Raw genomic sequence first — 88,233 nt, 5'->3', positions numbered from 1 at the left:
TACCTTTACGAGCAGCGATCTTGTTCAGTTCAGCCAGAGCTTCGTTGAACATCGGTACGGTTTTCTCAAGGTTGATGATGTGAACTTTGTTACGCGCGCCGAAGATGAAAGGCTTCATTTTCGGGTTCCAGTAACGGGTCTGGTGACCGAAGTGAACACCAGCCTTGAGCATGTCGCGCATGGAAACAGTTGCCATGTTTAAAACCTCTATAGATTAAATTGGGGTTATGCCTCCACGTATCCCATATTACCGACCCCGAAGGGCACCCCGGAATATGTGCCGATACGTGTGTGTTATTACACAAAGTGAGCTATGTCGCTTACGTCCATCCTTGTGTATCTGAGATGGAACGGAAGTCCGGCGCGCTTTATACCACAAAATCCATCCAGACACCAACTCTTGTTGACGTCGCGTGCTGTTAATGATTCTCAGTTTGGCACCAGCCTGCCCGGACTGTTACCATTGACAGGACTTACTCTATTATTGTCGAAAATATCGACACTGCTGGACATACTCCATGGCTATCTCTATTAAGACATCTGAAGACATCGAAAAAATGCGCGTTGCCGGCCGCCTGGCCGCCGAAGTGCTGGAAATGATCGAACCCTACGTCAAACCGGGCGTCAGCACCGGCGAACTGGACCGCATCTGTAACGACTATATCGTTAACGAGCAGAAGGCCATTTCCGCCTGCCTCGGCTATCACGGCTATCCGAAATCCGTCTGCATTTCGGTCAATGAAGTGGTCTGTCACGGTATTCCTGATGACGGCAAGCTGCTGAAAGATGGCGATATCGTGAATATCGACGTGACCGTCATTAAAGATGATTTCCATGGCGATACCTCCAAAATGTTTATCGTTGGCAAACCGACGATTCTCGGCGAGCGCCTGTGCCGCATCACTCAGGAAAGCCTGTACCTGGCGCTGAGAATGGTGAAGCCAGGCATCAACCTGCGCANTTGATACCGCCCAGGCTGTTTTCCAGCTTGTCCAGCTCACGAGTGCGCATCAGCGCTTCTTTCTTGGTCAGCTTGTCGAAAGTACCGTCCTGGGACTGAGTTTCCAGGTCTTTCAGACGTTTGATAGACTGACGAACGGTTTTCCAGTTAGTCAGCATACCGCCCAGCCAGCGATGGTTCACGAAGAACTGGTCGCAGCTGTTAGCAGCGTCTTTTACCGCTTCGCTTGCAGCGCGCTTAGTACCAACGAAAAGGATTTTGCCTTTGCGAGAAGAGATCTTGTTCAGTTCAGCCAGAGCTTCGTTGAACATCGGTACAGTTTTCTCAAGGTTGATGATGTGAACTTTGTTACGCGCGCCGAAGATGAAAGGCTTCATTTTCGGGTTCCAGTAACGGGTCTGGTGACCAAAGTGAACACCAGCCTTGAGCATGTCGCGCATGGAAACAGTTGCCATGTTTAAAACCTCTATAGATAAAAGTTGGGGTTATGCCTCCACGTATCCCATATTACCGACCCCAAAGGGCACCCCGGAATATGTGCCGATACGTGTGTGTTGTTACACAAAGTGAGATTTGTCGCTTCAGTCCATCTTGTGTATCTGAGAATGGAACAGAAGTCCGGCGCGCTTTATACCACAAAACAGGAGCAGACACCAACTGTTGTTGACGTCGCGTGCTGCTAATGATTCTCAATTTGGCAGCAGGACGCCCGGACTGTTAACATTGTTCCGACATAATCTATTATTGTCGAAAAAATCGACACTGCTGGACACAATCCATGGCTATTTCTATCAAGACATCTGAAGACATCGAAAAAATGCGCGTTGCCGGCCGCCTGGCCGCTGAAGTGCTGGAAATGATCGAACCCTACGTAAAACCGGGCGTCAGCACCGGCGAACTGGATCGCATCTGCAACGATTATATCGTTAACGAACAAAAAGCCGTATCCGCCTGCCTGGGCTACCACGGCTTCCCGAAATCCGTCTGCATCTCTATTAATGAAGTGGTGTGCCACGGGATCCCGGACGACGGCAAGCTGCTGAAAGATGGCGATATCGTCAACATTGACGTCACCGTCATTAAAGATGATTTCCACGGTGATACCTCGAAGATGTTTATCGTCGGTAAACCGACCATTCTGGGCGAGCGCCTGTGCCGCATTACCCAGGAAAGCCTCTATCTGGCCCTGAAAATGGTCAAACCGGGCGTTAATCTGCGCGCTATCGGCGCGGCTATCCAGAAATACGTTGAAGCCGAAGGTTTCTCCGTCGTGCGCGAGTACTGCGGCCACGGTATCGGCCGCGGTTTCCATGAAGAACCGCAGGTGCTGCATTACGACTCTCCGGAAACCAACGTGGTGCTCAAACCCGGCATGACCTTTACCATTGAGCCGATGGTCAACGCGGGTAAAAAAGAGATCCGCAGTATGAAAGACGGCTGGACGGTAAAAACCAAAGACCGGAGCTTGTCTGCGCAGTATGAGCATACTATTGTGGTGACAGACAGCGGCTGCGAAATACTGACGTTACGCAAGGATGACACCATCCCGGCGATAATCTCGCACAACGAATGATGAAAAGCCGGCGCCAGCCGGCTTTTTTATGACGGGCACCCTGTGGGCCGCCGCAAGCGACGTTAAAAATCGCTCCCGGCGATTTTTTATGACGGGCGTCCTGCCCGTCACCCTATGGGCCGCCGCAAGCGACGTTAAAAATCGCTCCCGGCGATTTTTTATGGGTGATAGTTTTTTATTATGGTGGCGCGATGAGCAACTCTTTATCTGATACTGTCTCCCCTGCCCTGGACGACCAGCCGGCGAATCCGGGCCGCTGGCCGCAGAGCGACTTCAACTGCGCGGCTATCAAGGCGCACATCGACGCTTTTCAGCGCTGGCTGGGCGAAGCGTTTGACCACGGCATCGCCGCAGAGAGATTGATTGAGGCGCGCACCGAATTTATCGATCAGCTGCTTCAGCGGCTATGGGTCGAGTACGGGTTCGGGTCGATGAACGACATCGCGCTGGTCGCCGTCGGCGGTTACGGCCGCGGCGAACTGCACCCGCTTTCCGATATCGATCTGCTTATCCTGAGCCGTAAAAAGCTGCCCGATGAGCAGGCGCAGAAGGTCGGCGAGCTGCTGACGCTGCTGTGGGATATCAAGCTGGAAGTCGGCCACAGCGTGCGCACCCTCGAAGAGTGCCTGCTGGAGGGGCTGTCGGACCTCAGCGTCGCCACTAACCTGATTGAATCGCGTCTGCTTATTGGCGACGTCGCGCTGTTCCTTGAACTGCAAAAACACATATTCAGCGACGGCTTCTGGCCATCGGAAAAGTTCTTTGCGGCAAAAGTCGAAGAGCAGAATGTACGCCATCAGCGCTATCACGGGACCAGCTATAACCTCGAGCCGGACGTGAAAAGCAGCCCCGGCGGCCTGCGCGATATTCACACCCTGCAGTGGATCGCGCGCCGCCATTTCGGTGCCACCTCGCTTGATGAAATGGTCGGCTTCGGTTTCCTGACCGAAGCCGAGCGCAACGAGCTTAACGAATGCCTGCATCAGCTGTGGCGCATTCGCTTTGCGCTGCATCTGGAGCTCAACCGCTACGATAATCGTCTGCTGTTCGACAGGCAGTTCAGCGTCGCCCGCCGCCTGCGTTACGAAGGCGAAAGCAACCAGCCGATCGAGCACATGATGAAGGATTTCTTTCGCGTCACCCGCCGGGTGAGCGAGCTGAACCAAATGCTGATCCAGCTGTTCGAAGAGGCGATTCTGGCGCTCACCGAAGATGAGAAGCCGCGGCCAATTGACGATGATTTTCAGCTGCGCGGCACGCTAATCGATCTGCGCGATGACTCGCTGTTCATCCGCGAACCGCAGGCGATTCTGCGCATGTTCTTTATGATGGTGCGTAACAGCAGCATTACCGGCATCTACTCCACCACGCTTCGCCATTTGCGCCACGCCCGTCGTCATCTGACGCAGCCGCTTTGCTATATTCCGGAAGCGCGGACCCTGTTCCTCAGCATGCTGCGCCATCAGGGCGCGGTCAGCCGGGGGCTGCTGCCGATGCACCGCCATAGCGTGCTGTGGGCCTATATGCCGCAATGGTCGCATATTGTCGGTCAGATGCAGTTTGACCTGTTTCACGCCTATACCGTTGATGAACACACGATCCGCGTGCTGCTTAAGCTTGAGAGCTTCGCCAAAGAAGAGACCCGCAGCCGGCATCCGCTGTGCGTTGAACTGTGGCCGCGCCTGACGCATCCGGAGCTGATCCTTATCGCCGCCCTCTTCCACGATATCGCGAAAGGGCGCGGCGGCGACCATTCGATTCTCGGCGCGCAGGACGTGCTGAAATTCGCCGAGCTTCACGGTCTTAACTCGCGCGAAACCCAGCTGGTGGCGTGGCTGGTGCGTCATCATCTGCTGATGTCGGTCACCGCCCAGCGTCGCGATATTCAGGATCCGGAAGTGATCAAGCAGTTTGCCGAAGAGGTGCAAACGGAGAACCGTCTGCACTACCTGGTCTGCCTGACCGTCGCCGATATCTGCGCCACCAACGAAAACCTGTGGAACAGCTGGAAGCAGAGCCTGCTGCGTGAGCTCTATTTCGCCACCGAAAAACAGCTGCGCCGGGGGATGCAAAACACGCCGGATATGCGCGAGCGGGTGCGTCACCACCAGCTACAGGCGCTGGCGCTGCTGCGGATGGAAAATATTAATGAACAGGCGCTGCACCAAATCTGGAACCGCTGCCGCGCCAACTACTTTGTGCGCCATACGCCAAACCAGCTCGCCTGGCACGCGCGTAATCTGCTGCAGCACGATCTCAGCAAACCGATGATCCTGCTCAGTTCCCACGCCTCGCGCGGGGGCACCGAGATCTTCATCTGGAGTCCGGATCGTCCTTACCTCTTCGCCGCCGTTTGCGGCGAGCTGGATCGACGTAATCTAAGCGTTCACGATGCGCAGATCTTCACCACCCGCGATGGCATGGCGATGGATACCTTTATTGTTCTTGAGCCGGACGGCAGCCCGCTTTCCGCCGACAGGCACGAAATGATCCGCGTGGGCCTGGAACAGACCATCAGCCAGCGCAGCTGGCAGCCCCCGGCGCCCCGTCGTCAGGCGGCGAAGCTGAGGCATTTTTCCGTGCCGACGGAGGTGAATTTCCTGCCGACGCATACCGACCGGAAATCCTTTCTTGAGCTGATTGCTCTCGACCAGCCGGGTCTGTTAGCGCGCGTCGGCCAGGTATTTGCCGACCTCGGAATTTCGCTCCACGGCGCGCGAATTACGACAATTGGTGAGCGAGTAGAAGATTTATTTATAATCGCCACCGCAGACCGGCGCGCCCTTAATAATGAGCTACAGCAAGAAGTGCAACAACGGTTGACAGAGGCCCTCAATCCAAACGATAAAGGGTAACGTATTTTTTTAAGTAAATGGAAAGAGTAAACAATGCAGCAATTACAGAACGTTATTGAGTCCGCTTTTGAGCGTCGCGCCGACATCACGCCGGCAAACGTGGATACCGTAACCCGCGAAGCGGTTAACCAGGTGATTTCTCTGCTTGATTCCGGCGCGCTGCGTGTCGCTGAAAAAGTTGACGGCCAGTGGGTCACCCATCAGTGGCTGAAGAAAGCGGTTCTGCTCTCTTTCCGTATTAACGATAACCAGGTTATCGATGGTGCGGAAAGCCGCTACTTCGATAAAGTCCCAATGAAGTTCGCGGATTATGATGAAGCGCGTTTCCAGAAAGAAGGTTTCCGCGTCGTTCCGCCGGCGGCCGTTCGTCAGGGGGCGTATATCGCTCGCAACACGGTTCTGATGCCGTCCTATGTGAACATCGGCGCCTACGTTGACGAAGGTTCGATGGTTGATACCTGGGCGACCGTGGGTTCCTGCGCGCAGATCGGCAAAAACGTCCACCTGTCCGGCGGCGTCGGCATCGGTGGCGTACTGGAGCCGCTGCAGGCTAACCCGACCATTATCGAAGATAACTGCTTTATCGGCGCGCGTTCGGAAGTCGTTGAAGGCGTCATCGTCGAAGAGGGTTCCGTTATCTCCATGGGCGTATACCTCGGCCAGAGCACCAAAATCTACGACCGCGAAACCGGTGAAGTCTTCTACGGCCGCGTTCCGGCGGGATCCGTCGTCGTCTCCGGCAACCTGCCGTCAAAAGATGGCAAGTACAGCTTGTACTGCGCGGTTATCGTCAAAAAAGTCGATGCCAAAACCCGCGGCAAGGTTGGAATCAACGAACTTCTGCGTACCATCGACTAAGCAGCATGAAAAGCGGGAGGCATCCCGCTTTTTTTATATATTGAGCTGGCGAAGATGGATTTTTTCGTTAATTATTCAAAGATTACGATGATATCAAAGGTACCGTTATGTACGATAATCTGAAAAGTCTTGGTATTACCAATCCTGATGAAATCGATCGCTATAGCCTGCGGCAGGAAGCCAACAACGACATTCTGAAAATCTACTTTCAGAAGGATAAAGGCGAGTTCTTCGCCAAGAGCGTCAAGTTCAAATATCCGCGTCAGCGCAAAACCGTGGTCGCCGACGGCGTGGGCCAGGGATATAAAGAAGTCCAGGAGATTAGCCCTAACCTACGCTATATCATCGACGAGCTGGATCAAATCTGTCAGCGCGATCGCACCGAAATCGATCTGAAACGTAAGATCCTCGACGATCTGCGTCACCTCGAAAGCGTGGTGACGAATAAGATCAGCGAAATCGAATCCGATCTGGAAAAACTGACCCGCAATAAGTAAGCCTGATACGGGCCAGGTACTGGCCCTGTTTCCCTCTGCCTCACCCTCTTTTTTCTCACTCATCCCCCACCGGCAGCATCAGCGAATATCAGCTATTCCTCTCTGATATCATTTCATCTCATATCCCTATCTACATGAATGACATAATAAAATAATTCGCTGTATGTTCAATTTCCACCTGAAAGGAGATCATACGATGACACAGGAAATTGAACAAAAATTTTATACCCTACAATCTGCGCCCTGGCTGGATAAGGCCGGCTTTGAAAAAGGACGGCTGCACGATCGCCAGCCGCTGGGCTTTATTCTGCCCGCCAATACGCCGCTGCACATTCGCCAACCGGATATCAGCAACGGCAACTCGATTCTGCGCCTGCTTTGCAATGATACCGCGCTAGAGAGCACCTGCACGATCGCCACCGGCTGGAAAACGGTCTGCGCAACGGTCGACACCGTTCCTTTTGTCGATACGCTGTTTACCGACCAGCCCTGTGAATTTACCGTCATCTACCAGCAGCCTGCCGCAACTAAACCGCTGCCGACCTGGAAAGCGGGCCAATCTGAGGATGAATTTTTCCTCAGCTGGGAGAAAAATCAATCCGCACTCGCGCTGCTTGATTTAGATGTGATTACCCTGCTGCTGCCCTATGCCGACCGCGATAATGCGATGAAAGCGGGCTTACCGGCACTGCACCGTTTTTATACCCACCTTTTCAAATGCTATAACGACTTGGCTGGACTAAGCGATAATCCTGACGCACCGTGGAACCAGGATGTCGCCAACCGCTACTTTGTGCGGGCAGATAAACATGGCTTCGGCGCAGCCTATTATTTCACCAGGTGGTGCGCTCATACATCATCAACGTTAGGTGAAGGCTGGCTGGATAACGTTGCGACGCAATGGGTTATTCTCCATGAAATTGCGCACGGGTATCAGGGTAAGTTTATGCAGTCGACCACTCTGCCCGTCAACGAAGTGTGGAACAATATTTACGCCGCTTTTTACCAGCAGCTCACCCTGAGTCAGGATAATCATCTTTATGTTGATGGCTGGCTCTATAACTATGGTCAGCAGGCCGTGCAGGAACTCCAGCTGATGACCTATATTCGAGACCAGGTTTCGGTCACCAGCTGGGGCCTGCGTCCGCGCCTGCAATTCCTGATGCTGATGTTGCTAAAAGCAGGAACCAAAGCCTTCCGCAGCTTCAACCAGAACTATCGCGAACTGGCCAACGGCGATAGCTTCCGGCCGTCCGATCATCAGCTTGTCGATATGCTGGCTACCGCTATCGCCACCGCCGCAGGGTATGATGTGACCCCATTTATCGAGCTATGCGGCTTAACGCTGGAAATTACCACTAAGGGAGATATCGCCGCGCTGGCGGCAAAACCGCTCTATCCGCTGTATCTTTTCCTTCCGCAAAGCGAATGGGATAGCGCGCGGCGGCAGCTGGGGCTGGACTCCTTCGTGTGGCTGGTGGATAACAGCGAACTGGCGGCATTAGGCAAAACGGGGACGCTATCCCTGACGTTCAATATCGACCAGCTGGAACAAATTTACGGGCGAACGCTGACGATTAAAGATAATTGTGGCACGCATTATTCACTGATCGTTAATGATGACACGTTGATCCTGAATGACATACCAATCGGCATTTACCAGATCGATCTTCCGAAAGGTCGTTCACAAAAATATCGTCCGGATATCAGCTATCTCGTCGTAAAAGAAGGGACAAATGCGGCTACCATCAACTACACCCGACAACGCGATTCCCGCGGGCGTAACGTAACGATGAGCTTTTTAGGTATTGGCGACACGCCGTTTGCATATCTGGATATCGATTACGAAAATCAGCAGCTTACGCTGAATATTACCAGCGCCACGCCGCACAACAACTACCCTGACGCGCTCTATGCCGGCGTATGCGTACTTTCCGCCAGCGGCGAAAAAGTATTCGAGCGCAATATGAACGGAACGAACTGCGCCACCGGTAAGGAGGTTATTCCCTTCGGTCCTCACTATCACTTATATATTACTCACGTCGAGCCGGGGCGGCTGAAAACCTCTCCGGAGTATTTAACGCTGGTAGCGGGTGAGAAATGCCAGCTAATGCGTATTGATGAGAGTGGGCTTTACAACTTTATTCTCAACAATAATCCGGCAGAGGATTTACTGGCTATTTTCGAGCATGACGCGCAGGCAATGCGTAAGCAGCCCTCGCTATTAGCGCAGGAAGAGAGCGTATGTAAAAACGATCTCTGGCTGATGCTCCCCCATATTGAAGAGCCTCAGCGCAGCAGGCTGCTTAAAGAGTATGCCGACGTCCTGCCTCAGGATAATAGCGAACCGGGCGAACTGACGGGCAAAAGCGTTACCCTCAATCTCAGAGGGCAAGGCAATAAAGATTTTTGCCAGATCGTTATCGATAATCAGCAGCACGCCATGACGGTCGCCACGCGTACCGGCGCGCCGCACCCGTATTATGTTTCCCATACCTATGCCAGCATTACGGTAACCGGAGCGGACGAAACGGTGGTTTATCACCGCAGCTATGCCGGAGCGACCAACAACCTGGCAAACAGCGAAACTCTCGCGCTCGCTGAAAACATGATCATTGAGGTTTTCCATGATGAGCCATTCCGCTCCAGCGCCAGCAATGATACGACGCATCGCGCCATTACGCTGAAGCAACGCAACCGCTGGCGGGTAGTGAAGGATGGGCTGGAGGCCTGTTCGCTGGTGCCAGATCCGGAGGATAAAGAAACCACGGATGCTCAGGACGAGGCAACAGAGCTGTATGGCGATCTCTTCTCCTGGCAGCTACTTGGCAATGATAATATTCGTTTTGCGACGATGGAGATGGATATTGGCCGCGGCGCGCTCACCTTTACCGCCAGCCCCGTGGTGCCGAATAAGCACTTTACGACGGCCTATGCCGCGGTGAATATCTACAATACGCGCGGCTCGGTGGTTTATCGCCAGTCCATTAAAGGTTCAGCGCAGCTTGGCGACTATATTGATACGGCAATACTTGATGAAGGCTATATCATCGAAGTCTTCCATGCCGAAGCCGGCGATCGCTCCGTCATTATCAACCCGCAAAACGGTAACGCCTGGCCACAGCCTCATACCGTCTCCTGGCAAGTCACGGCCAGCGGGCTGCAGCGCCTGTAATTCCCGTCCCCACTCCCGCCTGCGGCGGGAGTGTTTTTAGCGCTGCTCATCGAGCTGTAGCGCAATATACAGCAGCAGACGATCGTCAAAATTACCCAAATCCAGCCCCGTCAGCTCAGAGATGCGGTTTAAACGGTATTCCAGCGTATTGCGGTGGATAAACAGTGCTTTCGACGTCGCCAGCGGCTGCACGTTATGACGAAACCAGGCCTGTAAGGTGCGACGCAGCAGGCCGTTGTTATCCATCGCCTTCAGGCGAACCAGCGGGCGCGCCAGCTCATTGGCCTGCCAGCCGCCGCGCAGGCTATCCAGCAGTACCGGCAGCATCAAATCCTGGTAAAAATAGCTACGGCTCTCCGGCATCCGCTGTTTACCGACCATCATGGTGGTTCTGGCGGTGCGATACGAGCGAGCAATGCTGCCCGGCCCGGTAAAAAAGTTTCCCAGCGCCACGCGAAAACGCAGCTGACCGTTCTCTTTCATCCTGCTAATGAGCTGCTCGACCCGTTTGCAGTGATCTTCCGCATCCCAGCGGCCAAAGGCGTTCAGCGCGGGCTTCAGTACCACCATTTCGGTCAGCGAGACAATGGCCACCAGATTATTACGGTCCGGCGTGGTCAACGCGGTCTGGAGCTGCTGCAGCTCCGCCATCGCGCTGTCTACGCCCAGCTGGCCGCTATCCACTTCAATCATCGCCACCACGCGCGGTTGGTTGAGATCGATCCCCAGACGCTGGGCCCACTCGGTCAGCGCCGGGGTGTTCTCTTCCGCCTGAATCAGGTTCATCACCAGCTCTTCGCGCAGACGGCTATCCTGAGCCAGGAGATGCATCAGCCGCGATTGTTCCAGCATCATCTCGGCGGTCATACACACCAGTTCACCGTATTTACGCAGCGACTCCGGTTCGCCGGTCAGGCCGATAACGCCAACGATCTCCCCTTCCAGACGCAGCGGCAGGTTGATCCCCTGGCGCACGCCGTGCAGATGTCGGGCAACGGCATCATCAATATCGACAACGCGCCCCTGGGAAAGCACTAATAGCGCGCCTTCGTGCAATTCACCAATTCGCTCGCGGTCTCCGCTACCGATAATGCGCCCGCGGGCATCCATTACGTTAATATTGGTATCAATGATGCGCATCGTACGCGCCACGATATCCTGAGCCATTTTGGTATCAAGATGCCAGCCAGCCATGTAACCCTCCCGTGAGCAGGCTACCAGCATAAAAGAGTTGGCAACACGCCGCATTGTGCATTTGCACAAAGCCGGGCTAAGAAATATGGAGTTGTGGAAGATATCACAGAACGAAAAATGGAAGGGGCGGCAGAAATAAAAAAGCCCCTCTCCTCCGCAAGGAGAAAAGGGGCTTTGCGAACCGTCAGGGATTACTGCATCAGCAGATAAATTGACGTATCGCCGCGCTGGATATTCAGCGCCAGAACCGACGGTTTGGCATCAAAAATTTTGCGCAGGTCGGCAATATTTTTCACCGGCTGCTGGTTCGCGCCAACGATAATATCGCCTTTCTTCAGGCCAATCTGCGCCGCCGGCGTTCCCGCTTTCACGTTACTCACCACGACGCCTTTATCCTGACCTTTGTTGCTCATTTCCGCACCTTCAATACCGTTGAAGATGGTGCTGGAGTCAACCTGGTTCTGATTGCTCTGCTGCAGCTCAACGGTCACCGTCACCGGCTTGCCGTCACGCAGCAGGCCAAGCTCGACTTTGCTGCCGATCGGCATGGTACCCACCTGGGCACGCAGCGCGGCAAAGCTGCTGATCGATTTACCGTTCAGCGTGGTAATCACGTCGCCGGCTTTAATCCCCGCCTTAGCGGCCGCCGAGTTCGGCATCACCTGGCTGACGAACGCGCCGCGCTGAGCGTCAACTTTCATCGCTTTCGCCAGTTCGGAATTCAGCTCGGTCCCCATGATGCCCAGCTCACCGCGCTTAACCTGGCCAAATTTGACCATCTGATCGGTCAGGTTTTTCACCATGTTGCTCGGAATAGCGAAGCCGATACCAATGTTGCCGCCGTCCGGCGCCAGAATCGCGGTGTTGATACCGATCAGCTCGCCGTTCAGGTTAACCAGCGCGCCGCCGGAGTTACCGCGGTTGATCGCCGCATCGGTCTGGATAAAGTTTTCATAGTTTTCAACGTTCAGGCCGCTACGGCCCAAGGCGGAAACGATCCCCGAGGTCACGGTTTCGCCCAGGCCAAACGGGTTACCGATCGCCACGGTGTAATCGCCGACGCGCAGGGCGTCAGAGTCCGCCAGCTTAATCGCGCTCAGGTTTTTCGGATCCTGGATTTGAATCAGCGCAATATCAGAACGCGGGTCTTTGCCGACCACTTTCGCGTCGAACTTGCGGCCATCGCTGAGCTGAACTTTGATAGTAGTCGCGTTATCCACGACGTGGTTGTTAGTCACGACATAGCCTTTAGCGGCATCAATAATCACCCCGGAACCGAGGGCCATAAATTTCTGCTGCTGGCCGCCGTCGCTACCCGGCGCGCCGCCCTGCCCGCCGCCCTGACAGAACGGAGAGCTCTGGAACGGAGAACCATCCTGACAGAACGGCGAATTGTCGCCAAAGAACTGCTGGAAGTTACGCGGCATCCGCGGCGTATTAACGGTGGTGCTCCCCTCAACGTTAATGCTCACGACCGACGGCATCACTTTTTCCAGCATCGGCGCCAGGCTTGGCATCTGCTGCGCATTAGTCGCCGAAGAAGCTGTTTCCGCCGCGCTCGCAGAGAGAGGGGACAACGCCAGACCTAAACTCAGAGCCAGGGCACTCATTGCTAACGTGGTTTTTTTCATAGGTTTCAATCTCAATTTCAGATAACGAATAGTTGCTGTGTTGGTGACTATCAGAGTCATTTTATAGCGCGAAGTTCCGGAATGAAGTTTTGGTAAAAGTAAAAATTTATTGTCCGTCTTTACAAAACTCACCCTTATTCTACGGCCATCAATCGTCGATATTCATCCCATGCATACAAGTCGGTCATTCCGCTGATATAGTCCTGAATGAGACGACAGCGATAATAATATTCCATCACTGGAAACTCCGGATTATTGCGCGAAATCTTATTTACGGCTTCTATGTAAGCTAACCGATGACGAGTTGAAAGTTTCTGAAAAAGACGTGATGCAATCGGTAAACTTCGCACCCGCTCTTTTTCCACCAGCAAACTAAACTCATCCAGCGATAATTTTAACAGCGGCTGGTATATATCTAACAGACCGCTGATCACGCGATAGCCCTGCAGCTCCAGCTGCTCGACATCAGGATGGCTAAACACATGTTTTACCGCAACATTTTTGTATAGTTCAAGCAGCTGACTGCAATCGCTATCGTCCTCAAGCAGCGCGTGATTAAAATCGCCGCTAAAAATCTTCGCCAGGTTATCAATAAACCGCCGCGCCGCGTACGGTACCAGTCTATTGAGCGTATTAACCCGTAAATACATAAAAAACTGATCTTCAGTACTCCGGCTCAGAGAATTCGCACGCGATTTCTCCCAGGCGTTTTCGACAACCTGATTAAACAAGGAGCCTTTTTCGTGAACGCCCCAGGCTTCATAGAGATGCTGATAAAGCTGCTCTACGCTGAAGATGCGTTTTTCTACCGCATCTTCAAGGTCGGCGACGCAATATGAGATATCATCCGCGGCTTCCATAATCCACGTTAATGGGAAGCGATTGTAAGGAGCCAGATCCAGTTCTTTACGCAACCTCGCAACATAGCCCTCTTCGGCTAAATAATAACCAGGTTTTTTCATTAAATAATTGTGGCTGGCCGGCGCTTCCCCGCGCCACCATGCCGGACGTGTATATTTTAGAATACAGCCCACCTGCGCCCAGGTGAGATTCATGCGCATCAGCGTATGCACTAAGCGAATACCCTGCGCATTGCCTTCAAACCAGCATAAGTCCTGGCGAACCTTACGCCGCAGCTCATTCAGCTGGCTATCGCCTTCCTGCAGGCGCAGCGCCGCGACCACGCAGCGATCGTCGGTTAACGGCTGGCTGGCCGCATCGCCGGGGAAAAGCCGCTGGCTGAACCAATCATTAATTGCCGCCTCGCCAAAATGGCCAAATGGCGGATTGCCGATATCGTGCATCAGGCAGGCCATTTCAACAATGCTCTCGAACGGCCCGGTAAGCTCATCCAGCCCGTAGCTTTCCAGCAGCTTCTGCTCTTTCAGACGACTCAGCACCTCTTTGGCGATGTAGCGGCCCACCTGCTGAACTTCCAGAGAGTGGGTCAGCCGCGTACGCACCGCGGCATTGCGCTCCAGCGGGAAAACCTGGGTTTTTTGCTGCAGCCGGCGGATCGCCGGCGAGTTGATGATGCGTCCGCGATCGCTTTCGAAAATTCGCAGGATTTCACGCTCCGTCTCAACGCCCTGCGGTGAACGGTAGCGGCGACGCCAGTTAATCTTGTTGCGAAAATCGATCTTAGCCATGATCTCCCCCGAGCGAGCAATAACGTTTCCTTCTAAGCGCATGATAGACTATGCCGCTAAAACCCACACATCGCGAGTAAATCTATGAAAATCGGTATTATTGGCGCAATGGAAGAAGAAGTTACCCTTCTGCGCGACAAAATCGACAACCGCCAGACCATCACTATCGGCGGCAGCGAAATCTACACCGGCCAGCTGCAGGGCGTTGATGTCGCTTTGTTGAAATCGGGCATTGGCAAAGTCGCCGCCGCCATGGGCGCCACTCTGCTGATGGAGCACTGCAAGCCAGATGTGATTATTAACACCGGTTCTGCGGGCGGCCTCGCGTCGACCCTGAAGGTTGGCGATATCGTCGTCTCCGACGAAACGCGCTATCACGACGCGGACGTCACCGCGTTTGGCTATGAGTATGGCCAGCTACCGGGCTGCCCTGCCGGTTTCAAAGCCGATGATAAGCTGATTGCCGCCGCAGAGACCTGCATCAGCGCGCTGAATCTTAACGCGGTTCGCGGACTCATTGTCAGCGGCGATGCATTCATCAACGGTTCCATTGGTCTCGCCAAAATCCGCCACAACTTCCCGCAGGCCGTCGCGGTAGAAATGGAAGCCACCGCCATCGCGCACGTCTGCCACAACTATGGCGTACCGTTTGTTGTCGTTCGCGCCATCTCCGATGTTGCCGATCAGCAGTCGCATCTGAGCTTCGACGAGTTTCTCGCCGTTGCCGCGAAGCAATCCACCCTGATGGTGGAAAACCTGGTGCAGCACCTGGCTCGTGGCTAAGTCGCTCAACGCGGCGCTTGCCGTCCTGATGCTGCTTGCCCCGGCGTGGCTTTTCGCCGCGCCGCGGGTGATTACGCTCTCTCCCGCCAATACTGAACTGGCGTTTGCCGCCGGTATTACGCCGGTTGGCGTCAGCAGCTATTCCGATTATCCCCCGGAAGCCGCAAAGATAGAGCAGGTCTCCAGCTGGCAGGGGATGAATCTGGAACGCATCGTCGCCCTTAAGCCCGACCTGGTGCTGGCGTGGCGCGGCGGTAACGCTGAACGCCAGGTGAATCAGCTAAGCTCGCTCGGGATAAAAGTCATCTGGGTCGAAACATCGACTATCGAAGAGATTATCGCAACGCTTCGCCAGCTGGCGCAGTGGAGCCCTCAGCCGGAAAAGGCGCGGCAGGCGGCGCAGAAAATGCAGGACGCCTACCAGGCCTTAAAAACCCGCTACGCGAGCGGGCCGAAAAAACGCGTTTTTTTACAGTTCGGCGCCAACCCTCTCTTTACCACCAGCAAAGGCTCGATTCAGGATCAGGTTCTGACGCTGTGTGGGGGAGAAAACATTTTTGCCGCCAGCCGGGTTCCCTGGCCGCAGGTGAGCCGTGAACAGGTGCTGGCAAGGCAGCCGCAGGCCATTGTCATCGCCGGCGACCCCAGTCAACTTCCCGCCGTTGAGCGCTATTGGCAGAATCAGCTAAAAATTTCTTTTATTGCGCTACATGGCGACTGGTTTGAACGCGCGAGCCCACGTATTATTCTCGCCGCAAAACAACTCTGTACTGCGCTCGAGCAGATAAAATAATCACCTGCTAATCCAGGTGCAAAAAGGCTATCCCACCAGGCGCAATTGTTGCAGCCAGTTTGGACACGGACAGCGCGGAACACCCGGAGCGTACACGCGGTACGTGAGGGCGGTGAGCACTGCCCAGGGCCAAACTGGCAAATAAAAAAGCCTAATGGGATAGACTCTAAGTGGGAACTGACGATGCTTGTCTATTGGCTGGATATCATTGGCACCGCCGTGTTTGCCATCTCCGGCGTTCTGCTGGCTGGAAAGCTGCGCATGGACCCTTTCGGCGTGCTGGTATTAGGCGTGGTGACCGCGGTAGGCGGTGGCACCATTCGCGATATGGCCCTTGCTAACGGCCCGGTATTTTGGGTTAAAGACCCTACCGATCTGGTGGTGGCGATGGTCACCAGCATGTTCACTATCCTGCTGGTACGCCAGCCGCGCCGGTTACCCAAATGGGTGCTGCCGGTGCTGGACGCCGTCGGTCTGGCGGTATTTGTCGGTATTGGCGTCAACAAAGCCTTTCTTGCCCATAGCGGACCGCTGGTGGCCGTCTGCATGGGCGTCGTCACCGGCGTCGGCGGGGGGATCATCCGCGACGTGCTGGCGCGTGAAATCCCGATGATTCTGCGTACGGAAATCTACGCGACGGCCTGCATCGTTGGCGGCATCGTGCATGCGACGGCGTACTACACCTTTCAGGTTCCGTTAGAAAACGCGGCGATGATAGGTATGGTGGTCACGCTGGTCATCAGGCTGGCGGCCATCCGCTGGCACCTGAAGCTGCCAACGTTCGCGCTTGATGAGAATGGACGGTAATAAAAGCAAAACGGTAACCTTAACGTTACCGTTTTTAGCGTTTGCGCCCTCTCGCTGTATGAGAGGGCGGGGGAGAAGAGGCTCCCGGGCGCACTATCTTTAGACGCTGAACGAGGAGCCGCAGCCGCAGGTGCTTTTCGCATTCGGGTTGGTCACGATAAAACGCGAGCCTTCCAGACCTTCGGTATAATCGACGGCGCCGCCGACCAGATACTGCAGGCTCATTGGGTCAACCACCAGGCCGACGCCCTGCTTCTCGATAGTCATATCGCCTTCGTTAACCTGATCGTCGAAGGTAAAGCCGTACTGGAAACCGCTGCAGCCACCACCGGTGATGTACACGCGCAGTTTCAGGTTCGGATTGTCTTCATCCGCAATCAGGTCTTTTACTTTAATCGCCGCGGCTTCGGTAAACTCCAGCGGCAACGCTACGTCATCACTCATTTTATGCTCCCATTGATACTTCTGACCGGTTAAAGAATAACCCGACCTTTTGAGCCATTATCCAATACCCGAGTAAATCGTTCAAGTATTCTCCCCGCCGACCGGCTGCGCCTTTGCTTCCTGTTCCGCCTTTTGTTTTGCCAGGGTGCGCTGCAGAATAGTCGAGTATAAAGGCTTACCGCCGAGGAATTGTGCCAATAGTGTTGCGCCGAGACAGGTAATAATCATTGGCAAAATGAGCTGATAGTTATCGGTCATCTCCAGCACCAGCACGATGCCGGTCAACGGCGCGCGAACCGAGGCGGCGAGCAGCGCCCCCATCCCGGCGATGGCAAAGGTGCCGGCATCCAGATGATAGGCCGGAAACAGCGGCGTCGCCGCCATGCCAAACGCCGTGCCCAGCAGCGTCCCCAGCGCCAGCATCGGCGCAAAGATACCGCCGGGCGCGCCGGAAGAGAAGCAAAGCAGCGTGGTAATCACCCGCGCGATAAAAATAAACAGCAGCAGGCCGACGGAAAAATTGCCCGCCGCGGCGATGGGAATCAGGTTAAACCCGCCGCCGGACGCCGCCGGCTGAATCAGACCCAGCACGCCGCAGCTTCCGCCGATCAGGCCGCCAATCAGCACCCATTTTTTAATGTTGCCGCCGTGGAGCCGCTGGAACATATCCTGGGTGCGCAGCACCAGCGTATTAAACAGCGGGCCAACACAGCCAAAAATCATCCCGAGGATCAAATACAGCCACAGGGTGTTGACCGGCGCATTGCTGAGCTTACCGACCTCGATAACCGCTTTATCGCCGTTGAAGATACGGAAAACGATGGTGGCCATAATGACGCCGGTAAACACGGCTTTAATGGAGATCAGGTTGTAGCGAAACTGCGGGCGCATCTCTTCAATAATAAACAGAATCCCGGCCAGCGGCGCGTTAAAGGCGGCGGAGAGCCCCGCCGCGGCGCCGGTCGCCAGCAGCGTATGGCGCGCTTCCGGACTGCGCATGCGAAAAACGTCCACCACCATGCGCCCAAGATTGCCCCCAAGCTGCACCATCGGCCCTTCGCGCCCCAGCACCATGCCCGCACCCAGCGTCCCCATGCCGCCGATAAACTTCACCGGCAGTACGCGCCACCAGCGAACGGGACGCAGCTCCTCCAGCGCGCCTTCAATTTCCGGGATCCCGGAGCCGCCTGCTTCCGGCGCAAAACGACGGACGAGAAAATAGCCCACCATCGCCAGCAAAGCGGAGAGGATAAAGGCCAGCGGCCAGACCAGAAACCAGTGGTCTGCCACCTCTACCAGCGCGCCTATGCGCAGGTTCTGCACCCAGTTGACGCTTTTTTCAAACGCGACGCCGATCAGCCCCGCCAGCGTGCCGACAACGGCCGCCATTAATAACACCGCCAGCGGCGTTTTATCACGCTGAATCAACCGACGCACGGCATCGCTGCGGCGAACGCGTACGAACTGATGTGCTGAAGAAGAGGGGTTTTCTGCTTTCATGCCATTATCAATAATAAGTAATACAAATAGAAAGAAGGTCATTCTAGCCAACCGGACAGGCTCCGTCGTCAAAAAAATGCGCCGCGACCCCATTGTTTCAATTGGGCAAAACTTTCATAACCTTCCTGGAATAACTTAGAATAGTCGACAAAACATTTTTCACGAACCAGGACCCTGGCAATGAGCAAATCTGAAAATCTGTATAACGCTGCGCGTGAACTTATTCCCGGCGGCGTGAACTCTCCGGTACGTGCGTTCACCGGCGTCGGCGGTACGCCGCTGTTTATCGAGCGCGCCGACGGCGCTTACCTTTACGACGTTGATGGTAAAGCGTATATCGATTATGTCGGCTCCTGGGGCCCAATGGTGCTGGGTCATAACCATCCGGCCATCCGCAACGCGGTCCTTGAAGCCGCCGAACGCGGCCTGAGCTTTGGCGCGCCGACGGAGATGGAAGTTAAAATGGCGGCGCTGGTCACCGAGCTGGTCCCGACCATGGATATGGTCCGCATGGTGAACTCCGGTACCGAAGCCACCATGAGCGCCATTCGCCTGGCCCGCGGCTTCACCGGCCGTGACAAAATTATCAAGTTCGAAGGCTGCTACCACGGCCACGCCGACTGCCTGCTGGTAAAAGCCGGCTCAGGCGCGCTGACGCTCGGCCAGCCGAACTCGCCGGGCGTGCCGGCGGATTTCGCCAAACACACCCTGACCTGTACCTATAACGATCTGTCCTCGGTTCGCGCCGCGTTCGAACAGTATCCGCAGGATATCGCCTGCATCATCGTTGAGCCGGTGGCCGGTAATATGAACTGCATCCCGCCGCTGCCAGAGTTTCTGCCGGGCCTGCGCGCGCTGTGCGACGAGTTCGGCGCGCTGCTGATTATCGATGAAGTCATGACCGGCTTCCGCGTGGCGCTGGCCGGCGCGCAGGATTACTACGGCGTTGTGCCGGATCTGACCTGCCTTGGCAAAATCATCGGCGGCGGTATGCCGGTTGGCGCATTCGGCGGTCGTCGTGAGGTGATGGATGCCCTGGCGCCGACCGGCCCGGTTTACCAGGCAGGCACCCTCTCCGGCAACCCCATCGCGATGGCGGCAGGTTTCGCTTGCCTGAGCGAAGTGGCGCAGCCCGGCGTGCACGAGACGCTAACCGAGCTCACTAACCAGCTGGCCCAGGGTCTGCTGGACGCCGCGCGCGATGCCGGTATTCCGCTGGTGGTGAATAACGTCGGCGGCATGTTCGGCATTTTCTTTACCGACGCGCCAACCGTGACCTGCTACCAGGACGTGGTCAAATGCGATGTCGAGCGGTTTAAACGCTTCTTCCACCTGATGCTGGAAGAGGGCGTCTACCTGGCGCCGTCGGCGTTTGAAGCGGGCTTTATGTCCATCGCCCATAGCGAAGAAGATATCGACAACACCGTCGCCGCCGCGCGTAACGCCTTCGCTAAGCTGTAACCTCAACGCCGGGGCCCCCCTGCCCCGGCAATACGCATCTTGTTTAAAAGCATCATTTTGCGTCGGCCCACGCATAACAAGATGCAAACGCGATCGCCTCGAAAGATTGTCATCATCCCGCCTCGTAGAACCCAAAATCGTCGGCAGACAATGGGCAGGCAAAAGCAGATTCTCAGCGGAAACTCAGCCGCAAGGATTGCTCAGAATGACAACACAATCGTCCCCTACACCGCATGACGCCATTTTTAAACAGCTACTGGCCCATATCGATACCGCCAGAGACTTTATTGATATCCATCTTCCGGCAGACCTGCGCTCGCTGTGCGATCTCAACACGCTTCAGCTGGAATCAGGTAGTTTTATTGAAGAAGATCTGCGGGCTTACTATTCCGACGTGCTGTACTCATTGGAAATCAATAATAAGACGGGCTATATCCATGTGCTTATTGAGCATCAAAGCTCACCGGACAAGCAGATGCCGTTTCGTCTCATGCGCTATAGCGTCGCCGCCATGCAGCGCCATCTGGAAGCGGGAAATACACATCTCCCGTTGGTTGTTCCCATTTTGTTTTATCAGGGCAAAACCTCGCCCTACCCCTTCTCAATGAACTGGTACAGTATGTTCGACTTGCCGGAGTGGGCAAAAATAATCTACAACCGCCCTTTTCCGCTGGTCGATATCACGGTGATACCTGATAACGCGATTATGCAGCATCGGCGTATTGCGATCCTGGAGCTCCTGCAAAAGCATATTCGCCAGCGGGATCTCATGTTGCTGCTCGAGCAATTGGGGATTCTGCTTAACGCGGGATACACTACCGCCGAGCAGCTAAAAGTGTTATTTAGCTATATGGGGCAGCGCGGTCACACCGAAAACCCTAAGGCTTTTTTCAATGGACTGGTAAGTCATATACCGCAGGAGGAGTCGATGGAAACGCTGGACGAATGGCTGGAAAAAAACGGCAAAGAGCTTTTTATTGAATGGGGCCAGGAAAAGGGTGAGGCAAAGGCCCGACTAAAAATTGCCAACCGGATGCTGGAAAACGGCATGGAGCGATCGCTGGTTATCCAGCTCACGGAAGTGACGGAAAACGAATTAGAGCAGTTGCAGAATTCCGCAGTTAGTCCTAACTGAATCCGGGCAAAAAAGGGGATAACATCGCGACGCCCGCCGGGCATCGCGATGGTGAAACGCTACCGGCTCTGCTTTCTCAACAGATAGATAAAGTACGGCGCGCCGATAAACGTCGACAGCAATCCTGCCGGGATTTGGTAGGGGAACATCAGCATCCGGCCGCACCAGTCGGCGAACACCAGCAGCACTCCGCCAATCAGGCCGGAGATCGCCATATGCGGCATCGTACGCCGGAATCCCATCATACGCGCAATATGCGGCGCCATTAGCCCCACGAAGCTGAGCGGGCCAATCGTTAGGGTTGCGGCCGCGGTCAGACATGCCGCCAGCAGCAGCAGCCCGATACGTGACGGCGTCAGCGCCATCCCGACCGCCCTCGCCGCCTCGCCGCCCAGCGGCAGAATCGTCAACCAGCGTCGGCAAAGCGGAGTCAGCGCCAGCAGAATAAGCATCACCGCGCCGCTGCGCATCACGAGCTCCGGCGTGGCGCTGTAGGTTGAGCCGGAAATCCACGTCAGGATCTGCGCCATTCGCGGATCGCCGCTGGCCTGCAGCATCATCAGCAGCATGGTAAACGCCGTGCTCAGCGCCATCCCCGCCAGCAGCATGCGATGCGGCGAGAACCCGCCGCGTCCGGCGGCAATCAGAATGACCAGCAGCGTCGCCGCCGCGCCGAGGCTACCGGCGGGCAGCAGCCAGCCAAAGGCATTTCCCGGCACGAAGAACAGCATCACCACCACGCCAAACGCCGCGCCCGAGCTGATCCCGAGCACTTCCGGACTGGCCATCGGATTACCGGTTAAGCGCTGGATAATGCAGCCCGCTACCGCCAGCATCACGCCAGCGAACAGCGCCGCCAGAACGCGCGGCCAGCGCCAGGGCATTAGCTCATCCAGTAGCGTACCGCTGGCCCAGTGCCAGCCCTGCGCGTCGCGGCCGAAAGCCAGCGCCGCGACGATGGCCAGCAGCAGAATCGCCAGCCCGCCCAGCGCGAACCACAGCACATGTTGCCGTTCAGCCAGCACGCTATCGCCACCGTTCATCACCGGCGCGCTAATGCTGCGCAGGCGCGGCAGCAGCCATAGCAGCAGCGGCGCGCCAATCAGCGCGGTCACCGAACCGGTGGAGATCTCCATCCACACCCGGGCCAGCCAGAGGATAACCTGATCGGAGAGCCACAGCAGCAGCGCGCCAATCAGGGCCGCCAGCAGCAGGCGCGAGAGCAGGCGACGCGCGCCCAGCATCTTCGCCAGCAGCGGCGCGAACAGGCCGATAAAGCCAATAATCCCCACCGCATTCACCAACAGGGCGCTAATGATAATCGCCAGGGTCAACGCCCCCAGCCGCGCCAGCGAGAGCGCCAGTCCGAGGTTGCGCGCCACGCCGTCGTCCAGCCCCATCAGGGTCAGCGGACGCAGCAGCAGCAGCGTTAAAATCGCTCCGCCCAGCAGCTGCGGCCACAGCCGCTGCACCACGCTCCAGTCGGTCTGCGTCAGGGTACCGGTACTCCACAGGAACATACTTTGCAGCCGATCGTGATGGAAAATAGCCATTAGTTGATTAAGCGCGCCGCAGTACAGGCTCACCACCAGCCCTGCCAGAATCAACGTCACCGGCGAGAGGCGTTTGCCCCACGACACGCCAAACACCAGCGCGCCGACAATGCACGCCCCGGCCAGCGCGGCGAACTGCGACGCCAGCACGCCAGGAATCGCCCACAGCGTGGTGACCGTCATGCCCAGCTGCGCCCCGGTCGCCACGCCGAGCGTCGTCGGCTCCGCCAGCGGGTTACGTAGCACCTGCTGGAACAGCACGCCCACCAGCCCCAGCCCGGCGCCGACCAGCAGCGATATCGCCAGCCGCGGCAGCAGGCTGTAGTGGAACAGCATCTGAGCGATATTATCGATATTCGGCTGCCACAGCGCCTGCCCCCATTCGCTTCGCGGCAGCGCCACGTTGAGGTTGAACAGCGTCAGCGCAGCAGCGACGAGAAGGAGCGTCAACAGCAGTGATGTCGCCAAAGGCGAAATTCGCGATCTCATGCCGGGCCTCCCTGAGCGTCGGCCAGCACGCGGGCAAAATGCATCGCCGATAGCGTCGCGCCATAGAACCACACCGCCGGGACGCGCTGAAAACGCCCTGCGCGAACAAACGGCATCGCTCGCCACAGCGGTGTCGCCATAAGCTGCGCCATCTCCCGCGCATTGCCGTGATCGAAGCAGATAACGTCGGCGTCTCTGTAGGCCGCCAGCCGGTCAATACCGACGGTGACGCTGCCCCAGAAGGTGGTTTCGCCCTGCCAGGCATTTTTGATGGCAAAGCGGTCGAGCACCTCCTGGAACAGGCAGTTTTGCGCAAAAACCAGCACGTGACGGCTATCAAGCAGAGTAATCATCAGCAGCGGACGATCGCCGCGGCGGGCAAAGCGCGGTCGCAGGCTCTCCATCAGCGCGTCAAATTCCGCCAGATGGCGCTTCGCTTCCCGCTGTCTGCCGATCAGATCAGCCATTTCGCCAAGCGACTGCTGAGCCATCATCAGCGGGCGCTTGCCGTCGCTGAAGGTGAATCCTCGTCCGGGCGCAATACGCGCCAGCTTTTCCGCCGACGGGCCGTACCCCGCCGACCAGACCAGAAACGACGGCTTCATCTGCGTCAGCAGCTCCAGATTGGGCTCGGTACGCAGCCCGACGTCAATCACCGAATCAGGTAGCGCCGGTTCATTGACCCACAGCCGGTAGTTAGGGATATCGGCAACGCCGTAGGGCGTAACGCCCAGCGCCAGCAGCAGCTCTACCGGCAGCCATTCGAGCGCGACAATACGCTGCGGATCCACTTCCGCCGCCCGCGCGCCGCGCATCTGCCACAGCAGCGGCGACAGCGCCATTGCGGTCAGCAGGCGCCGCCGCGTGATGAATGTGAGGTTTTCCATCAATAGACAAAACTTACCGGCGCTGCGCCAGCCGGATGCGGCAGGATCCCCATCGGGATGCCGTAAATTTGTTCCAGGGTTTCGCTGCGCATCAGCTCCGCGGGCGTTCCCTGAGCGATCATCTCACCGCCGCGCAGCGCAACCAGATAGTCGCAGTAGCGCGCCGCCATATTGATATCATGCAGTACGGCGATCACCGTCAGCCCGCGCTGCTGGCTGAGGCGATGGACCAGCGCCAGCACATCCACCTGGTGGGCGATATCCAGCGCCGAGGTAGGTTCATCGAGCAGCAGGCAGCGGCTATCCTGAGCCACCAGCATGGCAATCCACGCGCGCTGGCGTTCGCCGCCGGAGAGGCTGTCCACCAGCCGGTGGGCCAGCGGTTTTAGCCCGACCAGCGCAATCGCCTCTTCCACTTTCTCCCGATCCGCCGCGCCAAAACGCCCCAGCGCTCCGTGCCACGGGTAGCGGCCGATCGCCACCAGCTCACGCACCGTCATGCCTTCCGCCGGCGGCAGCTGCTGCGGCAGATAAGCCACTTTGCGGGCAAAGGCTTTACTGCCCCAGCTGTCGAGCGGCTGACCGTCGAGCAAAACCTCCCCGTCCGAGGGCGCCTGATGGCGGCCAAGCATTTTCAGCAGCGTCGATTTGCCGGAGCCGTTATGGCCAATCAGGCCCGTGACTTTTCCCGCCGGGAAGGTTAACGACAGAGGATGCAGCAGCGTTCGGCCGGGCACGCGGAAGGTCACGCGGTCCAGTGAAAACGTCGTATCGGAGTGCGGAGTGATTTCCTGCATAACGGAACCTGGTCAGAGGCGCGGCGAACCGCGCCCGTTAAGTGGTTAGAAACGGAAAGTCGCGGTCGCCACAACCTGGCGCTCAGCGCCCCAGTAGCATGCGTACTCGCTATAGCAGCTGGAAACGTATTCGCGATCGAACAGGTTGTTGACGTTGACCCCGATCGACGAACCCGGCAGACCAAAGCGCGCTAAATCATATTTCACGGTGGCATCCATTAACGCGTAGCCCGCGACGTTGAAGACGTCATCTTTTTTCCCCGTCGAAGTATCGTTTTTGTAATAGCTTACCGTTGAACCGACATAGCGCGCCCCGGCACCCACCGTCAGGCCGCTCAGCGCGGTTTCGTGGAAGGTGTAGTCCGCCCACAGCGACGCCATGTTGCGCGGCACTTCCGCCGGACGCTTGCCGTTAAAGGTGGTGTCATGCTGGTATTGAGCGTCGGTATAGGTATAGGAAGCCGTCACGTTGACGTTGGCGTTAACCGCCGCCTTCGCCTCCAGCTCAATCCCGCGAGAGCGGATTTCGCCCGTCTGGATGCTGAACGAGGCGTTGTTCGGATCCGCCGTCAGGTTTTTATCTTTGGTCAGCTGATATACCGCGGCGGTCAGCACGACCGGCATATCCTTCGGTACGTACTTCACCCCGGCTTCATACTGTTCGCCGTGGGAAGCATCGAAGGGTTTACCATCCCGCGACGATCCGGAAACCGGCTCAAAAGACTGGCTGTAGCTGAAGTATGGCGAGATACCATTATCAAACAGATAGTTAATACCGCCGCGCCAGGTGAACTGCTGATCGTGATTTTTGGCGAGGGTATTCGCAGGGCGCGTCAGGGTTGAAGCCATCGCATAGTCGTAGCGGCCCCCCAGCGTCATCACCCACTTATCCCACGCCATCTGATCCTGGGCATAGAGACCGGTCTGCTCCATACGGTTCAGCACTGAATAGGGGAAGTTAACGCTCACGTTTGCATTGCCGTACTGCGGGTTCTGCATGTCAAGCGCGGAAGCCGTCCCGTAATCGGCGTTCACATCATTGCGCATGCGCGAATAATCCACGCCGGTTAACAGAGTATGCCCTACCGCGCCGGTAGCGAAATCAGACTGCAGCTGAGTATCAACGGTAAACGTATTAAGGTTCTCATCAGAGCGAACATACGCACGGTTGATTTTGCCTGTCGGCGTATATCCGTTGCCGTAGACCGAACGGTAGAGGGTATGGACGTTGGCATAACGCAGGTTCTGACGTACGGCGAAAGTATCATCAAACTGATGCGAGAAGCTGTAGCCCACCATCTGCTGACGGCGGGACATCTTATTATCCGCCTCGCCTTCGTTAAAGTCCGTCGGCAGCTTATGCGCCTTACCGTTGGCGTCGTAATACGGCACCACCGTCCCTTCACGCGGCAGCCAGCCGTAATATCCGGCATACGGATCGCTCTGGAAATTACTCAGGAAAGTGAAGTCCGTTTTGTCATCCGGACGCCAGCTAAAGGAGGGGGCGACCGCGTAACGGGTAGACTTCGCCATTTGCTGCTGGGCGTCCTGGCTGCGGCCCAAACCGGTCAGACGATATGACCACACGCCGTCATCATCAATGGCGTCGCTGAAATCAAATCCCGTCTGCCACAGATTATCGGTGCCCATTTTAAACTGGATTTCTTTCAGCGGCTCAGTGGTCGGACGCTTGCTGACCATGCTGACGATACCGCCAGGGTTGCTGTTGCCGTACAGCACCGACGTTGGCCCGCGCATCACCTCAACACGTTCGAGGAAATAAGGGTCCATCGATACTTCGGAATAGTTATTACCCTGCAGCTTCATCCCATCCAGATACTGGTTGGTATTCACCGTTGTCGACGTGGTGAAACCACGAATCGTCACCACATCATAGGTGGTTGAGCTGCCGCGAGTCGAGAATACGCCCGGCGTATAGGCCAGCGCTTCTTTCACCGTCGTCGGCTGCTTCATCTCCATTTCCTGACGGGTCACCACGGAAATAGACTGCGGCGTTTTTTCGATGGGGGTATCGGTTTTTGTTGCGGTAGCCGAATGTTTCGCCGCGATGGTCGCTGCCGGTCCCCAGGCGCTCTCCTGCGGGGCCGGAGCGGCGGTGACGGTAATGGTTTCTTCTTTCGGTTCAACTGCCGCCTGTGCATAAACAGACATGCCGCTAACCGCCGTGGCTACTACAACTGCGATTTTACGCAGCGAGTGATTTGGCTGAGCAGTTTTAAGACGCGCCATGGGTATATCTCTAATAGAAGTGAATGATAACGTAAACGAGAATTATTATTATAACGAGTGACATAATAGGCGAAACGCGCGCGGCAAGGCAAGAAATATGCCCCCTGTGAGCGATCAAAGGATGAATAAATAACCAGACGGTAAGTGTGGGGTTAAACGGCTGTTAATTAAATGACAGAGATAAAAAGGCCCTCTACTACCGGAGTAGTAGAGGGCCTATATTTCCGCCTCCATTCAACCGACAAAGCGCCGGTTTACAGGATGCAACGGCGGGTTAATTGCTGCCGAACATATCCTTAATCCAGCCCGCTACGCCATCGCTCTTCTCCTGCTTCGGCGGTTGCTGCTGCTGATTTTGCTGCTGCGGCTGCTGCCCGGACTGATTGAACGGGTTATTCGCCTGCTGCTGCTCAAGCTGCTGCTGTTGGATCTGTTCGCCCTGGCGGCACAGCGCGTCCGGCGAGGTCGTCCATACCGGCAGCGAGCGCATGCCGCCGCTGCAGACAAAGTTACCGCTGCCATCGACGCCCATATCCACCACGTCTTCAGGCGGAGTCAGCACCAGCGGCGTCGGCGTCTGGTTAGCCAGGTAGCGCTGATAAATTGACATCGCGCCGCTGGCGCCGTACAGCTTGGTCGGCTGGTTATTATCGCGACCCACCCAGGTAATGGTCACCTGACCGCCGTCAATACCGGCAAACCAGGTATCAACGTTGTTGTTGGTGGTCCCGGTTTTACCCGCCAGATGCAGGCCCGGATACTTCGCGCCCAGCTGGCGACCGGTACCGCGCTGCACCACCTGCTGCATGGTCCATAGCGTCATATACGCCGCCTGCGCCGGCACCGCGCGTTCCGCCTGCGGATAGCTCTGATAGAGCACGGTACCATCTTCAGCGATAACGGAACGCAGCGCGGACAGCGGTGCGCGGTTACCCCCGCTGGCAATGGTCTGGAACGCCTGCGCCACTTCAATCGGCGTCAGGTTCAGCGCCCCCAGCAGCATAGACGGCACGGCGTTCAGCTGATTCTTCGGCGCGCCCAGCTTAGTCCAGGTATCGACCACCGCCGGCAGACCCAGCGCCATCCCAAGGTTCACCGTCGGCACGTTCATTGAACGCGTCAGCGCGTCAACCAGCATCACTTTACCGCTATCGCTGTAGCGACGATCGTCGTTCTGCGGCGACCATGTCTGGCCATTAGACAGGCGAATCGAGATAGGCGCATCGGCAATCCAGGTATTGAGACGATACTGGTTCGGCTGGCTTAGCGCGGTCAGATAGGTCGCCGGTTTTGCCAGTGAACCAATTGAACGACGCGCCTGCATCGCGCGGTTATAGCCGGCAAACTGCGGCTCCGCGCCGCCGACCATCGCCCGCACCTCGCCGGTGAAGCGGTCGACCACCACCATCGCGGTTTCCAGATCCGGCAGCTTACGCTGTTTCTTCAGCGCCGGAATACCTTCCGTCGCCGCTTTTTCCGCCGCGTCCTGCGCGACCGAGTCGAAGGTGGTAAAGATCTTCACGCCGGAGAGATCTTTCACTTTGTCGCCCAGCTTCGCCTGCAGCTCCTGGCGTACCATCTGCATAAACGCCGGCTGCGGAGAGATCACCCCGCCGCGCGGCTGTACGCCCAGCGGACGCGCGCTCAGCATGTCATACAGTTCCTGATCGATAACCTGCTGCTGCTGCAGCAGACGCAGCACGAGATTGCGTCGCTCCAGCGCCAGCTTCGGGTTACGCCACGGGTTGTAGACCGACGCGCCTTTTACCATCCCCACCAGCAGCGCCTGCTGATCGAGGCTCAGCTCTTCCACCGGACGACCAAAGTAATAGAGGCTCGCCAGCGGGAAGCCGCGGATCTCGTTATCGCCGCTCTGACCGAGGTACACTTCGTTCATATACAGCTCAAGGATACGATCCTTGCTGTAGCGGGCATCGACGATCAGCGCCATATAGGCTTCATTAATCTTACGCCAGTACGAACGTTCGCTGGAGAGGAACAGGTTCTTCACCAGCTGCTGGGTCAGCGTACTCGCGCCCTGCACCGTACGCCCGGCGGTCAGGTTCGCCAGCACCGCGCGGCCAATCGAGTAGAGGCTGATGCCGTCGTGTTCGTAGAAATGGCGGTCTTCCGTCGCCAGCAGGGTATCGACCAGCAGATCCGGGAAGCCGTTGCGCTTAACAAACAGACGCTGTTCGCCGTTGGCCGATTGCAGCATGGTGATCAGGCGCGGATCGAGACGGAAGAAACCGAACTGGCGGTTGTTATCCATATTCTCGATAGTGTCCAGACGATCGCCATTAAAGGTCAGACGCGCGCGCACCTGCCCTTCTTTACTGTCCGGGAAATCGAACGGACGGCGGATCATCTCGATACTGTTGGCCTGTACCGTGTATTCGCCCGGGCGCGTCATCGCGCTCACCTGGCGATACTGCGTGGCGTTGAGCAGGCGCACCATTTCGTTTTTGCTGATCTGCATATCCGGCTCAAGGTTGACCATCCGGCCATAAACCGCCGCGGGCAGATCCCAGACTTTACCGTCGATGCGGCTGCGGATTTTCTGATCGAGGTAGACGCCATAGGCGGCAATCAACACCGCGCAGACGACCCCAATCTTAATCAGCAGCCATAGCCAGGCGCGTTTACGACGAGGGGGTTTACCGCCTTTGCCTTTTCCTTTCCGCGGCATCGGTTTTTCATCCTCATAGTCATCATCGTAATCGTCGTCGTAGTCCTCTTCCCGGACCCGACGGCGAGTTACCTTTTGTTTTGCCGGGCGCGAGGGTCTCCCCTTACGTCCGATCGGCTCGCGGTCATCTCCCGCCATGCTTTTTCTCCGCAACTTACAGGCGTAAAGGCCTGATTCTCAATGTTTCCCCGATTGGGGGAAAGAAGAAATCTCTCAAATTGACGCCCGACCGTTTTGGCTTTCAGGCGACCATTTATGAACTGCGCGACGCGTTATCATGTCGCTCGCATGATTTTCACTTTAAAAATTCACCATACAAATCACATTGTTACCGGCTTCATCGACAGAATAGTTCGGGACACGGTACTTGTTGTCCAGGCGATACAGGATAGCACTAAACCGCGACATTCTTAACCAGCATTTTACATGCTCATCAGGTAACAAAAGGGAAATTATTATGTTTTTTAACAACATAAACATGTCCGTCCGTATCCTTCTACATGCCGCCAAAAGAAAGCGGAACGGCAACGCCGGAAAATAGTATTTCTGCCATAAAAGAAAAATCATGCAGGTGAAAGAAAAACAAATTTAAAAGACGACAATGATAAAAAAGCGAGCCGCTTAACATTGATAATTTGGCAGATTTTCTGATGACTGCGGACAAATATTTGCTAAACTGTCAGCCAATTAATTTTTCCGATTAATATATTATGCGCAACTTTATTCTATTCCCGCTTATGGCGGTCGCCCTGCTCTCAGGCTGTCAGCAAAATCGTTCGACAACCCTCAGTCCTGCCGTGAGCGGTCAGGCCCAGCTTGAGCAGCTCGCCTCCGTCGCCGCCGGGGCGCGCTATCTGAAGAATAAATGCAACCGCAGCGATCTGCCCGCCGATGAAGCGATTAATCGTGCGGCAATAAACGTGGGTAAAAAACGCGGATGGGCGAATATTGACGATAATGTGCTAAGCCAGCGCAGCGCGCAGCTATATCAACAGCTCCAGCAGGACAGTACCCCGGAAGCCACAAAATGCAGCCAGTTTAATCGCCAACTTGCGCCATTTATTGATAGCCTGCGCGGCAATAAATAGCGCTTATTTTTATTCCGCTCGCACTATTTTATTCAGCCTGCGGACTCTCCTCAATCGCCCCGCCCGGCCAGTCATCCAGCGCCGCGAGGGTAAACGTTTTACCGTTGAAGCTAAATACGGTGAGATCCTGCTGAATCTGCTCAATAACCAGGTTCGGCAGCGGCGAGTCGCCCTCCTTCCAGGACTGTCCGTTTAATACAATGCTGCGTTTCTCCGCCAGCGAGGCGTAGACGTGCGCGCTATAGCGCAGAGGCGGCAGAGTATCTTCATCGATCGCTATTTCTGGTTCAGCCTTCATTTCTGGCTCGGCTTTAACCGCCGTCACGGCAGTTTTGACCGCCGGTTGATTCAGCGGCACTAACGCCGCATGCGCTACCGGCTGCCTTATCGGCTGCGGCTCGGGCTTATTCCGCCACTGCTCGCCGCCGAACCAGCCGAGCGCAATCAGCAGCGCGGCGTACAGCGGTACGGTCACATAGGGGATCTGCACCATTTTTCCAACTACCGTCGGGGGCGCGGACTGCGGGTACGGCTCTTGCTGACGAACAAGCACGGGCTTCTCCTTAATCAAGACACGCCATCCCGGCCCGTGGTTATGACGCCGCGGGCCGGGAGGTTCAGGTCTTACTTGCTGCTGACCGGCAGCCCGGCGCCCTGGGCATCGCCCTGCGGCATTTCCAGCACCGCCACCGACCATGCCGGCAGCGTGACCGTGCCGTCAGCGGCAATCTGCACGCCGTTTGCCAGCGAATTTTCGCCCGCCGCCTGCTGGATCGCGCTCAGCTGCAGCGTTTCACCGGCAAACTCATTCAGCGTACGGCTTTCCGGCGCGGCGTTAATCACCACCACCAGGCCGTCAAGACGGCTATCCAGGCTGGCGCCCGCTTTCACTCCGTCATCCACGGTCATAATCAGCAGACCGGCCTGCTGGTCTGAACCGGTATTACGGAAATCAACGCGCTTCATCACCGCGCTGCCGTCGCCTAAGGTGAACAGCGGGGAGGATTTACGCAGCTCGGTCAGCTCCTGGTAGAACGCGGTCATCTGCTTCAGCTCCGCTTCGCCCGGAGTGGCAACCATCTCTTTGACGCGAGTAATCACGTCATAGTTGCTGCCGTCATCGCTGATGCGCGGCATCCCAACGTTGTAGTTGTTATCCTGCAGGGAATAATCCACGCGGTTGAACCAGTCGCCGGAGTCGTAGGAGTCGCGGGTAAAGGATTTCGAGCGCAGCAGTTCAGAACCTTGCTGGTCGAAAGCGATCCCCTGCCCGAGCATCACCGTCGCCAGCGAAACGGCCTGCATGCGAACGCGGGTCGCCAGGTCGGCTTCCTGGGACGCTTTATAGCTGATCATGTCCCACAGCGTCTGGTTGTCGTGCTTCGAAACATAGTTGACGACTTCCGTCGGGTCTGCGGCATAGCCGCCAGGCGCGCCGTTATAGTCAATTTCGCTGCCTTTCTTCACCGCACCGTCTTTGTCGATCATCACAAAGTCAGCGAGGTTACCGGCCATGCCCAGACGGGTCAGATCGGCCAGATGACGCACCTGGTCATCGCTCAGGCTGGCGAGTTCGTTTGGCAACACGCCCGCGCCGCTGCCGACGCCCTGGTTCTGACGCAGCGCATCGCCGGAATCGAACGGGCCGCCGCCGCGCACGGAGTCGCGCAGGCGATCGGAGAACGTGCCGATGCCGGTACCTTTCAGGTTGATCTGCGAGGCGATTTCAAAGCGGTCGCTCTGGTTCGAGTCCCAGCCTTCGCCGAAGAAGTAGATATCCGGGTTCAGGGCCTTAATGCGCTCCCACGCCGAGAGAATTTGCGCTTTCGGGTGATAGCCCATCAGATCGAAGCGGAAGCCATCGATTTTATAGTCCGTGGTCCACACCGCCAGCGAGTCGGCGATCAGCTTGGCGAACATCCGATGCTCCGGCGCAGAGTCGGAACAGCAGGTGGCGGATTCAACGCTGCCGGTAATTTCATTCAGACGCTGATAGTACCAGGGTACGATCTTATCCAGCACCGACGTGCGGTCGGTCGGGCCCGCGGCGTTGGTGTGGTTGTATACCACGTCCATAATGACGTTCATCCCCAGATCCTGCTTGATCGCCTGAATCATGGTGCGGAACTCTTTGATGCGCGTCGTGCCTTCCGGATCGGTCGCGTAGGATCCTTCCGGAACCGTGTAGTGGAACGGATCGTAGCCCCAGTTGTAGGAGTCGGTCTGCGCCACCAGCGTATTCAGCGCCTGCACCTGAGGATTATCCTGGCTATCGCTCTGCTTAAGCTGATTCAGCACCTCTTCCACGGTGGAAGCGCTGTCGCAGTATCCGGCGAACTCGCTGCTTTTCACCGCGCTGTTCACTTCGCACAGGCGGCTGAACGGCTGCTGAATATCGGCGACTTTGTCGCTGAACTCGTTCACCGTCGCCAGATCGAAGACCGGCAGCAGTTCGACGTGCGTGACGCCTGAAGCGGAGAGCTTCTTCAGATGCTGCACCATATTGCTGTCGCCGGCGGTCAGCGCAAGGTATTTACCGCGCAGTTCGGCCGGAACGGTCTGGTCCCAGGCGGAGAGATCGCGAATATGCGATTCATGAATCGTCATCTTCGCTAAATCCGCTTTTGTCTTCTGGGCATGCGGCATCGTCAGGCTATCCCAGCCGTCAGGCTTCAGGGCGCTGTCGTTGAGATCGACCACCTGGCTGTACTCCGAGTTGGTCGACAGGCTATGCGCATACGGATCGGTGACTTCGTACTGTTCAACCTTGCGCGACTGCGGATGATAAACCGTCATCGCATAGCGGTAGAACGCGCCTTTCAGATCGCTACCGCCCTGCCACGACCACGCGCCGGAAGCGCTGTCGCGGGTCATCGGATGGCTGCCAATCACTTTTTTGTCCGCGCTGTAGACCACCACATCCACTTGCTGAGCGGTCGGCGCCCAGACGCGGAAGGTGACGCCGCCGTCGGCCAGCTGCGCGCCGTAGCTCAGGGCTTCCGCCGCTTCGGCATAGGTATCATCCAGCACGCCCGCCGTCTGTACCTGGGTAGCGGAAATCAGGATCCCGTCCTCTGCGGCAGCAATGGCGACCGTTTCGCCCTGCAGCAGCTCGTCAACGTTGGCGTTGTCCGGCAGCTTAAAGGCCGCATAGCTGGAAAGATGCGGGAAGCGCATGCTGACCTGCTGGCTGACGGTAGTCGGCGTCAGTTTCAGGTAGCGGTCGGTAAATTTGCCTTCGCCGTCGGCCGCCACTTTACTGCTGTGGCTGTAGTAGAGGCGCACGAGGGGCTTATCCTGCCCGCCCGGCCACAGCAGCGTATTTTTATCGACCCAGTGGGCTTCGGCCAGCGCGACGCCAAAAGCGGCGCGGAAGGCGTCGGCGCGGGAGTCATAGACCGCGCTGTTGCCGGCGATCACCGATACCGTACGATCGGTAAAGTCGCCAAACGACACCCGCAGGTCGCTATCGATCAGCTTATCGGTGCCGTCGCGAACGATAACGTTAATACAGCCGCTCTCTTTGTTGAGCGGGATCACCCAGTACGGGCCATATTTATCGCTGCCGCTCGGCGTGGTGCTGACGTCATTCCAGTCCGCTACCGGCGCGCTCAGCGCGTCGCAAGTTTCGTTGTTCCATAAGTAGAGGTTTTTACTGCTGTAGTCCGCAGCGCTACTGCTGGTGATGCCGGCGATATCCACCAGGTGAATGACCGCCTGCTTTTCTGTCGCCGTGGCCGCTTCGCCGGGTACGGCAACGTCAGGTAAACGTACAACCACATCCTGATTACCAGGAGTATCGGGATTTCCAGAGGAAGAAGAAGAGGATCCGTTATCGCAACCGCTAAGTAAAACCAGCGATCCCAGAACCAGGGCATTACGGGTATATCTGAGCATTCGATAGTCCCTATACATGCTGATTAAATTATATGAAGTGTTATATACGCGAAACTATTCCTGGCGCACTTAAGCACCATAAAAAAATAACGAGCATATCTTTAAAGCGCCGATAATTAGATATTCTTGCTCTCTCCGGTTCAATCATCCATTCGCTCATTACGTGGGGGCGTAGGCGGCCGGAGGAGAAAAAATAAAAAGGGAATGACGACCACAATAGCCAAACTCTTTATGATTCGCAGCGACCTACGCAGATTCCCGCAATAAGCACGCTCACAATAAAAAATGCCCCACCAATATCGGTAGGGCGGTACCTTTTGCTGAGGGAAATAGAATGAGCAAAGGAATAAAAATGCATAATTCCGTGATGAGATTAACAATATCAAATAAAAAAATAATTAATTACGCGCCTCATATTGTGACGTCCATCATATTATTTTTTATCTGCCAGCAGCTCGCCCAATTAACCTGGAAAATAATTCTCCCGGTAAACTTTACGGATAACGCCTTGAGCCCTGCCGATATGACGGCGCCCGCCGCGCCCTCCCCGGAAACGGCGCTGCCGCGCTTTACGCTGTTTGGCCTTGCGGAGAAAACCTCCGCCTCCGCGCACGGCGGCAACCTCGACCAGGCGCCCGTATCGGCGCTCAAACTGCGCGTTACCGGCCTGCTCGCCAGCACCGATCCCTCTCGCGCCATTGCCATCATGATGAAAGGGAATCAACAGGTTAGCCTCGGGATTGGCGATAGCACGCCGGGCGGAGAGGCGAAAATCGTCGCCATTTTCCCCGACCGCCTGATTGTTAATTACCGCGGCAGAAATGAGGCTATCCCGCTGTTTAACGACCCGCCCGCCGCCGGCAAAAATAGCGCCGCGCCGCCAGCCCGCCAATTGGCGCAGGAACTCCGCGAGCAGCCGCAAAATATTCTTCATTACCTCAATATTTCGCCGGTCATGGTTAACGACAAGCTCAGCGGATATCGTCTGAATCCGGGCAAAGACCCGGCGCTATTTCGCCAGGCGGGTCTCAAAGAAAACGATCTGGCGATAGCCCTGAACGGCCTGGATCTCCGCGATAAAGAACAGTCCCGCCAGGCATTAGCCCAGCTACCGGAATTAACTGAAATAACTCTTACCGTTGAACGCGACGGCCAGAAACAAGATATTTATCTAGCCCTGAGGGATGAATAATTGATCATCGCCAACGTCATTCGCCCATTTTCCCTGATGCTGCTGGTATTCGCCGCGCTGTTATTCAAACCGGCCGCGGCGGAAGAGTTTTCCGCCAGCTTTAAGGGCACCGATATTCAGGAATTTATCAATACGGTGAGTAAAAACCTGAATAAAACGGTCATTATCGATCCCAGCGTACGCGGCACCATTACCGTGCGCAGCTACGATATGCTCAACGAAGAGCAATATTATCAATTCTTCCTCAGCGTCCTCGATGTCTATGGCTTCGCGGTGATTAATATGAATAACGGCGTCCTGAAAGTCGTTCGTTCGAAGGATGCGAAAACCGCCGCGGTGCCGGTGGCGAGCGATGCCGCGCCGGGCATTGGCGATGAGGTCGTCACCCGCGTAGTGCCCCTGACCAACGTCGCGGCCCGCGATCTGGCGCCGCTGCTGCGCCAGCTTAACGATAACGCCGGCGCGGGCAGCGTGGTGCACTATGAACCCTCCAACGTCCTGCTGATGACCGGCCGCGCGGCGGTCATCAAGCGCCTGCTAACCATCGTCGAACGCGTCGATAACGCCGGAGACCGCAGCGTGGTGACTGTTCCCCTCGCCTGGGCCTCCGCCGCCGATGTGGTCAAGCTGGTGACCGAACTCAACAAAGACACCAGCAAATCGGCGCTGCCCGGCTCAATGGTCGCCAACGTGGTGGCCGATGAACGCACCAACGCGGTGCTGGTCAGCGGCGAGCCGAACTCCCGCCAGCGGATCATCGCCATGATTAAGCAGCTCGACCGCCAGCAGGCGACCCAGGGCAATACCAAAGTGATCTACCTGAAATACGCCAAAGCCTCCGACCTGGTGGAAGTGCTGACCGGCATCAGCAGCACGATGCAGAGCGAAAAGCAGGCCGCGAAGCCGGTGGCGGCGCTGGATAAAAATATCATTATCAAAGCGCACGGTCAGACCAACGCCCTGATTGTCACCGCCGCCCCGGACGTAATGAACGATCTGGAACGGGTGATCGCCCAGCTGGATATCCGCCGCCCGCAGGTGCTGGTCGAAGCGATTATCGCCGAAGTGCAGGACGCTGACGGTCTGAACCTCGGCATCCAGTGGGCCAATAAAAATGCCGGGATGACCCAGTTCACCAACAGCGGTCTGCCGATATCCACGGCCATCGCCGGGGCCAACCAGTACAACAAAGACGGCACCGTCAGCAGCTCGCTGGCAAGCGCCTTAAGCTCCTTCAACGGCATTGCCGCCGGGTTCTACCAGGGCAACTGGGCGATGCTGTTAACCGCCCTCTCCAGCAGCACCAAGAACGATATTCTCGCGACGCCGAGTATCGTCACCCTCGACAACATGGAAGCCACCTTTAACGTCGGCCAGGAGGTCCCGGTGCTGACCGGCTCGCAAACCACCTCCGGCGATAACATCTTCAATACCGTCGAGCGCAAAACCGTCGGCATCAAGCTAAAAGTGAAGCCGCAGATCAATGAAGGCGATTCGGTTCTGCTGGAGATCGAACAGGAGGTCTCCAGCGTGGCGGACGCCGCCTCCAGCACCAGCTCGGATCTCGGCGCGACCTTCAATACCCGTACGGTTAATAACGCCGTGCTGGTCGGCAGCGGCGAAACGGTGGTCGTCGGCGGACTGCTGGATAAAAGCGTCTCCGACACCGCCGACAAAGTCCCTCTGCTCGGCGATATCCCGGTGATTGGCGCGCTGTTCCGCTCCACCAGCAAAAAGGTCTCCAAGCGCAACCTGATGCTGTTTATCCGCCCGACGGTGATCCGCGACCGCGACGAGTACCGTCAGGCTTCATCCGGGCAGTACACCGCGTTTAACGACGCCCAGAGCAAACAGCGCGGCAAAGAGAACAACGACGCGATGCTGAGTAACGATCTGCTGGAGATCTACCCGCGCCAGGATACCGCCGCGTTCCGCCAGGTCAGCGCCGCCATCGACGCCTTCAATCTGGGAGGCAATCTATGACCCCCGCCGCTGGACGACGCCCGCTGCTCCCCTTCGGCTACGCCCGCGCGCACAACGTGATGCTCCTGAGCAACGGCGAAAGCTGCGAGGTTTTCTGCCTCGCCGCCACCGCGCCGCAGGCGCTGCTGGAAGCCCGCAGGGTGGCCGGGATGCCGTTCAGCCTCGAGCGACTGGAAGCGGAGGCGTTCGAAAAGCTGCTGGTGCTGAGCTATCAGCGCGACTCCGCCGAGGCCCGGCGCATGATGGCGGATATCGGCAACGAGCTGGATCTGTACACCCTTGCCGAAGAACTGCCGGACACCGACGACCTGCTGGATAGCGAAGACGACGCGCCGATTATCCGCCTGATTAACGCCATGCTCACCGAGGCTATCAAAGAGAAAGCGTCGGATATTCATATCGAAACCTATGAACGCCACCTGCAAATTCGCTTTCGCGTCGACGGCGTACTGCGCGAAATCCTGCGCCCCCAGCGCCGCCTCGCCGCGCTGCTGATCTCGCGCATTAAGGTGATGGCGAGCCTTGATATCGCCGAAAAGCGCATTCCTCAGGACGGTCGCATGGCGCTGCGCATTGGCGGACGCGCCGTCGACGTGCGCGTCTCCACCCTGCCGTCGAGCTACGGCGAACGCGTGGTGCTGCGTCTGCTCGATAAAAACAGCGTCAATCTCGACCTGCTGACCCTCGGCATGTCGCCCGCGCTGCTTCAGCAGGTGGATGGACTGATCGCCCGCCCGCACGGCATCGTGCTGGTGACCGGGCCGACCGGTTCGGGAAAAAGCACCACCCTCTACGCCGCGCTGAGCCGCCTCGATGCCCGCGAGCGCAACATCATGACCATTGAAGATCCTATCGAATATGAGCTGGAGGGCATCGGTCAGACCCAGGTTAACGCGAAAGTCGATATGACCTTTGCCCGCGGGCTGCGCGCTATTTTGCGCCAGGACCCTGACGTGGTGCTGGTAGGCGAAATTCGCGACGGCGAAACGGCGCAAATCGCCGTTCAGGCTTCGCTAACCGGTCATCTGGTGCTCTCAACGCTGCACACCAACAGCGCGCTGGGCGCCATCTCGCGCCTGCAGGATATGGGCGTGGAGCCTTTTCTGCTCTCCACCTCGCTGCTGGCGGTGATGTCGCAGCGGCTGGTGCGCCGGCTCTGCCCGCACTGTCGCCAGCAGGAACCGGCCAATGCCGACACCGCCCGCCAGATGGAGATCGCTCCCGGCACGGCGCTCTGGCAGCCCCGAGGCTGCGCCGAGTGCGGCTTTACCGGCTATCGCGGACGTACCGGCATTCACGAACTGCTGCTGGTGGACGATCGCGTGCGTATGGCAATCCACCGCGGCGAAAACGAGGTGACGCTGATCCAGCAGCTGGGGGCGGACTATATCACCCTGCGCCACGCCGGACGGGACAAGGCGCTGGCGGGGATCACCAGCTGGCAAGAGGTGCTGCGGGTTAGCGAACAGCAGATCGCGGAGGCCTCCTGACATGGCGCTTTTTCGCTATCAGGCCGTTGATGAAAACGGTAAAACCCGGCGCGGCGTCCAGCAGGCGGACTCCGCCCGCCACGCTCGCCAGCTGCTGCGGGAAAAGGGCTGGCTGGCGCTGGACATCACCCCGGCAGCCGGCAGCGGCGGGCAACCGCGCTTTATCCGCCGCACCAACGCCCGCGATCTCGCCCTCCTGACCCGCCAGCTTGCGACGCTGGTCGCCGCCGCCATCCCGCTGGAAAAAGCGCTCGACGCGGTCGCCCAGCAGTGTGAAAAAAACCAGCTGAAAACCCTGATTGCCGGCGTGCGCGGCAAAGTGCTGGAAGGCCATTCGCTGGCGGAAGCGATGCGCGGCTACCCGGGCTGCTTCGACGCGCTCTACTGCGCGATGGTCGCCGCCGGAGAAGCCTCCGGCCACCTCGACGGCGTGCTGAACCGGCTGGCGGACTATACCGAACAGCGCCAGCAGCTGCGCGCCCGGCTGCTGCAGGCGATGATTTACCCCATCGTGCTGACCCTGGTGGCGGTCAGCGTGATCGTCATTCTGCTGTCGACGGTGGTGCCGAAGGTTGTCGAGCAGTTTATCCACCTTAAGCAGGCGCTGCCGTTTTCCACCCGCCTGCTGATGGCGATGAGCGATGTGCTGCGCGCCGCCGGTCCGTGGCTGCTGCTGGCCGCCATGCTCATCGCTCTGCTGCTGCGCTACCTGCTGCAGCAGCCGGCAAAGCGGCTGGCCTGGCACAGGCTGCTGCTGCGCCTGCCGCTGATTGGCCGGGTCGCGCGCAGCGTTAACAGCGCCCGCTACGCCCGCACCCTGAGCATTCTCAACGCCAGCGCCGTTCCGCTGCTGCTGGCGATGCGCATCAGCGCGGAAGTATTAAGCAACGCCTGGGCGAAGCGCCAGCTGGAAGCCGCCAGCGACGCGGTTCGCGAAGGCGTCAGCCTGCATCGCGCGCTCGAAATGACCCAGCTGTTCCCGCCGATGATGCGCTACATGGTCGCCAGCGGCGAACAGAGCGGCGAGCTCAACGGCATGCTGGAGCGCGCGGCGGATAACCAGGACCGGGATCTGAGCGCGCAAATTCAGCTGGCCCTCAGCCTGTTTGAACCTCTGCTGGTGGTGGCGATGGCCGGCATGGTGCTGTTTATCGTCCTCGCCATCCTGCAACCGATACTGCAGCTCAATACCCTGATGAGTATGTAATTGTTCTAATGGAGAAAAATATGCAACGACAGCGTGGATTCACCTTACTGGAAATCATGGTGGTGATTGTCATCCTCGGCGTGCTCGCCAGCCTCGTGGTGCCCAACCTGATGGGCAACAAGGAAAAGGCCGACCGGCAAAAAGTGGTCAGCGATCTTGTGGCGCTCGAGGGGGCGCTGGACATGTACAAACTGGATAACAGCCGCTATCCCACCACCGAGCAGGGGCTGCAGGCACTGGTCAGCGCGCCATCGGCCGAGCCGCACGCGCGCAACTATCCTGAAGGCGGCTATATTCGCCGTCTGCCGCAGGATCCGTGGGGCAGCGATTACCAGCTGCTGAGCCCCGGCCAGCACGGACAGGTGGATATTTTCAGCCTCGGGCCGGACGGCGTACCGGAGAGCAATGACGATATCGGCAACTGGACGATCGGGAAGAAATAGTGCGACAGCGCGGCTTTACGTTGCTGGAGATGATGCTCATTTTGCTGCTGATCGGCGTCAGCGCGGGCATGGTGATGCTGGCCTTCCCCGCCTCGCGCGACGATAGCTCGGCGCAGGCGCTGGCACGCTTTGAGGCGCAGCTGCGCTTTGTCCAGCAGCGAGGGCTGCAAACCGGCCAGTTTTTTGGCGCCTCGGTGCATCCCGATCGCTGGCAGTTTCTGGTCTTACAGCCCCGCGAAAGCAACGAACCGCCCCCGGCCGGCGACGACTGGAACGGCTATCGCTGGCTCCCCCTGCGCACCGGACGCGTCGCCACCTCGGGCAGCGTCGCCGGGAACACGCTGCATCTCACTTTTCCGCAGGGCGAGGCCTGGACGCCGGGCGACAATCCCGATGTGCTGATCTTTCCCGGCGGTGAGATGACGCCGTTCCGGCTGACCGTCGGCGAGGGACCGGGTATCGCGTTTAATGCGCGCGGCGAAAGCCTGCCCGAACCGCAGGAGACGCCATGAAAAAGCAGGCCGGTATGACGCTGATTGAAGTGATGGTCGCCCTGGCGGTCTTCGCCCTCGCCGGGCTGGCGGTGATGCAGGCCACGCTCCAGCAAACCCGCCAGCTGGGTCGTATGGAAGAGAAAACCCTGGCCGGTTGGCTGGCGGATAATCAGCTGGTGCAGCTACGGCTGGAAAATCGCTGGCCCGCGCTGAGCTGGTCGGAAACCACGGTGCAGGCGGCGGGCGTCAGCTGGCACATTCGCTGGCAGGGGGTGGAGACCGACCTGCCGCAGCTGCGGGCGCTGGACGTTGAAGTCCGCTGCGCCAAAAGCGATAAAATGCCCGTCTCTTCGCTGCGCACCTACGTGACGCCGCCATGATCCAGCGCGCTCGCGGATTTACCCTCGTCGAAATGCTGCTGGCGCTGGCAATCCTCGCCGCGCTCAGCGTCGCTGCGGTCACGGTGCTGCAAAACGTGATGCGCGCCGATACGCTCACCCGCGATAAGGGCGGGCGCATGCAGGCGTTACAGCTCACGTTCAGCCAGATGGCGGCGGACTTTAGCCAAATCATTCCCCGCCGCAGCCGCGACAGCGCGAGCCTCTTTTTTGCCGGACGTTTTCAGCTCGGCAGCGACGACTGGGCGATCGCCTTTAGCCGCAACGGCTGGCCCAATCCTTTGGGGATCCTGCCGCGCTCGGAAATTCAGAACGTCGGCTACCGCCTGCGCGGGGATCGGCTGGAGCGTCTGAGCTACGACCAGCAGGACCCGCTGCCCGGTAGTCTGCCCACGGTGACCGTTATGCAGCGCGGCGTCCAGGCGTTTCGCCTGCGCTTTTACGCCAGCGGCCGCTGGCAGGATGAATGGCAGCAGACGCAGACGCTGCCGCAGGGGCTGGAAGTCACCCTGACGCTGGAGCAGTCCGGCGAGATCCGCCGGCTGTTTCTGCTTACGTCGGGAGGCAGCCAATGAATACCCGCCAGCGCGGCGTCGCCCTGCTTATGGTGCTGCTGATCCTCGCTCTGATGATGGTGCTGGCGAGCGCCATGACCGAACGCAGCGCGCGGATGTATCAGCAAACCGCCACTACCCTCGATAACCTGCAGGCTAAATGGTACGCGCTGGGGGCGGAAACCCTGGCGGCGGCGCTGCTGCAACGCGACGCGCTCGACTCGCCGAACCAGACCCATCTGGCGCAGAACTGGGCCCAGCAGGGGCGCCGCTTTGCGGTCAATGATGGCGAGATCTACGCCACGATTACCGACGCTCAGGCCTGCTTCAACCTCAACGCCATTAACCAGCTCAGCGGCGACGAAAGCGTTGAAATCCCTTATCCCGCGCAGGTTTTTACCCGACTGCTGGAGAACCTCGGCAGCGAGCCGCTGCGCGCCTTACAGCTGACCGCCGCCCTGCGCGACTGGGTGGATAGCGATCGCCAGGCGCTGCTGAACGGCGCGGAAGACGAAGTCTATATGGCGCAATCCCCCGGCTATCTGACCGGCAATCAGCCGCTGCAGGACGTCAGCGAACTGCGTCTGCTGGCCGGGATGGACGCCGCGCTCTATCAGCGTCTGCTGCCCTACGTCTGCGCCCTGGCGGACGAGACGCTGCAGGTAAACGTCAATACCCTGCAGCCCGCTCAGGCCGCGCTGCTGGCGGCGCTCTTCCCCGCTGAACTCACCCTCGTCGAAGCCCGGCAGCTGCTGCAGGCCCGCGCGACCACCGGCTGGAGCAGCGTCGCCGCCTTCCTGTCGCAGCCGCTATTACAAAAAACCGATACCGCCGCCGCGCGTCCGTGGCTGGCGGTGCACAGCGAGCGCTTTATCGCCACCTTCAGCGTGGTGATGGGCAGCGCCCGCTATCAGCAACGCAGTCTCCTGCAAAAGCAGGGGCGAACCTTCAGCGTCGTCCAGCGGCGCTACGGAATCTATTGGGTAGCCGATGAATAACCACCATACTTTTTCCGCCGCCGTGCTGATTATTCGCCTCAATCCCGATGCCGCGACGGCGATATGGCGGCTGGCCGCGCCGGGCGACGCGGCGCAGACTGGCGAGTGGCATCCTGACGCTGGCGACCCGACGCTCAGCCTGCTGGCGCAGCGTCATCCGGCCTGGGTGCTGGTGCCCGCCAGCGACTGCGCGTTTCATCGCGTTACCCTGCCCGCCGGCGCGCGCCGAAATGCGCAGCAGGCGCTGGCGTTTTTACTCGAAGAACAGCTGGCAACGGAGATCGAAGAGAGCCATTTTGCCCTGATCCACCGGGATAAAAGCGACTGTGCCGTGGCGGTGGTCGGGCGAGAGAAGATGCGCGCATGGCAGGCCTGGTGCGAGGGGCTCGGACTCAACGTGCTGGCCCTGACGCCGGATGCCCTTGCCCTGCCGCAGAACCCGACCGGCTGGAGCGCCGTACGCTGCGGCGAACAGTGGCTGTTTCGCTGCGAGACGTGCAGCGGTATGGCGGTGGAAACCCCATGGCTCGGCGAACTGCTGGTTCACTGGCCTGACCTCGCGCCCATCGCCTGCTACTCGCCGCCGCCGGATATCGCCGCGCCGTGGCAGCCTCGCCCGGTGCAGGATTTGCTGGCGCTGGCGGCAAGCAACCCGCAGGCGCGCAAAATCTGCTTACGCCAGGGCAATTTTGCCGCGAAACGCCGGCCGCCGACGCCCCGACGCTGGCGGCCGACGATTGTCGCAACCCTGGCGCTACTGCTGCTGTGGAGCGGAAATCGCCTCCACGACCATCTCGCCCTGGCGCGTCAGGCCGACGCCGCCGTGCAGGCCAGCCGTGATTTTTACCGCCAGTGGTTCAAAGCGGAAAAAAATCTCGTCAATCCACGCCTGCAAATGCAGCAGCATCTGCGCCGTCTGGAAAGCGTGAGCGCCCGGCCGGCGCTCATCTCACGGCTCGGCGCCCTGCAGCAAATCATCGCCGAAACGCCGGGCATTCGTCTGCGCGCCCTGAGCTTTGACGCCGCGCGCAACGCGCTGCAGCTGGAGATATCCGCCGTTTCATCGCAGGCCCTGGCGCAGTTCAGCCAGCGGGCGCGGGCGGGGTTTCGCGTGCAGACCGGCGAGATGAAGCCGCGCGCCGACGGTATTGAAGGGCGTCTGACGTTGGAGGGCAACGATGGATAACCTGCTCGCCTTATGGCAACAGCGTACGCGCCGCGAACGGCATCTGCTGCTGGGGATGGGCGTCATGCTGCTTATTGGCCTGATTTATTACGCCCTCTGGCAGCCCTGGCAAAATCGCGAGGCGCAGTGGCGGCAAACGCTGGCCAGGGAGCAGTCCAGCCTGCGGTGGATGCGCCAGCAGACCCCGCTTCTCCAGCAGCTTAACCAGCGGAAACCTTCTGCCGCTCCGGAAGAACCCTCAACGGTGATTATGCGCGAAGCCGGCCGCCACGGTATCACTATCGTTCGCCTGCAGCCGCAGGGCTCCCGCCTGAGCCTTACCGTGCAGCCCGCCGATTTCCAGACGCTGATGGCATGGCTGGGCGCGCTGGGGCAGGCGGGGATGACTACCGCCACCCTGGCGGTGACCGCCGTGGCGCAGCAGCCCGGTTGGGTGACGATTAATACGCTGGTGCTGGAGCGCAGCGATGAAAAATAAACTCACTATCGCCCTGCTGCTGGCGGCGGTCTATCTCTTCTGGCTGCTGTTTAGCGCGCCGGCGCGGCTGCTCACTCTGGCTCTACCGGACGGCGCGCGGCTCGGCGAAACCACGGGCACCCTGTGGCAAGGAGAAGCCCGTCAGGCCAGCTGGCGCGGTTTTGACATCGCCCATTTACGCTGGGAGTTTGGCTTTTCGTCGTGGCTTCCCGGCTGGCATATCGCGTTTAACGACCCCTCCGGCCTGCGCGGCCGGGCCTGGCTGCACGGTCTGAACGACGTTGTGGTGCGCGAGGGGCGACTCGCGGCGCCGGCCCGGACGCTCGGCCAGCGGTTAGCATCCGGCATACCGCTGGAGGCTCGCGGTCAGGTTGTGCTGACGCTGCCCGAGGCCCGCTTTAACGCCGGCGGTTGCCGACAGATGACCGCCAGCACCGTGCAGTGGCGGAATGCGGCGCTCAGCTCCCCCGCCGGGTCGCTCGAACTGGCCCAGGTCAACGGCAAATTAAGCTGTACCCCGGCGGGCACGCTGACTGTCGCCCTGACCCAGGACTCCCGTCAGCTTAGCCTCGCAGGACAGGGCGTTCTGACGCCCAACGGGCGCTATACGTTTAACGGTACGCTGCAGACCCGCCAGACGACTCCGGCGCTGCTGACGCTGCTGCTCGCGCAAAACGGCCGCAAAGATGAGCAGGGGCGCACGCCGTGGCAGTGGCAGGGGCAGTGGCGCTCCGGGGAGAAAAAATAGAGATGGAAAATATCGCGCTGTTACCGGAGTTCGCCGCGCAATACCCGTCAATCTGGGGCGGCTTTTTATTCCTGTCCGGACTGGCGTTCGGCAGCTTTTTTAACGTCGTTATCCATCGTTTACCGCTGATGATGGAACGCGCAGAGGGGGTGAATCTCTGCCTCCCCGCGTCGTTCTGCCCGCAGTGCCGTCAGCCTATCGCCTGGCGGGACAATATCCCGCTGCTGAGCTTTTTATGGCTCAGGGGGCGCGCGCGCTGCTGCGGGCAGCCGATCTCGCGTCGCTATCCCCTGATGGAGCTGACGACCGGCGCGCTGTTTGTACTCGCGGGGTACCTGATGGCTCCGGGCATGCCGCTGCTGGGCGGGCTAATTTTCGTGTCCGTACTGCTGATCCTCGCCGCCATCGACGCGCAAACGCAGCTGCTGCCTGACAGGCTGACGCTGCCGCTGCTGTGGGCCGGGCTGCTGTTCAATCTTTCCGATACCTTCGCGCCGCTGGCGGAGGCGGTCATTGGCGCGATGGTCGGGTATTTGTCGCTGTGGTCGGTGTACTGGGTGTTCCGTCTGCTGACCGGTAAAGAGGCGCTGGGCTACGGCGATTTCAAGCTGCTGGCAGCGCTCGGCGCGTGGCTCGGCTGGCAGCCGCTGCCGCAGACGCTGCTGCTGGCTTCCGCCAGCGGTCTGGTCTGGACGCTGCTGCAGCGTCTGGTAACCCGTCGTTCGCTCGAACAACCTCTGGCCTTCGGCCCCTGGCTGGCGCTGGCGGGCGGCGGCATCTTTTTGTGGAGCCAGGTATAAAACATCCCCTGCTCGCGCTGCGCTTAGCAGGGCTACTGGCGGTACTGGTCCGGTAGCCCCGATAAGGCGTTTACGCCGCAACCCGGGAACTCTCCGGCTACGAATACTTTTTGGTGCGCCGGGTCGGGGCGGTATTGGCCGGATCGTCGGGCCAGACGTGCTTGGGATAGCGCCCTTTCATCTCTTTTTGCACCTCGCGGTAGCTCCCCTGCCAGAAGGCGCCTAAATCGCGGGTGATCTGCAGCGGGCGCTGCGCCGGCGAAAGCAGCTCCAGCACCAGCGGCACGCGCCCCTGGGCGATAGTCGGAGTGGTCGCTTCGCCAAACATCTCCTGCATCCGCACCGCCAGCGCCGGCGGGTTTTCATCGTGATAACGAATCGCGATGCGGCTACCGGTCGGCACCGTATAGTGCGTGGGCAGCTCGCTGTCCAGCTTCTGGCGCAGCGGCCACGGCAGCCAGTTTTGCAGCGCCTGACGCACGTCCAGCGCCTTCAGGGCGCGCAGCGAATGGACGCCCGCCATCTGCGGCAGCAGCCACTGTTCAAGCGAGGCCAGCAGCGACGCCTCGTCAACGGCCGGCCACGCCTCCTCCGGCAGCCACCGCGCCGCGCAGTGTAGCCGCAGACGCAGCTGCTCCGCCTCCGGCGTCCAGGTTAGCACGCTCAGTCCCTTCTCGCGGATCCCGTTGAGCATCGCCTGGTGCAGCTCCTCTTCCGACGGCTTCGCCAGCGGCTGGGTCTTAATCACCAGGCGTCCGATACAGGTGCGCCGCCAGGCCTTCAGCGTTCCTAACGCCTCATCCCACTCGACGATATCGGAACGCCGGGCCAGGGCCGGACACTGCTCAATCAACGCGTGAATATCGACCGGCAGCGCCAGCAGGATCCGCGCGTCCGGCGATGCGCTTCCCTGCAGCAGCAGCGGCGCAATCAGCCATTCGTGGCGGCCCAGCGCATCGTCGGCGTCGAGCATCGCCCCCATCCCGTTAGCCAGCTGGTAGCGCCCCTCCTGGCCGCGACGATGGGCGATACGGTCGGCAAAAGCGGAGGCCAGCAGCGCCGCGATGCTGTCGGCATCGGGCTGACCGCCGCGAACCGCCAGCCTTTTCATCAGCTGCTGCGCCCGCTGCTGCCAGTTACCCTGCTGACGGGCAAACGCCGCGCTAAGATCGCTATTGCCGCCGCGCGGCGGCTCTTCAAGGATCGCCGCCAGTTTAGCCGCCGTGGCGGCGCCATCGGCATCCTCCGCCGCGGTCAGCATCGCCGCCAGGCGCGGATCGTTGCCCAACGCCGCCATTTTGCGCCCGTGCGCCGACAGCCGCTCGCCTTCCAGCGCAGAAAGGTCGGTGAGCAGACGCCGGGCCGCCGCCAGGTTGGTCGCAGGCGGCAGATCCAGCCAGCTGAGCTGGGCCGGGTCCTGGCATCCCCACTGCAGCAGCTCCAGCAGCAGCGACGACAGATCGCTTTGCAGAATTTCCGGGTCGCCCTGCGCCGCCGCGCGCTCGGCCTGCTCTTTAGCCAGCAGATGCAGGCAGATCCCCGGTTCCAGACGCCCGGCGCGTCCGGCGCGCTGGGTCATTGAGGCCTGGCTGATGCGCTGCGTCACCAGGCGAGTGAGCCCGGTGCGGGCGTCAAAGCGGGCGACGCGCTCCTGGGCGCTATCCACCACCAGCCGAATCCCCTCGATGGTCAGACTGGTCTCGGCGATATTGGTCGCCAGCACCACTTTGCGCATCCCGGCGGGCGCGGGCAGTATCGCCTTACGCTGCTCGCTCAGCGGCAGCGCGCCGTACAGGGGGCAAAGGATCACATCGCTCGCCACCCGCTCCGCCAGCCGCTCCTGAACGCGCTGAATCTCTCCCACCCCGGGCAGAAAAAGCAGCATTGAGCCATTTTCGCTGCGCAGCAGCTCCGCGGCGGCCACCGCCACCGCCTCGTCAAAGCGCTGATGGGCCGGCAGCGGCAGAAAACGCCGCTCAACCGGAAACGCGCGCCCTTCAGAGACGATAACCGGCGCCTCCGGCAGCAGCCGCTGCAGGCGTTCATTGTCCAGCGTCGCCGACATAATCAGCAGTTTGAGATCGTCGCGCAGCCCCTGCTGAACGTCGAGCAGCAGCGCCAGCGCCAGATCCGCCTGCAGGCTGCGTTCGTGGAATTCATCGAGGATCGCCAGCCCCACGCCGCTCAGCTCCGGATCGCGCTGGATCATCCGCGTTAAAATGCCCTCCGTCACCACTTCGAGGCGCGTGTTCGGCCCGACGCAGGTCTCCGCGCGCATGCGATAGCCCACGGTCTCGCCGGGCTTCTCTCCCAGCAGTTCCGCCAGCCGCTGCGCCACGTTACGCGCGGCCAGCCGCCGCGGCTCCAGCAGGATTATGCGTCCGTTGATGTTACCTTCGGCGAGGATTTGCAGCGGCAGCCAGGTGGATTTCCCGGCGCCGGTTGGCGCATTAAGCAGAACCTGCGGCGCATGCCGCAGGGCAGAAAGAAGTTCAGGGAGGACGGCGGCAACCGGCAATGAGGACACGAAACGCTCCGGAGGTTAACATTTGCGGGCAAGCATTGTAGCATCCCGGTAATTCATTACCGAGTCTCTATCATGTCCAAGCCGAAAAGGCTGTTTTTCGCCATTGAACTACCCGGGGACGTTCAGCAGCAGATCGTGCACTGGCGCGCCGCCAGCTTTCCCGGCGATGCGGGGCGACCGGTGGCGGCGGCTAACCTCCATCTGACGCTGGCGTTTCTTGGCGAGGTGAGCGCGGACAAGCAGCGGGCGCTGTCAGCGATGGCCGGACGGATCCGCCAGCCGGGCTTTACCCTGACGCTTGACGATGCCGGGCAGTGGCTGCGTTCGCGGGTGGTGTGGCTGGGCACCCGTCAGCCGCCGCGCGGGGTGCTGCAATTAGCGAATATGCTGCGCGCCCAGGCCGCCCGCAGCGGCTGCTATCAGAGCCCGCAGCCGTTTCATCCGCATATAACCCTGCTGCGCGACGCGCGCCACGCGGTGCCGATTCCGCCGCCCGGATTTAGCTGGGCGTTTGCGGTCAACGAATTTGTGCTCTACGAATCCAGCTTTAGCCGCGGGCGCACCCGCTATCAGGCGCTGGAACGTTATCCCTTCGACAAGGAAAGCTGATGCTGTTCACTCCTCCCCTGCAGTCCGCCACCCTGGTTAAACGTTACAAACGGTTTCTCGCCGACGTGGTCACCCCCGACGGTCGCGAGCTGACCCTGCACTGCCCCAACACCGGCGCCATGACCGGCTGCGCCGCGCCGGGCGATACCGTCTGGTATTCCACCTCAGATAATCCTAAGCGCAAATATGCCCACACGTGGGAATTAACTGAAACCGTAGAGGGCGCGACAATTTGTGTTAATACTCTACGTGCTAACACGTTGGCAAAAGAGGCGATTCTGGCAGGAAATATTCCCGAGCTTTTGGGCTATAACGCGCTGAAAAGCGAAGTGAAGTATGGTGATGAAAGCAGCCGCATTGATATTCTGTTACAAGCAGATGACCAACAAAACTGCTATATTGAAGTGAAATCGGTTACGTTGGCGGAAAAGGAATACGGTTACTTCCCCGATGCGGTTACCGCACGCGGTCAGAAGCACCTGCGGGAGCTGATGAGCGTGGCGGCAGCGGGCGATCGGGCGGTGATTTTGTTCGCCGTGCTGCACTCGGCGATAGACCGTTTCTCACCCGCGCATCATATTGATGCCAGATACGCACAGCTATTGATTGAGGCGCAAAACAAGGGGGTGGAAATTCTCGCCTACAAGGCGGAACTTTCTACCGAGATGATGACTCTGAATAAGCCGATTACCGTGGTGTTAACCCCCGGTAAATAAACGGCTAAATAGTATTCGGGTCGCGAGCGCAAATACGCTTTTCCTCACAGGGTTGTCAAGTGTAACGTTTAGATAATTGCTATCCGGAAAAGCATCTGCTATTTATAGCGGCCTGATTTTTCCCCCAACACGGGGATCGATAGTGCGTGTTAAGGAGAAGCAACATGCAAGAAGGGCAAAACCGTAAAACATCGTCCCTGAGTATTCTCTCCATCGCTGGGGTGGAGCCGTACCAAGTGAAGCCGGGCGAAGAGTATATGAACGAAGCCCAGCTGGCGCACTTCAAGCGCATTCTTGAAGCGTGGCGTAATCAACTTAGGGATGAAGTGGATCGCACCGTAACGCATATGCAGGATGAAGCTGCTAACTTCCCGGATCCGGTAGACCGTGCCGCTCAGGAAGAAGAGTTCAGCCTGGAGCTGCGTAACCGCGACCGCGAACGTAAACTGATCAAAAAGATCGAGAAAACGCTGAAAAAAGTCGAAGACGAAGATTTCGGCTTCTGTGAATCCTGTGGCGTTGAGATTGGTATCCGTCGTCTGGAAGCGCGTCCGACCGCCGACCTGTGCATTGATTGCAAAACGCTGGCGGAAATTCGCGAAAAACAGATGGCAGGCTAATCACTTCGCTGACGCATCTCTGGCGGGAGCTTTCTCCCGCTCTGATGCTTTAGTCATACGATGACAGATTCCCACTACATCGGGCGCTTTGCCCCCTCACCTTCCGGCGAACTCCACTTCGGCTCATTGATTGCCGCGCTTGGCAGCTATCTCCAGGCTCGGGCGCAGAACGGTATCTGGCGCGTGCGCATTGAAGATATCGATCCGCCGCGTGAAGTCCCCGGCGCCGCCGAGACTATTCTTCGTCAGTTAGAGCACTTCGGCCTGCACTGGGACGGAGAGGTACTCTGGCAGTCAAAACGCCACGAAGCCTATCGTGAGCGCCTGGCCTGGCTACGCGAGCAGGGCCTCTGCTACTACTGCACCTGCACCCGCGCGCGTATCCACGCTATCGGCGGCCTTTACGACGGCCACTGCCGGGATTTACGCCTCGGCGCGGAAAACGCCGCTCTGCGCCTGCGGCAAACGCGTCCGGTCCTTGAATTTTATGACCAGCTACGCGGTACGATCGTCGCCGACGAACCTCTGGCGCGTGAAGATTTTATTATCCACCGTCGCGATGGGCTGTTCGCCTATAATCTGGCGGTGGTGGTGGACGATCATTTTCAGGGCGTCAGCGAAATCGTCCGCGGCGCCGATCTTATCGAGCCGACGGTGCGGCAAATTTCGCTCTATCAGCATTTTGGCTGGCAGGCGCCGGACTATATCCATTTGCCGCTGGTCCTCAACGCGCAGGGCAATAAACTGTCGAAGCAAAACCACGCTCCGGCGTTATCTACAGGCGATCCGCGCCCGGAAATTGTGCGGGCGCTAACGTTTCTTAATCAGGATGTCATTCAGGAATGGCAGACGCTGAGCATTGAGGATTTACTCAAGTACGCGGTAGCGAACTGGCGGCCGGAGCAAATCCAGCATTCTCAAATGCGTTCTGCTGAGCTATGATTAGCCGCTATTTTTTTGTCCTGAAGTCCGTCTGACACTACGAGGTGTACCATTTTTACCCGAGTCGCTAATTTTTGCCGTAAGGTGCTAAGCCGTGAAGAGCGCGAGGCAGAAGCCGCCGTCGAACAACTACATATGACGGTTATCCCGCGCGAGCAGCATGCAATTTCCCGCAAAGATATCAGTGAAAATGCCCTCAAGGTCATGTACAGACTCAATAAGGCGGGCTACGAATCGTGGCTGGTCGGCGGCGGCGTACGCGATCTGCTGCTGGGCAAAAAACCCAAAGATTTTGACGTCACCACCAACGCCACGCCGGAGCAGGTGCGTAAGCTGTTCCGCAACTGCCGCCTGGTCGGCCGTCGCTTCCGCCTGGCGCACGTGATGTTCGGGCCGGAAATTATCGAAGTCGCGACCTTCCGCGGCCATCACGAAGGCCACACCACCGATCGCGTCACCTCCCAGCGCGGCCAGAACGGCATGCTGCTGCGCGACAATATCTTCGGTTCGATTGAAGAAGACGCCCAGCGTCGCGACTTTACCATCAACAGCCTCTATTACAGCGTGGCGGATTTCACCGTCCGCGACTACGTCGGCGGCATGAAAGATCTGCAGGATGGCGTCATCCGCCTGATCGGCGATCCGGAAACCCGCTATCGCGAAGATCCGGTGCGCATGCTGCGCGCGGTGCGTTTTGCGGCGAAGCTCAGTATGAGCATCAGCGAAGAGACCGCCGAACCGATCCCGCGCCTGGCGACGCTGCTGCACGATGTGCCCCCGGCACGCCTGTTTGAAGAAGTGTTAAAGCTGCTGCAAGCCGGCGACGGCTATCAAACCTATCTCCTGCTGCGCGAATATAATCTGTTCCAGCCGCTGTTCCCGACCATTACCCGCTACTTCACCGAGCGCGGCGATAGTCCGATGGAGCGCATCATCAGCCAGGTGCTGAAGAATACCGATAACCGCATTCGCAACGACATGCGCGTTAATCCGGCGTTCCTGTTCGCGGTAATGTTCTGGTACCCGCTGCTGGAAACCGCGCAGAAAATCGCCCAGGAAAGCGGGCTGGCCTACTACGACGCCTTCGCGCTGGCGATGAACGACGTGCTGGACGAGGCCTGCCGTACGCTGGCGATCCCGAAACGCATCACCACCCTGGTGCGCGATATCTGGCAGCTTCAGCTACGGATGTCCCGCCGTCAGGGCAAACGCGCGTGGAAGCTGATGGAGCATCCCAAATTCCGCGCCGCCTACGATCTGCTGGAGCTGCGCGCCGGCGCAGAGAACAATAGCGAACTACAGCGCCTGACCAAATGGTGGGGCGAGTTCCAGGTCGCCGCGCCGCCGGCTCAGAAAGATATGCTGGATGATTTAGGCGACGATCCGGCTCCACGTCGCCGCCACCGCCGTCCGCGCAAACGCGCGCCGCGTCGCGAAGGTAGCGCATGACGCTCGCTTATATCGCTATCGGCAGCAATCTGGCCTCGCCGCTGGAGCAGGTTAACGCTGCCGTCAACGCGCTGTCGGAGATTCCTGGCAGCCGGGTGATAAGCGTTTCCTCTTTCTACCGTACGCCGCCGCTGGGGCCACAGGATCAGCCTGACTATCTCAACGCCGCCGTGGCGCTGGAAACGACCCTGGACGCAGACGCGCTGCTCAATCACACCCAGCGCATCGAACTGCAGCAGGGCCGCACGCGTAAAGCTGAACGCTGGGGACCGCGCACGCTGGACCTCGACATCATGCTGTTTGGCAATGAGGTGATTAACACCCCGCGCCTGACCGTACCGCACTACGATATGCAAAACCGCGGTTTTATGCTGTGGCCGCTGTTTGAAATCGCCCCTGAGCTGCGTTTCCCCGACGGCCCGGCGCTGCGCGACGTGCTGGCCAATCTCGGCGCGGAAAAACCCGCCGCCTGGTAATACCCCTTCATTTTTTAGCAATTACGGCGATCGTGGTAATCGGTTGCCTAAAACCATTGCCCCCCTGAATGCGGCTGCTAGAATGCCGGTTAAAATGACTTTCATCATCAGGAAACGTTATGAAACCGACCACTATCGCCCTGCTGCAGAAATGCAAACAGGAGAAGAAACGCTTCGCCACTATCACCGCCTACGACTACAGCTTTGCAAAGCTGTTTGCCGATGAGGGTATCAACGTGATGCTGGTCGGCGATTCGCTGGGCATGACGGTGCAGGGCCACGACTCCACCCTGCCGGTGACCGTAGAAGACATTGCCTATCACACGCGCGCGGTGCGCCGCGGAGCGCCCAACTGTCTGCTGCTCGCCGATCTGCCGTTTATGGCTTACGCCACGCCGGAACAGACCTTCGAGAACGCCGCCATCGTGATGCGCGCGGGAGCCAATATGGTCAAAATCGAGGGCGGCGCATGGCTGGCGGACACCGTGAAAATGCTTGCCGAGCGCGCGGTGCCGGTGTGCGGGCACCTCGGTCTGACGCCCCAGTCGGTGAACGTCTTCGGCGGCTATAAAATTCAGGGCCGCGGCGATGCCGGGCAAGTTCTGCTGGATGACGCGCTGGCGCTGGAAGCGGCGGGCGCACAGCTGCTGGTGCTGGAGTGCGTACCGGTCGAGCTGGCGAAACGCGTCACCGAGGCGTTAACCATCCCGGTGATCGGCATCGGCGCGGGCAACGTCACCGACGGGCAAATCCTCGTCATGCATGACGCATTCGGCATTACCGGCGGCCATATTCCCAAATTTGCCAAAAATTTCCTGAGCACAGCGGGCGACATGCGCGCCGCGGTACGGCAATATGTTGCCGAAGTGGAGTCCGGCGCCTATCCGGGCGAAGAACACAGTTTCCATTAAGGAGTGTTGTTGTGCTGATTATTGAAACCCTGCCGCTGCTGCGCCAGCATATCCGTCGTTTACGCCAGGAAGGCAAGCGCATTGCGCTGGTTCCCACCATGGGCAACCTGCACGATGGTCATATGAAGCTGGTTGATACCGCCAAAGCCAGCGCGGATGTGGTGGTGGCCAGTATCTTCGTCAACCCTATGCAGTTCGACCGCGCCGAGGATCTGGCGCGCTATCCGCGTACCCTGCAGGACGATTGCGAAAAGCTGAACAAGCGTAAGGTCGATTTTGTCTTTGCCCCTGCCGCGGCGGAAATCTATCCGCACGGCCTCGAAAATCAGACTTACGTGGATGTTCCGGGGCTGTCGACGATGCTCGAGGGCGCCAGTCGTCCGGGCCACTTCCGCGGCGTTTCCACTATCGTCAGCAAGCTGTTCAACCTGATCCAGCCGGACGTCGCCTGCTTCGGCGAAAAAGACTTCCAGCAGCTGGCGCTGATCCGCAAAATGGTGGCCGATATGGGCTACGACATCGAGATTATCGGCGTACCGATTATGCGCGCGAAAGATGGGCTGGCGCTCAGTTCACGCAACGGCTATCTCAGCGCAGATCAGCGCAAAGTTGCGCCGGGGCTGTATAAGGTGATGAATGGCGCGGCGGAGAAGCTGGCGGCCGGCGAGCGCAATCTTGACGAGATTATCGCGATTGCCGCGCAGGAGCTGAACGAAAAAGGCTTCCGCGCCGATGATATCCAGATCCGCGATGCCGACACGCTGCTCGACCTGACGGAAAACAGCCAGCGCGCGGTGATCCTGATGGCGGCATGGCTCGGCGAAGCGCGTTTGATCGACAACCAGATAGTGGCGCTCGTTCGGTAGACACGGGTTAAAAATCGGGCAATACTGCCTGGAATTTCCTCAAGGCGGGCGTCACGTCCGCTTTGTTATCGTTAAGCTTTAAAGGTAGACGTTATGATTCGTAATATGCTGCAGGGCAAACTCCACCGCGTAAAAGTCACGCAGGCCGACCTGCACTATGAAGGCTCCTGCGCTATTGATCAGGATTTCCTGGATGCGTCCGGCATCCTTGAAAACGAGGCAATTCATATCTGGAACGTGACCAACGGTAATCGTTTCTCCACCTACGCCATCGCCGCGGAGCGCGGTTCGCGAATTATCTCCGTGAACGGCGCGGCGGCACACTGTGCGAGCGTCGGCGATATTCTGATTATCGCCAGCTTCGTCACCATGCCTGACGAAGAAGCCCGCACCTGGCAGCCGAAAGTGGCCTATTTCGAAGGCGAAAACGAAATGAAGCGCCAGGCCAAAGCGATTCCGGTGCAGGTTGCCTGATATTATCAATAGCTCCGAAACTCTATCCGGAGCTATTATTTTTTTGATTTATATTATTCTTCGATATAATATGATCATTGTGATCAATATTACCCCCCCACTACCTTTCTCAATCACATCATTAGATTATTTAAAAATAGACTTACCCCCTTATCACACATAGAAAGCAAAAATCAATCCGTCATTACTTACATTATTTTGTAAAAATATTAAGTATTAGCCCTCATCTAAAAGAATAGAATCATTGGCACCTAAATATTATTTAGGCTGCTCCCACGCGTTATGGGAAAGTTTAATTTTATATGGATGTTTATCTATGAATAAGTTAACCATTGCTGCCGCATCAATTATTCTGGCTTTGGGCTCCGCTTCCGCATTTGCTGAAGATACGGTAACTACAATCGGTAACGACGTTGGTCTTATCACATTTGATGGCGCAGTTTCTGATACCACTTGCACCATCACCACTAATAACGGCATTAATGCAAACAACGTCACCATTAGCATGCCGGTGGTAAAAAAATCAGAAGTTGAAGGTACCAGCGTTGATGCAGGCGTTGGCTCAAAAGAGTTCGAACTGCACCTGAGCAGCTGCCCGGACACGCTGACCAAAGCATCCGCGACCTTTACCTCTCAGCAGTTTGCCGAACTCTCTAACGGCACGCTGAAAACCGATCCGAGCGTCACCGGTCATGCCGATAACGTGAGCCTGGCGCTGTTTAACAACAGCACCACCGACACCAGTCGCATTCAGGTTGGCCTGCCGAATAACAACACGCAGGTCGCCACCCTGAAAGGCGGCGAAGGCGTACTGGCTTATCGCGTTGCCTACGTTCCAGGCGCCGATTGGGTGAAAGGCACCAACGATATCACCGCGGGTAAAGTGACGAGCAACGCGACGTTTACTATGTCTTACGAGTAATCGTAACGTAATGGATTGTGCGTCTGCGGCTGAAAGCAGGCGCATTGCAGGGAGCTGATGGTTATGGATCGTTTTACCCAACTTACGCTGACATCGCTGGTATGCGCCAGCGCGGCGTTCAGTACGCTTAATGCCCGTGCGGATATCGTTATTTCCGGCACCCGTATTATCTATCCCCAGTCGTCCAAAGACGTCACCGTTAAAATGGAAAATCGCGGTAATAACCCGCTGCTGGTACAGTCGTGGCTTGATGACGGTCGCGATACCGTTAATCCTCAGGAGCTGAAGCTGCCGTTTGTCGTCACGCCGCCGGTCTCGCGCATCGACCCGTCGAAGGGGCAAACCGTACGTATTACGTGGACCCAACAACCTCTGGCCCAGGATCGGGAATCGCTGTTCTGGTTTAACGTCCTTGAGGTGCCGCCAAAAGCAAAAGATGCCGATAGCCAAAACGCATTGCAGCTGGCGTTTCGCACCCGCATTAAGATGTTTTTTCGCCCGGATGGTTTGCAGGGCGATCCGGCGGTTGCCGCCGGTAATCTGCAATGGACGCAGCAAGGAACCGCGTTAATCGCCAATAATAGCAGCCCTTATTATATATCAATGGCTAAAGCGACCATTACCGTGAAGGGAAAAAAAATAGAGGTCGATTCTCACACTATTCCTCCGCTCTCTCATGAAACGATTCCCGTTAAAAATGCGCCAGCATTACAGGGAGGGGGAATTGAATATATCGCTATTAACGATTTTGGTGGTACCGAAAAACATCAAGCCACCATCAATTAATTGTTACTGCTGAAGGACCTCAGCCTTTACAAGAACAGGGACAACATGTTTTTTCGTCGATCGTTATTGTGTACAACGCTATATATTGCACTGCCGTCCTCAGTAATGGCGGAACAAGCGCTTTCAGCGGCTTCAGATGAAGTTGAATTTAACGATCAGTTTTTATTCAGTACCGGTAGCAATATTGACGTCAGCCGTTTTTCTAAAGGGAATCCGGTGCCGCCGGGCACCTATAAGACGCAAGTTTTACTGAATAATCAGCCGAAGATGCTGGTGGATTTTACCTTTAATGATAACGGTACGCCTCGCGCAACGCCCTGCTTCACCGCAAAGCTGCTGGCGCAAATTGGCGTAAAAACGGTGGGAATGGATCTCGAATCCGCGGCCTGTATCGATATTGCGCAACAGTATCCGCAATCGACGTGGAATTATGATATCGGCACCCAGGAGCTCTCGCTCTCAATGCCGCAAATTTACACCCTTAAACACCCTAACGGTTACGTCGATCCTTCACTCTGGCAGAACGGGATTAACGCCGCGATGGTTTCTTACGATCTCAACGCCTGGCATAACGAAAGCGACAGCAGCAGCTCCGATTCGGTTTATGCCGGATTGAAGTACGGCGTGAATGTCGGCGCCTGGCATCTACGGGCCAGGGGCAACGCCAACTGGGATGAAGACTCCGGTAGCGATTACACCAGCCAGGATATTTATCTCCAGCGCGATGTCGCCGCATTACGCTCGCAGTTTCTGATCGGCGACTCTTATACCCGCGGTGATGGCTTCGATTCGTTCAGCCTGCGCGGCGTACGTTTTTACAATGACGATCGCATGCTGCCCGGCGGCGCCTCAACCTACGCCCCGGAGATCCGCGGCGTGGCGAAAAGTAATGCGAAGATCGTGATTAAGCAGAACGGTAATAAGATTTATGAAACCACCGTCCCACCGGGGCCCTTTGCTATCACCGATCTCAGCACTACCGGCTATGGTAGCGACCTGGATGTCTCCATTGAAGAAGCGGACGGCAGCATCCGTACTTTCTCGGTACCCTACTCATCGGTCACTCAAATGCTCAGGCCCGGATATGGACGCTGGGATATCGGCGCCGGGGAACTGCATGATGACGGTTTACATGACAGGCCCAGGTTAGGTTACGCCACGGGATATTACGGCTTAAACAACACCTTCACCGGCTATGCTGGCTTTCAGTATATGGATATCGGCTACTACGCCGGGTTAGCAGGTATCGCGACGAATACGCCCATCGGCGCGTTCGCTTTTGACATCACGCATTCAACAACCGCTATGGATAATCTGGAGACCCTGACGGGCCAGAGCTATCGCGTGACGTGGAGCAAACTACTCAGGGAATCAAATACCTCATTCAACATTGCCGCCTGGCGTTTCTCCACCGAAAACTATATGTCGTTACGCGACGCGGCCACCTTAAATAGCAACGTCAAACGTCATGATAATGCGTCGCAGCAGGAGTACTCCCGTTTTCAGCGGATGAAAAATCAGTTCCAGGTCAATGTGAGTCAGCCGATATCCCTTTGGGAATCCAGCAGCGGCAACCTGTATGTAAGCGGTAGCTGGGAGGATTACTGGAACAAAACCTCCTCTACCTCCCAGTACTCTATCGGTTATAACGACGCATTTTCATGGGCCAGCTATAGCGTTTCACTCCAGCGTTCCTATAACGAATATGGCGATAAGGACGACAGCGTTTACCTCAATCTGAGTATTCCGCTGGAAAACCTGCTGGGACACAACAAACGGCCGCTCGGTTTTTCAACCATCAATACCAGCGTCAACAGCGACCTGAAGTCGAACAATAACATCTCCACCAGCGCCAACGGCAATACCGACGACTATCGCTTCAGCTACAGCCTTAACACCAGCGCCAGCCGGTCAGATGGCTCGTCAATCAACCAGGTTGGCGGTTACGGCAGCTACAGCAGCCCGTGGGGGCCCTTAAGCCTGTCGGCTTCTGCTTCCGATGATGACAGCCGCCAGTACTCCATGAGCTACAGCGGCGGCATGCTGCTGCATTCCGGCGGCTTGACTCTGGCCCCGGGCAGTATTGGCGATACCGATACCCTGGCGCTGGTGCACGCCTCCGGGGCGGAAGGCGCTCGTTTAACGAATGGCGACGGGCGTATTAATCGCTTTGGCTATGCCATTCAACCTTACTTATCCGCCTATCGGGAAAATAGCGTCGGTCTCAACATCGACACAATGGAAGAAGATGTTGAAGTGAAGAATACCAGTACGGTCGTGGTCCCCCGCAGTGGCTCCGTTGTGCGGGTTGATTTCGAAACCAACGAAGGGCGCTCACTCCTGCTGGAGCTTCAGCGCTCCGACAAGGGGTTTATCCCGCTCGGCGCGGATGTGCAAAACGAACGGGGCGAATCTATCGGCACGGTCGGACAGGCCGGTATGGCCTATGTTCGCGGCGTCACGGAAAGCGGAACACTACAGGTTATCTGGGGAAGCGGCCGCGAAGGACGCTGCACCGTTCATTATCAGCTCGCTGATAGCGGTGCCGATAGAAAAGTGGGGCTTACCCGTCTACTGAGTCATCAACGCTGCCAGATGTAACGGCACTTTTTTACAGGGAACAGAATGAAGATAATCAGTTTTAGAAAACGCTGCCTGCTGGGCTGTAGCGGCATTTTACTCGCTACCGCGTTACCGGGTCAGGCAACATCGCTGGATGTCACCTTTACCGCTAACCTGCGCGAAACGACCTGCGATATGGCCATTGAAGGCGGCAGCGGCGATGGCAAAAACAACACCATTCCTGTCGGCGCGAATGGCATAGTGAGCCTGGATAAAATTATCAGCGGCGACAGCGCGGCGCAGGCAACCTTTAAGCTGAAAATCACGGAATGCCCGAGCAGCCTGCAGTCGCTTAAAACCACCATCAGCGGGACGAAATCGGCGGAAAAAGAGACGGTGATTCTGAATGGTAACGCAACGGCAGATGCTGCGGGAGCCCTTGGGATCACTATCGCCAGAGCTTCCGCCACCGATGCCCCTTTCGTGATTAATGCGGGCTCGGACACGGGTCGACTGGTATGGACCAGCCAGGAAATTAACAACAAAGAAGTTCCTCTGGTCGCGACGCTGGTTGAAACGCAGACGGGACAAGGCACGACGGGTGCCTTTAGCGCTTTGGCCACTTTCAACTTCACCTACGAATAATCATCAGAAAAGGAACCTCTTGATGAAAAAAATCTCTTTTCTGGGCGGTGTTGTCGGCACGTTGCTTTTTTCTGCGCCCTCTATTGCCGAGATAACCGGAACCAGCAGCATTTCCGCCACTTTTACCTCGACAATTCAAGCCGGTACCTGCACGGCGCAGATTCAGAACGCCAGCGGTCAGCCCATGAGTACGCTGAATTTCGGCGATGTATTTAAATCCGATCTGGTTAAGCAAAGCCGCAGCGAACCGTTCAAGGTAGCCTTTAGCGACTGTTCTGGGGTGAAATCCGCCAAATATCAAGTCATTCCCGGCAGCGGTGGCGGCTGCTCGGGCCCAAGTTCGAACGGCGACTCTTTTGCCGCAGGCAACTCAACGGCTTTTGAAGTGTGGCAAGGGGAGTCCGGAACGGGAACGTTGCTTAGCTGTAATAACAAGCCCTCACAAACGCTCAGCATCAGCGGTCGTTCGCTCAGCGTCAGTTTTGCTTCGCGCATTGTTATCGCTAAAGATAGAAAAATAGCCAACGTCACAGCGGGTAGCGTCAGCTCTCCCGTCACGTTTGTTATCACCTATCAGTAAGTTAAAAGGAGCAGCACCGCTATGTCATTCTGTATCCGTCTAATCGGCCCAGTTGGGAAGGCGTTGCTGGTTGTGGGAGCGGCAGGCGGGCTGTGCATGGCTCCTTATTTTGCGGATGCCGCGAATGAAAATAAAGAAGGGCTGGACGTCACCCTGACAGCCAATATTGTGGAAAATACCTGCCAGATTTCCATCTCTGGCAATGGAACCGTTCATCTACCTACGGTTTCCCGCCGTTGGTTTTATAACGATGACGGCACTTCGCGTTTGCAGCCCGGCGACCCTGCCAGCGGGACGCTATTTAGCGTGAACGTTGAAAGCTGCTCAGGCGATGCCACGACGGTCAATACTCTCACCTTTGGCTTTAAGCCACAAAATGGGATCTGGCCCGTGGAAAGCCAGCAGGTATTTATCAATGAAGCGCCAGCCGCCGCAGGCGGGGCGGAGAACGTCGGGATTGTCATTTTTTCTACCCACGATAACCGTAACGTTGTGAATAGCGACGGTAGCTCCGCCGTGGTTATTGATGTTTCAAAAGCGGATAACTATCTGGCCAGCTACGATTTTTATGCCCGCTATCAAAATACGGGCACCGTTACCCCAGGGAAAGTTAACAGTCATGTCCTGGTAGACGCTATTTACCAGTGATCAGGGAGGATGAGATGATCAAATTGATGGTATACCCATTCGCGCTGCTGGCTCTGAGCTTTGGCGCCAGCGCCAAGGAGTGCCATCTTGACGATGGCAGAAGCGGCTCGTTAACGCTGAACAACGGTGTAACCACCTATCCAATAACATTCAAGACAGCATTAGGTGACCAGGGAAGCAAGAAACCCGAGCTGCTTACCTTCGACATTCAGTCCAGTTACGCTCTCCGGACCGAATGCGATGCGGGAAACGATGGATTTGATTTTTATGCAAAAACCAACCCAAGCGCCACGCCGACCACCGTAGACGGCAGAGCACTTTTCCCTACAAATATAGAGGGTATTTATTATGCGGTAAGAATATACACCCAGGCCGGCGGCGGCGGATATTTGCCAGAGGTTAACAGCAGCAAGGACTGGGTTTGGGTCAGCGGCGGCAATCAGTCGTACTGGAATAACCAGCAATTAAAGTACTCTGTGACCTTGTATCAGGACGTCCCTTTTCAAGGAAACCTCAACCACGACATGAGAATTTACCCTAAAGATTCAAGAACATTGGGTCAAATCCGCGTCGGTTCGGCAGATTCAGATGACAATAACCCGTGGACGATTAACGTCAATCCCAGCAGCTTTAGCATACTGGTCATGGCCGCAACGTGTTCTTCCGCCATGGTCAATAACGGCACCAATAACGTGAACTTCGGCGACGTCATGTTCTCATCTTTCCGGGAAGGCTACTGGCCGAGAACACCGTTTACGTTAAGGTTAAGCGGATGCAATAACACCGTCTGGGTACGTATGAAGCTTGCCACACCTAAATCAGAATTGAGCGTGACCGGCGGCGTGACGCTAATGACCAATACGCTCACCGGCAGCGATGCGGCAACTGGCGTAGGAGTAGGGTTAGCGTCGAACTTCACTACCGCCGATGGTTTCAACCTGCAGCCCGGTTTAGAAATATGGTCGCCGTCAACAAGCGTCAGCAATTCGTCATCATATGACTATAGCTTTGATGCCTGGCTTTCCCGCACATCCGGTGAGCTAAAGCCGGGAAAATTTAAAGCGATAGGCACGTTTACCATCGATTATTTCTGATCTACCCCTGCGGCTGGTTGCTTATCAGCCGCGACATCGTCTCCAGCGAATCCGTTCTTAATATATACAGCCTTTTCAACAAGAACGGATTATCGCCCGGCTTTACCTTCCCCCTCACCGTGGTCACCGCCAGATGAAAACCGGCGTCGTTGGCGGCCTGGATCGCCTTAGCGTTATAGCCGCCAAACGGGTAAGAGAGATACAGTACGTGGGGATTAAACTGCGCCAGCGCCCGCCGCGAATGCGCAAAATCAAACAGAATATTGTGATAGCTGCGGCTGAGGAGGATCGGATGACGTTCAGCATCAACCCGATGCAGGAAGTGGGTATGCGACTGCACGTCAAAGACGTCCTGGATCTGTTTTAGCTCGGAAATACTCATAAACTGCAGCGATTTCGGCGCCCATTTCTGCGGATGGCGCTTGATGCGCGACGAGATAATAAACGCCGTGGCGTGAAAGCCATACTGCTTGAGGATCGGGTAGGCATAGCGGTTGACCGACTTCAGCCCATCGTCAAAGGTGATCGCCACCGCACGCGCCGGAAGATTCACTTTATTACGCAGATAGCCTTCCAGTTGATACATGCTGAGCGTGGTATAGCCCTGGTCGCGTAGCCAGGTCATCTGATTGCTGAAGGCGCGCACGGAGGTCGTCGTTGAGGTATGGCGAAAGCGGGTATTTTCTTCATCACGCAGGATATGGTGATAAGTCAGTACAGGGATGCCGTTATCTTCTTGCGCATCCAGACTGCTCACCCACGCCAGGCGGTTGCCGATACGAATCTGAAACCAGGTTTGATTAAGCCGATCTTTGAGTTTGCTGATAATCGGATAACGCAGATTATTCGCCAGGGTGCCAAATGGCGCGCTGCCCACGGCGGGGGCATCATAGATTGGCGTATCTTTCCAGGTAATGAGGTTTTGGTTGCTCAGAGGCTTATGCAGATCGCCCAGGCTATCCTCCACCCGCTGCTTACCCTGTACCGGCCCCAGGTGGCCTTTATCGATAAAGCCGGTCGCAAAGCCAAAATTAAACTCATAGTAATCCGCCGCCGTCGGTACTACCGCCAGAATTTGCCCTGCCCGCACGTTACCGACGCTCACCACCTGATTGCCAACCTGCGCCCAGATATCCGCATCTTCGGTCGTTTGCATATAACGTGCCGGCACACCCTGCTGGCTTAACAGGCTGGCGGAGGCGCTTAGCGCCGTGAACAGGAGGAGTAAAGCAAGAATTCGGGCAAACATGCGCATCGAGCCGGTAGACAAGAACTGCCGTCATTGTAACAAAAGCCTCATCAATACCAATGCTTAATTCCCGTACGGCTCATGCAGTAGTCGAAAAGGCGGATTTTTTTGCTGCTGATGCCAGAGGCTGCTCACCGCCGGGCCTCCGGCGCTGACAATGGCGTGTCGGAAGGCTTCGCTGCTCAGACTCTGACGCAGCAAATACATACATTCCAGTAATGAATAGTCGATCCCGGAAATCACTTCACAGTGGGTGTGCTTATGGCTCAGCAGCGCCGCCACGCGATAAGGCGCCGCGCCGGTTTTATCGGTCAGAAAAATGACCCCGTCTCCGCCGTCCGTCTCGTGCAGCGCATCGCACATCATGCGGCTCAGCATATTGCTGCTGAGATTACGCCAGTAGTTGACCGCCCGACACTGCGTCAGCGGCCCAAACTTTTTCTCCAGACGATCCAGCATCTCCTGCGCCAGTTCGTCATGACAGGTAATCACCCAACCTAACATCGCCCACCTCCTTAGCAGGCAAACAATGTAGCAAGGGAAGAGATGAATATCGGTGATGACAATCAAAATTGTTTGCCGGCGCTTCGCTGAACGGGGCAGCGAAGCGCCGTGGTTGGCTAAATTAGCTGCGAAGCCCGCGTCCGCGCTGGATCAGATACCAGCACAAGAGATAAAACGCGACGATAAACACCACCAGCACGCCGAAGGTGGTGGCGAGCGGAACATCGTTAATGCCGAGGAAACCGTAGCGGAAACCGCTGATCATGTAGACGATCGGGTTCAGATGCGACAGCCCTTGCCAGAACGGCGGCAGCAGGGTCAGCGAATAAAAAACCCCGCCGAGATAGGTCAGCGGCGTCAGCACGAAGGTCGGAATAAGGCTGATATCGTCAAAGGTTTTGGCAAACACCGCATTCAGCAGACCGGCCAGCGAAAATAGCACGGCGGTCAGCACCAGGGTCAGGGCGACGAATATCCATGAGTGAACCTGGAACGGTACGAAAAACAGCGAAATCGCCGTCACCAGAATCCCGACGCACAGACCGCGGGCAACGCCGCCGCCCACATAGCCGGCGATAACCACGTGGGTGGGAACCGGCGCGACCAGCAGTTCTTCAATATTGCGCTGAAATTTCGCGCTGAAGAACGAGGACGCCACGTTGGCGTAGGCGTTGGTGATCACCGCCATCATAATCAGGCCCGGCACGATAAACTGCATATAGGTGAAACCGTGCATTTCACCGATGCGCGAGCCGATCAGATTGCCGAAAATAACAAAGTAGAGGGTCATAGTTATGACCGGCGGCACCAGCGTCTGGATCCAGATACGCATAAAGCGGTGGATCTCTTTGGTCCAGATGCTTTTCAGCGCGACCCAATAAAGCTGCATCATGCTGATTCTCCTTTCCGGTCATGGACCAGCGTGACAAACAGCTCTTCCAGACGGTTAGCTTTGTTACGCATACTTAATACCTGTACGCCCTGCGCGCTTAACTGAGTAAATACGCTGTTAATCCCCTGCTCACGCAGCACCTCAACCTCCAGCGTCGACGTATCAACCAGACGATACTGATAGCCTTCCAGTACCGGTAATGGGCTCTTAGGCGCCAGATCGAGAATAAAGGTTTCCGATTTCAGTTTGGAAAGCAGCGCCTTCATCGAGGTGTTTTCCACCAGCTCACCGTTCTGAATAATGCCAATATTGCGACACAGCATCTCGGCCTCTTCCAGATAGTGGGTAGTGAGGATAATCGTCGTGCCTTTATCGTTGAGATCTTTCAGGAAGCCCCACATCGAACGACGCAGCTCGATATCCACTCCCGCCGTGGGTTCATCAAGAATCAGCAGCTTCGGCTCGTGCATCAACGCGCGGGCAATCATCAGGCGGCGCTTCATGCCGCCGGAGAGCATCCGCGCGCGTTCGTTGCGTTTTTCCCAAAGATCGAGCTGTTTAAGGTACTTTTCGCTACGGGCGATCGCTTCTTTGCGCTCGACGCCGTAGTAGCCCGCCTGGTGAATCACAATCTGCTGCACGGTTTCAAACGGGTTAAAGTTGAACTCCTGCGGCACCAGGCCGAGCTGGCGCTTGGCGTTCACCACATCCTTTTGCAGGTCATAGCCAAACACGTTGACCTCGCCGGAGGTTTTATTCACCAGCGAACTGATAATGCCGATAGTGGTGGATTTTCCCGCGCCGTTTGGCCCCAGGAGCGCGTAAAAATCGCCCGCCTCAACCTGCAGATCGATTCCGCGCAGCGCCTGAACCCCGCCGGGGTAGGTTTTTTTAAGCTGTTTTAATTCCAGAGCAATGGTCATTAAATGTCTCTTCTCGTGTCGTGACACGCGATGGGTTGTTTTAAAAAATGTGAGGTTAACCTATATTAGCGCAACGCACTTACTTGGTTACAGGCCCGTAAACATCCATGAACGATATAGATACACTCATCAGCAACAATGCACTATGGTCAAAAATGCTGGTGGAGGAAGACTCCGGTTTCTTTGAGAAACTGGCACAGGCGCAGAAGCCGCGCTTTCTGTGGATTGGATGTTCCGATAGCCGCGTCCCCGCTGAACGTTTGACCGGCCTGGAACCTGGCGAGCTGTTTGTACACCGTAACGTCGCCAACCTGGTGATTCATACCGATCTGAACTGTCTTTCCGTCGTGCAGTACGCGGTCGACGTACTGGAGGTTGAACACATCATCATCTGCGGCCACTACGGCTGCGGCGGCGTGCAGGCGGCGATTGAAAATACCGAGCTTGGCCTTATCGACAACTGGCTGCTGCATATTCGCGATATCTGGTTTAAGCACAGCTCGCTGCTGGGGGAAATGCCCGAAGAGCGCCGCCTTGATACGCTGTGTGAATTGAATGTGATGGAGCAGGTTTACAACCTTGGCCATTCAACGATTATGCAGTCGGCGTGGAAGCGTGGACAGAAGGTGACGATTCACGGCTGGGCCTACGGCATTCACGATGGCATGTTACGCGATCTGGACGTGACCGCCGTCAGCCGCGAAACGCTGGAGCAGCGCTATCGCCAGGGCATTTCCAACCTTAAAAGCAAGCACGTCAATCACAGGTAATTCACGCGCCCCTCTTAACTATCCCGGATAAGCCGGGATAGACACTCCGCGTTACTCGTCCAGCAGCGTCACTTTGCCGATATACGGCAGGTGGCGATAGCGCTGAGCATAGTCGATACCGTACCCCACCACGAACTCGTCCGGGATCGCAAAACCGACAAACTCAACCGGCACCTTCACTTCGCGGCGGCTTGGCTTATCGAGCAGCGTACAAATCGCCAGCGATTTTGGTTCACGCAGGCTGAGGATTTCACGCACTTTTGACAGCGTATTGCCAGAGTCGATGATGTCTTCCACGATCAGCACATCTTTACCGCGGATATCTTCATCCAGGTCTTTGAGGATTTTGACGTCACGGGTGGTGGACATGCCGCTGCCGTAGCTCGAGGCGGTCATGAAATCTACTTCATGGGGTACCTGAACCTCACGGCACAGGTCGGCCATAAACATAAATGAACCGCGTAATAGCCCCACCAGCACCATTTCGCTGCCGCTATCTTTGTAATGTTCATTAATTTGACGACCGAGCTCAGCGATACGGGCTTTGATCTCAGTTTCCGGGATCATCACTTCTACAGTATGTTTCATAAAACTAACCATTTGATTCTTAATGTAAATCATCAAAGCCGCTGCGATTGCACCGACGTTGACCGGCAAGCCACGCAGTATACCAGTAAAAAGAAATATGCGATGCAGTGATTAATAAAGCCCATTTTGTGATTCCGATCACACTTGTTAAATCCTATACTTAATTGCAGTTAAAAAATTAACAAACAAACGAGTGTCCTTCTATGGCAGAAACAAAATCTCAACAATCACGGCTACTCGTGACGCTGACGGCTCTTTTTGCAGCGTTCTGTGGCCTGTATCTTTTAGCGGGCGGGGCCTGGCTGGTCGCTCTTGGCGGCTCATGGTACTACCCTGTCGCAGGCCTGGTCATGCTGGGCGTCACCGTCATGCTGTTCCGCGGCAAGCGTTCTGCGCTTTGGCTGTACGCCGCGCTGCTGCTTGCCACTATGATCTGGGGAGTATGGGAAGTTGGCTTCGACTTCTGGGCGCTGACCCCGCGTAGCGACATTCTGGTCTTCTTCGGCATCTGGCTTATTCTGCCGTTTGTCTGGCGCCGCCTGCCAATTCCCTCCTCTGGCGCCGTTGCCGGGCTGGTTGTCGCCCTGCTGATTAGCGGCGGTATCCTGACCTGGGCCGGCTTCAACGACCCGCAGGAAGTCAACGGTACGCTGAGCGCAGATGCAACGCCAGCGGCCCCCATTTCCGACGTAGCCGATGGCGACTGGTCGGCGTATGGCCGCAATCAGGAAGGCCAGCGCTACTCGCCGCTGAAGCAGATCAACGCCGATAACGTGAAGAACCTGAAAGAAGCCTGGGTCTTCCGTACGGGCGATCTCAAGCAGCCTAACGATCCGGGTGAAATCACCAATGAAGTCACGCCGATTAAAGTGGGCGACACGCTTTATCTGTGTACCGCTCACCAGCGCCTGTTCGCGCTTGACGCGGCCACCGGTAAAGAAAAGTGGCATTTCGATCCGCAGCTCAACGCTGACCCCTCTTTCCAGCACGTGACCTGTCGCGGCGTTTCATATCATGAAGCCAAAGCGGATAACGCGCCGGCGGATGTGGTTGCCGACTGCCCGCGTCGTATCATTCTTCCGGTCAACGATGGTCGCCTGTTCGCCATCAATGCCGAAACCGGTAAGCTGTGTGAGTCCTTTGCTAATAAAGGCATTCTCAATCTGCAAACCAACATGCCTGTCACTACGCCGGGTATGTATGAACCAACATCACCGCCGATTATTACCGACAAAACTATCGTCATTGCCGGCGCCGTGACCGATAACTTCTCCACCCGCGAGCCGTCGGGCGTTATCCGCGGCTTTGATGTGAATACCGGTAAACTGCTGTGGGCCTTTGACCCGGGCGCGAAAGATCCCAACGCGATTCCTGATGATGAACATCATTTCACGCTGAATTCACCAAACTCCTGGGCGCCAGCGGCCTATGACGCGAAGCTGGATCTGGTCTACCTGCCTATGGGCGTAACCACCCCGGATATCTGGGGCGGCAACCGTACGCCTGAACAAGAGCGCTATGCCAGCTCCATCGTGGCGCTGAACGCCACGACCGGTAAACTGGCGTGGAGCTACCAGACCGTTCACCACGATCTGTGGGATATGGATATGCCGTCGCAGCCGACGCTGGCGGATATCGACGTCAACGGTAAAACCGTGCCGGTGATTTACGCTCCGGCAAAAACCGGTAATATTTTTGTCCTCGATCGCCGCAACGGTGAACTGGTTGTCCCGGCACCGGAAAAACCGGTTCCGCAAGGGGCGGCGAAAGGTGACTACGTCGCGAAAACTCAGCCTTTCTCCGACCTGAGCTTCCGTCCGAAGAAAGACCTGACCGGCGCGGACATGTGGGGCGCCACCATGTTCGACCAGCTGGTGTGCCGCGTTATCTTCCATCAGCTGCGCTACGAAGGGATTTTCACCCCGCCTTCAGAACAAGGCACGCTGGTATTCCCGGGTAACCTGGGGATGTTCGAATGGGGCGGCATCTCCGTCGATCCGAACCGCCAGGTGGCGATTGCTAACCCGATGGCGCTGCCGTTTGTCTCAAAACTGATCCCTCGCGGCCCAGGTAACCCGATGGAGCAGCCTAAAGACGCCAAGGGTTCCGGTACCGAAGCCGGTATTCAGCCACAGTACGGTGTCCCTTACGGCGTTACGCTTAATCCGTTCCTGTCACCGTTTGGTCTGCCCTGCAAACAGCCAGCCTGGGGCTATATCTCCGCGCTGGATCTGAAAACCAACGAAGTGGTGTGGAAAAAACGTATCGGTACGCCGCAGGATAGCCTGCCGTTCCCGATGCCGATTAAGCTCCCGTTCACAATGGGTATGCCGATGCTGGGCGGTCCAATCTCGACGGCCGGCAATGTGCTGTTTATCGGCGCGACCGCGGATAATTACCTGCGCGCGTACAATATGAGCAACGGTGAAAAATTATGGCAGGCACGTCTGCCGGCGGGCGGCCAGGCGACGCCGATGACCTATGAAGTGAATGGCAAGCAGTACGTTGTCATCTCTGCGGGCGGTCACGGTTCGTTTGGCACGAAGATGGGCGACTATATCGTCGCTTATGCTTTACCGGACGACGCGAAGTAAAAAACAGAAGGCCCGGTTTCCGGGCCTTCTCCCTATGGTACGTCTCTCTCTTTTCTATCGAAACAAGCCACACGCCTCGCCCTTAGACGGGAAGCGAATTCTACACCGTAAAACCCAGCATCATTCCCGTATCTTCATGCTCCAGCAGATGGCAGTGCGCCATATAGGCATGTTCTTTCGGCGCATCGTGATCAAATTTCACCAGTACTTCACTGACATCGCCTTCAACCCTGACGGTATCTTTCCAGCCGCTCCTGTGGGGTGCCGGCGCTTTGCCGTTTTCGGACAAAATACGGAACTGAGTGCCGTGAATATGGAACGGATGCAGCATCATGTCGCCTTTGCCAGAAATCACCCACCGCTCATACTGCCCTTTCGCCGCCGCAAACAGGGGAACATTCATATCAAAGGCTTTACCATTGATCCGATTAGCATTATGGAAATCAAACTCCTTATTACCGTGCTTCATCTGCGCCGTGCCGCCATGATTCATGCTTCCCATGTCACCGTGGTTCATATTGTTCATATTCCCCATCTCTCCGTGATTCATCATCATGCCATGGTCCATGCCGGACATGGCCTGGTCGCCATATTTTTGCATCAGCGCCTGCATGCCCATCATATCGAGCATCGGATCCATCGAGAGCTGCAAAGTACGCTGAGTCAGGCCCTGAAGCGAGGGCAGCGCTGGCATAGCGGCCAGCACATCCGGCAGCTTACCGGAAGCCTGGATAGTCAGCGGCTGCACGCGTAACACTGGCTGCGGCCGATCAAACGGAGCGATCGCCATCCCCATCTGGTTGACCGGGAGCGTAATTAAATCGAAGGGCTTCCCGTCAGTGGTATCCACCAGCACTTCGAAACGCTCGCCCATCAGCACCGGCAGCGCGTTAACTTTCACCGGCTCAGCCAGAAGACCACCATCGCTTGCCACGACGTACATGGGCCGCTTATCGCTGGTGGCGAAATTCAAAGAACGCGCATTACAGCCGTTCAGCAGACGTAAACGTAGCCAGCCGCGAGGCGCAGCGTGCTCCGGGTACAGCGCGCCGTTAGTGAGTAGCGTATCGCCAAACCAGCCCACGGCTGCGCTCATAATATCGAGCTGATAATCAATCTCTCCCGCTGAGGTGAATTTTTTATCCTGCACAATCACCGGGACATCATCAATTCCCCACTGCTTTGGCAGGAGCAGCTTTTCGCTTTCTGCATCAGAAATCAGCACCAGCCCTGCCAGCCCCATCGCGACCTGTCTGCCGGTTTTGCCATGCTGATGGGGATGGAACCAGCAGGTCGCCGCCCGCTGCGTTGGGGTAAAGGTCACCGTGCGGGAGCCTCCGGCGGCAATCACGCCCTGGGGACCGCCGTCCACGGCGCCGGGAACCTCCAGACCGTGCCAGTGCACGGTGGTCTCTTCCGCCAGACGGTTATGAATATCGATGGTCGCCTCCTCACCCTGCTTAAGCTGTAGGGCCGGGCCCAGCAGATTGCCGTTATAGCCCCAGGTGGTCGCCAGATGCGGGCCGAACTGCGTTTTTCCAGCCTGAATGATTAACGAGATGCGATTGCGCGCGTCGGCGGTAAGCAGTTCGGGTACAGGCAAAGATGGGCGGCTGGCGGCAAAAACCGAGCGGCTCCATAGCGGCAATGCGCTGGCCACGCTGACCGCAGCGGTTAGTTTAAGAAACTCACGACGTTGCATTTTCACATCCTTTTTATTCTGCTGGTGAATAATTGAGCTTAAACCCTCCCCCAACAGGAAGGTCAAGCAGAAGAGTAAGAATAAAGCTCGGCGCACTGTAACGAAGTGTGCTAACTTTGTTTGTCCGTGATTCAATGGTAGAAAAAATGAAGACGCTTTTCAGAACAATAGTGCTTGGCAGCCTGCTGACTCTCTCCGCCAATAGCTATGCATTAAGCGAGTCCGAAGCGGAAGATATGGCTGATTTAACGGCAGTATTCGTCTTTCTGAAGAACGACTGCGGTTATCAAAATCTGCCTAACACGCAGATTCGCCGTGCCCTGGTCTTTTTTGCTCAGCAGAATCAATGGGATTTAAGCAATTACGACAGCTTCAATATGAAAGCGCTCGGCGAAGATAGCTACCGGGACCTTAGCGGAATCCAGATTCCCACCACTAAAAAATGCAAAGCGCTGGCCCGCGATTCGCTTAGCCTGCTCGCTTACGTGAAATAGCCCCCCCTTCATTTCATAATACGGTAGCCGTGCGAATACGGCTATGGCGCCGCGTAATAATAGCAATTCAATTAACAACAGCACTTAATTTATATCTCAATTCATAGAATTCAATGATAATTCATTAAGCATTCAACATATTAATATATACCCTAAATAATTAGAGTTACTTGAAGGCGGCAAGGGGTGAGCGAGCGTAGCCAACGCATAAGCAGCGTGAAATATGACGGGTATAACTAATATTAAAAGTACGCCATCAAAAATCATAAACTCTATTATTGCAATCTTCTTTTTCGCACACTATTATCGCCCGATAACACCTCTTTTTATCAATGGAATGAAACCTTGAACAGATCCTTATTTACAAGCATAGCGCCTCTGGCCCTCATTTTATTAGCGGGTTGTAATTCAATACAATCCAGGCAATCCGCCGGATTAGTGAAACCCTTATCTGAGTCGACATTAAGCCAACAGCAAACCGAACAGCAGAGAATCGCCGATGAGCAAGCGCGTTTAGACACTTGCCGTAAAGCGCTGGAGTCGCTGAAAGAAGTGAACCCCAAACAGGCGGACAAACTCGGCAATGAGTTCACTGCCCTGCTTAGCGCGGCATCACAATATAATTCTGTGCGCAGTAAAGTGGCAGAACCGACAAAACAGGGGATCGATTCGATGTACCAGTTCAAATCAATCAAGCTGTGCGCTGATATTGAAAAGGAGCTGATCGATAGCCTTGTTAAACGTGGTGAAAATGTTCAGCCATGAACGGGAAAATAGCCAAAAACTTCAATCCGGTATCGCTGGCAGCAGTTTTTGTGCTGGCGCTATCGCCGGATGTCTATGCGGAAAAAGATGCCCTTATTAGCGTCACGGCAAGCTCAAATAGCGATGCTTCAGGCCCGGCATTTTTAAATTATGCTAAAGAGCATCAGGCGCAAAAAATCAGCGAGCCGGTAAAGCCCGTTGAGGAGAAAAGCAATAATACAAAAACAACGAATAAAAAAACCGTCCTGAATACCCATGAAGTTTCCCGTCAGGCTGCAATAATTGCTCAAAAAGATAAACTCATCCGCCAACTTCGGCAGCAGCTTGATGCGAAGCCGGCCATGATGAACGCCGAAGCAGACAACCAAAAAGCGCTGAAGGATAAAATTCAGCTGCTTGAGAAAAAGTTAGCGACTGCCGTAGCCGAAAAACAACAATTAATAGATAACGCGCTATCCGCCGCGGCTGAAATAAAACAGATTGAAGGTCAGCGTAATGCCACAGAAAATAAAACGCTGCAGCAGGAAAAAAGAGTGGCATTAATAGAATCCGCGAAACAAAAAGTTGAGCGTCAGCTGGCTGAGGCAACCGCCGAAAAGCAATCCCTGCAGCAGAAGCTCGCAGCGCTGGAAACAGAAAAGCAGGATACGCTCTCAAAGCTGGCGGCGGCCGCAGCGGAGAAACAAGCGCTCACCGGTAAGTTCACGACAGAGGCGAAAGAGAGGCAAGCCCTCGCAACAAGGCTCGCTGCTGCAGAGGCAGATCAGCAGGAAATGCTGACAAAACTCGCCGCGGCTGACGCCGCACAGCGGGCGCTGCAAACGAAACTCGATGCGTCTCAAGCCGAGCAGAAAGCAGCGATAGCGAAGCTCGCCGCCAGTGAAGCGGAAAAAACAGATTTAACGACAAAGCTGGCGGCCGCGGCAGTAGAAAAACAGGCGCTCACGGCTAAACTAGACGCCGTTATCATCAGTAAGCCCCAGCCGTCCCTTCAGGCGGATGCTGTCCGTCAGCAGGCCGATCAAGACCACGCCCTACAGCAGGCCAGCGCCGATGAAATTACCCGGCTAAAGGCCAGGCTTGCTGACGCCGAGGCGAAAAAGCCGCTGGCTATCGACTTTGCAAAAGAGCCTCTGCGGCAGGCTTACGCTATCGGCGTATCGATGGGCGAGGAGGTGCTGCAGCTCTTATCTACCCGGGCATCTCAGGGCGTAAAAACCAGTAAAGATACCGTTTTACAGGGGATTATGGATTCTTTTTCAGGGGATATCGCCCTTGATGAGAAAGCGCGCAATAAAGCCTTATTCGATGTGTCTAAAAAAGTCTTTCAGAACCTAAAGAAGCTCGAACAGCAAACCCTTAGCGAAGGAAAGAAATATCAACAAAACTTCGCGAAGCAAAAAGGGGTGGTATTGAAAGACGGCATTTACAGTCGCATAGATTATGCCGGCAAGGGCAAGATTCTCGACAGCGATATCGTTACCGTCACCATCAAGGAAACGCTTACCGACGGAACCGTCATTAACGATATGGAAGCGGAGGGGAAAGTCTGGTCCCAGCCTCTGAAATCTTATCCTCCCATCTTCCTTGGGCCACTCAAGCGGCTGGGAAACCACGGAGCGATAACGGTCGTGATCCCTCCCAATCTCGCCTACGGCAGCGAAGGCAAGCCGCCTAAAATCCCGCCGGGAGCGACCATGGTATATACCGTCAGAATCGTTGACGCCACTGCGGCAGAACCACTGGCTAAAAAACCCTGATCCTGGCGCCTCCCATCGGGGAGGCGCTTTCCCCTCTTTGTGAACGGGTAATGCTCCACGCTTCATTTGCTGAAATATCCACCGTGCATCATCTTCTATAGTTGGCTATGATGTTGCGCTCATTTTTAATGGGTGTAACAGGTGTTAACAAAGGAGGATCTGCCCGTGGCCGATAGCAATCTGTGGCATGAAACGCTGCACGACCATTTTGGTCAGTATTTCAGCGTTGATAACGTTCTGTATCATGAGAAAACCGATCATCAGGATTTAATCATTTTCGAAAACGCAGCCTTTGGCCGCGTGATGGCGCTGGACGGCGTGGTACAAACCACCGAACGTGATGAGTTTATCTACCATGAAATGATGACCCATGTTCCTCTGATGGCCCACGGCCAGGCGAAACATGTGTTAATTATCGGCGGCGGCGATGGCGCCATGCTGCGCGAAGTCTCCCGTCACCGCAGCGTCGAAACCATCACCATGGTAGAAATTGACGCTGGCGTGGTTTCATTCTGTCGCCAGTACCTCCCCAACCATAATGCGGGTGCGTACGACGACCCGCGCTTTACCCTGGTGATTGACGATGGCGTCAATTTTGTTAACCAGACGGCGCAAATGTTTGACGTCATTATTTCCGACTGCACCGATCCTATCGGTCCCGGCGAGAGCCTGTTTACTTCCGCCTTCTATGAAGGCTGCAAGCGCTGCCTCAACCCAGGCGGGATCTTTGTCGCTCAGAACGGCGTCAGCTTCCTGCAACAGGATGAGGCCGTCGATAGCCATCGCAAGCTCAGCCATTACTTTAGCGACGTAAGCTTCTATCAGGCGGCGATTCCCACCTACTACGGCGGCATCATGACCTTCGCATGGGCCACGGACAACGAAGCGCTGCGCCATCTTTCCAGTGAAATCATCCAGGCCCGTTTTCACAAGTCGAACCTGAAGTGCCGTTATTACAATCCGGCCATTCACGCGGCGGCATTTGCTTTACCGCAGTATTTACTGGATGCGCTATCCACCGTTAAGTAAGGAGGTGATCTAAATTGAAAAAATTGAAGCTGCACGGCTTTAACAATCTGACCAAAAGCCTGAGTTTTTGCATTTACGATATCTGCTACGCAAAAACGGCAGAGGAGCGCGATGGCTACATCGCCTATATTGACGAACTCTACAACGCCAACCGCCTGACGGAAATTTTGTCAGAGACCTGTTCGATTATCGGCGCCAATATTCTTAACATTGCCCGCCAGGATTATGAACCGCAGGGCGCCAGCGTGACGATCCTGGTCAGCGAAGAGCCAGTCGATCCGCAGCTTATCGATCAGACAGAACACCCGGGTCCGCTACCGGAAACCGTGGTGGCGCATCTCGATAAAAGCCATATCTGCGTTCACACCTATCCGGAAAGCCATCCTGAGGGCGGACTGTGCACCTTCCGCGCCGATATTGAAGTCTCAACCTGCGGGGTCATTTCACCGCTGAAGGCCCTGAACTATCTGATTCACCAGCTAGAATCCGATATCGTCACGATTGATTATCGCGTTCGCGGTTTTACCCGCGATGTGAACGGCATGAAGCACTTCATCGATCATGAAATTAACTCCATTCAGAACTTCATGTCCGAAGATATTAAGTCTTTGTATGACATGGTGGACGTGAACGTTTATCAGGAAAATATTTTCCATACCAAGATGTTGCTTAAGGAGTTCGACCTTAAGCACTATATGTTCCACACGAAGCCGGAAGATTTGAGCGAAGAGGAGCGTAAGGTGATTACCGACCTGCTCTGGAAAGAGATGCGCGAAATCTACTACGGACGTAATATACCGAGCGTGTAACACCGTATCGGCTGGCGGTATCCTTAACGTTCAGGCTGTACCAGCGTAAGGGCAACGGACTGCGCTTTCAGCTCAGCCTGAACGGGAAGAGGCAGACTCACATCGGTAATAATGTCAGTGAAGCGGCCCAGCGGAGCGACGTTGAACAGCGAGTGGGCGCCATATTTGCTGCTGTCGGCCAGTAAGATCTTACGCTGGGCGTTGGCAATGATCTCCTGCTTCAGCCCCGCCTTTTCTTCCGTCGGCGTCGTCACGCCCTTTTCCACGCTCCAGCTGTTACAGCTCATAAAAGCGATATCGGGATAGACGCTACGTAACATCTTACGACCAAACTCGCCGATACAGGACTGACTGCTGTCATCAATGCGGCCACCGACGATGGTCACTTCTATCTGCCGGAACTCGGATAAAAACAGAGCGATATGCAGATCGACTGTGATCACCCTGAGCGGAAGATGGGTCAGGCATTTTGCCAGCTCCAGCATGGTGGTGCCGGCGTCGAGTACCACCGCGTCGCCCGCCTGCACCATCGAGGCGGCAAAACGCGCAATCGCCCGCTTTTCCGCAGGCGATCGTAGCTGCTTTTCATTGGTGGTAGGCTGAGAAGGCTCAAAGCGCCGCAGGGCAACACCGCCGTGGCTGCGGCTGATCACGCCCTGCTCATCCAGTTTGATCAGATCGCGTCGTATCGTTGCAGGCGATGCTTCTACCGCATCCACCAGCTGTTCCACGGTCACCAGCGTATGATTTTTCAAATACGCTACAATCTTATCCAGACGGTGTTGTCCTTTCATAACAGGAAATTACGCCAGTTGCATTGCCAGTTTAATCGATACGGCCATGCTCTCAGATTTTGCTTTTCCCGTCCAGGCTATATCAAACGCGGTGCCGTGATCGGCAGAGGTGCGGATGAACGGCAGACCCGCGGTGATATTCACCCCATCGTAGAAGCCAAGCAGTTTGAGCGGAATATGTCCCTGATCGTGGTACATCGCCACCACCATGTCATATTGCCCCTCGTATGCCTGTAGAAACACGGTGTCCGGCGGGCAGGGCCCGTAAACATCGATTCCCTTCGCTTTCATGTTTTCAATGGCCGGCGACACAATGCGTATTTCTTCATCGCCAAACAGACCGTTTTCGCCCGCATGAGGATTGACCCCGGCAACGGCAATGCGCGGCTGGGTGAAGCCGACGCGTTTCAGGAAGCGATCCGCGATGCCGATGACCGTCTCCACGCGCTGGCCATTAAGCGTATCGAGGAACTTACGCAACGCAATGTGGGTCGAGACATGAATGACCTTCAGCTTGTCGGTGTAGAGCACCATGGCGTAATCGCGGCTTTCAGTCAGCGTCGCCAGCAGCTCGGTATGACCAGGATAATTGTGCCCGGCCAGATGAAGCGCTTCTTTATTCAGCGGTGCGGTCGCGATGGCGTGTACGTCGCCTTTCATCGCCAGCGCCGTCGCCCGCTTCACGCAGCGGTAGGCCAGATCGCCCGCCTGGGCCTGCACTTTACCCGGCTCCAGCGCGTCCGGCTGGGCCAGCGGCTCGTCAATGACATGAATCACGCCAGGAGCAAATCGCGCCTCCGCGACCTCGGCGATCGCGCGAAAGGTGACGCCTTCGGCCAGCCCTTTGTCCTGCAGACGTTTCAGGGTTTTCAGACACCCGACCACCACCAGCGGCGCGCCGTTGAGCTCGTCTTCACAAAGCGCTTTGACAATAATTTCCGGACCGATGCCCGCCGGGTCGCCCATCGTAATCGCAATTGTTTTAGTTACCACTGTACATCTCCTCAATAAAATAAAGCGCATCACAAAGGGTGCTGTCTGAACCGAATCCGCCGGCTTTAGTGATAACCGGCAGATCGTCGATTTCACTGTTAACGAACGTCCCACAGGGAATACAGGGCGCCACCTCACTCTGAATGCGATAGCCTTCCGCCCCGAGCGCGGCGGCGACCGCGGTGGCGATATCTCCTCCGGTCAGGAAGAGCCCGCCAATACGAGCCTGTTCGATAATGCGCAGCGTAATCATCCCGAGGCGTTCGCTAAGCATCTCACCGAGCTGCTGGCGGCTTACGCCAGCCTGAGCGCACAGGCCGTCGATCATCTGCCGATCGTCCGCACTCCGGCTGGTACGTAAAATGGTGTGCTGCTGGCGACCGAGCAGCGCACAGGCCTGTTCAACCGCCGCGGCCATTTCCTGCTCGTACTGGGCCGAGGCCAGCCGCGAGGCATCAATATCCACGACCCTGGCGCGCGCCTGGCAGAGCGCTTTTTCAACCTGCCGCCGCGTGGCCTCGCTCATCGATCCGGCCACCACCAGTACCGGTAGCTCCTGCTTTTCCTGCATGAAGGTGCTGACCGGTAGCGCGTTCGCCAGCCCGGCAGCGCCCACCAACAGCGGCATCTCTTTTTGTTCACAAATAGCCTGGGCAATCAGCAACAGATCGCGATCTTCCACGGCATCCACCACCACCATGCACTCACCCTCGGCTGAAAAAGCCGTCAACAGGGCGCTCAATTGCCCCCGACGAACGTCTTCGAGCGACACTTCATGAACCGGGATATCGCTTTGCAGGGCGATCAACGTCGCAATGCGTGAGGAGATAATGGGCGTTTTCGGATCGCTGGCGAATTCGGTTTCCAGCAGTGGCGTACCGTTGACCAGGCATAATCCGTCGCGGGTGGTACGCCCGGCTGCGGGGATAGCCGCCGCAATTACGGCCAGCTTCCGGTTTGCAGCACGCATTGCCGCCGTCACTTCAGCCCCCACGTTACCGCGGAAAGTGGAGTCGATTTTCTTGTAAACCAGCGGACGCGCATCACCATCGCACCACGGCGCTAACGCCTGCGCTACCGCTTTCCCGGCCTCAGCTGCAGGCATCGCGCGGCTTTCGGTGTTGATCACCAGCACATCAGCGCGACGCGAAGGTTTTTGATCTGGCGTTAGCATCACTTCCGTGCGCGCCCCCTTCTTTGCCAGCTGCACGCCGGTATCGTTAGAACCCGTAAAGTCGTCGGCGATAACGATCATTTTCATGCTTTTTTCTCCTCTGCAACCTGACGCGCTTGCTTCTTAGCCACCCATGAGGTGAGGACCGGCGTCAGAATCGCGGTGGTGATCACCGATGCGGCAATCAGCGGCGCGGCCGCGGCGGCAACCTCTGCCAGAGAGGGATCGGCCTGGGCAATCGCCAGCGGCGTCGCCACGGCGTTTCCGGCGGTACTGGACGCCGCCGCGCCGGCAATCCCGGTTCCGCCCACCAGACGGTCGGCACGAATGTTAAAGAAACCGCCGATGAAGGTCGTCAGCACGCCGAGCAGAATGCCCGCCAGACCGCCCTGTAGCAGCATTTCAAGGTTGATCCCTGCGCCCAGCGCAAAAGCGAAGAATGGGATCAACAGCGGGCCGCCTTTGGTCAGGAAGTCGCGCATGTTGGGATCGAGGTTACCCAGGATCATTCCCACCACCAGCGGCACCAGCACGGCGACCAGCGCCATAATGGGAATGTTGGCCATCCCCGCCGCGCCCAGTGCGATCATCGTAAAGAATGGCCCGTCATTCAGTGACAGGATGGAGATCGCTCCCACATCACGCTCGTTACCAAACTCGCCAACCAGCGCGGCGTAAAGCCCGCCATTCGAGTTACTCATCGCAGCGATGATCGCCACGCCGCTTAAGCCGAAGATCCCTTCAGCACCAAAGAGTTGTTCCACGCCGAGGCCAATCGCAATGGCGACCAGGAGTTTGGTCAGCGTAATCGTACCGCCCTGCAACAGCGCCTGTGGCGCTGCCTTGACGCTAATTCCCGCCCCCATACAGAGCAGGAAGGCGCCAATCAGCGGCGCTGCGCCGTTTTTAAACAGCGCGGTGGTGAACCCGCCGATCTCAAGCGCTTGCGGGGCAAAGGTATTGATAATGGCGCCGATCACCAGTGGCACAACCATCATGCCGCCAGGTACACGTTCTATAGCCTTTTTGATGTTCATGGTCTTCCCGCCTGTTGTTATGCTGTGATTAAATAAAATCATAAAGATTATATTCAATCAAATAAACTTCACAAACGCGCCAGATCACAGTTTTAAAATGATTAATAAAAATCAAACCAGGCCGTTAAGGCTAAAAAAAAGCCGGACATAACTGTCCGGCCGTGGAAATGATTAACGTTGCTCAGGATTGACCTACAAATTTTCGATAGGCGTTGACGACCTGAAGAAAGTCTTCCACGCCGCATAGCGAGAGGCTTTCTTCGTCATAGTAGCTCATCCCCTCTTCTATCTCATCGCCGGAAAAATCCAGTTGGTTAGCGCGGATCATCACTTCTTCGCCGTCCAGCCATAGCGTGTATTCATGGCCGACGCGTTGCCAGGACCGTTCACTGCCTTTAACGGTGCGCGCGGCCTGCTCGACTTCGTCCAGCAGGGCAAGGTTATCTTTAACCTCTTCGTTGAACCAGTGGCCGATCGCCTCATGATCCATCGACATTCGCACCTTTACCACTCCGGTAATATCGCGCAGAAATTCGTAATCCATAGTCTTTTCCTCTGCAAGGGCAGTGCGTCACCGCTGCACTGTACCCATACAGTCATTATCGCAGCAGTGGAAGAGAAAAAAAGCGTGGTGGACGGAGGGACGGGAAATAAAAATGCCCGGTGACGCAAAGTTCACCGGGCATTGGCGGGATTATGTACAGCGCTGAGTTAGCGCATTACACCGCGGTCTGGAAAATAACCCCATCGGCCTTCTCGGTGTACTGACCGAGCTGGTCGAAGTTCAGATAACGATAGGTATCCGCTGCGGTTTTATCCACCTGAGCAACATAGGTCTGATACTCTTCCGGCGTCGGCAGTTTACCGATAAGCGCGGCCACGGCCGCCAGCTCCGCAGAGGCCAGGAAGACGTTAGCGCCGGTACCTAAACGGTTCGGGAAGTTACGGGTTGAGGTAGAGACCACCGTCGCACCGTCGGCAACCCGCGCCTGGTTACCCATGCACAGGGAACAGCCAGGGATTTCAATACGCGCACCGCTCTTACCAAACACGCTGTAGTAGCCCTCTTCAGTCAGCTGCGCGGCGTCCATACGGGTTGGCGGCGCCACCCACAGACGAGTCGGCAGCTGGCCTTTGTGGTTGTCCAGCAGCTTACCGGCCGCGCGGAAGTGGCCGATGTTGGTCATGCAGGAACCGATAAACACTTCATCGATCTTCTCGCCCTGCACGTCGGACAGCAAACGCGCATCGTCCGGATCGTTCGGCGCGCAGAGGATGGGCTCTTTGATATCGGCCAGATCGATATCGATCACCGCCGCATATTCCGCATCCGCGTCGCCTTCCAGCAGCTGCGGATCCGCCAGCCATTTTTCCATGCCCTGAACGCGACGCTCCAGCGTACGGCGATCGCCGTAACCTTCGGCGATCATCCACTTCAGCAGGACGATGTTGGAGGTCAGATACTCAACGATCGGCTCTTTGTTCAGCTTAATGGTACAGCCCGCAGCGGAACGCTCGGCGGAGGCATCGGTCAGCTCAAACGCCTGCTCAACTTTCAGATCCGGCAGACCTTCAATTTCCAGAATGCGGCCGGAGAAGATGTTTTTCTTACCTTTCTTCTCCACGGTCAGCAGACCCTGTTTGATCGCATACAGCGGGATGGCGTGTACCAGATCGCGCAGGGTGATGCCCGGCTGCATTTTGCCTTTAAAACGTACCAGTACCGATTCCGGCATATCCAGCGGCATGACGCCAGTTGCGGCGGCAAACGCCACCAGGCCTGAGCCTGCCGGGAAGGAGATACCGATCGGGAAACGGGTATGAGAATCACCACCGGTACCCACGGTATCAGGCAGCAGCATACGGTTCAGCCAGGAGTGGATAACGCCATCGCCCGGACGCAGCGATACGCCGCCGCGGTTCATGATGAAGTCCGGCAGCGTGTGGTGCGTGGTGACGTCCACCGGCTTCGGATAGGCGGCGGTATGGCAGAAGGACTGCATCACGAGGTCGGAAGAGAAGCCCAGGCACGCCAGGTCTTTCAGCTCATCACGGGTCATCGGGCCGGTGGTGTCCTGAGAGCCTACGGAGGTCATCTTCGGTTCGCAGTAAGCGCCCGGACGAACCCCGGCCACGCCGCAGGCGCGCCCCACCATCTTCTGCGCCAGAGAGTATCCGCGGCTGCTTTCCGCCACGTCTTTCGCCTGACGGAACACATCGCTGTGCGGCAGACCCAGCGCTTCACGCGCTTTGGTGGTCAGGCCACGGCCGATGATTAGCGGGATACGGCCGCCGGCGCGCACTTCGTCGATCAGCACGTCGGTTTTCAGCTCGAAGGTCGCCAGCAGTTCGCCGGTTTCGTGGTTACGGACTTCACCTTTGAACGGATAAACGTCGATCACGTCGCCCATGTTCAGGTTGTTTACGTCCACTTCAATCGGCAGCGCGCCGGCATCTTCCATGGTATTAAAGAAGATAGGCGCAATTTTGCCGCCGAGAACCAGACCGCCGCCGCGCTTGTTCGGCACGTGCGGAATATCGTCGCCCATAAACCACAGCACCGAGTTGGTGGCGGATTTACGCGATGAGCCGGTACCCACGACATCGCCGACGTACGCCAGCGGGAAACCTTTTTGCTGCAGTGCTTCAATTTGTTTAATCGGGCCAACGGCGCCGGGCTGATCCGGGTCGATGCCTTCGCGGGCGTTTTTCAGCATTGCCAGCGCGTGCAGCGGAATGTCCGGGCGGGACCAGGCGTCAGGGGCCGGAGACAGGTCATCGGTGTTGGTTTCGCCGGTGACTTTAAAAACGGTCACGGTGATTTTGTCAGCCAGTTGAGGACGGCTCAGGAACCACTCAGCGTCGGCCCAGGATTGCATAACCTGTTTGGCGTAGGCATTGCCCGCCTTGGCTTTCTCTTCTACATCGTAGAAGTTGTCGAACATCAGCAGGGTGTGGGACAGCGCTTTCGCGGCGATCGGCGCCAGTTTTGCGTCGTCCAGCGCGTCAATCAGGGGATGGATGTTGTAACCGCCCTGCATGGTGCCCAGCAGTTCGACAGCTTTTTCACGGGTAACCAGTGGAGAAGTCGCTTCGCCTTTGGCGATCGCGGCAAGGAATCCGGCTTTAACATAGGCGGCTTCGTCGACGCCCGGCGGTACGCGGTTAATTAACAGGTCTAACAAGAATTCTTCTTCACCCGCTGGCGGGTTTTTCAGCAGTTCTACCAGCGCGGCCATTTGGGTTGCATCTAAGGGTTTCGGTACAATCCCCTCGGCGGCACGCTCAGCTACGTGCTTACGGTATTCTTCTAGCACGACGGTTCTCCTCGCTCTCATTGTAAAATGCGGTAGGCGATTCTCTTCACGCTCCTGTGAGACAGCAGTTTGTAGGGTAAATGCCCGATACCGCGTCGGCAGCATAGCAGGATTTTGGCGGGGTGTTAATCTGTTTACAAAAAAGCAACATTAAAAATTAGCTGAATCGTTAAGGGCAGAATAATGCAGGTTTTCTGTCAATTTAGCGGTATATAAAATTAATTCTGTTACACATAATTGAGCGAAATCCCAACTAAAATCAAAAACGCAAATACGCGCTCTCTATACTCAGGCAATCCCCCGCTTTTCGACAATACTCTGTCAAAACGGGCCAATTATTGTGCCGGGAGTTCTCATGACACTGCCTTTCAAACCCCATCTGCTCGCGCTGCTCTGTAGCGCCGGGCTATTAGCCGCCGCGGGTACGCTCTACGTCAAAAGCCGGGAGCCGCAAACGGTTCCCGAGCCCCCCGCCGTTGCGCAGACGGCGCAGGCAACCGCCGCCGCCCAGCCGGTGACCACGACCTATACACCCGCGCAGATAGACCAGTGGGTCGCGCCAATCGCGCTCTATCCGGACAATCTGCTGTCGCAGGTGCTGATGGCTTCGACCTACCCGAGTAACGTTGTCCAGGCGGTAGAGTGGTCGCAGGATAACCCCACAATGAAGGGCGACGCGGCGGTGCAAGCGGTGGCAAATCAGCCCTGGGATCCCAGCGTAAAATCGCTGGTCGCCTTCCCTTCCCTTCTCGCGTTAATGGGAGAAAATGCGCCGTGGGTGGAAAACCTGGGTAACGCCTTTCTCGCCCAGCCGCAGGCCGTCATGGATTCGGTGCAGCGCTTACGCGCCATCGCCCAGCAGACCGGAACGTTAAAATCCACGCCGCAGCAGAAAGTCATCACCGCCACCCGCTCCGCGGCACCGGCTTCGGCAACGTCCACGGCCACCGCTTCCCGCAGCAGCAGCAGCGCCGTGACATCCTCCGCCCCGGCGCAGGTGATTAAAATCGAATCCACCAATCCAAATGTGGTGTACGTGCCGGCCTATAACCCTTCAGTTGTTTACGGCGCCTGGCCTGACACCGCCTATCCGCCGGTCTACCTGCCGCCGCCTCCGGGGGAGCAGTTTACCGACAGCTTCGTCAAGGGGTTTGGCTATAGCCTCGGCGTCGCCACAACCTACGCTCTGTTCAGCAGCATCGACTGGGATGATGACGATCATCACCACCATGACGATGACGATCACCATCACGATGATGATCATCACGGCGGCTACGCGCACAACGGCGATAACATCAACATCAACGTCAATAATTTCAACCATATTACCGGGCAGAACCTGCCGGGAAACCACGCCAGCTGGCAGCATAATCCGGCCTACCGCGGCAATATTCCCTATCCGAACAATACGATTGCGCAGCATTACCATCAGACCAATGTTCCCGGCGGCCTTAGCGCGACCCAACATCAGCCCGCCGATCGCAACGCGCAGCGTCAGGCGGCCATGACGCAACTACAGCAGCGTACCGGGCCTGCGGATAACGCGCTTAATCACGCGCCTTCCCGCGATGCCCAGCGCCAGGCCGCGTCGCAGCAGCTCCATCAGGTGACCCAGCGCAATAACTATCGCGGCTATGACGCCACGCCGGCGGTAAAAAATAGCGCCGTACAACAGCAGCATCGGGAAGCGGTCAAAACGCAAATTCAGCATCCGACGGCGCAGCAGCAACAGCGCCGTGAACAGTTCCGGGCCGCAACGCCCGAACAACGTCAGCAGAAGCTGAATAATCTGCACGCCAATGCCCTGAGCGGTAACGATATCCGCTCTCCCTCCTGGCAGTCTCAGCAGGAGCGCGGCCTGCAGAGCCGCCATATCTCGGGTTTAAGCAGCGAGCAGCGCAGCGCGGCCAGAGAACATCTTTCCGAACACCGTGAACTGCGCCGCCGCTGAGGATAATCAGATGAAAAAATTATTAAAAATGACGCTGCTGGCGCTGGCCCTGACGCCCGCCATGGCGCTGGCTCAGCAGCAGTTTTCCTCTCCGGAACAGGCCGCAAGCGCGCTGGCTGAGGCAATCGGCAGGCATGATGAATCTGCCCTCAACGGGCTGCTCGGCGATAGCTGGCAGCAATTTTTACCGCCGGAGGGCATCGACCCTGATGCCGTCGCTCGCTTTCAGCGCGACTGGAAAGTCAGCCATCGTATCGTTCAGCAGCAGAATAGCGCCTGGCTGGAGGTGGGACAGGAAGCATGGCGGCTACCGATCCCCATCATTAAGGATAAGAGCGGCTGGCGTTTTGATATGGCCGCTGCTGAAGATGAGATCCTGACTCGCGCGATTGGCCGCAATGAGCTGTCAGCCATTCAGGCGATGCACGCTTACGTTGATGCCCAGCAGGATTTTTATCGGCTAAACCACACCTGGGCGCAGAGGATTATCAGCAGCGATGGCAAGAAAGACGGCCTCTACTGGCCTGCCGCTCCCGGCGAAGCGCCCAGCCCGCTTGGGCCCGCGTTTAGCCCCGCCGAACCCGGAGAAGGCTATCACGGCTACCGTTTTCGCATCATTCAAGATGGCGAGGGTCAGGGCTTCGCCCTGCTGGCGTGGCCTGTGGAATGGGGAAAAACCGGCATCATGAGCTTTATGGTCAACCAGAATGATGAGGTTTATCAGGCTAATTTAGGGGATGAGACGCAGAGCAAAGCGCGCGCAATTTCGCAGTTTTCGCCGGATTCAGCCTGGCAGGCCATCAATCAATAGAAAAAAGCCCGGCGTGCGATAACGCCGCCGGGCCATATCTGTGTGCTGATTTAGCCCTGATGGGGCATCAGAGACGGGTCACCCGCAAAAGCCGGTTTAGTGCTGGTCAACGCCGCTTCATCAGAGCTGATGCTGCCGGAATTCGCCGCCCATACCCCTTCGCTGGTCTTTGTTATCTGCTGATGCTGCATATTCAAATCCTGGCCCATCGCCGCAATATGGGTGCTTTCGGTCCCGCCGCTGTTATCAGCCCAGGGAATCGCGGCATCGGCCGCGCAGGCCATACCCGAGACCAGCGTTGCTGCCAGCAGCG

At 57.0% G+C, this 88,233-nt stretch carries 76 protein-coding genes and 2 pseudogenes; 50 read left to right on the top strand and 28 right to left on the bottom strand.

Annotation, left to right across the window (positions count from 1 at the left end; translation table 11 throughout):
* A partial coding sequence (gene rpsB, locus FQK12_RS27805; protein ID WP_195863070.1) for a 30S ribosomal protein S2 occupies positions 1–196 on the bottom strand: 196 nt, incomplete at its 3' end.
* 322 nt (positions 197–518) lie between these two features.
* Here rpsB (FQK12_RS27805) and map (FQK12_RS25000) point away from each other — a divergent pair.
* Positions 519–959: pseudogene (gene map / locus FQK12_RS25000) on the top strand (type I methionyl aminopeptidase); the annotation flags it as partial.
* Here map (FQK12_RS25000) and rpsB (FQK12_RS24995) read toward each other — a convergent pair.
* A pseudogene (rpsB, locus tag FQK12_RS24995) lies at positions 952–1,416 on the bottom strand (30S ribosomal protein S2); the annotation flags it as partial. The pseudogenes map (FQK12_RS25000) and rpsB (FQK12_RS24995) sit on opposite strands and share 8 nt — an antisense overlap.
* A 323-nt stretch (positions 1,417–1,739) precedes the next feature.
* Between rpsB (FQK12_RS24995) and map (FQK12_RS24990) the strand changes: the two are divergent.
* From map (FQK12_RS24990) to FQK12_RS24970, 5 genes are all read left to right on the top strand, one after another.
* A complete protein-coding gene (map, locus tag FQK12_RS24990; RefSeq protein ID WP_004098745.1) occupies positions 1,740–2,534 on the top strand; it encodes a type I methionyl aminopeptidase in 795 nt (264 codons plus the stop codon).
* A 191-nt stretch (positions 2,535–2,725) separates the two neighbouring features.
* Positions 2,726–5,389, top strand: coding sequence for a bifunctional uridylyltransferase/uridylyl-removing protein GlnD (gene glnD, locus FQK12_RS24985; protein WP_014227996.1), 2,664 nt, complete (start codon positions 2,726–2,728; stop codon positions 5,387–5,389).
* 33 nt (positions 5,390–5,422) lie between these two features.
* On the top strand, positions 5,423–6,247 hold the full coding sequence (gene dapD, locus FQK12_RS24980; protein WP_004098743.1) for a 2,3,4,5-tetrahydropyridine-2,6-dicarboxylate N-succinyltransferase: 825 nt from the start codon (positions 5,423–5,425) through the stop codon (positions 6,245–6,247).
* Positions 6,248–6,354: 107 nt separating this feature from the next.
* The gene (locus FQK12_RS24975; RefSeq protein ID WP_004098742.1) at positions 6,355–6,744 is read left to right on the top strand and encodes a DUF3461 family protein; all 390 of its coding nucleotides are present in this window, start codon (positions 6,355–6,357) and stop codon (positions 6,742–6,744) included.
* Between the two features lie 196 nt (positions 6,745–6,940).
* Positions 6,941–9,919 (top strand): putative mucin/carbohydrate-binding domain-containing protein, encoded by a 2,979-nt coding sequence (locus tag FQK12_RS24970; protein ID WP_014227995.1) that lies wholly within the window; start codon positions 6,941–6,943, stop codon positions 9,917–9,919.
* Between the two features lie 36 nt (positions 9,920–9,955).
* Here FQK12_RS24970 and cdaR read toward each other — a convergent pair whose 3' ends face one another.
* The 3 genes from cdaR to dgt form a co-directional block, all read right to left on the bottom strand.
* A complete protein-coding gene (gene cdaR, locus FQK12_RS24965; protein WP_004098741.1) occupies positions 9,956–11,113 on the bottom strand; it encodes a DNA-binding transcriptional regulator CdaR in 1,158 nt (385 codons plus the stop codon).
* A 191-nt stretch (positions 11,114–11,304) separates the two neighbouring features.
* On the bottom strand, positions 11,305–12,744 hold the full coding sequence (gene degP / locus FQK12_RS24960) for a serine endoprotease DegP (RefSeq protein WP_004098740.1): 1,440 nt from the start codon (positions 12,742–12,744) through the stop codon (positions 11,305–11,307).
* Positions 12,745–12,878: 134 nt separating this feature from the next.
* Complete coding sequence (gene dgt / locus FQK12_RS24955; protein WP_014227994.1) at positions 12,879–14,393, bottom strand: dGTPase; 1,515 nt, start codon at positions 14,391–14,393, stop codon at positions 12,879–12,881.
* Between the two features lie 84 nt (positions 14,394–14,477).
* Between dgt and mtnN the strand changes: the two genes are divergently transcribed.
* From mtnN to FQK12_RS24940, 3 genes are all read left to right on the top strand, one after another.
* Positions 14,478–15,176: a 5'-methylthioadenosine/S-adenosylhomocysteine nucleosidase gene (gene mtnN / locus FQK12_RS24950; protein ID WP_014227993.1), complete on the top strand. Its 699-nt coding sequence runs from the start codon at positions 14,478–14,480 to the stop codon at positions 15,174–15,176.
* Entirely contained in the window at positions 15,169–15,969 is an 801-nt protein-coding gene (btuF, locus tag FQK12_RS24945; protein WP_014227992.1) for a vitamin B12 ABC transporter substrate-binding protein BtuF, read from the top strand. Before mtnN ends, btuF begins: the two co-directional genes overlap by 8 nt.
* A 183-nt stretch (positions 15,970–16,152) precedes the next feature.
* Positions 16,153–16,776 carry a TRIC cation channel family protein gene (locus FQK12_RS24940; protein ID WP_009654554.1) on the top strand — a complete coding sequence of 208 codons (624 nt, stop codon included), beginning with the start codon at positions 16,153–16,155 and terminating at the stop codon, positions 16,774–16,776.
* A gap of 99 nt (positions 16,777–16,875) precedes the next feature.
* Here the strand turns inward: FQK12_RS24940 and erpA are convergent, their stop codons facing one another.
* A complete protein-coding gene (gene erpA, locus FQK12_RS24935; RefSeq protein ID WP_004098733.1) occupies positions 16,876–17,220 on the bottom strand; it encodes an iron-sulfur cluster insertion protein ErpA in 345 nt (114 codons plus the stop codon).
* An 81-nt stretch (positions 17,221–17,301) separates the two neighbouring features.
* Positions 17,302–18,720 carry a H(+)/Cl(-) exchange transporter ClcA gene (clcA, locus tag FQK12_RS24930; protein ID WP_032694441.1) on the bottom strand — a complete coding sequence of 473 codons (1,419 nt, stop codon included), beginning with the start codon at positions 18,718–18,720 and terminating at the stop codon, positions 17,302–17,304.
* 180 nt (positions 18,721–18,900) lie between these two features.
* On the opposite strand from clcA, the gene hemL reads away from it, so the two are divergent.
* Both hemL and FQK12_RS24920 read left to right on the top strand, forming a co-directional pair.
* Complete coding sequence (gene hemL, locus FQK12_RS24925; protein WP_014227990.1) at positions 18,901–20,181, top strand: glutamate-1-semialdehyde 2,1-aminomutase; 1,281 nt, start codon at positions 18,901–18,903, stop codon at positions 20,179–20,181.
* A 205-nt stretch (positions 20,182–20,386) separates the two neighbouring features.
* Positions 20,387–21,316 (top strand): Rpn family recombination-promoting nuclease/putative transposase, encoded by a 930-nt coding sequence (locus FQK12_RS24920; protein WP_014227989.1) that lies wholly within the window; start codon positions 20,387–20,389, stop codon positions 21,314–21,316.
* Between the two features lie 59 nt (positions 21,317–21,375).
* On the opposite strand, the gene fhuB is transcribed toward FQK12_RS24920, so the two are convergent.
* The 5 genes from fhuB to mrcB all read right to left on the bottom strand — a co-directional run bounded on the left by fhuB (position 21,376) and on the right by mrcB (position 30,119).
* On the bottom strand, positions 21,376–23,358 hold the full coding sequence (gene fhuB, locus FQK12_RS24915; protein ID WP_014227988.1) for a Fe(3+)-hydroxamate ABC transporter permease FhuB: 1,983 nt from the start codon (positions 23,356–23,358) through the stop codon (positions 21,376–21,378).
* Complete coding sequence (gene fhuD, locus FQK12_RS24910; protein WP_014227987.1) at positions 23,355–24,245, bottom strand: Fe(3+)-hydroxamate ABC transporter substrate-binding protein FhuD; 891 nt, start codon at positions 24,243–24,245, stop codon at positions 23,355–23,357. Before fhuD ends, fhuB begins: the two co-directional genes overlap by 4 nt.
* Complete coding sequence (fhuC, locus tag FQK12_RS24905; protein WP_004098728.1) at positions 24,245–25,042, bottom strand: Fe3+-hydroxamate ABC transporter ATP-binding protein FhuC; 798 nt, start codon at positions 25,040–25,042, stop codon at positions 24,245–24,247. Before fhuC ends, fhuD begins: the two co-directional genes overlap by 1 nt.
* A 45-nt stretch (positions 25,043–25,087) precedes the next feature.
* Positions 25,088–27,292, bottom strand: a complete 2,205-nt coding sequence (gene fhuA / locus FQK12_RS24900; RefSeq protein ID WP_014227986.1) for a ferrichrome porin FhuA — start codon at positions 27,290–27,292, stop codon at positions 25,088–25,090.
* A gap of 274 nt (positions 27,293–27,566) precedes the next feature.
* Positions 27,567–30,119: a bifunctional glycosyl transferase/transpeptidase gene (mrcB, locus tag FQK12_RS24895; RefSeq protein WP_014227985.1), complete on the bottom strand. Its 2,553-nt coding sequence runs from the start codon at positions 30,117–30,119 to the stop codon at positions 27,567–27,569.
* 572 nt (positions 30,120–30,691) lie between these two features.
* On the opposite strand from mrcB, the gene pulS reads away from it, so the two are divergent.
* Positions 30,692–31,069 carry a GspS family T2SS pilot lipoprotein variant PulS gene (gene pulS, locus FQK12_RS24890; RefSeq protein WP_014227983.1) on the top strand — a complete coding sequence of 126 codons (378 nt, stop codon included), beginning with the start codon at positions 30,692–30,694 and terminating at the stop codon, positions 31,067–31,069.
* A 28-nt stretch (positions 31,070–31,097) separates the two neighbouring features.
* On the opposite strand, the gene gspB is transcribed toward pulS, so the two are convergent.
* Both gspB and pulA read right to left on the bottom strand, forming a co-directional pair.
* A complete protein-coding gene (gene gspB / locus FQK12_RS24885; protein WP_014227982.1) occupies positions 31,098–31,622 on the bottom strand; it encodes a type II secretion system assembly factor GspB in 525 nt (174 codons plus the stop codon).
* A 71-nt stretch (positions 31,623–31,693) separates the two neighbouring features.
* Positions 31,694–34,966: a pullulanase-type alpha-1,6-glucosidase gene (gene pulA / locus FQK12_RS24880; RefSeq protein ID WP_014227981.1), complete on the bottom strand. Its 3,273-nt coding sequence runs from the start codon at positions 34,964–34,966 to the stop codon at positions 31,694–31,696.
* Positions 34,967–35,318: 352 nt separating this feature from the next.
* Between pulA and gspC the strand changes: the two genes are divergently transcribed.
* The 13 genes from gspC to FQK12_RS24815 are packed head-to-tail and all read left to right on the top strand — an operon-like array spanning position 35,319 to position 46,937.
* On the top strand, positions 35,319–36,158 hold the full coding sequence (gene gspC / locus FQK12_RS24875) for a type II secretion system protein GspC (RefSeq protein WP_014227980.1): 840 nt from the start codon (positions 35,319–35,321) through the stop codon (positions 36,156–36,158).
* 36 nt (positions 36,159–36,194) lie between these two features.
* Positions 36,195–38,141, top strand: coding sequence for a GspD family T2SS secretin variant PulD (pulD, locus tag FQK12_RS24870; protein ID WP_029946937.1), 1,947 nt, complete (start codon positions 36,195–36,197; stop codon positions 38,139–38,141).
* Entirely contained in the window at positions 38,138–39,631 is a 1,494-nt protein-coding gene (gene gspE / locus FQK12_RS24865; protein WP_014227979.1) for a type II secretion system ATPase GspE, read from the top strand. Before pulD ends, gspE begins: the two co-directional genes overlap by 4 nt.
* 1 nt (position 39,632) lies before the next feature.
* A complete protein-coding gene (gspF, locus tag FQK12_RS24860; RefSeq protein WP_014227978.1) occupies positions 39,633–40,838 on the top strand; it encodes a type II secretion system inner membrane protein GspF in 1,206 nt (401 codons plus the stop codon).
* A 20-nt stretch (positions 40,839–40,858) separates the two neighbouring features.
* Positions 40,859–41,281 (top strand): type II secretion system major pseudopilin GspG, encoded by a 423-nt coding sequence (gene gspG, locus FQK12_RS24855; RefSeq protein WP_004098709.1) that lies wholly within the window; start codon positions 40,859–40,861, stop codon positions 41,279–41,281.
* Positions 41,281–41,793, top strand: a complete 513-nt coding sequence (gspH, locus tag FQK12_RS24850) for a type II secretion system minor pseudopilin GspH (RefSeq protein WP_014227977.1) — start codon at positions 41,281–41,283, stop codon at positions 41,791–41,793. The genes gspG and gspH overlap by 1 nt, the downstream gene beginning before the upstream one ends.
* Positions 41,790–42,155 (top strand): type II secretion system minor pseudopilin GspI, encoded by a 366-nt coding sequence (gene gspI, locus FQK12_RS24845; protein ID WP_014227976.1) that lies wholly within the window; start codon positions 41,790–41,792, stop codon positions 42,153–42,155. The genes gspH and gspI overlap by 4 nt, the downstream gene beginning before the upstream one ends.
* Positions 42,152–42,748, top strand: a complete 597-nt coding sequence (gene gspJ / locus FQK12_RS24840; RefSeq protein ID WP_014227975.1) for a type II secretion system minor pseudopilin GspJ — start codon at positions 42,152–42,154, stop codon at positions 42,746–42,748. The genes gspI and gspJ overlap by 4 nt, the downstream gene beginning before the upstream one ends.
* Positions 42,745–43,725, top strand: coding sequence for a type II secretion system minor pseudopilin GspK (gene gspK, locus FQK12_RS24835; protein WP_014227974.1), 981 nt, complete (start codon positions 42,745–42,747; stop codon positions 43,723–43,725). The genes gspJ and gspK overlap by 4 nt, the downstream gene beginning before the upstream one ends.
* Entirely contained in the window at positions 43,718–44,911 is a 1,194-nt protein-coding gene (gspL, locus tag FQK12_RS24830; RefSeq protein WP_014227973.1) for a type II secretion system protein GspL, read from the top strand. Before gspK ends, gspL begins: the two co-directional genes overlap by 8 nt.
* Positions 44,904–45,389 (top strand): type II secretion system protein GspM, encoded by a 486-nt coding sequence (gene gspM / locus FQK12_RS24825; RefSeq protein ID WP_014227972.1) that lies wholly within the window; start codon positions 44,904–44,906, stop codon positions 45,387–45,389. Before gspL ends, gspM begins: the two co-directional genes overlap by 8 nt.
* A complete protein-coding gene (locus tag FQK12_RS24820) occupies positions 45,379–46,137 on the top strand; it encodes a type II secretion system protein N (RefSeq protein ID WP_014227971.1) in 759 nt (252 codons plus the stop codon). Before gspM ends, FQK12_RS24820 begins: the two co-directional genes overlap by 11 nt.
* A 2-nt stretch (positions 46,138–46,139) precedes the next feature.
* Positions 46,140–46,937: a prepilin peptidase gene (locus tag FQK12_RS24815; RefSeq protein WP_014227970.1), complete on the top strand. Its 798-nt coding sequence runs from the start codon at positions 46,140–46,142 to the stop codon at positions 46,935–46,937.
* A gap of 97 nt (positions 46,938–47,034) precedes the next feature.
* Here FQK12_RS24815 and hrpB read toward each other — a convergent pair whose 3' ends face one another.
* The gene (hrpB, locus tag FQK12_RS24810; protein WP_014227969.1) at positions 47,035–49,464 is read right to left on the bottom strand and encodes an ATP-dependent helicase HrpB; all 2,430 of its coding nucleotides are present in this window, start codon (positions 49,462–49,464) and stop codon (positions 47,035–47,037) included.
* Between the two features lie 72 nt (positions 49,465–49,536).
* Between hrpB and thpR the strand changes: the two genes are divergently transcribed.
* The 16 genes from thpR (at position 49,537) to FQK12_RS24730 (ending at position 63,764) form a co-directional block, all read left to right on the top strand.
* A complete protein-coding gene (gene thpR / locus FQK12_RS24805; protein WP_014227968.1) occupies positions 49,537–50,073 on the top strand; it encodes an RNA 2',3'-cyclic phosphodiesterase in 537 nt (178 codons plus the stop codon).
* On the top strand, positions 50,073–50,789 hold the full coding sequence (gene sfsA / locus FQK12_RS24800) for a DNA/RNA nuclease SfsA (protein WP_014227967.1): 717 nt from the start codon (positions 50,073–50,075) through the stop codon (positions 50,787–50,789). Before thpR ends, sfsA begins: the two co-directional genes overlap by 1 nt.
* A 164-nt stretch (positions 50,790–50,953) precedes the next feature.
* Positions 50,954–51,409 (top strand): RNA polymerase-binding protein DksA, encoded by a 456-nt coding sequence (gene dksA / locus FQK12_RS24795; protein ID WP_004098689.1) that lies wholly within the window; start codon positions 50,954–50,956, stop codon positions 51,407–51,409.
* Positions 51,410–51,469: 60 nt separating this feature from the next.
* The gene (gene gluQRS, locus FQK12_RS24790; RefSeq protein WP_014227966.1) at positions 51,470–52,351 is read left to right on the top strand and encodes a tRNA glutamyl-Q(34) synthetase GluQRS; all 882 of its coding nucleotides are present in this window, start codon (positions 51,470–51,472) and stop codon (positions 52,349–52,351) included.
* A 51-nt stretch (positions 52,352–52,402) separates the two neighbouring features.
* Complete coding sequence (gene pcnB / locus FQK12_RS24785) at positions 52,403–53,800, top strand: polynucleotide adenylyltransferase PcnB (protein WP_071881716.1); 1,398 nt, start codon at positions 52,403–52,405, stop codon at positions 53,798–53,800.
* Entirely contained in the window at positions 53,797–54,276 is a 480-nt protein-coding gene (gene folK / locus FQK12_RS24780; protein WP_014227964.1) for a 2-amino-4-hydroxy-6-hydroxymethyldihydropteridine diphosphokinase, read from the top strand. Before pcnB ends, folK begins: the two co-directional genes overlap by 4 nt.
* A gap of 119 nt (positions 54,277–54,395) precedes the next feature.
* Positions 54,396–55,187 (top strand): 3-methyl-2-oxobutanoate hydroxymethyltransferase, encoded by a 792-nt coding sequence (panB, locus tag FQK12_RS24775; protein ID WP_014227963.1) that lies wholly within the window; start codon positions 54,396–54,398, stop codon positions 55,185–55,187.
* 11 nt (positions 55,188–55,198) lie between these two features.
* A complete protein-coding gene (gene panC, locus FQK12_RS24770; protein ID WP_014227962.1) occupies positions 55,199–56,053 on the top strand; it encodes a pantoate--beta-alanine ligase in 855 nt (284 codons plus the stop codon).
* A 93-nt stretch (positions 56,054–56,146) separates the two neighbouring features.
* Positions 56,147–56,527: an aspartate 1-decarboxylase gene (gene panD / locus FQK12_RS24765; RefSeq protein ID WP_004098675.1), complete on the top strand. Its 381-nt coding sequence runs from the start codon at positions 56,147–56,149 to the stop codon at positions 56,525–56,527.
* A gap of 316 nt (positions 56,528–56,843) precedes the next feature.
* Positions 56,844–57,449, top strand: coding sequence for a fimbrial protein (locus FQK12_RS24760; RefSeq protein WP_014227961.1), 606 nt, complete (start codon positions 56,844–56,846; stop codon positions 57,447–57,449).
* 63 nt (positions 57,450–57,512) lie between these two features.
* A complete protein-coding gene (locus FQK12_RS24755) occupies positions 57,513–58,235 on the top strand; it encodes a fimbrial chaperone (RefSeq protein WP_014227960.1) in 723 nt (240 codons plus the stop codon).
* Positions 58,236–58,280: 45 nt separating this feature from the next.
* Positions 58,281–60,836 carry an outer membrane usher protein gene (locus FQK12_RS24750; RefSeq protein WP_041165269.1) on the top strand — a complete coding sequence of 852 codons (2,556 nt, stop codon included), beginning with the start codon at positions 58,281–58,283 and terminating at the stop codon, positions 60,834–60,836.
* 24 nt (positions 60,837–60,860) lie between these two features.
* Complete coding sequence (locus FQK12_RS24745) at positions 60,861–61,442, top strand: fimbrial protein (protein ID WP_014227958.1); 582 nt, start codon at positions 60,861–60,863, stop codon at positions 61,440–61,442.
* A gap of 22 nt (positions 61,443–61,464) precedes the next feature.
* Positions 61,465–62,022, top strand: a complete 558-nt coding sequence (locus FQK12_RS24740) for a fimbrial protein (protein ID WP_014227957.1) — start codon at positions 61,465–61,467, stop codon at positions 62,020–62,022.
* A gap of 96 nt (positions 62,023–62,118) precedes the next feature.
* Positions 62,119–62,670, top strand: a complete 552-nt coding sequence (locus FQK12_RS24735; protein ID WP_014227956.1) for a fimbrial-like protein — start codon at positions 62,119–62,121, stop codon at positions 62,668–62,670.
* Positions 62,671–62,684: 14 nt separating this feature from the next.
* Positions 62,685–63,764, top strand: a complete 1,080-nt coding sequence (locus tag FQK12_RS24730) for a fimbrial protein (protein ID WP_014227955.1) — start codon at positions 62,685–62,687, stop codon at positions 63,762–63,764.
* Between the two features lies 1 nt (position 63,765).
* Here the strand turns inward: FQK12_RS24730 and FQK12_RS24725 are convergent, their stop codons facing one another.
* The 4 genes from FQK12_RS24725 to FQK12_RS24710 form a co-directional block, all read right to left on the bottom strand.
* Positions 63,766–65,019, bottom strand: coding sequence for a polysaccharide deacetylase family protein (locus tag FQK12_RS24725; RefSeq protein WP_038423355.1), 1,254 nt, complete (start codon positions 65,017–65,019; stop codon positions 63,766–63,768).
* Between the two features lie 57 nt (positions 65,020–65,076).
* A complete protein-coding gene (locus FQK12_RS24720) occupies positions 65,077–65,517 on the bottom strand; it encodes a PTS sugar transporter subunit IIA (protein ID WP_014227953.1) in 441 nt (146 codons plus the stop codon).
* Positions 65,518–65,638: 121 nt separating this feature from the next.
* Positions 65,639–66,409: an ABC transporter permease gene (locus tag FQK12_RS24715; RefSeq protein WP_004098668.1), complete on the bottom strand. Its 771-nt coding sequence runs from the start codon at positions 66,407–66,409 to the stop codon at positions 65,639–65,641.
* The gene (locus FQK12_RS24710; protein WP_014227952.1) at positions 66,406–67,332 is read right to left on the bottom strand and encodes an ABC transporter ATP-binding protein; all 927 of its coding nucleotides are present in this window, start codon (positions 67,330–67,332) and stop codon (positions 66,406–66,408) included. Before FQK12_RS24710 ends, FQK12_RS24715 begins: the two co-directional genes overlap by 4 nt.
* A 107-nt stretch (positions 67,333–67,439) precedes the next feature.
* Here FQK12_RS24710 and can point away from each other — a divergent pair, with 107 nt between their 5' ends.
* Positions 67,440–68,102 (top strand): carbonate dehydratase, encoded by a 663-nt coding sequence (can, locus tag FQK12_RS24705; RefSeq protein WP_014227951.1) that lies wholly within the window; start codon positions 67,440–67,442, stop codon positions 68,100–68,102.
* A 51-nt stretch (positions 68,103–68,153) separates the two neighbouring features.
* On the opposite strand, the gene hpt is transcribed toward can, so the two are convergent.
* Positions 68,154–68,690 carry a hypoxanthine phosphoribosyltransferase gene (hpt, locus tag FQK12_RS24700; protein ID WP_014227950.1) on the bottom strand — a complete coding sequence of 179 codons (537 nt, stop codon included), beginning with the start codon at positions 68,688–68,690 and terminating at the stop codon, positions 68,154–68,156.
* A gap of 203 nt (positions 68,691–68,893) precedes the next feature.
* Between hpt and FQK12_RS24695 the strand changes: the two genes are divergently transcribed.
* Positions 68,894–71,284 (top strand): glucose/quinate/shikimate family membrane-bound PQQ-dependent dehydrogenase, encoded by a 2,391-nt coding sequence (locus tag FQK12_RS24695; RefSeq protein ID WP_014227949.1) that lies wholly within the window; start codon positions 68,894–68,896, stop codon positions 71,282–71,284.
* A gap of 100 nt (positions 71,285–71,384) precedes the next feature.
* Here FQK12_RS24695 and cueO read toward each other — a convergent pair whose 3' ends face one another.
* A complete protein-coding gene (gene cueO, locus FQK12_RS24690) occupies positions 71,385–72,986 on the bottom strand; it encodes a multicopper oxidase CueO (protein ID WP_014227948.1) in 1,602 nt (533 codons plus the stop codon).
* Between the two features lie 146 nt (positions 72,987–73,132).
* Between cueO and FQK12_RS24685 the strand changes: the two genes are divergently transcribed.
* From FQK12_RS24685 to speD, 5 genes are all read left to right on the top strand, one after another.
* Positions 73,133–73,480, top strand: coding sequence for a YacC family pilotin-like protein (locus FQK12_RS24685; protein WP_014227947.1), 348 nt, complete (start codon positions 73,133–73,135; stop codon positions 73,478–73,480).
* A gap of 345 nt (positions 73,481–73,825) precedes the next feature.
* Positions 73,826–74,245, top strand: coding sequence for a hypothetical protein (locus FQK12_RS24680; protein ID WP_032694409.1), 420 nt, complete (start codon positions 73,826–73,828; stop codon positions 74,243–74,245).
* Complete coding sequence (locus tag FQK12_RS24675) at positions 74,242–76,005, top strand: FKBP-type peptidyl-prolyl cis-trans isomerase N-terminal domain-containing protein (protein WP_014227946.1); 1,764 nt, start codon at positions 74,242–74,244, stop codon at positions 76,003–76,005. The genes FQK12_RS24680 and FQK12_RS24675 overlap by 4 nt, the downstream gene beginning before the upstream one ends.
* Positions 76,006–76,170: 165 nt before the next feature.
* A complete protein-coding gene (gene speE, locus FQK12_RS24670) occupies positions 76,171–77,034 on the top strand; it encodes a polyamine aminopropyltransferase (protein WP_014227945.1) in 864 nt (287 codons plus the stop codon).
* Between the two features lie 14 nt (positions 77,035–77,048).
* Entirely contained in the window at positions 77,049–77,843 is a 795-nt protein-coding gene (gene speD / locus FQK12_RS24665; RefSeq protein WP_004098656.1) for an adenosylmethionine decarboxylase, read from the top strand.
* A gap of 23 nt (positions 77,844–77,866) precedes the next feature.
* On the opposite strand, the gene FQK12_RS24660 is transcribed toward speD, so the two are convergent.
* The 6 genes from FQK12_RS24660 to acnB all read right to left on the bottom strand — a co-directional run bounded on the left by FQK12_RS24660 (position 77,867) and on the right by acnB (position 85,158).
* Positions 77,867–78,637: a DeoR/GlpR family DNA-binding transcription regulator gene (locus tag FQK12_RS24660; protein ID WP_014227944.1), complete on the bottom strand. Its 771-nt coding sequence runs from the start codon at positions 78,635–78,637 to the stop codon at positions 77,867–77,869.
* Positions 78,638–78,646: 9 nt separating this feature from the next.
* Positions 78,647–79,630 carry a D-threonate 4-phosphate dehydrogenase gene (locus FQK12_RS24655; RefSeq protein WP_014227943.1) on the bottom strand — a complete coding sequence of 328 codons (984 nt, stop codon included), beginning with the start codon at positions 79,628–79,630 and terminating at the stop codon, positions 78,647–78,649.
* On the bottom strand, positions 79,620–80,891 hold the full coding sequence (dtnK, locus tag FQK12_RS24650) for a D-threonate kinase (protein WP_014227942.1): 1,272 nt from the start codon (positions 80,889–80,891) through the stop codon (positions 79,620–79,622). The genes FQK12_RS24655 and dtnK overlap by 11 nt, the downstream gene beginning before the upstream one ends.
* Positions 80,888–81,841, bottom strand: a complete 954-nt coding sequence (locus tag FQK12_RS24645) for a 2-keto-3-deoxygluconate permease 1 (protein ID WP_014227941.1) — start codon at positions 81,839–81,841, stop codon at positions 80,888–80,890. Before FQK12_RS24645 ends, dtnK begins: the two co-directional genes overlap by 4 nt.
* A gap of 181 nt (positions 81,842–82,022) precedes the next feature.
* The gene (gene yacL, locus FQK12_RS24640) at positions 82,023–82,385 is read right to left on the bottom strand and encodes a protein YacL (RefSeq protein ID WP_004098646.1); all 363 of its coding nucleotides are present in this window, start codon (positions 82,383–82,385) and stop codon (positions 82,023–82,025) included.
* Positions 82,386–82,560: 175 nt separating this feature from the next.
* Positions 82,561–85,158 (bottom strand): bifunctional aconitate hydratase 2/2-methylisocitrate dehydratase, encoded by a 2,598-nt coding sequence (gene acnB, locus FQK12_RS24635; RefSeq protein WP_004098644.1) that lies wholly within the window; start codon positions 85,156–85,158, stop codon positions 82,561–82,563.
* Positions 85,159–85,513: 355 nt separating this feature from the next.
* Here acnB and FQK12_RS24630 point away from each other — a divergent pair, with 355 nt between their 5' ends.
* Positions 85,514–87,109 carry a DUF3300 domain-containing protein gene (locus FQK12_RS24630; RefSeq protein ID WP_014227940.1) on the top strand — a complete coding sequence of 532 codons (1,596 nt, stop codon included), beginning with the start codon at positions 85,514–85,516 and terminating at the stop codon, positions 87,107–87,109.
* Between the two features lie 10 nt (positions 87,110–87,119).
* Positions 87,120–87,920 (top strand): DUF2950 family protein, encoded by an 801-nt coding sequence (locus tag FQK12_RS24625; RefSeq protein WP_014227939.1) that lies wholly within the window; start codon positions 87,120–87,122, stop codon positions 87,918–87,920.
* Between the two features lie 50 nt (positions 87,921–87,970).
* Here the strand turns inward: FQK12_RS24625 and FQK12_RS24620 are convergent, their stop codons facing one another.
* Positions 87,971–88,231 (bottom strand): hypothetical protein, encoded by a 261-nt coding sequence (locus FQK12_RS24620; protein ID WP_146295792.1) that lies wholly within the window; start codon positions 88,229–88,231, stop codon positions 87,971–87,973.
* Positions 88,232–88,233 lie beyond the last annotated feature (2 nt).

The organism is Klebsiella sp. ME-303 (genome assembly GCF_007910085.1).
Lineage (GTDB): Bacteria > Pseudomonadota > Gammaproteobacteria > Enterobacterales > Enterobacteriaceae > Klebsiella > Klebsiella michiganensis.
Note: the sequence above shows the minus strand (reverse complement) of the source record. Positions and strands in the feature narration are given on the sequence as shown.

Excerpts from the sequence above, each read along its gene's own strand:
- map (WP_004098745.1), top strand. The coding sequence starts at position 1,740 with ATGGCTATTTCTATCAAGACATCTGAAGACATCGAAAAAATGCGCGTT.
- glnD (WP_014227996.1), top strand. The coding sequence starts at position 2,726 with ATGAGCAACTCTTTATCTGATACTGTCTCCCCTGCCCTGGACGACCAG.
- dapD (WP_004098743.1), top strand. The coding sequence starts at position 5,423 with ATGCAGCAATTACAGAACGTTATTGAGTCCGCTTTTGAGCGTCGCGCC.
- FQK12_RS24975 (WP_004098742.1), top strand. The coding sequence starts at position 6,355 with ATGTACGATAATCTGAAAAGTCTTGGTATTACCAATCCTGATGAAATC.
- FQK12_RS24970 (WP_014227995.1), top strand. The coding sequence starts at position 6,941 with ATGACACAGGAAATTGAACAAAAATTTTATACCCTACAATCTGCGCCC.
- cdaR (WP_004098741.1), bottom strand. The coding sequence starts at position 11,113 with ATGGCTGGCTGGCATCTTGATACCAAAATGGCTCAGGATATCGTGGCG.
- degP (WP_004098740.1), bottom strand. The coding sequence starts at position 12,744 with ATGAAAAAAACCACGTTAGCAATGAGTGCCCTGGCTCTGAGTTTAGGT.
- dgt (WP_014227994.1), bottom strand. The coding sequence starts at position 14,393 with ATGGCTAAGATCGATTTTCGCAACAAGATTAACTGGCGTCGCCGCTAC.
- mtnN (WP_014227993.1), top strand. The coding sequence starts at position 14,478 with ATGAAAATCGGTATTATTGGCGCAATGGAAGAAGAAGTTACCCTTCTG.
- FQK12_RS24940 (WP_009654554.1), top strand. The coding sequence starts at position 16,153 with ATGCTTGTCTATTGGCTGGATATCATTGGCACCGCCGTGTTTGCCATC.
- erpA (WP_004098733.1), bottom strand. The coding sequence starts at position 17,220 with ATGAGTGATGACGTAGCGTTGCCGCTGGAGTTTACCGAAGCCGCGGCG.
- clcA (WP_032694441.1), bottom strand. The coding sequence starts at position 18,720 with ATGAAAGCAGAAAACCCCTCTTCTTCAGCACATCAGTTCGTACGCGTT.
- hemL (WP_014227990.1), top strand. The coding sequence starts at position 18,901 with ATGAGCAAATCTGAAAATCTGTATAACGCTGCGCGTGAACTTATTCCC.
- FQK12_RS24920 (WP_014227989.1), top strand. The coding sequence starts at position 20,387 with ATGACAACACAATCGTCCCCTACACCGCATGACGCCATTTTTAAACAG.
- fhuB (WP_014227988.1), bottom strand. The coding sequence starts at position 23,358 with ATGAGATCGCGAATTTCGCCTTTGGCGACATCACTGCTGTTGACGCTC.
- fhuD (WP_014227987.1), bottom strand. The coding sequence starts at position 24,245 with ATGGAAAACCTCACATTCATCACGCGGCGGCGCCTGCTGACCGCAATG.
- fhuC (WP_004098728.1), bottom strand. The coding sequence starts at position 25,042 with ATGCAGGAAATCACTCCGCACTCCGATACGACGTTTTCACTGGACCGC.
- fhuA (WP_014227986.1), bottom strand. The coding sequence starts at position 27,292 with ATGGCGCGTCTTAAAACTGCTCAGCCAAATCACTCGCTGCGTAAAATC.
- mrcB (WP_014227985.1), bottom strand. The coding sequence starts at position 30,119 with ATGGCGGGAGATGACCGCGAGCCGATCGGACGTAAGGGGAGACCCTCG.
- pulS (WP_014227983.1), top strand. The coding sequence starts at position 30,692 with ATGCGCAACTTTATTCTATTCCCGCTTATGGCGGTCGCCCTGCTCTCA.
- pulA (WP_014227981.1), bottom strand. The coding sequence starts at position 34,966 with ATGCTCAGATATACCCGTAATGCCCTGGTTCTGGGATCGCTGGTTTTA.
- gspC (WP_014227980.1), top strand. The coding sequence starts at position 35,319 with ATGCATAATTCCGTGATGAGATTAACAATATCAAATAAAAAAATAATT.
- pulD (WP_029946937.1), top strand. The coding sequence starts at position 36,195 with ATGCTGCTGGTATTCGCCGCGCTGTTATTCAAACCGGCCGCGGCGGAA.
- gspE (WP_014227979.1), top strand. The coding sequence starts at position 38,138 with ATGACCCCCGCCGCTGGACGACGCCCGCTGCTCCCCTTCGGCTACGCC.
- gspF (WP_014227978.1), top strand. The coding sequence starts at position 39,633 with ATGGCGCTTTTTCGCTATCAGGCCGTTGATGAAAACGGTAAAACCCGG.
- gspG (WP_004098709.1), top strand. The coding sequence starts at position 40,859 with ATGCAACGACAGCGTGGATTCACCTTACTGGAAATCATGGTGGTGATT.
- gspI (WP_014227976.1), top strand. The coding sequence starts at position 41,790 with ATGAAAAAGCAGGCCGGTATGACGCTGATTGAAGTGATGGTCGCCCTG.
- gspJ (WP_014227975.1), top strand. The coding sequence starts at position 42,152 with ATGATCCAGCGCGCTCGCGGATTTACCCTCGTCGAAATGCTGCTGGCG.
- gspK (WP_014227974.1), top strand. The coding sequence starts at position 42,745 with ATGAATACCCGCCAGCGCGGCGTCGCCCTGCTTATGGTGCTGCTGATC.
- gspL (WP_014227973.1), top strand. The coding sequence starts at position 43,718 with ATGAATAACCACCATACTTTTTCCGCCGCCGTGCTGATTATTCGCCTC.
- gspM (WP_014227972.1), top strand. The coding sequence starts at position 44,904 with ATGGATAACCTGCTCGCCTTATGGCAACAGCGTACGCGCCGCGAACGG.
- FQK12_RS24820 (WP_014227971.1), top strand. The coding sequence starts at position 45,379 with ATGAAAAATAAACTCACTATCGCCCTGCTGCTGGCGGCGGTCTATCTC.
- FQK12_RS24815 (WP_014227970.1), top strand. The coding sequence starts at position 46,140 with ATGGAAAATATCGCGCTGTTACCGGAGTTCGCCGCGCAATACCCGTCA.
- thpR (WP_014227968.1), top strand. The coding sequence starts at position 49,537 with ATGTCCAAGCCGAAAAGGCTGTTTTTCGCCATTGAACTACCCGGGGAC.
- sfsA (WP_014227967.1), top strand. The coding sequence starts at position 50,073 with ATGCTGTTCACTCCTCCCCTGCAGTCCGCCACCCTGGTTAAACGTTAC.
- dksA (WP_004098689.1), top strand. The coding sequence starts at position 50,954 with ATGCAAGAAGGGCAAAACCGTAAAACATCGTCCCTGAGTATTCTCTCC.
- gluQRS (WP_014227966.1), top strand. The coding sequence starts at position 51,470 with ATGACAGATTCCCACTACATCGGGCGCTTTGCCCCCTCACCTTCCGGC.
- folK (WP_014227964.1), top strand. The coding sequence starts at position 53,797 with ATGACGCTCGCTTATATCGCTATCGGCAGCAATCTGGCCTCGCCGCTG.
- panB (WP_014227963.1), top strand. The coding sequence starts at position 54,396 with ATGAAACCGACCACTATCGCCCTGCTGCAGAAATGCAAACAGGAGAAG.
- panD (WP_004098675.1), top strand. The coding sequence starts at position 56,147 with ATGATTCGTAATATGCTGCAGGGCAAACTCCACCGCGTAAAAGTCACG.
- FQK12_RS24760 (WP_014227961.1), top strand. The coding sequence starts at position 56,844 with ATGAATAAGTTAACCATTGCTGCCGCATCAATTATTCTGGCTTTGGGC.
- FQK12_RS24755 (WP_014227960.1), top strand. The coding sequence starts at position 57,513 with ATGGATCGTTTTACCCAACTTACGCTGACATCGCTGGTATGCGCCAGC.
- FQK12_RS24750 (WP_041165269.1), top strand. The coding sequence starts at position 58,281 with ATGTTTTTTCGTCGATCGTTATTGTGTACAACGCTATATATTGCACTG.
- FQK12_RS24745 (WP_014227958.1), top strand. The coding sequence starts at position 60,861 with ATGAAGATAATCAGTTTTAGAAAACGCTGCCTGCTGGGCTGTAGCGGC.
- FQK12_RS24740 (WP_014227957.1), top strand. The coding sequence starts at position 61,465 with ATGAAAAAAATCTCTTTTCTGGGCGGTGTTGTCGGCACGTTGCTTTTT.
- FQK12_RS24735 (WP_014227956.1), top strand. The coding sequence starts at position 62,119 with ATGGCTCCTTATTTTGCGGATGCCGCGAATGAAAATAAAGAAGGGCTG.
- FQK12_RS24730 (WP_014227955.1), top strand. The coding sequence starts at position 62,685 with ATGATCAAATTGATGGTATACCCATTCGCGCTGCTGGCTCTGAGCTTT.
- FQK12_RS24725 (WP_038423355.1), bottom strand. The coding sequence starts at position 65,019 with ATGCGCATGTTTGCCCGAATTCTTGCTTTACTCCTCCTGTTCACGGCG.
- FQK12_RS24720 (WP_014227953.1), bottom strand. The coding sequence starts at position 65,517 with ATGTTAGGTTGGGTGATTACCTGTCATGACGAACTGGCGCAGGAGATG.
- FQK12_RS24715 (WP_004098668.1), bottom strand. The coding sequence starts at position 66,409 with ATGATGCAGCTTTATTGGGTCGCGCTGAAAAGCATCTGGACCAAAGAG.
- FQK12_RS24710 (WP_014227952.1), bottom strand. The coding sequence starts at position 67,332 with ATGACCATTGCTCTGGAATTAAAACAGCTTAAAAAAACCTACCCCGGC.
- can (WP_014227951.1), top strand. The coding sequence starts at position 67,440 with ATGAACGATATAGATACACTCATCAGCAACAATGCACTATGGTCAAAA.
- hpt (WP_014227950.1), bottom strand. The coding sequence starts at position 68,690 with ATGAAACATACTGTAGAAGTGATGATCCCGGAAACTGAGATCAAAGCC.
- FQK12_RS24695 (WP_014227949.1), top strand. The coding sequence starts at position 68,894 with ATGGCAGAAACAAAATCTCAACAATCACGGCTACTCGTGACGCTGACG.
- cueO (WP_014227948.1), bottom strand. The coding sequence starts at position 72,986 with ATGCAACGTCGTGAGTTTCTTAAACTAACCGCTGCGGTCAGCGTGGCC.
- FQK12_RS24685 (WP_014227947.1), top strand. The coding sequence starts at position 73,133 with ATGAAGACGCTTTTCAGAACAATAGTGCTTGGCAGCCTGCTGACTCTC.
- FQK12_RS24675 (WP_014227946.1), top strand. The coding sequence starts at position 74,242 with ATGAACGGGAAAATAGCCAAAAACTTCAATCCGGTATCGCTGGCAGCA.
- FQK12_RS24660 (WP_014227944.1), bottom strand. The coding sequence starts at position 78,637 with ATGAAAGGACAACACCGTCTGGATAAGATTGTAGCGTATTTGAAAAAT.
- dtnK (WP_014227942.1), bottom strand. The coding sequence starts at position 80,891 with ATGAAAATGATCGTTATCGCCGACGACTTTACGGGTTCTAACGATACC.
- FQK12_RS24645 (WP_014227941.1), bottom strand. The coding sequence starts at position 81,841 with ATGAACATCAAAAAGGCTATAGAACGTGTACCTGGCGGCATGATGGTT.
- yacL (WP_004098646.1), bottom strand. The coding sequence starts at position 82,385 with ATGGATTACGAATTTCTGCGCGATATTACCGGAGTGGTAAAGGTGCGA.
- FQK12_RS24630 (WP_014227940.1), top strand. The coding sequence starts at position 85,514 with ATGACACTGCCTTTCAAACCCCATCTGCTCGCGCTGCTCTGTAGCGCC.
- FQK12_RS24625 (WP_014227939.1), top strand. The coding sequence starts at position 87,120 with ATGAAAAAATTATTAAAAATGACGCTGCTGGCGCTGGCCCTGACGCCC.